Source organism: Actinoallomurus iriomotensis (assembly GCF_030269445.1).
Lineage (GTDB): Bacteria > Actinomycetota > Actinomycetes > Streptosporangiales > Streptosporangiaceae > Actinoallomurus > Actinoallomurus iriomotensis.
This window is the reverse complement of record NZ_BSTJ01000002.1, coordinates 689,363-804,470: the sequence shown is the minus strand read 5'-3', so window position 1 is coordinate 804,470 and position 115,108 is coordinate 689,363. Positions and strand designations below refer to the sequence as shown.

At 72.1% G+C, this 115,108-nt stretch carries 101 protein-coding genes and 2 pseudogenes (2 of these 103 cut by a window edge); 57 read left to right on the top strand and 46 right to left on the bottom strand.

The features are described 5' to 3' along the window. Positions 1-99 carry the 3' portion of a helix-turn-helix transcriptional regulator gene (locus tag QSK37_RS12355; protein ID WP_285619918.1) on the top strand. 420 nt of this gene lie to the left of the window's left edge, so the window shows 99 of its 519 coding nt (coding positions 421-519); the start codon falls outside the window, past its left edge; its stop codon occupies positions 97-99. A gap of 64 nt (positions 100-163) precedes the next feature. Here QSK37_RS12355 and QSK37_RS12350 read toward each other — a convergent pair whose 3' ends face one another. Then, positions 164-1,105 carry a tyrosine-type recombinase/integrase gene (locus QSK37_RS12350; RefSeq protein ID WP_285619916.1) on the bottom strand — a complete coding sequence of 314 codons (942 nt, stop codon included), beginning with the start codon at positions 1,103-1,105 and terminating at the stop codon, positions 164-166. Then, complete coding sequence (locus QSK37_RS12345; RefSeq protein ID WP_285619914.1) at positions 1,102-1,611, bottom strand: GNAT family N-acetyltransferase; 510 nt, start codon at positions 1,609-1,611, stop codon at positions 1,102-1,104. The genes QSK37_RS12350 and QSK37_RS12345 overlap by 4 nt, the downstream gene beginning before the upstream one ends. A 154-nt stretch (positions 1,612-1,765) precedes the next feature. On the opposite strand from QSK37_RS12345, the gene QSK37_RS12340 reads away from it, so the two are divergent. Genes QSK37_RS12340 through QSK37_RS12330 form a run of 3 tightly spaced genes read left to right on the top strand, consistent with a single transcriptional unit; the run spans position 1,766 to position 4,313 of the window. Then, positions 1,766-3,592 carry an FAD/NAD(P)-binding protein gene (locus tag QSK37_RS12340; protein WP_285619913.1) on the top strand — a complete coding sequence of 609 codons (1,827 nt, stop codon included), beginning with the start codon at positions 1,766-1,768 and terminating at the stop codon, positions 3,590-3,592. 44 nt (positions 3,593-3,636) lie between these two features. After that, complete coding sequence (locus tag QSK37_RS12335) at positions 3,637-4,053, top strand: hypothetical protein (protein WP_285619911.1); 417 nt, start codon at positions 3,637-3,639, stop codon at positions 4,051-4,053. Beyond that, complete coding sequence (locus QSK37_RS12330) at positions 3,996-4,313, top strand: DUF1152 domain-containing protein (protein WP_285619910.1); 318 nt, start codon at positions 3,996-3,998, stop codon at positions 4,311-4,313. Before QSK37_RS12335 ends, QSK37_RS12330 begins: the two co-directional genes overlap by 58 nt. A 28-nt stretch (positions 4,314-4,341) precedes the next feature. On the opposite strand, the gene QSK37_RS12325 is transcribed toward QSK37_RS12330, so the two are convergent. Next, on the bottom strand, positions 4,342-5,247 hold the full coding sequence (locus tag QSK37_RS12325) for a LysR family transcriptional regulator (protein WP_285619909.1): 906 nt from the start codon (positions 5,245-5,247) through the stop codon (positions 4,342-4,344). A gap of 125 nt (positions 5,248-5,372) precedes the next feature. On the opposite strand from QSK37_RS12325, the gene QSK37_RS12320 reads away from it, so the two are divergent. Continuing rightward, a complete protein-coding gene (locus QSK37_RS12320; protein WP_285619907.1) occupies positions 5,373-6,188 on the top strand; it encodes an SDR family oxidoreductase in 816 nt (271 codons plus the stop codon). 21 nt (positions 6,189-6,209) lie between these two features. On the opposite strand, the gene QSK37_RS12315 is transcribed toward QSK37_RS12320, so the two are convergent. Then, a complete protein-coding gene (locus QSK37_RS12315) occupies positions 6,210-8,192 on the bottom strand; it encodes a transglycosylase domain-containing protein (RefSeq protein ID WP_285619905.1) in 1,983 nt (660 codons plus the stop codon). 121 nt (positions 8,193-8,313) lie between these two features. On the opposite strand from QSK37_RS12315, the gene QSK37_RS12310 reads away from it, so the two are divergent. From QSK37_RS12310 to QSK37_RS12300, 3 genes are read left to right on the top strand one after another with little or no spacing between them, the layout of a single operon-like run. Further along, positions 8,314-8,988 (top strand): response regulator transcription factor, encoded by a 675-nt coding sequence (locus QSK37_RS12310; RefSeq protein ID WP_285619903.1) that lies wholly within the window; start codon positions 8,314-8,316, stop codon positions 8,986-8,988. Next, positions 8,985-10,355: a sensor histidine kinase gene (locus QSK37_RS12305; protein ID WP_285619902.1), complete on the top strand. Its 1,371-nt coding sequence runs from the start codon at positions 8,985-8,987 to the stop codon at positions 10,353-10,355. Before QSK37_RS12310 ends, QSK37_RS12305 begins: the two co-directional genes overlap by 4 nt. After that, positions 10,352-10,840: a hypothetical protein gene (locus tag QSK37_RS12300; RefSeq protein WP_285619900.1), complete on the top strand. Its 489-nt coding sequence runs from the start codon at positions 10,352-10,354 to the stop codon at positions 10,838-10,840. The genes QSK37_RS12305 and QSK37_RS12300 overlap by 4 nt, the downstream gene beginning before the upstream one ends. An 18-nt stretch (positions 10,841-10,858) precedes the next feature. On the opposite strand, the gene QSK37_RS12295 is transcribed toward QSK37_RS12300, so the two are convergent. Genes QSK37_RS12295 through QSK37_RS12285 form a run of 3 tightly spaced genes read right to left on the bottom strand, consistent with a single transcriptional unit; the run spans position 10,859 to position 14,849 of the window. Then, positions 10,859-12,535, bottom strand: coding sequence for a class I adenylate-forming enzyme family protein (locus tag QSK37_RS12295; RefSeq protein WP_349497961.1), 1,677 nt, complete (start codon positions 12,533-12,535; stop codon positions 10,859-10,861). Positions 12,536-12,537: 2 nt separating this feature from the next. Next, complete coding sequence (locus QSK37_RS12290) at positions 12,538-13,803, bottom strand: acyl-CoA dehydrogenase family protein (protein WP_285619895.1); 1,266 nt, start codon at positions 13,801-13,803, stop codon at positions 12,538-12,540. Further along, the gene (locus QSK37_RS12285) at positions 13,803-14,849 is read right to left on the bottom strand and encodes a phosphotransferase family protein (protein WP_285619894.1); all 1,047 of its coding nucleotides are present in this window, start codon (positions 14,847-14,849) and stop codon (positions 13,803-13,805) included. The genes QSK37_RS12290 and QSK37_RS12285 overlap by 1 nt, the downstream gene beginning before the upstream one ends. Before the next feature lie 71 nt (positions 14,850-14,920). Here QSK37_RS12285 and QSK37_RS12280 point away from each other — a divergent pair, with 71 nt between their 5' ends. Beyond that, a complete protein-coding gene (locus tag QSK37_RS12280) occupies positions 14,921-15,571 on the top strand; it encodes a TetR/AcrR family transcriptional regulator (RefSeq protein WP_285619893.1) in 651 nt (216 codons plus the stop codon). 213 nt (positions 15,572-15,784) lie between these two features. Here QSK37_RS12280 and QSK37_RS12275 read toward each other — a convergent pair whose 3' ends face one another. After that, complete coding sequence (locus QSK37_RS12275; RefSeq protein ID WP_285619892.1) at positions 15,785-16,426, bottom strand: TetR/AcrR family transcriptional regulator; 642 nt, start codon at positions 16,424-16,426, stop codon at positions 15,785-15,787. 103 nt (positions 16,427-16,529) lie between these two features. Here QSK37_RS12275 and QSK37_RS12270 point away from each other — a divergent pair, with 103 nt between their 5' ends. The 4 genes from QSK37_RS12270 to QSK37_RS12255 all read left to right on the top strand — a co-directional run bounded on the left by QSK37_RS12270 (position 16,530) and on the right by QSK37_RS12255 (position 19,796). After that, on the top strand, positions 16,530-18,407 hold the full coding sequence (locus QSK37_RS12270) for a CocE/NonD family hydrolase (RefSeq protein WP_285619890.1): 1,878 nt from the start codon (positions 16,530-16,532) through the stop codon (positions 18,405-18,407). Between the two features lie 66 nt (positions 18,408-18,473). Then, on the top strand, positions 18,474-18,899 hold the full coding sequence (locus tag QSK37_RS12265; protein WP_285619889.1) for a hypothetical protein: 426 nt from the start codon (positions 18,474-18,476) through the stop codon (positions 18,897-18,899). A gap of 130 nt (positions 18,900-19,029) precedes the next feature. After that, positions 19,030-19,233 carry a hypothetical protein gene (locus tag QSK37_RS12260; protein WP_285619887.1) on the top strand — a complete coding sequence of 68 codons (204 nt, stop codon included), beginning with the start codon at positions 19,030-19,032 and terminating at the stop codon, positions 19,231-19,233. A gap of 44 nt (positions 19,234-19,277) precedes the next feature. Next, positions 19,278-19,796 carry a hypothetical protein gene (locus QSK37_RS12255; RefSeq protein ID WP_285619886.1) on the top strand — a complete coding sequence of 173 codons (519 nt, stop codon included), beginning with the start codon at positions 19,278-19,280 and terminating at the stop codon, positions 19,794-19,796. 45 nt (positions 19,797-19,841) lie between these two features. Here the strand turns inward: QSK37_RS12255 and QSK37_RS12250 are convergent, their stop codons facing one another. Further along, entirely contained in the window at positions 19,842-20,147 is a 306-nt protein-coding gene (locus QSK37_RS12250; protein ID WP_285619884.1) for a hypothetical protein, read from the bottom strand. Between the two features lie 137 nt (positions 20,148-20,284). Then, a complete protein-coding gene (locus QSK37_RS12245; RefSeq protein ID WP_285619883.1) occupies positions 20,285-20,794 on the bottom strand; it encodes a nitroreductase family protein in 510 nt (169 codons plus the stop codon). Positions 20,795-20,918: 124 nt separating this feature from the next. Here QSK37_RS12245 and QSK37_RS12240 point away from each other — a divergent pair, with 124 nt between their 5' ends. Further along, positions 20,919-21,734 carry an alpha/beta fold hydrolase gene (locus QSK37_RS12240; protein WP_285619881.1) on the top strand — a complete coding sequence of 272 codons (816 nt, stop codon included), beginning with the start codon at positions 20,919-20,921 and terminating at the stop codon, positions 21,732-21,734. Here QSK37_RS12240 and QSK37_RS12235 read toward each other — a convergent pair. After that, positions 21,731-22,678, bottom strand: a complete 948-nt coding sequence (locus QSK37_RS12235; RefSeq protein ID WP_285619880.1) for an ADP-ribosylglycohydrolase family protein — start codon at positions 22,676-22,678, stop codon at positions 21,731-21,733. The two genes, QSK37_RS12240 and QSK37_RS12235, sit on opposite strands and share 4 nt — an antisense overlap. 32 nt (positions 22,679-22,710) lie before the next feature. Next, positions 22,711-24,231, bottom strand: a complete 1,521-nt coding sequence (locus tag QSK37_RS12230; protein WP_285619879.1) for an MFS transporter — start codon at positions 24,229-24,231, stop codon at positions 22,711-22,713. Positions 24,232-24,404: 173 nt separating this feature from the next. Between QSK37_RS12230 and QSK37_RS12225 the strand changes: the two genes are divergently transcribed. The 7 genes from QSK37_RS12225 (at position 24,405) to QSK37_RS12195 (ending at position 31,144) form a co-directional block, all read left to right on the top strand. Beyond that, positions 24,405-25,028: a TetR/AcrR family transcriptional regulator gene (locus QSK37_RS12225; protein WP_285619878.1), complete on the top strand. Its 624-nt coding sequence runs from the start codon at positions 24,405-24,407 to the stop codon at positions 25,026-25,028. Positions 25,029-25,044: 16 nt separating this feature from the next. Then, on the top strand, positions 25,045-26,583 hold the full coding sequence (locus QSK37_RS12220; protein ID WP_285619877.1) for an AMP-binding protein: 1,539 nt from the start codon (positions 25,045-25,047) through the stop codon (positions 26,581-26,583). Between the two features lie 106 nt (positions 26,584-26,689). Beyond that, on the top strand, positions 26,690-27,034 hold the full coding sequence (locus QSK37_RS12215) for a VOC family protein (protein WP_285566049.1): 345 nt from the start codon (positions 26,690-26,692) through the stop codon (positions 27,032-27,034). Positions 27,035-27,097: 63 nt separating this feature from the next. Next, a complete protein-coding gene (locus QSK37_RS12210) occupies positions 27,098-27,538 on the top strand; it encodes a pyridoxamine 5'-phosphate oxidase family protein (protein WP_285619875.1) in 441 nt (146 codons plus the stop codon). A 56-nt stretch (positions 27,539-27,594) separates the two neighbouring features. Further along, positions 27,595-29,121, top strand: coding sequence for an AMP-binding protein (locus QSK37_RS12205; RefSeq protein WP_285619874.1), 1,527 nt, complete (start codon positions 27,595-27,597; stop codon positions 29,119-29,121). A gap of 27 nt (positions 29,122-29,148) precedes the next feature. After that, positions 29,149-30,027 (top strand): alpha/beta fold hydrolase, encoded by an 879-nt coding sequence (locus QSK37_RS12200; protein WP_285619872.1) that lies wholly within the window; start codon positions 29,149-29,151, stop codon positions 30,025-30,027. 16 nt (positions 30,028-30,043) lie between these two features. Continuing rightward, positions 30,044-31,144 carry a DUF5925 domain-containing protein gene (locus tag QSK37_RS12195; RefSeq protein WP_285619870.1) on the top strand — a complete coding sequence of 367 codons (1,101 nt, stop codon included), beginning with the start codon at positions 30,044-30,046 and terminating at the stop codon, positions 31,142-31,144. Positions 31,145-31,160: 16 nt separating this feature from the next. Here the strand turns inward: QSK37_RS12195 and QSK37_RS12190 are convergent, their stop codons facing one another. After that, positions 31,161-32,120, bottom strand: coding sequence for a LysR family transcriptional regulator (locus QSK37_RS12190; protein WP_285619869.1), 960 nt, complete (start codon positions 32,118-32,120; stop codon positions 31,161-31,163). Between the two features lie 112 nt (positions 32,121-32,232). Between QSK37_RS12190 and QSK37_RS12185 the strand changes: the two genes are divergently transcribed. The 3 genes from QSK37_RS12185 (at position 32,233) to QSK37_RS12175 (ending at position 35,434) form a co-directional block, all read left to right on the top strand. Beyond that, positions 32,233-33,153, top strand: coding sequence for a zinc-binding dehydrogenase (locus QSK37_RS12185; protein ID WP_285619867.1), 921 nt, complete (start codon positions 32,233-32,235; stop codon positions 33,151-33,153). A gap of 29 nt (positions 33,154-33,182) precedes the next feature. Beyond that, on the top strand, positions 33,183-33,593 hold the full coding sequence (locus QSK37_RS12180) for a nuclear transport factor 2 family protein (RefSeq protein ID WP_285619866.1): 411 nt from the start codon (positions 33,183-33,185) through the stop codon (positions 33,591-33,593). Between the two features lie 524 nt (positions 33,594-34,117). Further along, complete coding sequence (locus tag QSK37_RS12175; protein WP_285619865.1) at positions 34,118-35,434, top strand: NB-ARC domain-containing protein; 1,317 nt, start codon at positions 34,118-34,120, stop codon at positions 35,432-35,434. Positions 35,435-35,461: 27 nt separating this feature from the next. Here the strand turns inward: QSK37_RS12175 and QSK37_RS12170 are convergent, their stop codons facing one another. The 6 genes from QSK37_RS12170 to QSK37_RS12145 form a co-directional block, all read right to left on the bottom strand. After that, positions 35,462-35,845 carry a VOC family protein gene (locus QSK37_RS12170; RefSeq protein WP_285619864.1) on the bottom strand — a complete coding sequence of 128 codons (384 nt, stop codon included), beginning with the start codon at positions 35,843-35,845 and terminating at the stop codon, positions 35,462-35,464. 97 nt (positions 35,846-35,942) lie between these two features. Then, a complete protein-coding gene (locus tag QSK37_RS12165) occupies positions 35,943-38,177 on the bottom strand; it encodes a DUF7948 domain-containing protein (protein WP_285619863.1) in 2,235 nt (744 codons plus the stop codon). A gap of 10 nt (positions 38,178-38,187) precedes the next feature. Next, entirely contained in the window at positions 38,188-39,462 is a 1,275-nt protein-coding gene (locus QSK37_RS12160) for a S53 family peptidase (RefSeq protein WP_285619862.1), read from the bottom strand. Between the two features lie 32 nt (positions 39,463-39,494). Further along, complete coding sequence (locus QSK37_RS12155) at positions 39,495-40,760, bottom strand: S53 family peptidase (protein WP_285619861.1); 1,266 nt, start codon at positions 40,758-40,760, stop codon at positions 39,495-39,497. Positions 40,761-40,795: 35 nt separating this feature from the next. Then, positions 40,796-42,187 (bottom strand): S53 family peptidase, encoded by a 1,392-nt coding sequence (locus QSK37_RS12150; RefSeq protein ID WP_285619860.1) that lies wholly within the window; start codon positions 42,185-42,187, stop codon positions 40,796-40,798. Positions 42,188-42,499: 312 nt separating this feature from the next. Then, positions 42,500-45,496: a helix-turn-helix transcriptional regulator gene (locus QSK37_RS12145; RefSeq protein WP_285619859.1), complete on the bottom strand. Its 2,997-nt coding sequence runs from the start codon at positions 45,494-45,496 to the stop codon at positions 42,500-42,502. 915 nt (positions 45,497-46,411) lie between these two features. Between QSK37_RS12145 and QSK37_RS12140 the strand changes: the two genes are divergently transcribed. Continuing rightward, positions 46,412-49,234 (top strand): ATP-dependent RNA helicase, encoded by a 2,823-nt coding sequence (locus QSK37_RS12140; protein ID WP_285619858.1) that lies wholly within the window; start codon positions 46,412-46,414, stop codon positions 49,232-49,234. Positions 49,235-49,700: 466 nt separating this feature from the next. After that, on the top strand, positions 49,701-50,477 hold the full coding sequence (locus QSK37_RS12135) for a class I SAM-dependent methyltransferase (RefSeq protein ID WP_285619855.1): 777 nt from the start codon (positions 49,701-49,703) through the stop codon (positions 50,475-50,477). Positions 50,478-50,630: 153 nt separating this feature from the next. On the opposite strand, the gene QSK37_RS12130 is transcribed toward QSK37_RS12135, so the two are convergent. Both QSK37_RS12130 and QSK37_RS12125 read right to left on the bottom strand, forming a co-directional pair. Next, the gene (locus QSK37_RS12130) at positions 50,631-51,503 is read right to left on the bottom strand and encodes a Gfo/Idh/MocA family protein (protein ID WP_285619854.1); all 873 of its coding nucleotides are present in this window, start codon (positions 51,501-51,503) and stop codon (positions 50,631-50,633) included. An 89-nt stretch (positions 51,504-51,592) separates the two neighbouring features. Continuing rightward, positions 51,593-52,177, bottom strand: a complete 585-nt coding sequence (locus QSK37_RS12125; protein ID WP_285619852.1) for a TetR/AcrR family transcriptional regulator — start codon at positions 52,175-52,177, stop codon at positions 51,593-51,595. 116 nt (positions 52,178-52,293) lie between these two features. Here QSK37_RS12125 and QSK37_RS12120 point away from each other — a divergent pair, with 116 nt between their 5' ends. From QSK37_RS12120 to QSK37_RS12090, 7 genes are read left to right on the top strand one after another with little or no spacing between them, the layout of a single operon-like run. Further along, on the top strand, positions 52,294-53,238 hold the full coding sequence (locus QSK37_RS12120; protein ID WP_285619851.1) for an SDR family NAD(P)-dependent oxidoreductase: 945 nt from the start codon (positions 52,294-52,296) through the stop codon (positions 53,236-53,238). A gap of 34 nt (positions 53,239-53,272) precedes the next feature. After that, entirely contained in the window at positions 53,273-53,644 is a 372-nt protein-coding gene (locus tag QSK37_RS12115) for a DUF485 domain-containing protein (protein WP_349497960.1), read from the top strand. After that, the gene (locus QSK37_RS12110; RefSeq protein ID WP_285619847.1) at positions 53,641-55,299 is read left to right on the top strand and encodes a solute symporter family protein; all 1,659 of its coding nucleotides are present in this window, start codon (positions 53,641-53,643) and stop codon (positions 55,297-55,299) included. Before QSK37_RS12115 ends, QSK37_RS12110 begins: the two co-directional genes overlap by 4 nt. Before the next feature lie 47 nt (positions 55,300-55,346). After that, positions 55,347-55,706, top strand: a complete 360-nt coding sequence (locus QSK37_RS12105; RefSeq protein ID WP_285619846.1) for an ArsR/SmtB family transcription factor — start codon at positions 55,347-55,349, stop codon at positions 55,704-55,706. Next, positions 55,703-56,146, top strand: a complete 444-nt coding sequence (locus tag QSK37_RS12100; protein WP_285619843.1) for an SRPBCC family protein — start codon at positions 55,703-55,705, stop codon at positions 56,144-56,146. Before QSK37_RS12105 ends, QSK37_RS12100 begins: the two co-directional genes overlap by 4 nt. Positions 56,147-56,156: 10 nt before the next feature. Beyond that, positions 56,157-56,945, top strand: a complete 789-nt coding sequence (locus QSK37_RS12095) for an alpha/beta fold hydrolase (protein WP_285619842.1) — start codon at positions 56,157-56,159, stop codon at positions 56,943-56,945. A 57-nt stretch (positions 56,946-57,002) separates the two neighbouring features. Then, complete coding sequence (locus QSK37_RS12090; protein WP_285619841.1) at positions 57,003-57,224, top strand: hypothetical protein; 222 nt, start codon at positions 57,003-57,005, stop codon at positions 57,222-57,224. Positions 57,225-57,234: 10 nt separating this feature from the next. Here QSK37_RS12090 and QSK37_RS12085 read toward each other — a convergent pair whose 3' ends face one another. The 6 genes from QSK37_RS12085 to QSK37_RS12060 form a co-directional block, all read right to left on the bottom strand. Next, on the bottom strand, positions 57,235-57,849 hold the full coding sequence (locus QSK37_RS12085; protein WP_285619839.1) for a response regulator: 615 nt from the start codon (positions 57,847-57,849) through the stop codon (positions 57,235-57,237). Then, a complete protein-coding gene (locus QSK37_RS12080; protein ID WP_285620095.1) occupies positions 57,846-59,081 on the bottom strand; it encodes a sensor histidine kinase in 1,236 nt (411 codons plus the stop codon). Before QSK37_RS12080 ends, QSK37_RS12085 begins: the two co-directional genes overlap by 4 nt. Then, the gene (locus QSK37_RS12075) at positions 59,078-59,812 is read right to left on the bottom strand and encodes an ABC transporter permease (protein WP_285619837.1); all 735 of its coding nucleotides are present in this window, start codon (positions 59,810-59,812) and stop codon (positions 59,078-59,080) included. The genes QSK37_RS12080 and QSK37_RS12075 overlap by 4 nt, the downstream gene beginning before the upstream one ends. 1 nt (position 59,813) lies before the next feature. Further along, positions 59,814-60,728, bottom strand: coding sequence for an ABC transporter ATP-binding protein (locus tag QSK37_RS12070; protein ID WP_285619835.1), 915 nt, complete (start codon positions 60,726-60,728; stop codon positions 59,814-59,816). Between the two features lie 143 nt (positions 60,729-60,871). Then, positions 60,872-62,095 carry a multidrug effflux MFS transporter gene (locus tag QSK37_RS12065; protein WP_285619834.1) on the bottom strand — a complete coding sequence of 408 codons (1,224 nt, stop codon included), beginning with the start codon at positions 62,093-62,095 and terminating at the stop codon, positions 60,872-60,874. A gap of 78 nt (positions 62,096-62,173) precedes the next feature. Next, positions 62,174-62,740: a TetR/AcrR family transcriptional regulator gene (locus QSK37_RS12060; RefSeq protein ID WP_285619833.1), complete on the bottom strand. Its 567-nt coding sequence runs from the start codon at positions 62,738-62,740 to the stop codon at positions 62,174-62,176. A gap of 137 nt (positions 62,741-62,877) precedes the next feature. On the opposite strand from QSK37_RS12060, the gene QSK37_RS12055 reads away from it, so the two are divergent. Further along, a complete protein-coding gene (locus QSK37_RS12055; protein WP_285619832.1) occupies positions 62,878-64,293 on the top strand; it encodes an MFS transporter in 1,416 nt (471 codons plus the stop codon). Positions 64,294-64,363: 70 nt separating this feature from the next. Here QSK37_RS12055 and QSK37_RS12050 read toward each other — a convergent pair whose 3' ends face one another. Further along, positions 64,364-65,935, bottom strand: coding sequence for a phytoene desaturase family protein (locus QSK37_RS12050; RefSeq protein ID WP_285619831.1), 1,572 nt, complete (start codon positions 65,933-65,935; stop codon positions 64,364-64,366). Positions 65,936-66,067: 132 nt separating this feature from the next. Continuing rightward, positions 66,068-66,571 carry a hypothetical protein gene (locus tag QSK37_RS12045; RefSeq protein ID WP_285619830.1) on the bottom strand — a complete coding sequence of 168 codons (504 nt, stop codon included), beginning with the start codon at positions 66,569-66,571 and terminating at the stop codon, positions 66,068-66,070. A 90-nt stretch (positions 66,572-66,661) separates the two neighbouring features. On the opposite strand from QSK37_RS12045, the gene QSK37_RS12040 reads away from it, so the two are divergent. Next, complete coding sequence (locus tag QSK37_RS12040) at positions 66,662-67,591, top strand: ArsR/SmtB family transcription factor (RefSeq protein ID WP_285619829.1); 930 nt, start codon at positions 66,662-66,664, stop codon at positions 67,589-67,591. Positions 67,592-67,608: 17 nt separating this feature from the next. Here the strand turns inward: QSK37_RS12040 and QSK37_RS12035 are convergent, their stop codons facing one another. From QSK37_RS12035 to QSK37_RS12010, 6 genes are all read right to left on the bottom strand, one after another. Then, on the bottom strand, positions 67,609-68,499 hold the full coding sequence (locus QSK37_RS12035) for an MBL fold metallo-hydrolase (RefSeq protein ID WP_285619828.1): 891 nt from the start codon (positions 68,497-68,499) through the stop codon (positions 67,609-67,611). A gap of 123 nt (positions 68,500-68,622) precedes the next feature. Further along, positions 68,623-69,540, bottom strand: a complete 918-nt coding sequence (locus QSK37_RS12030) for a LysR family transcriptional regulator (RefSeq protein WP_285619826.1) — start codon at positions 69,538-69,540, stop codon at positions 68,623-68,625. 46 nt (positions 69,541-69,586) lie between these two features. Beyond that, positions 69,587-70,588 carry an NADP-dependent oxidoreductase gene (locus tag QSK37_RS12025; RefSeq protein ID WP_285619825.1) on the bottom strand — a complete coding sequence of 334 codons (1,002 nt, stop codon included), beginning with the start codon at positions 70,586-70,588 and terminating at the stop codon, positions 69,587-69,589. Between the two features lie 398 nt (positions 70,589-70,986). Next, positions 70,987-71,799, bottom strand: coding sequence for an SAM-dependent methyltransferase (locus QSK37_RS12020; protein ID WP_285619824.1), 813 nt, complete (start codon positions 71,797-71,799; stop codon positions 70,987-70,989). Positions 71,800-71,861: 62 nt separating this feature from the next. Beyond that, entirely contained in the window at positions 71,862-72,242 is a 381-nt protein-coding gene (locus tag QSK37_RS12015; protein ID WP_285619823.1) for an MFS transporter, read from the bottom strand. A 70-nt stretch (positions 72,243-72,312) separates the two neighbouring features. Further along, the gene (locus QSK37_RS12010) at positions 72,313-72,975 is read right to left on the bottom strand and encodes a class I SAM-dependent methyltransferase (protein ID WP_285619820.1); all 663 of its coding nucleotides are present in this window, start codon (positions 72,973-72,975) and stop codon (positions 72,313-72,315) included. 424 nt (positions 72,976-73,399) lie between these two features. Here QSK37_RS12010 and QSK37_RS12005 point away from each other — a divergent pair, with 424 nt between their 5' ends. The 3 genes from QSK37_RS12005 (at position 73,400) to QSK37_RS11995 (ending at position 78,876) form a co-directional block, all read left to right on the top strand. Beyond that, complete coding sequence (locus tag QSK37_RS12005) at positions 73,400-76,735, top strand: phosphodiester glycosidase family protein (protein ID WP_285619819.1); 3,336 nt, start codon at positions 73,400-73,402, stop codon at positions 76,733-76,735. Positions 76,736-76,796: 61 nt separating this feature from the next. After that, positions 76,797-77,555 (top strand): hypothetical protein, encoded by a 759-nt coding sequence (locus tag QSK37_RS12000; RefSeq protein WP_285619818.1) that lies wholly within the window; start codon positions 76,797-76,799, stop codon positions 77,553-77,555. 64 nt (positions 77,556-77,619) lie between these two features. Continuing rightward, positions 77,620-78,876: a tetratricopeptide repeat protein gene (locus QSK37_RS11995; RefSeq protein ID WP_285619817.1), complete on the top strand. Its 1,257-nt coding sequence runs from the start codon at positions 77,620-77,622 to the stop codon at positions 78,874-78,876. A 26-nt stretch (positions 78,877-78,902) separates the two neighbouring features. On the opposite strand, the gene QSK37_RS11990 is transcribed toward QSK37_RS11995, so the two are convergent. After that, positions 78,903-79,745: an SDR family oxidoreductase gene (locus tag QSK37_RS11990; protein WP_285619815.1), complete on the bottom strand. Its 843-nt coding sequence runs from the start codon at positions 79,743-79,745 to the stop codon at positions 78,903-78,905. Between the two features lie 63 nt (positions 79,746-79,808). On the opposite strand from QSK37_RS11990, the gene QSK37_RS11985 reads away from it, so the two are divergent. The 3 genes from QSK37_RS11985 to QSK37_RS11975 all read left to right on the top strand — a co-directional run bounded on the left by QSK37_RS11985 (position 79,809) and on the right by QSK37_RS11975 (position 82,273). Further along, on the top strand, positions 79,809-80,534 hold the full coding sequence (locus QSK37_RS11985; protein WP_285619813.1) for a helix-turn-helix transcriptional regulator: 726 nt from the start codon (positions 79,809-79,811) through the stop codon (positions 80,532-80,534). Between the two features lie 103 nt (positions 80,535-80,637). Continuing rightward, entirely contained in the window at positions 80,638-81,336 is a 699-nt protein-coding gene (locus QSK37_RS11980; protein WP_285619812.1) for a hypothetical protein, read from the top strand. Positions 81,337-81,541: 205 nt separating this feature from the next. Then, the gene (locus tag QSK37_RS11975) at positions 81,542-82,273 is read left to right on the top strand and encodes a Ca2+-dependent phosphoinositide-specific phospholipase C (protein ID WP_285620094.1); all 732 of its coding nucleotides are present in this window, start codon (positions 81,542-81,544) and stop codon (positions 82,271-82,273) included. 156 nt (positions 82,274-82,429) lie between these two features. On the opposite strand, the gene QSK37_RS11970 is transcribed toward QSK37_RS11975, so the two are convergent. After that, on the bottom strand, positions 82,430-84,856 hold the full coding sequence (locus tag QSK37_RS11970; RefSeq protein WP_285619811.1) for a DUF8508 domain-containing protein: 2,427 nt from the start codon (positions 84,854-84,856) through the stop codon (positions 82,430-82,432). Positions 84,857-85,220: 364 nt separating this feature from the next. Between QSK37_RS11970 and QSK37_RS11965 the strand changes: the two genes are divergently transcribed. The 3 genes from QSK37_RS11965 (at position 85,221) to QSK37_RS11955 (ending at position 91,102) form a co-directional block, all read left to right on the top strand. Beyond that, positions 85,221-87,026 (top strand): sigma-70 family RNA polymerase sigma factor, encoded by a 1,806-nt coding sequence (locus tag QSK37_RS11965; RefSeq protein WP_285619810.1) that lies wholly within the window; start codon positions 85,221-85,223, stop codon positions 87,024-87,026. Between the two features lie 186 nt (positions 87,027-87,212). Next, positions 87,213-87,665 carry a hypothetical protein gene (locus QSK37_RS11960; protein ID WP_285619809.1) on the top strand — a complete coding sequence of 151 codons (453 nt, stop codon included), beginning with the start codon at positions 87,213-87,215 and terminating at the stop codon, positions 87,663-87,665. Positions 87,666-87,841: 176 nt separating this feature from the next. Further along, positions 87,842-91,102 carry a GH92 family glycosyl hydrolase gene (locus tag QSK37_RS11955; RefSeq protein WP_285619807.1) on the top strand — a complete coding sequence of 1,087 codons (3,261 nt, stop codon included), beginning with the start codon at positions 87,842-87,844 and terminating at the stop codon, positions 91,100-91,102. Positions 91,103-91,158: 56 nt separating this feature from the next. Here the strand turns inward: QSK37_RS11955 and QSK37_RS11950 are convergent, their stop codons facing one another. The 5 genes from QSK37_RS11950 to QSK37_RS11930 are packed head-to-tail and all read right to left on the bottom strand — an operon-like array spanning position 91,159 to position 96,533. Continuing rightward, the gene (locus QSK37_RS11950) at positions 91,159-91,830 is read right to left on the bottom strand and encodes an ABC transporter permease (protein WP_285619806.1); all 672 of its coding nucleotides are present in this window, start codon (positions 91,828-91,830) and stop codon (positions 91,159-91,161) included. Further along, positions 91,830-92,552 carry an ABC transporter permease gene (locus QSK37_RS11945; protein WP_285619805.1) on the bottom strand — a complete coding sequence of 241 codons (723 nt, stop codon included), beginning with the start codon at positions 92,550-92,552 and terminating at the stop codon, positions 91,830-91,832. The genes QSK37_RS11950 and QSK37_RS11945 overlap by 1 nt, the downstream gene beginning before the upstream one ends. Beyond that, complete coding sequence (locus QSK37_RS11940; RefSeq protein ID WP_285619804.1) at positions 92,549-93,565, bottom strand: ABC transporter ATP-binding protein; 1,017 nt, start codon at positions 93,563-93,565, stop codon at positions 92,549-92,551. Before QSK37_RS11940 ends, QSK37_RS11945 begins: the two co-directional genes overlap by 4 nt. Positions 93,566-93,597: 32 nt before the next feature. After that, positions 93,598-94,494: an ABC transporter substrate-binding protein gene (locus QSK37_RS11935; protein ID WP_285619803.1), complete on the bottom strand. Its 897-nt coding sequence runs from the start codon at positions 94,492-94,494 to the stop codon at positions 93,598-93,600. Then, on the bottom strand, positions 94,494-96,533 hold the full coding sequence (locus QSK37_RS11930; RefSeq protein ID WP_285619802.1) for a CocE/NonD family hydrolase: 2,040 nt from the start codon (positions 96,531-96,533) through the stop codon (positions 94,494-94,496). Before QSK37_RS11930 ends, QSK37_RS11935 begins: the two co-directional genes overlap by 1 nt. A 232-nt stretch (positions 96,534-96,765) precedes the next feature. On the opposite strand from QSK37_RS11930, the gene QSK37_RS11925 reads away from it, so the two are divergent. From QSK37_RS11925 to QSK37_RS11910, 5 genes are all read left to right on the top strand, one after another. After that, the gene (locus QSK37_RS11925; RefSeq protein WP_285619801.1) at positions 96,766-98,232 is read left to right on the top strand and encodes a glycoside hydrolase family 76 protein; all 1,467 of its coding nucleotides are present in this window, start codon (positions 96,766-96,768) and stop codon (positions 98,230-98,232) included. Positions 98,233-98,509: 277 nt separating this feature from the next. Continuing rightward, positions 98,510-99,211, top strand: a complete 702-nt coding sequence (locus QSK37_RS11920) for a DUF8017 domain-containing protein (RefSeq protein ID WP_285619798.1) — start codon at positions 98,510-98,512, stop codon at positions 99,209-99,211. A gap of 347 nt (positions 99,212-99,558) precedes the next feature. Continuing rightward, positions 99,559-100,680, top strand: coding sequence for a C2 family cysteine protease (locus tag QSK37_RS11915; RefSeq protein WP_285619797.1), 1,122 nt, complete (start codon positions 99,559-99,561; stop codon positions 100,678-100,680). A gap of 2 nt (positions 100,681-100,682) precedes the next feature. After that, entirely contained in the window at positions 100,683-100,940 is a 258-nt protein-coding gene (locus QSK37_RS51710) for a DUF6406 domain-containing protein (RefSeq protein WP_432705559.1), read from the top strand. Between the two features lie 121 nt (positions 100,941-101,061). Further along, on the top strand, positions 101,062-101,868 hold the full coding sequence (locus QSK37_RS11910) for an IclR family transcriptional regulator (RefSeq protein ID WP_285619795.1): 807 nt from the start codon (positions 101,062-101,064) through the stop codon (positions 101,866-101,868). Here QSK37_RS11910 and QSK37_RS11905 read toward each other — a convergent pair. Together QSK37_RS11905 and QSK37_RS11900 are read right to left on the bottom strand one after the other, a co-directional pair. Beyond that, positions 101,832-102,878 (bottom strand): hypothetical protein, encoded by a 1,047-nt coding sequence (locus tag QSK37_RS11905; RefSeq protein ID WP_285619793.1) that lies wholly within the window; start codon positions 102,876-102,878, stop codon positions 101,832-101,834. The genes QSK37_RS11910 and QSK37_RS11905 overlap by 37 nt on opposite strands. Continuing rightward, positions 102,875-104,254 carry an MFS transporter gene (locus QSK37_RS11900; RefSeq protein WP_285619791.1) on the bottom strand — a complete coding sequence of 460 codons (1,380 nt, stop codon included), beginning with the start codon at positions 104,252-104,254 and terminating at the stop codon, positions 102,875-102,877. The genes QSK37_RS11905 and QSK37_RS11900 overlap by 4 nt, the downstream gene beginning before the upstream one ends. Before the next feature lie 195 nt (positions 104,255-104,449). Here QSK37_RS11900 and QSK37_RS11895 point away from each other — a divergent pair, with 195 nt between their 5' ends. From QSK37_RS11895 to QSK37_RS11870, 6 genes are read left to right on the top strand one after another with little or no spacing between them, the layout of a single operon-like run. Next, the gene (locus tag QSK37_RS11895) at positions 104,450-105,340 is read left to right on the top strand and encodes a DUF6282 family protein (protein ID WP_285565955.1); all 891 of its coding nucleotides are present in this window, start codon (positions 104,450-104,452) and stop codon (positions 105,338-105,340) included. Between the two features lie 18 nt (positions 105,341-105,358). Next, positions 105,359-106,267 carry a cupin domain-containing protein gene (locus QSK37_RS11890; RefSeq protein WP_285619789.1) on the top strand — a complete coding sequence of 303 codons (909 nt, stop codon included), beginning with the start codon at positions 105,359-105,361 and terminating at the stop codon, positions 106,265-106,267. Further along, positions 106,264-107,040, top strand: coding sequence for an HpcH/HpaI aldolase family protein (locus QSK37_RS11885; RefSeq protein ID WP_285619787.1), 777 nt, complete (start codon positions 106,264-106,266; stop codon positions 107,038-107,040). Before QSK37_RS11890 ends, QSK37_RS11885 begins: the two co-directional genes overlap by 4 nt. A 7-nt stretch (positions 107,041-107,047) precedes the next feature. Continuing rightward, positions 107,048-107,923 carry an LLM class flavin-dependent oxidoreductase gene (locus QSK37_RS11880; protein ID WP_285619786.1) on the top strand — a complete coding sequence of 292 codons (876 nt, stop codon included), beginning with the start codon at positions 107,048-107,050 and terminating at the stop codon, positions 107,921-107,923. Continuing rightward, positions 107,923-108,852, top strand: coding sequence for a 3,5-dioxohexanoate:acetyl-CoA acetone transferase (gene kce / locus QSK37_RS11875; RefSeq protein ID WP_285619784.1), 930 nt, complete (start codon positions 107,923-107,925; stop codon positions 108,850-108,852). Before QSK37_RS11880 ends, kce begins: the two co-directional genes overlap by 1 nt. Continuing rightward, positions 108,849-109,607 carry an SDR family NAD(P)-dependent oxidoreductase gene (locus QSK37_RS11870; protein WP_285619783.1) on the top strand — a complete coding sequence of 253 codons (759 nt, stop codon included), beginning with the start codon at positions 108,849-108,851 and terminating at the stop codon, positions 109,605-109,607. The genes kce and QSK37_RS11870 overlap by 4 nt, the downstream gene beginning before the upstream one ends. A 13-nt stretch (positions 109,608-109,620) precedes the next feature. Here QSK37_RS11870 and QSK37_RS51455 read toward each other — a convergent pair whose 3' ends face one another. After that, positions 109,621-112,899 carry an nSTAND1 domain-containing NTPase gene (locus QSK37_RS51455; protein ID WP_349497959.1) on the bottom strand — a complete coding sequence of 1,093 codons (3,279 nt, stop codon included), beginning with the start codon at positions 112,897-112,899 and terminating at the stop codon, positions 109,621-109,623. A 110-nt stretch (positions 112,900-113,009) separates the two neighbouring features. Then, positions 113,010-113,360, bottom strand: a pseudogene (locus QSK37_RS51450) (nSTAND1 domain-containing NTPase); the annotation flags it as partial. A gap of 82 nt (positions 113,361-113,442) precedes the next feature. On the opposite strand from QSK37_RS51450, the pseudogene QSK37_RS51445 reads away from it, so the two are divergent. Further along, positions 113,443-114,543: pseudogene (locus QSK37_RS51445) on the top strand (globin domain-containing protein); the annotation flags it as partial. A gap of 340 nt (positions 114,544-114,883) precedes the next feature. Then, a protein-coding gene (locus QSK37_RS51440; protein ID WP_349497958.1) for a ferredoxin reductase domain-containing protein crosses the window boundary here: on the top strand, positions 114,884-115,108 show its start. The gene runs 279 nt beyond the window's last position; the window shows 225 of its 504 coding nt (coding positions 1-225); its start codon is at positions 114,884-114,886; its stop codon lies beyond the right edge, outside the window.

The window sequence follows — 115,108 nt, the reverse complement described above, 5'->3', positions numbered from 1 at the left end:
GAGGCGACGGAGATCCCGGCCCGTCCCCACCGCGCGGAGCGCTTCCTGCCGTTCCAGCCGAGGCCCAAGCCGGGGGTGCACGCCGTGTCCCACCGGTGAGGTGAGTCGCCCGCCCCGTGCCTCCGTCCCGCGCCGGCGGAGGCTCGGAGGCGGGCGGCGGCGGTCACAGGCCGAGGAAGGCCGCGATCGCGTAGGGCGCCGTCTCGCAGGAGTGCCACGGGTCGCCCTCCGACCGCGGATCGGCGTGACCGAGCAGGCACTGGACGTCGCGGAGCGGTACTCCGGCCTCCAGCGCCAGGTTCGCGCAGGCGTCCCGCAGGGCGCGTGGGGTGACCTCGACGCCGGCCGCGTGCCCGGTGAGCCGGACGGTACGGAACACCTGCGAGTCGGCGACGCGCCTGCCGTTCCGCGTCGTCACGACCGGGCCGCGGGTGCGCGCGCCGACCGTACGGACGATCGCGCGCGCCGCTCCGGCGGGCAGCGCCACACGATGCCGCACCCCGCCTCGGCGCGTCACGCTCAGCGTGTGACGGCGGCCGGCCGGCACGCATCCCGGAGCGGCACGCCCGCGCCCCGGCCGCGGGCGGTCAGGTCGTTCCAGGTCTTCCACGCGTGCGCCGGTGATGTCGCGTACGCCGCAGCCGGCCTGGAGGATCAGGCGGACGATGACGGCGGCGCGTGGGCCCGCCGCGTCGGCGGCACGGAGCACCGCGCGTGCGTCGTCCACGCTCAGGCGGTGGTCCGCCCCGGCGGCGCGGTCGACGTACGGGCGGTGGGCGCGGGCGGTCGGATCGCGGGTCACCGTCAGCCCGAACCGCCGCCCCTCGTCGATGGCGTACGTGTAGAACGAGCCGATGCTCGACAGCTTCCGCGTCCTGGTCGCCGGCGCCCTGCCGTCTCGCTCCAGGGAGGCCGTCCACGCCTCGACGTGCGACCTGTTCGCGGTGAGCGGCTCCGCGTCGCGATCGTGGAGCCAGGCCGTCCACTCGCGCAGATCCTGCCGGTACGCGCGTCGCGTGTTGGCCGACCGGACCGACGACAGCCAGGCGTCCACCATCGGCGCCGGAGGGGCCGCCTCGCGTGACCGCGCGTCCGCGGTGGTCATCGCAGGACCTTCGCGAAACACCGGGAGAACCAGACCGTCGCGTACGACGGGAGGATCGGGATCGGCGTGTACCCCTCGCGTTCGTAGAGCCGGACGGCGTCGGGCTGGCGGTCGCCGGTCTGCAGGACGATCCGCCGCGCGCCGCGCCGTCGCGCCTCCTCCTCGGCCGCCCGCAGCAGCGCGCCCGCCACGCCCTTGCCCCGGTAGGGCGGCGCCACGTACATCCGCTTGAGCTCGACGTCCTCCCCGGCCCGGCGCAGGGTGAGGTGACCGACCGGCAGGCCGTCGCCGGTGACCGCGATCGCCGTGTACACGACCGTGCCGGGCTCGACGTCCATCGCCGGCGGGCGGACGGCCGGATCCGCCACCCGGTCGGCGTACCGGCGCTTCATCTCCGTGGTCAGGGCCCGGCGGAGCGCGGCGGCAGCCGGGTCGGCGTAGTCGACGGGGATCACGGTGATGCGCGGTGGCCGCAGCGGAACCGGGTGCACCGGATCGCCGATCACCCGAACCCCCTCGCCGTACGTCCCGATGGCGCCGCGTGAGAGAGCCCCAGGATGTTCTCCATGAAGGGCACCTTAGGCATATTATCTACTAAATTGGTAGACATAGTCTCCTAGGTGGAGGTTCCGGGATGCCCGTCGACGCCGCCGTCCTCCGATGAGCGCCCGTCCCGTCGTCCTGGTCGTCGTCGGCGCCGGGCCGGGTGGCACCGTCCTGACCGAGCGGCTCAGCGCCAACGCCGCCGAGTTCGCCGGCGACCGCCCGGTCGAGATCCACGTAGCCGACCCGTACCCGCCGGGCGGCGGCCGGGTCTGGCGGCTGGACCAGCCGGACCTGCTCTGGATGAACTCCCAGGCCGCCGACGTCACGATGTTCACCGACGAGACCGTACGGATCGACGGCCCGATCCGCCCCGGTCCCACACTGTGCGAGTGGGGCGACGTCGAACCCGGCCGGTTCCCGACGCGGCGGCTGCAGAACGCCTACCTGTCCTGGTGCTTCCGGCGCGTCGCCGACACCCCGCCGGAACCGGTGACCGTGCACGTCCACGCCGCGCGCGTCCTGGACGTCGCCGACGGCGCCGGCGGGGCGCAGCTCGTACGGATCGAGGGCCGCGCCGAACCGATCCACGCCGACGCGGTGATCCTGGCGCAGGGGCACCTGGACGTGACGCCCGGGCCCGAGCACCGGCGCCTGGCCGACTTCGCGGCGGCGCACGGCCTGACCTACGTCCCGCCGCACTACGCCGCCGACACCGACCTCGGCGTCCTGCGCCCGGGGGAGCCGGTCGTCATGCGGGGGATGGGCCTCGGCTTCATCGACGACATGGTGCTGCTCACCGAGGGGCGCGGCGGCCGGTTCACGGCACGCCCCGACGGCCGCCTGACCTACCACCCGTCCGGCCGGGAGCCGATCCTGTACGCGGGGTCGCGGCGCGGCGTGCCGTACCACTCGAAGATCACCTACGAGCTCTCCGGCGAGCGCCCGCCGGGCCCGCGCCACTTCACCCCGGCCGTCACCGAGGAGCTGTACGACCGGCGCGGCCCGCTCGACCTGCGCACCGACCTGTGGCCGCTGATGGCGCGGGAGCTCGCGTGGCACCACTACCACGAGCTGTTCGGCGCCCATCCGGACCGGGTCGCCCTGTCGTGGCCGGAGTTCGAGGCGCGCCTGGACGCCGGCCCGGCGGAGCTCGACGCCCTGGTCGAGGAGGCCGTGCCCAAACGCGAGGACCGGCTCGACCTGGACCGGCTCCTCGACCCGCTCGCCGGGGAGCGCTTCGAGGACGCCGAGGCCCTGCAGGAGCGGATCCGTGCGTACGTCACCGCCGACGTCGAACGCCACGCCGATCCAGCGCACAGCGCCGACCTGGCCGTCTTCTACGGCCTGCTCACCGTGTTCGGCGTGCTGGTCGACGCGGTGAACAACGGACGGCTGGCCGCCCGCTCCCAGGCGGAGGACGTCGGCGCGTGGCTGCACGGCGTGTTCGGCTACTACGCGAGCGGCCCACCGCCGCGCCGCCTGCGAGAGCTGGAGGCCCTGTCCCGCGCCGGGATCGTCCGTTTCCTCGGCCCCGGCATCACCGTCGCCGCCGAGGACGGCCGGTTCCGCGCCGGCGGCACCGCGACCCCGGCCACCGTCGACGCCCGCGCGCTCGTCGAAACACGGCTGCCCTCCGCCAGCGTCGCCCGCACCACAGACCCGCTCCTGCGCGCGTTGTACGACCGCGGCGAGGTCGCCGAGGAGGAACTGACCGACGCGGACGGCACGCGGTACCCGCTGGGCAAACTCGCCGTCCGCGACGGCCGCCTCGTCACCGCCACCGGCCGAACCCACCCGCGGAGGTTCGCGCTCGGCTCATGGGCGGGCCGCGGCTTCGCCGTCGTCGGCTTCACCCGCCCACGCACCAACGCCCTGCCGTTCCGCCTGGCCGACGCCCTCGCCCGCGCCGCCCTGAAAGAGGCCACCGGCCCTCGCGCGTAGGAGCGGCTCCCCACCATGCTCGGCCGTGTGCAAGGTCGTGAAGCGTGCCGTCGCTGCACGAGCCGCCCCTCTTCGGCGCCCTGAGGGGCTCAGGCCGGGTCCTGGCGGCCGGCGCGGGAGGCGGCTTCGACGTCTACGCCGGGCTGCCGCTGGCGTTCGCGCTGATGGGCCTCGGCAAGTCCGTGCATCTGGCGAACCTGTCGTTCAGCGCGCTGGACCTGATCGATGCCGACGACTGGTGCGAGCCGAACCTGGCCGCCATCACGCCCGTAACGAGGGGACACGACCGGTACTTCCTGGAGCGGACGCTGGCGCGCCGGCTCGAAGCGCAGGGCATGGACTCGACGGTGTACGCCTTCCCCCGGACGGTGTACGCCCGCTGCGGGAGGCGTACCGGGAACTGGTGCGAAGGCTGGACATCGACGCCGTCGTGCTGGTCGACGGCGGCACCGACATTCTGATGCGCGGGAACGAATCCGACGTCGGCACGCCGGAAGAGGACATGACCAGCCTCGCCGCGGTCGCCGGGGTGGAGGTGCCCGTCCGGCTGGTGACGTGCGCCGGTTTCGGCATCGACGCCTACCACGGCGTGTGTCACGCCCACGTACGGGAGAACCTCGCCGCCCTGGACCGGGACGGCGCGTACCCGGGTGCGCTCACCGTGATCGAGTGGTTCCGCCAAGACGTCGAACGGCGTGCGCGACGGAGCATCCCGCACTGACGAGCGTCCGCGCCAGGCGTGGACGGGCTCAGCTCGCGCGGATGTCGTCGCCGGCCTTTCGTAGTGCCTCGACCACCGCCGTGGCCTCCTCGGAGGGGTCCTTCGGTGTGACGGCCACCGTCACGCGGCCCAGCCAGTTCGGGTCATCGACGCGGATCGTCGTGACGCCGGCCGGTATCGACAGCGCGGCGACCTCGGGTACCAGGCAGACGCCCAGTCCCGCGGCGACGAGGCCCAGCCGTGCGGGCCAGCCCTTGACGGCGTACGCGATGACGGGGTCGGTCAGGGTCGGCCACGCCCGGAACTGCGGGTCGCCGGTGGAGTCCTCTCCGGCGATCCACGCCTCGCCGGCCAGGTCGCGTACCGGGACGACGTCCGCCCTGGCCAGCCGGTGACCGGAGGGTACGGCGACGCAGAGGTGGCCGGAGAACACGACCTCGTGGCGGAAGTCATCGAGCTCGTAGTCGGGGAGGTCGGCGCCGACCCCGATCACGGCCACGCCCACGCGTCCGGCGCGTAGTTGCCGCAGCAGCGTCGGTGTCGAGCCCTCGCTCAGCCGTACGTCGAGGCCGGGGTGCTCGACGCGGAGCCTCGCCAGCGCGCGGGGGACGAGCACCGCCGTCGCGGCCGGGAACGCGCCCACCTTGACGCGGCCCGCCAGCCGGTCGCCCAGGCTCACGAGATCCTGTTGCAGGGCGTCGACGCTCGCCAGCACTCGGCCCGCGTGTTCGACCACGACGGCGCCGGCCGCGCTGACCCGTACGCCACGGGGCTCGCGGACGAACAGCGGATGGCCGGCGGCCGCCTCCATCGCCGCGACCTGCCGCGAGATGGCGGGCTGGGAGTAGCCGAGCAGCCGCGCCGCCGCGGTGAACGATCCCGACAGCGCTATCTCGCGGACGACTCGCAGCCCGGCGATTGTCAGCTCGCTCATGCGACGAGCTTAGCCATGAAGAAACCGTATGGCTGCGCACCGGAACTCTCATCACGCGTATGGATTCTCGCGTCGCTCCGGACGGTTGGCCCAAGGGAAGGATCACCAGAGAGGAAACCCTGAACATGGCGAAGACATGGTTCGTGACCGGCGCCTCCCGGGGGATGGGCCGTGAGCTGGTCGAGCAGTTGCTCGCCCGCGGCGATCGCGTCGCGGCCACGCTGCGGCGGCCGGGAGCACTCGACGACCTCGCGGCGCGGTACGGCGACCGCCTGTGGGTGAGAGCGCTGGACGTCACCGACACGGCCCGGCTGCGCGCCGTCGCCGACGAGGCGTTCGCCGCGCACGACCGCATCGACGTCGTCGTCTCGAACGCCGGCTACGGCGTGTTCGCCACCGCCGAGGACCTGACCGACGAGCAGATCGACCAGATGATCGCGACCAACCTCACCGGCTCCATCCAGCTCGCCCGGGCCGTGGTGCCGCACCTGCGCGCGCAGGGCGGCGGGCACCTGATGCAGATGTCGAGCATGGGCGGGCAGATCACGTTCCCCGCCTTCTCGATGTACCACGTCACCAAGTGGGGCATCGAAGGCTTCTACGACAGCCTGGCCGCCGAGGTGGAGCCGTTCGGCATCCGCACCACCCTCATCGAGCCGGGAATGGTGCGCACGGGCTTCTTCGACGCGGCCGCGCGCGTGCCGGTCAGCGCGCCGTACCGCGGCGGACCGGCCGACAGGGACCCCATCCCCGTCGAGGAGATGACCGACAGCCCGGAGAACACGACCGCCGCCGTCATCCGCGCCGCGGAATCGAGCGATCCGCCCCGCCGCCTCGTCCTCGGCTCGGACGCGTGGGAACTCATGACCACCACGCTGCGGCGGCGCCTCGCCGACATCGAGGCCCAGCGCGACAACGCCGCCACCGCCGACGTCGCATGAGCCGCGGCGGCGGACGCCCGCTCAGCCGGTGGATTCCGGTGTCCTGGACGGCGGCGTCTTCCCCGGTATCGGGCGGTCCTTCCCGCTCGGCTTGGTCACCGACGGCCGCTTCGGCGGGGCGGTCGGCCCGGCCGATGCCGGCGGCGTCGTCCGGACCGGCGTGGGCGGCGGCGGAGTGGTCGGCGGGGGAGACGGCGGGGCGAAGTTCCGCGTCGACCCGACCCAGGCGGGCGGCGGGAAGGGCCCGGCGGGCACGCCCGTCTCGGCGTTCTCGGTGACCGCGCGCCAGATCTTCGCCGGTACGTCCGCGCTGCTCCGCTGCGGTGCGTCGCCGATGTTGACCACCGGCCGGTTGCTGGCCCGGTACACGACGACGGCGGTGGCCAGGTCCGGCGTGTAGCCGCAGAACCAGCCCGCCGCGTTGTGGTCCGTGGTGCCGATGGTGCCCGCCGCCGGCCGGCCAGGGAGGAACGGCCGGGCCGCGTGGTCCGCCTTCGCGTCCGTCCGGAGCGCCTCCTGCAGGGCGAAGGTCACGTCCGCCGCGACCGCCGGGGAGAACGCCGCACGCGTGCGCGGCCGGACGTCGAGGAGTACCTTGCCCGACCGGTCCGTCACCTTCGCGAGGATGTGCGGTGCGGCGTAGGTCCCGTTCACCAGCGCGGCGTACGCCGCGGCCTGGTCGACGGCGTGGACGCCCGAGGGCGGCAGGCGGCCGGGCAGGCCCGCCCGCGCCGCTGCGGACGCCCCCACCTTCGCGCCGAGGCGGGAGAACACCGTGGCGTACGAACGGACGGTCGCGGTGAGCAGGGTCGCCGACGTGGCCTTGGCGTCGTCGTCGTTGACGACCGGTCCGGCCGGCGTGGCGGCGAACGTGCTGCGCAGGCCGATCCCGGCGCGCAGGCCCGTCGCCAGCACGAACGGGGAGAGGGACGAGCCCGGCGGCAGCGCGGCGAGGAAGGCGTTGTCGTACTGGTGGGTCAGGTAGTCGCGGCCTCCGTAGGCGGCCAGGATCTCGCCGGTTCCCGGCCGTACGGAGGCCAGCCCGACCTCCAGGTCGCGGTCGCCGCCGACGGCGTGGCCGACCTCCTCCGGCAGCGCCGCCTGCGTCCGCTGGTCGATCGTGCTGGTCACGCGCAGGCCGCGCCGGTAGATCTGATCGTCGTCGAAGCCGTGAGCGTGCAGTTCGCCGATGACCCGTTCGATGAGGTACCCCCGCTGCCCGGCGTAGGTCGACTCGGTGTGCGCCGGGGCGACCGGGGGGAACGCCGGCGGCGGCCCCTTGGGCAGCACGCCGGTGCTCATCATCCCGTCGATCACGTAGCGCCAGCGCGCCCGGGTCTGCGCGGTGTGCCCGAGCGCGGGGTCGAGGTAGGAGGGCGCCTGGATGAGCCCGGCCAGCAGCGCGCCTTCGGCGGGGGTCAGCGCGCCCACGTTCTTGCGGAAGTACGCCTGCGAGGCGGCCTGGACGCCGTACGCGCCCCGGCCGAAGTAGACCGTGTTGAGGTACTGCTCGAAGATCCAGTCCTTGGACCGCGAACGGCTGAGCTTGACCGCGATGAACAGCTCCTTCACCTTGCGGGACATCGTCTGTTCCGGGTTGAGGTAGGCCACCTTCACGTACTGCTGGGCGATGCCGGAGCCGCCCTGGCGCGACCCGCCGGACACCGCCGCCCAGACCGCGCGCCCCAGCCCGGACGGCGAGACGACGGGATCGTGGTAGAAGCCGCGGTCCTCGGCGGCGAGCACGGCGCCGCGCACGTACGGCGGCACGTCCCGCAGCGGCACGGCCACCCGGTTCAGCCTCCCGACCTGGGCGAGCGTGGTGCCGTCGCGGTAGGTGAAGGTGCTCGACTGGGCCCGTGCGGCGGCGTTCACCGGCGGCACCTTGGTCCGCGCGTACATGATGCCGATCGCCACGCACAGGCCCCCGGCGCCGACGGCCAGGACGTACAGGGTGCGCCGGACCAGCCGCCACCGCCGGCTGCCTTTCGGGGTTCGTGCCATGTTGATCAAGCCTTGGCGCGGGACGTCCGGCTGGTGTCGCGGCGCCGTCACGGTTCCCGGGTAATGTCCCGATTCTGTGACGTAGCGCCGAGCGCCCGATGGTCAGCTCGATAATGGGGCGATGTCCGCGATTCTGCTCGTGGAGGACGATCCCTCGGTCCGTACGGGACTGGAGCTCGCCCTCACCCGCCAGGGACACTCGGTCACCGCGTGCACGACCGGCGAGGAAGGGCTGGAACACGCACGCGCACGCCGGCCGGAGATCGTCATCCTCGACGTGATGCTGCCCGGCATCGACGGGTTCGAGTTCTGCCGCCGCGTCCGGCGCACCGACCAGATGCCGATCATCCTGCTGACCGCCCGCAGCGACAACCTCGACGTGGTCGTCGGGCTGGAGGCGGGCGCGGACGACTACGTGATCAAGCCGGTCGAGCCCGCCGTGCTCGACGCCCGCATCCGCGCCGTGCTGCGGCGGGCCGTGGGCGGCACCGCGGACCGGTCGACCTACGGCGACCTGGTCATCGACCGCGGCGCGCTGCGCGTGTCGCGGGCGGGTGCCGACGTCCATCTGACCCCGACCGAGCTGCGGCTGTTGCTGGAGCTGACCCGCCACCCCGGCCAGGTGCTCAGCCGGAGCCACCTGCTGCGGGCGGTGTGGGACCACGGGTACGCCGGCGACTCGCGGCTCGTGGACGCCTCCGTGCAGCGGCTCCGCGCCAAGGTCGAGCGGGACGCCGCGGCCCCCACCCTGATCCAGACGGTCCGCGGGTTCGGCTACCGGTTCGTGGCCCCTTGATCACCGGACTCCGCGGGCGGATGTTCGCCTCGTTCATCGTCGCCTGCCTGGCCTCGACCGCGCTCGTGGCCGGCATCGGTTACGTCCTCGTCCGCCGGGCGGTGCTGCAGCGGACACAGGACCTGGTGCTCACCGAGACCCGTGACACACTCGCCCGCGTCGTCCCCGGCACCCTCGCCGACCCCGTGCCGGACGACACCTTGCGCGACGTGGCCCAGGCCCTCGTACGCCCCGACCGCACCGTGGTCGTCAGCTCCGGCGCGACGAGCCTGAGCACCGGGGAGTTCGGGACCGCGGACGTGCCGCCGGCGCTGGCCGCCCGGGCGAAGGACGGCCTGTACTTCCAGCGCGTCGTCCGGAACGGCGAGCCATGGCTGGTGATCGCCACGCGCGTCTATACCGCCAACGACAGTCCCTCGTCGCTGACCGTGTACGTGTTCGCCTCGCTCACCGGGGAGCGCGACGACCTCGACGGCATCCAGCGCGCGCTCATCCGCGCGGGCGCGCTCACCCTCGTGCTGGCCCTGGTCCTCGCCCTGCTGCTCGGCGGCAGCGTGCTCCGGCCGCTGCGCCGGCTCGGCCGGGCCGCCCGTGCCCTCGGCGCCGGCGATCTCGGTGCGCGCGTCGAGGTACGCGGCCGCGACGAGCTGGCCGACGTCGCCCGCGCCTTCAACGAGAGTGCCTCCTCCCTGGAGTACACCGTGCGCGAACTGCGCCGGATGGAGGCCAACGCGCGGCGGTTCGCCGCCGACGTGTCCCACGAGCTGCGCACCCCGATCGCGGCGATGACCGCCGTCACGGACGTGCTGGAGGAGGACGCCGCGGCCCTGCCCGCCGACACCGGCACGGCGGCCCGGCTCATCGCCGGCCAGACCCGGCGGCTGGGCGCGCTCGTGGAGGACCTGCTGGAGATCAGCCGGATGGACGCCGGTACCGCACACCTCGACCTGGACGAGGTACCGCTCGCCGACCTGGTCCGCGAGTGCGTGGAGACCCGCGGCTGGACGGACCAGGTCGTCATCGAGGTACCGGCGGACCTGCGGGTCCGCCTGGATCCCCGCCGGTTCCAGGTGATCCTCGCCAACCTCATCGGCAACGGACTGCTGCACGGGGCGCCGCCGGTCCGCGTCACCGGACGGCCTGGACTGGAGGTACGCGTCATCGACCAGGGCGAGGGAATCCCCGATGAGCTGCTGCCACGGGTGTTCGACCGGTTCTTCAAGGCGGACCAGGCCCGCCCCGCGGGCCGGGGCAGCGGCCTCGGCCTGGCCATCGCCCAGGCCAACGCGGAGCTGCACGGCGGCCGGATCGAGGCCGCCAACGCGCCGGGCGGCGGCGCCGTCTTCACCGTGCGGATCCCCGCGTGAGGCGCCCCGCCGCCGCGGTCCTGGCGATGCTGTCGCTCGCGGGCTGCGGTGTGCGCCCCAGCGGCGTGGTGTACGCGGGTGACGCCCCGGTCGCCACCGCCGCGGCGTCGCCGCGGTCCCAGGTGTACTTCCTGCTGCGGGGAGTGCCGACGCCCGTGGCCCGCGAGACCAACCCCTGGGACGCCCAGCTGGTCTTCGACGATCTGCTCCGCGGGCCCAACGCGCAGGAGCGCGCCAAGGGCATGACGACGGCGCTGACCGGGATCGAGCAGATCGCCGTACGCGACATCGGCGGCCGGGCGTTCCTCATCGACACGGTTCCGCCCCTGCCCAAGATCTCGCCGGCGGCGTACGCGCAGATCTACTGCACCGGGCTCGTGCTGCCCGACCAACCCGTCCTGAAGTTCTCGTCCTCCTATCCGGGCCTTTCCCGACCGGATTGCTTCATGAGCCCGGTGCCCAAGCCGAGCACGGGCGCCCCTTGACGCGGGCGCAGGAATGCCTCAGCCGAGGATCTCGGCGCGCAGGTGGGTCTTGAGGATCTTGCCGCCCGGGTTGCGGGGCAGCTCGCTCTCGCGGAACCACACGTGGGACGGCACCTTGAACTTCGCGATCCTCTCGCGCAGGAACACCTGGAGCTCCTCGGCGGTCAGGGACTCGCCCGACCGCAGGCGGACGACCGCGCCGACCTCCTCGCCCAGCTCATCGTGGGGGACGCCGATGACGGCCGCGTCCGCGACGGCCGGGTGCTCGTAGAGGGCCGCCTCGACCTCGGCGCAGTAGACGTTCTCTCCGCCGCGGATCAGCATGTCCTTCGCCCGGTCGACGATGTAGACGAAGCCCTCCTCGTCGACGCGCGCCAGGTCGCCGCTGTGGAACCAGCCGTCGATGAACGCCTGGGCGGTGGCGTCCGGGCGGTTCCAGTAGCCCTTGATGACGTTCGGGCCCCTGATGAGCAGCTCGCCCACCTCGCCGGCCGGGAGTTCGTCGCCGGCCGGTCCGACGACCTTCACGTCGCACACCGCGACCGGCGGGCCGACGCTGTCGGGGTGCGACAGGTAGTTGACGCCGGAGTTGTAGGTCGTCACCGAGGACGTCTCCGTCAGCCCGTACCCGTTGCCCGGGACCCGGTCGGGCAGCAGCTCCTTGATCTTCTCCACCAGCTTCGGCGGCGCGGGCGCGCCGCCGTAGGAGACGGACGTGAGGCTGGAGGTGTCGTACTTGTCGAAGTGCGGGGACGTGAGGACCTGCCACGCCATCGTCGGCACGCCGCCGAACATCGTGGCGCGCTCGCGTTCGATCAGCTCCAGGGCCCGCTCGGGGTTCCACTTGTGCATCAGCACGATCGTGCTGCCGGCCAGCGCGCTGGCGACGAGCACGGAGTGGCAGCCGGTCGCGTGGAAGAACGGCACGCTGAGCAGCGACACCCGGCGCGGTGCCCCGACCACCTCCTCCAGGTCGCGGCCGGCGCGCAGGCCCGCCGCCGCCATCGCGTACGCGAGGCTCACCGGGTTGCCGGTGATGTTGCGCTGGGTGCCGAGCGCGCCCTTCGAGCGGCCGGTCGTGCCGGAGGTGTAGAAGATCGTGGCGTCGTCGTCCGGGTCGATGGCGACCTCCGGCAGGGCGTCGCCGAGTGCGCCGAGCACCGCTTCGAACGCCTCGGCGCCCGCGGGCGGGTCGCCCTCGGCCCGCGCGACGATCGTGGGGACGCCGAGGCCGGGCAGCACGCCGGCGAGACGTTCGGCGCGCTCCTGGTCGGCGACGAGGACCTTCGCGCCGCTGTCGCGCAGGCCGTACTCCAGCTCCGGCGCGGTCCACCAGGCGTTGAGCGGCACGACGACGGCCCCGGCCGCCGCGGCGCCGAAGAAGGCCACCGACCACTCGGGGAAGTTGCGCATCGCGATGGCGACGCGGTCGCCCTTCGTCACGCCGTACCGCTCGGTGAGCCGGCGGGCGAACGTGGCCGCCCGCAGGAAGTGCTCCTCGAACGTCAGCCGGTCGTCCTCGTACACGAGGAACGTCGCGTCGCCGTGCAGCCGGGTGACCTCCAAGAGCGAGCGCAGCGACGGCAGGGCGTTCTTCCACACGCGCGTGCGCGTCCCGCGGATCTCGACCTCGTCCATCTCGAACAGCTGTCCCGGCGCGGTCAGGGCGGCCGTGACGTCTTCCAGGCTCCGCATCATCAGACTCCGTACTTCTCGCGGGCGGCGGCGATCTTGTCCGGCAGGTACTCGGTGGGCCAGGGCCCGGGGGAGGGCTCGTACCCGCGCAGCACGCGGCGGGCGATGGAGGCCTGGTGCACCTCGGTCGGGCCGTCCATGATCCCCATGAGCGGCGCGGCCTGCCAGAGCCGCGCCAGGGGAGTGTCGCCGGACACCCCGAGCGCGCCGTGGATGTGCATCGCCCGGTACACCACGTCGTGGAAGACGCGCGCCGCCGCCACCTTGCAGGCGGCGATCTGGGTACGCGCCTCCTTGGTGGAGGAACGGTCGATCAGCCAGGCCGTGTGCAGGATCAGCAGCCGGAACTGCTGGATCTGGAGGTACGAGTCGGCGATCGCCGCCTGGACGAGCTGCTTGCCGGCGAGGGTGCCGTCATGGGTCTCCCGCGACAGGGCCCGTTCGCACATCATGTCGAAGGCCTTCTTCACCGCCGCGACCGTCCGCATCGCGTGGTGGATCCGCCCGCCGCCGAGCCGCGCCTGCGAGATGGCGAACGCCCCGCCCACCTCGCCGAGCAGCGCGTCCGGCCCGACCGCGACGTCGTTGTAGCGGATGTGCGCGTGGCCGCCGTCGCCGCGGTGACCCATCGTGGACACGTTGCGCAGGATCTCCACGCCCGGCGTGTCCGCCGGCACCAGGAACATCGACATCCGCTGGTACGGGTGGGCGTCCGGGTCGGTCACCGCCATCACGATGAGGAACGCCGCGTTGGCCGCGTTGGAGGTGAAGTACTTCTCCCCGCTGATCACCCAGCCGTCGCCGTCGCGGACCGCGCGCGTACGGAACAGGCGCGGGTCCGAGCCGGCGTGCGGTTCGGTCATCGAGAAGCCGGAGAAGCACTCGCCGTCGAGCAGCGGCTTGAGGTAGCGGGCCTTCTGCTCCTTGGTGCCGTACATCGCGATGATCTCGGCGTTGCCGGTGTCCGGCGCCTGGCAGCCGAAGATGACCGACGCCCACGGGGAGCGGCCGATGAGCTCGTTCATCAGCGCGAGCCTGAGCTGCCCGTACCCCTGTCCGCCCAGTTCAGGGCCCAGGTGGCAGGCCCACAGCCCCTGCTCCCGCACGCGCGCCTTGAGTGGTTCGACGATGCCGCGCAGCTCGTCACCGAGCGGCTCGTACGCCTTGCCGCCGTAGACCAGGTCGAGCGGCTCGACCTCGTCCCGGATGAACGCGTCCATCCAGTCGAGCTTCGCCTGGAACTCGGGCTCGGTGGAAAAGTCCCACATCAGGTCTCCATGAAGGTGCGGGCGCGGGCGAACAGCCCGAGCGTGGTCGCGTGCAGCAGGTCGCCGACGTCCTTGGACGCCTTGCCGGCGAACGCGCGGGCGTGCGTGCCCTCCAGCACGATGCCGAGCTTGAAGCAGGCGAGCACGGCGTACCAGGTGAGCGCGGACAGGTCCCGGTCCGTACGGGCCGCGTAGACGTCGACCAGCTCGTCGGTCGCGGGCAGCCCGCCCGCCGTGCCGATGGCGCCGGCCAGCGGCGCGGCCTCCCCGGCGGGCCAGGTCGCGATCAGCCAGCCCAGGTCGAGCAGCGGATCGCCGATCGTGCACATCTCCCAGTCGACGATCGCCGCCACCCGGGGATGGTCGGGGTCGTAGAGCAGGTTGGCGAGGTGGTAGTCGCCGTGCATGATCCCGGGCCGCCACGCGCGCGGCCGGCGCTCCTCCAGCCAGGCCGCGACCTCGGTCAGCCCGGGGATGTCCGCGCCGGGGTACCCGTCCAGCGCGTTGTAGGACTCCAGCTCCGAGAGCCACCGGCCGACCTGGCGTTCGAGGAACCCCTCCGGATGGCCCACGTCGCCCAGGCCGACGGCGACGTGGTCGACCGCGCCCAGCTCGGCGAGCGCGGCGGCGGCGTCCAGGCCCATGCGGTGCCGCACGGCGGGGTCTTCGGCGTACGGCCGGGGGAGCGTCGTCGTGGGGTTGAAGCCGCGCACCGACTCCATGAGGTAGAAGACCACGCCGTTCATGACCGTCTCGTCCGTACAGGCGGCGATCAGGCGCGGCGCGCGCACGCCCGTGCCGTCGAGGGCGGCCAGCACGCGCGCCTCCCGGCGCAGCGCGTCGTTGCTCCGGGGCCGGGGGTGAACGGGCGGGCGGCGGAGGACGTACGGGCGGTCGCCACGGCAGAACCGGACCAGGACGTTCTGCGTGCCGCCACCGAGCCGCTCGACCCGCTCGAACGCGCCACCGGGCAGGCCCTCGCCGTCCATCCAGCGCGCCAGAACGCCGAAGTCGACCAGCGACGGATCGATGTCATCAGGCTGCATCCAGGGAGAACCTCCGCGTGAACGAGCCTATGATTCACGTGCATTAAAGGTCAATGTGCTTGAATTCCCCCATGGGCACCGCCGGACGTGAGACGCGGGAGCGCCTCATCGAGACGGCGGAGCGGCTCTTCGCCGCCGAGGGCGTCTACGGCGTCTCCCTGCGGGAGATCGTGCGCGCCTCCGGGGCACGCAACGTCACCGCCCTGCAGTACCACTTCGGCGACCGGCACGGTCTGCTGCGCGCCGTGCTCGAACGGCATCGCGCCGAGGTGGAGTCGGCGCGTCACGCCCTGCTGGACGCGTACGAGGCCGGCGAACCCGACGACGTCCGCGCGCTGTCGGCCGCCCTGGTCCGCCCGCTCGCGGCCAAGCTCGCCTACCCCAGCGGCCGCGCGTACCTGCGGATCCTCGGCGAGCTGGTGAACCGCCCCGAGCCGCTGATCGGCCGCGCGAGCGTCAGCGACCCGGCCGACAGCACCTACCGCTGGCGGGCCCTGACCGCGCCGCTCCTGGAAGAGGACGCCGCCCGCCTGCACCGCCGGTTCGTCGCGGTGCGCTTCACGATGATCGAGCTGGCCCGCCGCGCCCAGTCGGGGCCGCACGCCGACGACCGGCTGTTCACCAGCCACCTGATCGACCTGGTCGCGGCGGTCCTGCTCGCCCCGCTGTCCGCGGAGACACACCGCCTGGCCGCCGAACGCGACCGCGAACGCACACCCTGATCAGGCCGTCCGCGACAGGAGAAAGGCACTCGCGAGTGCTGCGCGATCTGTCGACCGGTCCGGATGGTGTGCGGCTGCTCGGGGCGTTTACGCCACAGCCACGGCGAACGCGTCGCGACACCTGCCCGCTGTGGCGGACCGGTACGGTTGCTGATCGCAGCCCGGCCGACGAGACCGGCTCGACGCGCCGCGAGGCACTCCCCGGTCTTCTGCTCAGGTCCGGCGCAGGAGGCCGTTGACCAGATCGTCGAAGAGCGCGGCGAGTTCGTCGTCGGTGATGGCGTCGGGGCGGGTCAGCACCAGGCGTCCGAAGTGCTCGGCGGCGGCGACCACGGCGTGAGCCGTCCAGAGGTGACGTCGGGCGGTGGCGGCGTCCAGGTCGCGGCCCCTGCCGATGAAGTCGGCGATGGCTTTGCGCACGACCTCGCGCCCCTGTTCGATCCGGTCGAGGACGGGCGCCGGTGTCTGCGCGCCGGTGCTCAGGACGGGCGTCCAGGTCTGCGGGTTCTCGCGTACGGCCCGTGCCCACGCGCGGGCGATGTCTCCTGGGAGGTGCTTCGAGGTGAGGCGACGCGGATCCTGCGGGAAGGCGGCCAGGAGCTGGGCGACGGCATCGCTCTGGGTCCGGTCGAGGAGCGCGGTGAGCAGGAGTGGGAGGTTGGCGTACGCGCCGTAGACGACCGGCTTGGTGACCCCGGCCTCCTGGGCGATCGCGTCGACGGTGACGCCGGCGTACCCCTCGCGGACGATGAGCGCGAGTGCCGCGTCGAGCAGCTGCCGGCGGCGCTGCTCAAGGGGCATCCGGGGTGCGTACGTGCGTCGCTTGCGTCGCGCGCCCGCTTCTGCCTTCGTCACGCCGGACAGGGTAGCGGCCTTTGGAGCGGGCCCCTCTTGACAATTACTACCATGACGTAGCAATTTACTACGACGCGGTAGTAAACGCACTCACAGGAGACCCGTGAAGGTGAACGCTCGCTCGTTGATGGTGCTGCCCGTCCTTGCGCTGGTGCTCGCGTCCGCTGCCGCGGCGCCCGCTCGATCGGCCTCGGCGCCGCTCACCGGCGGCTGGAAACCGCGACCCGCGCAGTGGCACGACACCGTGACGCGCAAGGACCTGGCGATCCGGATGAGTGACGGGAAGATCCTGCGCGGTGACCTCACGCTCCCGGCGACCGCCGACGGCAAGGCCGTGAAGCAGAAGCTGCCCGTGCTGGTGACGATCACGCCGTACAACAAGCGGCTGCCGATCGGCACCAACAGCGGCGCCCTCCTCGGCACCAACGTCCCCGCCGACTACTTCGTCGAGCGCGGCTACGCGGAGCTGTGGGTCGACGCGCGTGGCACGGGCAGCTCCGAGGGCCGGTGGTCCGCGTTCGGCGAGAGGGAGAACAAGGACGCCGGCGAGGTCGTGACCTGGGCGCACAGGCAGCCGTGGAGCAACGGCAAGGTGGGCATGCAGGGCGGTTCCTACCTCGGCATCGAGCAGCTCTTCGCCGCCGAGCAGCAGCCACCCGGGCTGAAGGCGATCTTCCCGACGGTGCCGGCCGCCGATCCCTACCGCGACGTCACCGCCGCGGGCGGGGAGTTGGACGCGGGTTTCCTGCCGCAGTGGTTCATGCTCGTCTCCGCGGCCGGCGCGATTCCCCCCGCGTTCAGCCTCACGGACCCGAGGTCGGCCCTGACCATGGCGGTCGACCACCTCGCCGGCGGCGTCGGCGGCACACTGCCGGAGGTGCTCTCGGGAGTGCTGGGCGGGGATGTGGCGTACGACGGTCCGTACTGGGCGGAGCGCAAACCGATCACGCGCATCGACAAGGTGAAGGTCCCGACGTTCATCATCGGCGGTGAGTACGACATCTTCCAGCGCGGCGAACCCCTGCTCTTCGAGGGGATCCAGCGCAACGGGACACCCGTGAAGTTCATCGACGGGCCGTGGAACCACCTCCAGGCCGGGTCGGGCAGGGGCAAGGAGTTCGGCGCCGCCGGCTACGGGTCACTGGCCGAGCTCGAGCTGCGCTGGTTCGACCACTGGATCATGGGGCAGGACACCGGCCTGGACCAGATCGCGCCGGTGACCTACTACGAGCAGGGCACCGGCCGATGGGTGCGGACGCAGAAGTGGATCGCGAGCGACCTGTCCGCGAAGACCTTCAAGCTCTCCGGGTCCTCGACCGCCGGGGTCGAGTCCGGTGGCCTGACCACCGGCACCCCGACCTCGGGAAGGTCGACCCTCCAGCCGCTGCCGGTCAGCGGCCTGTGCACGCGCTCGACCGACCAGTGGACCGGCGGCCTGGCGAGCGCGGTGCTCAACGACCTGCCGTGCTGGACCGACAACCGGCTCAACGATGCGACCGGACTCACCTTCGACTCCGCGCCCGCGACGAAGACGCTGCGCTTCCAGGGGCCGATCGACGCCCACCTGTACGTCTCGACCAGCACCGGCGACGGCATGCTGTCGCTGGCGGTCGAGGACGTCGCACCCGACGGCGGCGTCCACCGGATCACCGGCGGCTGGGAGAGCATCTCCCAGCGGGCGCTGGACAAGAAGAGGTCGCGCTACCTGGACGGCAAGATGATCCAGCCCTGGCACCCGTTTCTGAAGTCGACCAGGAAGGACCTGACGCCGGGCACGATCGCGCCGGTGGACGTGGAGATCTTCCCGACAGGTGCGGCCATCAGGCCCGGGCACCGACTGCGGCTGGCGGTCGAGGGCTTCGACTTACCTCACCTGGCGCCGCTGCCGGACGGCGGCCTGAAGACTCTCGGGCCGATGACCATCTACACCGGCGGCGATCACCCGTCGTCGGTGACGATGCCGGTTTCCCTAATCGAATAGACGAAAGAATTACGTCTGATGGCGTTTCATCCGATTGAGAATGTTCCAGCGGTTCGACTGGCCCACATGCTCGGTAAGACCGAGCGGGTCAGATCGACGACCTACCACTACATGACGTACCCGATCGACAGCCCCCGACCGGCCGATGGTGTCGCGACCGTCCGCGTCTATTGCGGCAACTGCGACACCACCGTGCAGGTCACCGTTCCCTCCGCAGCGGAGGTACGAAAGCTGCGGTCGCGTCGGCTCGCCGTCGCGGTTCCCGGCCTGATCTTCGGCATTGCGATGATCGCCGCGTACAACAGCTCGGTCGGCGGCGGGAACGGGTTGTGGGTGCTCTTCGGCCTCGCCGGCTTCATCGTCGCGCTCGTGGCGTTCGGCATGTGGTGGAGCGACCACGGGGTCAGGGTATCCAAGAGCGAGTCGGTGGCCTCACAAGGCATGCATTCGGTCCGAACCCGTCAGCGCGATAGGGCCAACGTCCGCTCCTGACCCGGACCCTCTTGAGTGGCTGCAAATAAAAGACAAATCCAGATGCCGCCTTAAATGGGCTTTTTCGGCAGCCGGACACGCAGATCACGAGAGTGGAGGGCGCGGTTACGCTCCGTGTACGGTTCGGTCCGTGGAGAACCTGCGGATTGGCGTCGTCGAGGTGGAGCACGACGAACAGACCTCCCACGACCACCTGAGCTGCGCGGTCTGCTCATGGCAACTGGGAGTCTCGCCGCGCGAGTATGCCGTGCGCATCGCTCACCGCCACGACGACTCTCACCAACAGGGCGGTTTGATCCGGCCCCGCGCCGACGGCTCCGCGGCGGAGGACTGACCGCCGCGCCTCCGGATGACGCGGCGGTCGGATACGTTCGCCGGGTGACCGACGAGCCGTACGCGTACCGCTACGTGGGCCCCGCCGACCTGCTCGCCGCCGTACGGCCCGATGCCGCCGGGCGCCCGATCAGGTCGCCGGGCGACCTCGCCGCCTGGCTGGCGTCGCGCGACGCGGACGAGCGGGCCGAGCCCTTCACCTTCGTCGTCGATCGCGGCGGGTCGCTGCGGCTCGCGCCCCGGCGGAGCGAGCACGTCGCCTGCGCCGGCGGCGCGTCCGTGCTGAGCGCCGGAGAGATGACCTTCGTGCACGAGCAGGGCCGCTGGACCGTCAGCGAGGTCGGCAACCACTCGACCGGCTACTGCCCCGACTCTGACTCCTGGCCCGCCGTCGCCGCCGCCCTCGACGCCGCGGGCCTGCCGCACCCCGGCCGTTTCACCGACCCGGTCGTCTTCCGCCACTGCCCCCGGTGCCGCGAGCGCAACCTGGTCAAGGATCACGACTTCGTCTGCGCCCTCTGCGGCGCCGACCTGCCCCGTACGGCCAGCCGAACCGCTCGATGAGCGCCTGGTACGCCGCGAAGGCGGGCTTCGGCCGGTAGTCGTCGGTCAGCAGGCCGAAGGTGTGGAAGAGCCCGGGCGCCGAGCTGTCGGCGTCGCGCAGGGCGAAGTGCGTGTAGACGCCGATGGCGGCTGGAAGACGTCGGGGAAGAGGTCGAGACCGACGTAGCCGAGGGCGGCCGTGAACTCCGTGCCGCCGTGGTCGGTGGGCGCCGCGACGAAGTCCTCGCCCGGGCCGGACAACGGGGTCGTGTCGAACCCGACGCGGAGAGGGTCGAAGCCCTGCCGCCGGGCCTCGCCGTCGGCGGCGAGCTCGCTCCGCGCCATGTGCAGCGCGTACTCGGCCTCGATCACGTACAACCGTGGCGTTCGCCCGGACCGCAGCGCCTTCTCCAGCTCCCGCTCGCCGTCCGGGCCCAGGGCCCCGAGGTAGGCGACGGCGGTGAGAAGACGGGGATGCTCCTGCCGCGGATTGCGGATCCGAAGGACTCTCAGTCGATCCAGCGAACGACCTGATCCAGGGGCAGCCGCCCGGCGGGGATCGCGGATCTGCCCCGCGGCGCCCGCGCGGGGTGGCCGAGCGCGATCGCGGTCCGCACCTTCCACGGAGTCTCGACGCCGACCAGCCGCCCCGCCTGCTCGGCGTTGGGAGCGGGGAAGAACGACACCGGGCAGCTGCCCAGGCCCAGGCCGTGCGCGGCGAGCATGAGGCTCTGCGCGGCCCGGCCGGCGTCGAACTCCGCGTCCTCGCCCCCGGTCGCGTGGTCCACCGCGAGCAGTACGGCCACCGGAGCGGCGGCCAGGTGTGCCGCGTAACCGCCTAGCAGGCTCAGCTCCTCCCGCAGGCCGCGGTCGCGGACGACGATGAACCGCCACGGCTGGCGGTTGCGCGCCGACCCGGTCCAGCGCGCCGCCTCGAGCACTCGTACGATCTCGCGCGTCGGCACCGGCGCGTCCGCGAACCACCGTGTGGCCCGCAGCGACCCCACCTCCGCACGCAACGGCTCATCCACCCGTCCCGGCCTCCGATCCCTCACCTCGCGCCGCGCGCCTGAAAAACCGTTTGCTCTGGATCCTGGCAGGTGTTTCCTTGGTCTCGTCCTCGGTCCCCGACCCCGGAGACCTGTGCGCACACACCAGTACACCCCGCAGGGGATCGCCTACGAACGTGCCGGGCGCGGTGACGGCACTCCGATCATCCTCATTCACGCCGGCGTGGCCGACCGGACCATGTGGGATGCCCAGTGGGAGGCGCTCGCGGCCGAGTACGAAGTCGTCCGCCTCGACCTTCGCGGCTTCGGTGAGTCCAGTAGGCCACCCGGCGCTCGCTGGTCACACGCCGAGGACGTCCTGTCCGCGTTGGAGCACCTCGGTATCACTCGATGTCACCTCGTGGCGGGCTCGCTCGGAGCCGGGGTCGCGACCGAGGCCGCCCTCTCCCGACCGGGGCTGGCCGTGTCCCTGCTGCTCTGCCCGCCGGGCGGCAGTCTGCTGGCGGAGTCGACCGAGGATCTCGAGCGCTTCTTCGAAGCGGAGAAGAACGCCCTGGCCGCACGCGACCTCGACGCGGCGGTGGAGGCCAACATCGCCACGTGGGTGGTCGGCCGCGGCCGCGAGCCATCCGATGTGGCATCCGGCGTCCAAGACCACGTGCGCCGTATGCAGCGGCGCGCGTTCGAGGTCACCGAGTCACTGGGGGAGACCGACGAGGCAGAGTTCGCCCCACCTGCGCTCGAACGCCTGCCTGATCTCACCATCCCGGTCCTTGTCCTGGTCGGAGGGCGCGACCTCGACACCACTCTGGACTCCGCTGAGCGGATCTGCCGGGCCCTGCCCGACGCTCGCCGTGTCGACTGGCCCGACGTCGCCCACCTGCCCTCTTTGGAGCGGCCCGACGACTTCCTCGCACTTCTGCGGGAGTGGGTGGCTCAAGAACGCTAGGCGGACTCGGCGGCGCGGACGGCGAGGGTGGTCAGGTCGTCGGCGGTCAGGCCCGGCCAGCCGTGCACCTTCGCCCGCCACTCCTCCGGTACGGCCGACGCGCCGTGGCGTGCGCCCAGGAGCGCGCCCGCGATCGCGGCGACCGTGTCGGTGTCGTCGCCGGCCCGTACCGCGGCGAACAGGCCGTCCGGCAGCGACGACGTGTGCGTCACCGCCGACCACGCCGCCTGCAGCGCCGGGACGACGAAGCCGTTCGGGCTGAACCGCTGCGGGGGCGCGGCCTCGGCCTCGGCCAGCCGGGAGGCCCACGCGTCGCGGCGCGACGGCGGCAGGTACGCCAGCCCCTCGCGCACGCCGTCGTAGGTGCCCTCCAGCACCGCGCGGCGTACACCCGCGCACCACAGCACGCACGCGTCGCCGGCCAGGTCGTCGGCGTGGGTCAGGCCGCTGACCAGCCGGGCCGCCTCCATCATGGCGGCCGGGTCCTCCAGGTACGGCAGTGCGACGACGGCGGTGCGCATCAGCGACCCGTTGCCCGCGCTGCGGCCCGTACGGGCGTGCAGGTCGTCGGCGGCGCGGCGCATCTCCGATGACAGGCCGCCGGTCCGGTCGACGGACCCGAGCACCGCGCGGGTCTGGTTGCCGATGTCGCTGGCGCCCTCGCGGTACCACCGCAGGAACCGGACCGCGACCCCGTCCAGCGCGAGGTCCGACCGCAGGCCGCGTCCTCTCGCCGCGACCTCGGCGACGCACACCTGCATCTGGGTGTCGTCGCTGTACTCGCCCGGCGCGTACGGGCCGAGGCCGCCGCCGATCATCGCGGGGACGGCCGTGGGGGACAGGGGAGCGGCGAACTCGTACGGCACGCCGAGCGCGTCGCCGCAGGCCGCGCCCAGGAGCACTCCGGCCGCCCGGTCTCGCTGTTCACTGGTGAGCGTCACCACTGTGCGACGACCGGACGGCCGGAGAGGTTCCCTCAGGAGGCGCCGGTGAGGCGGGCGACCTCGCGTTCGTGCGCCTCGGCGTCGGCCTTGGCCGCCTTCGGGCTCCAGCGGCCGACCAGCGGCAGCATCAGGCCGAGGAACAGGATCTCGGCCACGATGCACACCCACCACCAGGCCTGCCACTGGTGCGGCGCGTCGGCGGCGGCGCTCTTGATCTTCCCGACCTCGGCGAGCAGCGCGGGTGGCGGATTGGCGCCGGCGGCCTTCACCTGGGCCAGTACGGCCGGAGCCTCGACCAGTTTGTCCACCGCGCTGACGACGTACGGGAGGACGAAGAAGGCCAGGCAGACCACGATGCGCAGGATCCAGCCCCAGATCGCCAGGCCGGTCGCGGTCAGCGCCGGGTTGCGCCTCTCGATCGTCTCGGTGAACGCCGCCATCCACGGGGCGTACGCCGTCGCGAGGCCGAGCGAGAGCAGGGCGATGATCACGATGAGCGTGGTCGAGCTCGTGTCCGGGTGCGTCGTGCGGGTCATGAAGATGAACGTCATCACCACCGCGAGCACGGTGCCGGCCACCATGAACGGCTTGCGCACCCGCAGCCGGTCCGACAGGGCGCCGACGACCACGAGGCTGATCGCGTTGATCGCCCAGTACCAGGTGTTGATGCCGTTGGCCTTCGACGTGGTGAAGCCGAAGTTGGAGGTCAGGTAGACGGTGAAGAAGCCGACCGCGGTGTAGTAGATCAGCAGGAAGATGCTGATCCCGAGCGCGGGAGCGAGGATGTCCAGGCGCAGCATCTGCCCCCACGGCCGGTCGAGGTCGACCGTCCGCTCGGCGCTGTCGGCACGCGCCTCGATGAGCTCGCGGTCGCCGGCGCTGACCATCACCTGGTCGCGGAGCCCGGGTTTGAGCTCGCGCAGCCCGAACAGCGCGATCACGAACGCCACGAGGCCGACGACGCCGACGATGTAGAACTGGCTGGACCAGGAGTTGTCCAGGTGCGGCAGCGTGCGGTTGGCGACGAAGCTGACGACCAGGCTGCCGACGACGGGCCCGAGCGTCCAGAAGCCCATTGCGGACGCGCGGCCGATCTGCGGGGAGAAGTCGCGGACGAGCGCCGGCGTCGCGACCAGGCACATGCCCTCGACGACGCCGCCGATCACGGCGAACAGCCCGAAGACGAACTTGTTCGGTGCGAGCGGGGTGATCAGGGCGAGCACGCCGGTGACGAGCAGGCCGTACGCGACCAGGTTGGCGCGGCCCCAGCGGTCGGCGAGGCCGGCCGCGAGCGAGCCGAACGCGCCGACGAGGTTGGCCAGCACAAGGATGTTGACGTAGTAGATGAACGACATCTTGAAGTGCTCGAGCACGAGCGGGGCGACGCCGCCGGCCACGTAGAGCTCGTAGTACAAGATGATTGTGACGAACACCGCCACGGCCAGGTACCAGTAGCGCGATCCTGTGCTCGGATACCGGTCGAGGCCGCGGCGCCAGAGCCGGTCGATGGTGAATCCCGCCGCCGCGGGAGCCGTCGGGTCAGATGGAGCCATCGCTTCCTCTTTTTCCATTGGGCGAGCTGCTCCAGAGCGCCATTAGACGCCCCGCCCCCGAGGCCGATGTGCCGCATGACCTGTGCCATCATGGGTAAATAAGCGTTCATTCACGCGTTGGAAATATTAGTACGCTCGAATTAAGTGGCATGTCAAGACGGGAGAGTGACACGGTGACGGATACCGGCCTGCCCGTCGGGGGATCCCCGCTCCAGCAGCGTCTGGCCGCCGCCGCAGTCGAGCTGTTCTACCGGCAGGGCGCGATCGCGACGTCGGTCCGGCAGATCACCGAGGCGTGCGGCCTGACACCCGGCGCGCTCTACAACCACTTCGAGTCCAAGGACGAGCTGCTCTACACCGTGGTGCGCGACATCCACCTGCGGCTGGAGAGCGTTCTGACGGCGGCGGTGGGGGCGGTCGCGGGCGACCCGGTCGCCGAGCTCAGCGCGATCGTGCGCGTCTACGTCGCCCGGCACTCCGACCATCGGGAGACCGCTCGCGTGGCCAACCGGGAGTTCCCGCTACTGACCGGGGCGCACTACGACGAGGTCGTCGCGATCCGGCGCCGCCTGCGCGACACCGTGGTCGACGTGCTGCTCGCCGGTCAGAAGAAGCAGGTCTTCGACCTGGTCGGGGGCGACGACCGTACGGCGGCCGTGCTCACCGCGCTGCCGATCCTTGACATGTGTGTCCACATCAGCGAATGGTTCCACGAGCACCGGCCCTTGAGTCACGCCGAGCTGGAGGCCCGCTACGTCGGGCTCGCGCTGCGCATGGCGGGGGCCCGGACCCACTGAACACCGGGAGGTCCCGATGGCCGAACTGCTCCGCCCGTACGCCGAGGCACGACCGGATGAGCCGGCCGTCACCGACGAGCGCGGCGTCACCACGTGGCGGGAGTTCCGGGCGCGCGTCGACCGCCTCGCGGGTGCGCTGCGGGGCCTCGGCCTGGACGACGGCGACGCCATCGCGATCCACTCGGGCAACCGCCGGGAGTACTTCGAGCTGATGGCCGCGGCCACCCACATCGGCCTGCGGTACGTCCTGGTCAACTGGCACTGGACCGCCGACGAGCTGCGGTACGTCCTCGCCGACTCCGGAGCGAAGGCGCTGTTCTCCGAGGACGCCTTCGCGGACGTGGCGGCCGAGGCGGCGGCGGACACGCCGTTCCGGATCGGCATCGGCGAGGTCCCGGGCTTCCAGCCGTACGAGGAGTTCCTCGCCGGCGGACCGGACGGGGAGCCGTCCGGGCAGGTCATGGGCTGGCCGATGATCTACACGTCGGGCACGACCGGGCGCCCGAAGGGCGTGCGGCGCAAGCTCGTCACGACCGGCGCCCCGCTGGAGACGATGAAGGGCGTCGCCGAGGGGTCCGCGCAGCTGCTGTCCATCCCGGAGGGCGGGCGGTCGCTGCTGGTCGGACCGGTCTACCACTCGGCGCAGTGGCTGTGGTCGCACGTCATGCTCTGCGCGGGGCGCTCGGTCGTCATGCGGCAGTCGTTCGACCCCGAGGAGACGCTGCGCCTCATCGAGGAGCACCGGATCACCAACGTCCACCTGGTGCCGACCCAGTTCGTCCGCCTGCTGCGCCTGGACGAGGAGACCCGGCGCGGGTACGACCTGTCGAGCCTCGCCGCCGTCTGGCACGGCGCCGCGCCGTGCTCGCCCGAGGTCAAGCGGCGGATGATCGACTGGCTGGGCCCGGTCGTGTACGAGTACTACGGCTCCACCGAGTCGTCGGTGAACACCGTCGTGTCGTCGCGGGAGTGGCTGGAGCGGCCCGGCACGGTCGGGCGCGCGCTGCCGATGGCCGAGATCCACGTGCTTCGCGAGGACGGCTCGCCGGCCGCGGCGGGGGAGCGCGGCCAGCTCTGGTTCCGCTACACCAGCGGCGACGACGTGGAGTACTGGGGCGACCCGGACAAGACCGCCTCCGTGCACCGCGACGGGCTGTTCACCACCGGCGACGTCGGCCACCTCGACGAGGACGGCTACCTGTTCCTCTCCGACCGCGTCATCGACATGATCATCAGCGGCGGGGTGAACATCTATCCGGCCGAGATCGAGGGCGTGCTCATCACCCACCCGGCCGTACGCGACGTGGCCGTCTTCGGCGTGCCGGACCAGGAGTACGGCGAGCAGGTGAAGGCGGCGGTCGAGCTGGAGGACGGATACGAGCCCTCGGACGCGCTGGAGGAGGAGCTGATCGCCTTCTCCCGGCGCACGCTGGCCGGCTACAAGGCGCCCCGGTCGGTGGACTTCCCCGACGCGCTGCCGCGGACGCCGACCGGCAAGCTCTACAAGCGCCTCATCCGCGATCCGTACTGGACGGGCCGGGAGAAGTCGATCTGACGGGTGATCGGTCAGGAATGAAGAAGCCGTCGCGGCGCCGCCGACCCTAGCGTGATCTGCGGTGGAGCCCTCCGGGGGTTCCGTCCCGATCAGCAAGGAGCACGCCATGACCGATGGCATCAAGACGATCATCTACCCCGTGTCCGACCTCGCGGCGGCCAAGGCCCTGTACGGCGGGCTGGCGGGCGTCGAGCCGTACGCGGACACGCCGTACTACGTCGGCTACAAGGTCGGCGGCCAGGACGTCGGCCTGGACCCGAACGGCCACCGTGAAGGCGGCGCCGGGCCCGTCGCCTACTGGCACGTCGAGGACATCAAGGCGAGCCTCCAGGCGCTGGTCGAGGGCGGCGCGGAGACGCTCCAGGACGTCCGCGACGTCGGCGGCGGCACCCTGATCGCCACGGTGAAGGACGCGGACGGCAACGTCGTCGGCCTGCGCCAGGTGGCCTGACATTCTGGACCGGTCCGGCCCCGCGGCGGGGCCGGACCCCGTCTTCCACGGAAAGGACCCTCGATGCCCGAGCCCGCCCGTACGCCCGCGCAGCGCAAGCAGGACACGCTGCGCCGCCTCGAAGTCGACGAGGACGCGTGGGTGGCCACCGCCGGTGACGACGGGCCGTACCTCGTGCCGCTGTCGTTCCTGTGGGACGGTGCCACGCTGCTGCTGTCCACGCCCTCGTCGTCGCCGACCGCCCGCAACCTGAGCGCCACCGGACGGGCCCGCCTCGGCGTCGGCCCGACCCGGGACGTGGTCATGATCGAGGGCACGGTGGAGATGGTGGAGGTCGACCGGGATGCCGGTGACGCGTTCGCGGCCAAGAACGGTTTCGACCCGCGCGGGCTCACCGGCTACGCCTACTTCCGCGTCCGGCCGACGCGGATCCAGGTGTGGCGCGAGGCCAACGAGATCGCCGGCCGCGACCTCATGCGCGACGGGCGGTGGACCGTCGCCTGACCGGCCGGCCTCCGCGTCCTTCCGCGCCGCGACGAAACCGAGTAGCGTTCGGTTTCGTGCACCTGGGACAGATCGCGGCCCTGACGCCGGACAAACCAGCAGTGATCATGGCGGGCTCGGGCAAGGTCATCACCTTCCGCGAGCTGGACGAGGAGTCCAACCGGCTCGCCCAGCTGCTGCGGGCCGAGGGGCTGCGGCCCGGCGACCACGTGGCCTTCATGCTGGAGAACCACCCGTCGTTCCTGGCGATCGCGTGGGCGGCGCAGCGCTCCGGGCTGTACTACACCGCGATCAGCTCCCGCCTGCAGGCCGACGAGCTCGCCTACATCATCGACAACTGCGGGGCGCGCGTCTTCCTCACCTCGGCGCGGCTGGCGGAGGTGGCGACCGCGGTCGGCGACCGGACGCCCGGTGTCGAGCTGCGGCTCATGCTCGACGGCGTGGCGCCGGGCTTCGACTCGTACGAGGAGCGGATCGCCGGGCAGCCCGCCGGGCCGATCGAGGACGAGTGCGAGGGCGTGGACATGCTCTACTCCTCGGGCACCACCGGACGGCCCAAGGGGGTCAAGCCCACGCTGTCGCTCGCCCCGGCCGGCTCGCCGAACAAGCTCACCCAGCTGGTGTCCTTCCTCTTCCAGCCGGACGAGCACTCGGTCTACCTGTCACCGGCCCCGCTGTACCACGCCGCGCCGCTGCGCTACTGCCTCACCTTCCACCGCTTCGGCTCGACCGTCGTGGTGATGGAGCGGTTCGACCCGGAGGAGGCGCTGCGGCTGATCGAGCGGTACGGGGTGACGCACAGCCAGTGGGTGCCGACGATGTTCATCCGCATGCTCAAGCTGCCGGAGGCGACCCGGACGGGGTACGACCTGTCGAGCCTGCGGTACGCCGTGCACGCCGCCGCGCCCTGCCCGGTCGAGGTCAAGCGGCAGATGATCGACTGGTGGGGGCCGGTGCTGCACGAGTACTACGCCGGCACCGAGGGCAACTGCTTCGTCTACGCCGACTCCAAGGCGTGGCTGGAGCACCCGGGCACGGTCGGCCGGCCACTGCTCGGTGAGATCCACGTCTGCGACGAGGAGGGCGAGGAGCTTCCGGTGGGGCGGACCGGGACGCTGTACTTCGCGGGCGGCCCGGAGTTCGAGTACCACGACGATCCGGCGAAGACCGCGTCGTCCCGCGACCCGCACGGCCGTGGCTGGACCACGCTGGGCGACGTCGGGTACGTGGACGAGGAGGGCTTCCTCTACCTCACCGACCGGCTGTCGTACATGATCATCAGTGGCGGGGTGAACGTCTACCCGCAGGAGGCGGAGAACCTCCTCGCCGTCCATCCGAAGGTCGCCGACGTGGCGGTGATCGGCGTACCGGACCCGGAGATGGGCGAGGCGGTCAAGGCCGTCGTGCAGCCGATGGACCTCACCGAGGCGGGCCCGGAGCTGGAACGGGAGCTCATCGAGCACTGCCGGGCGAACCTGGCGCACTACAAGTGCCCGCGTACGGTCGACTTCCGCGCCGAACTGCCCCGCCACCCGACCGGCAAGCTCTACAAGCGCCTGCTGAAGGACGAGTACTGGAAATAGCCCGCACTCGCGGCCATCGTGGGCTCCATGCGCGTCGCGATCGGTGACATCTCCCTGTACTTCGACGTCGACGGCTGCGGGCTCGTCCCCGACGGCCCCGCGATGGTCGAACGCCCGACGGTCATCGCCCTGCACGGCGGGCCCGGCGCCGACCACACGACGTTCAAGCCGGTGCTCGACGGCGTCACCGAACACGCCCAGGTGATCTACCTGGACCAGCGGGGGAGCGGGCGCTCGGACCGCGGCGGCCCCGAGTCCTGGACCTGGGACCGCTGGGCCGACGACGTCATCGCCTTCTGCGACGCGCTGGACATCGCCGAACCCGTTCTGCTCGGCACCTCCGCCGGCGGCTGGGTGGCGCTGACGGCCGCCATCCGGCACTCCGCCCGGCTGGGCGGAGTGGTGCTCGACAGCGTGATGCCCGGCGAGACGGACGAACGGCTCGCCATCATGGAACGGCTCGGCGGCGCCGAGGCCCGCGAGATCGCGCGGCGCTACTGGGACGGCGAGGACTCCGACGAGATCCGGGAGGCGTACCCGCGCGTCTGTCTTCCCCTCTACTCGCAGCGTCCCGGTGGCGACCCCGACGGCCCCGACCGGCTGCGGCGCATCCGCTGGAACCCCGACGTGCTCGAACACTTCCGCCAGGTCCTCTACGACGACTTCGACCCCTGGCCACGGCTCGGTCAGGTCACCTGCCCGACGATGATCCTGGCCGGCGAGCACGACCCGGTGGCCACCGTGCCCGCCGCCCGGCGACTCGCCGCCGAGCTGCCGGGCGCGCGGCTGCACGTCGTACCGGACGCCGGCCACGGGCTCTTCCGCGAGGATCCGGCGACCGCGACCGCGACCGCGCTGCTTCGCGACTTCCTGGCGGGTATTGAGTGGACGCGGGCACACGGATGACCTGATCATTGACTTCATGTCCGATCTCCTGCCGATCAACGGGTCCGAACCGGAGCCTCCCGTGGTGTTCCAGCTCGACACCACCGACACCCTCGGTGACGTGATCGACGTGCTGGCCATGGAGGCGTTCGCGGCCGGGCGGCAGCCGTTCGCCCGGTCCAAGCGGATGGAGCGCATCCGGCCCGACGCGCTGCTGCGGCCGGCCGGGGCGCGGGTGCTGCGCACGTCACGCGAGGACAACCGCGAGGCGTTGCTCGCCCGCGGTGACGGCTGGACGCTGCGGTCCGTGCGCTGGCGCGGCGGGTCGGGCATGGTCGAGGTGACCGCGGTCAGCGACGAGCTGTGCACCTCCGTGCTGGAGGAGGCGATCCGCGACGCCGTCGAGCCGCCGCCTCCGGAGGAGGACCGGGTCGAGATGGGCTTCTGGCACCTGGGGTCGCACGGCGCGGCGCGCAGCCAGCGCTCCATCACCGCCGCGACCTGGGCGGAGATCCGCGACAACTACACCGCGGCGGCGGCAACCGCCGTCGACCGGCTGACCGAGGTGACCCCCGACGACATCGGCGGACGCCTGGTGCTCCTGCACGGCCCGCCGGGCACGGGCAAGACCACCGCGCTGCGCGCCATGGCCCGCGAGTGGTCCAAGTGGTGCCAGTTCGATTGCGTGCTCGATCCGGAGCAGCTCTTCAGCAACCCCGCGTACCTCATGGAGGTCGCGGTCGGCGAGGACGACGACGACCGGCGCTGGCGGCTCCTCGTCGTCGAGGACTGCGACGAGCTGATCAGCGGTGACGCCAAGGCCGCCACCGGACAGGGCCTGTCCCGGCTGCTCAACCTGACCGACGGCCTGCTCGGCCAGGGCCGCGACGTGCTCGTCGCGATCACCACGAACGAGCCGCTCGCGGCCCTGCACCCCGCCGTCGTACGGCCGGGGCGCTGCCTGGCCCAGGTGGAGGTGGGCCGGATGTCACCGGCGGAGGCCACGGCCTGGCTCGGCGCCGACGCCGCCGCGCACGACCTGGGCCACGGCGCGACGCTCGCCGAGCTGTACGCCCTGCGCGACGGGCGCGACGCGGGCACCCCGCCACCGGCCACCGAGACCGGCTTCTATCTGTAAGAAGACGCTGCCGGAGTCAGCCCCTTGGCGGACCCGCGAGTGCGGCGTGGTCCGACTCCGGGAGCCAGTCACGCTCCGGCGCGTAGTCCAGCCAGCGCCGGGTGCGGCCCGCTTCGGCGAAACCGCGCAGCAGGGTGTCGAGCAGCGGATGGAGGTGCGACTCGCGCCAGGCGACCGACCACGCGTACAGCGGGGTCGGCGCGACAATCGGGACGGAGCGCAGACCCGCGTCGCCGGGCAGCGGCGCGTCGGCGGGGAAGAGCGTGAAGCACGTCGCATCGGTGCGGATGCGCTGAACGAGGTGGTCGAGGCCCAGGTTGGGGCCCTCCTCGCGTCGGGTGACGCCGAACTCGTCGGCGAAGCGTCGTAGGAAGTCCAGACGGGGCAGCTCGGCCGGGCACCACAGTGTGCTGTCCCGCAGGTCGGCGGGGCGCAGTTCGCCCGCGCCGGCCAGCGGGTGGGACGTGCTGACCACCGCGTCGACGGGCTCCAGGCGCACGAGCCGCTGGGCGAGGCCCGCGTCGCGGCCGCCGGGCAGCGGGTGCACCCGGCCGAAACCCAGGTCGGTGTCGCCGCGCAGCAGCGCCTCCGCGGCCGACGGCCAGTCACGTGCCGGGCCCGGCTCCAACCGGATCGCGCCGAGGGCCTCCACCGCCTGCGCGACGGTGCGCATCGGCGCGTAGAGGTGGCCCCACACGTCGATCCGTACGACCTGCCCGGCGCCCAGCGCCGCCGCGACCGCGCGCTCACCCGCGGCGAGAGCCTCGCGCGCGGCCGGTTCGAACCGCTCACCGGCCTCGGTCAACCGCGTGCCGCCCTCGCGTTCGAACAGCCGCACGGTGAGCAGCGACTCCAGGCGCGCGATGCGCTTCGACAGCGCCTGCTGGCTGGTGTTCAGCCGCTTGGCGGCAAGCCCGAAGTGCAGCGTCTCGGCGGTCGCGACGAACGCACGGACCAGGGCGAGGTCGAGGTCCACGCCGCCGACCATATGCGACAACGCGGCGTTGTCGGCCGTGCGGCTCCGTTGTTGGCCCCGCCACCGCCGCACCCGGTGAAGTGTCCTCAGGAATTACCAGGGAGGCATCACGATGAAAGCTCTCATCCCGACCGGGGATCCCGCCGAACCGGTCGTGCTCGCCGACGTGCCCGAGCCGGTGCCGCGCGCGAACGAGGCGCTCGTGAAGGTCGAGGCGTTCTCGGCCAACCGGGGCGAGATGTTCAAGCTGGAGGCGCCCGCGCCCGGCGAGCGGCCCGGCAAGGACATCGCGGGGCTCGTCGTGCAGCCCGCCGCCGACGGGAGCGGGCCGGCCGGTATCGCCCGCGTCGTCGGCCATCCCATGGCGGGCGGCTGGGCGGAGTTCGCGGCCGTGCCGGCCGACGCGCTCGCGGTGCTGCCGGACACCGTGTCCGCGCTCCAGGGCGCCGCGCTGCCGCTCGCGGGGCTCACCGCGTTGCGGCTGCTGCGGACGGCCGGGCCCGTGCTGGGGCGGCGCCTGCTGGTGACCGGTGCGTCCGGGGGCGTGGGCCACTTCGTGACCGAGCTCGCGGCCGCCGCCGGCGCGGAGGTCACCGCCGTGACCCGGGACGCCGTACGCGGCGCTCGGCTCACCGAGCTCGGCGCCGCCGCGATCGTCCACGACCCGGCGGACGCGCGGGGGCGGTACGACATCGTCCTGGAGTCGACGGGCGGCGAGACACTTCCCGTCGTCCTCGCGCGGCTGGCGAAGCGCGGCACGCTCGTCTGGTTCGGGCAGGCCAGCCGTACCCCGGCGACGCTCGACTTCTTCGACTTCTTCGACGGGCCCGAGTCGGCCGTCATCCGCCACTTCCACTACCTCGACGCGGACACCGGCCTCGGCGACGACCTCGCGGCGCTCGTCCGGCTCACCGCCGAAGGCCGCCTGCACCCCGAGATCGGCCGCGTCGCGGACTGGGCCGACACCGCGACCGTCCTCACCGACCTGCGCGACCGCCGCATCCGCGGCAAGGCCGTGCTCACCCTCTCCTGAACAGATCGAACGGACCAAGGAGTACGACCATGACCACCGACCCCCGAGCCGTCGTCGTCCGCTACGTCGAGGCCGTCCGCGACGGCGACGCCGACGTCGTCTACGAGAGCTTCGCCGAGGACGCGACCTGGCACTACCCGGGCGACCTGCCGATCTCGAAGGTGTGGCGGGGCCGCGACGCGATCGTCGGCGAATTCCTGGGCGGCATGGGACCGCTCCTCGTCCCCGGCACGATGAGGATCGAGCTGATCGGCACGATCGCCGAGGACGACCGCGTGGTCGCCGAGTGGACCTCGACGGCGCGGACCGTGTACGGCGGCACGTACGACAACCGCTGCATCGGTGTCTACACGGTCCGCGACGGCCGGATCGCCTCCGTCGTCGAGTACGCGGACACCCGGCATGTGGCGGCGGCCCTCTTCCCCGGACACCGCGCGTAGCCGGGCCCGGCCGGCGGCACCGCGTGGCCCGGCTCACCCGGCGGTGAAGTAGGGGCCTTGCTCCAGGTCGGTGAGGAGGCCGGGCCGGACCGGCTCCCAGCCCAGCAGCCGCCGGGTCTCCGCGTGAGCGCGCGGCGTTCAAGCGCGCCGGCCTCGCCGTGGCCATGGCCGGGGCACTCGAGAAGCGCGGCGTGCCGGACCCGGCCGAGCAGCTGGCGTTCGGCATGCTCGCAGGTCAGACGCTCCACGAGCGGTGGGCGCGACCGCCGCGCTCGGCTGAGCCGGCCGGCGTTGATTCCTCGTTGATCGGACGTTGATCGCCGCCCCGCAGAATTCTTCACGTGGACGGGCCGAGGGGGTAAAGGCCCGGCCATTCGCCCGGAGGCCAATGCCGCTGCGTTGCCGGGCGAGGACGGGGGAGGCGACCCGCGCCGTACCAGGCCGGGAAGCCGGAGCCCTGCACCGGAGGTGACGGACCGGTGCAGGGCTCTCTTTCTCGACACGCTCACACGGAGGAACCTGTGATGCCGTACCGGCTTCCGCCGGACATCGGGGACTTCGTCGGGCGGAGCGGCGCCGTCGCCGAGCTGACCGGCGTGCTCCAGTCCGGCGGGCCGGTGCCGATCGCCGCCGTGAACGGCATGGGCGGCGTCGGCAAGACCGCTCTCGCCGTGCACGTCGCGCACGCCGTGCGGCGACGCTTCTCCGGGGGACCGCTCTACGTCGACCTGCGCGGCATGGCCGATCGCCCGGCCGAGCCGTACGCCCTGCTCGGCGGGCTGTTGCGCGCCTTCGGCCGGCGCGAGGTCCCCGACGCGCTCGAGGAACGCGCGGCGCTCTACCGGTCCGAGCTGGCCGGCCGGCGGATGCTCGTGCTGCTGGACGACGCGCGCAGTCCCGCGCAGGTACGGCCGCTGCTGCCCGGGTCGTCCGGGTCCGCGGTGCTGGTGACGAGTCGTGCCACGATGGCCGGGCTTCCCGGGGCCCGGCGGCTCGACCTCGACGTGCTGGAGCCGTACGAGGCGGTGGCGCTCCTGGAGAGCGCGGCCGGCGCGGAACGCGTGGCGGCCGAGCGCGCCGCGGCACTCGACCTGGTGGCCGCCTGCGGGTTCCTGCCGCTGGCGGTACGCGGCGCCGGGGCGTGGCTGGCGGCCCGTCCCTCGCTGCGGATCGACGCCCTGGCCCGCCGTCTCGCCCGCGGCCGGATGGAGGAACTGCCCGCGGCCGTCGCCTGTTTCCGGCTGGGCTATGACCTGCTGGGACGGGACGAGGCGCGGGCGTTCCGGCTGCTGGCGCTGGTCGACGGGCCCGGCTTCTCGACCGGTGCCGCCGGCGCCGCGCTCGGCCTGCGGCCCCAGCGCGCCGACGACATCCTGGAGACGCTGGCCGACCTGAGCCTGCTGGAGAGCTGCGCCCCGGACCGGTACCGCTTCCACGACCTGCTCCGGCTCTTCGCCCTGAACCGTTCCTGCACCCGTGAGGAACGCGTACGCGCCGTGCGCGGCCTGCTCGACCACTACCTCGCGGCGGCGCGTGAGGCGACCGGGGTCCTGGGCGGGGCGCCGTCGAAGCGCCTCACCCGCGAGGCCGCGCGCGCCTGGCTGTTCGTCGAGCAGGACGCCATCCTCACCGCGGTCGAGCGCGCCGCGAGGGAGCCCGGTGGGCCGCTCGCCCAGGCGGCGGAGCTCCTGCTGATCGTGGCGCAGGTCATCGACCGGGAGTGGAGCCCCGGCCACCTGCGCAACGCCGTGCGAGCGGTCCGCGCGGCGACGCGCCGCCGTGCCTCGGTCGCCGGGTTCGCCGAGGCGGAGCAATTACGTGCCGACGAGGCGGTCCGGTAGCCGGTCGCGAAGCCGGAAGCCTGAGAGTCAGGACGGCGGGGGCGTATGGCTCACGTCGATGACGCAGAAGCGGTTGCCCTCGGTGTCGGCCAGCACGACGAAGTCGGGGTCGTCCGGGTACCGGTCCCAGTCGACCCGCTCGGCGCCGAGCGCGACCAGCCTCCGTACCTCGGCGGCCTGCTCCGCCGCGTCGTCCGCGTACAGGTCGAGGTGGACGCGCGGGTGCTCCTGCGCCGGCGTCTCGCTGAACCCGAGCGCCAGGCCGGCACCGGAGCCGTTCGCCGGCACCAGCATCGTCCAGGCGTCCTCCACCACCCCGCCGCGGGGCACGTAGTCCAGCGCCCGGCACCAGAAGTCCGCCGCGCGCCGGACGTCCGCCGCGCCCATCACGATCGTTCCGATGTTCAGCATGCGCCGATCCTGACAGACCAGGACCCGCCGCCCTCCGCGAGAAGACCGATGGCGTCCTGCTCGTCGAACAGGACGCCATCCTCACCGCAGGGTGTCTCTAGCGGTCACCTCCGGACGTGGTCGGCTTGGCGGACGTCGCCCAGGGCAGGGTGAGCTTCGCCGCGAAGATGGTGTTGGAGCCGCCGGGATAGGTGGTCTGGAACGCACCGGGCGTCACCGGGAAGTCGGGCGCCGTCGTCGTGCCCGCGAGGTACACGCTCCCGGAGCGGACATCGGGTGCGACGTCGACGAAGCCCGCGATGAGGCCGCAGAGCGCGCCGGCGCAGGCGGTGCTCGTGCCGCCGAAGTACGTCGAGTACCGCAGCGCGTGGTTCTCGAAGACGGCCAGGAAGTACGGCATCTCGTAACCGCCCGGCGTGGTGGAGTAGGCGTCCGGCGTGGTGGGCAGGCCCGGACCGGTCATGCCGGCCACGTACACGCGTCCGTCGTCGTCGACCTCGACACCCCCGAAGGGCGTGGTCTGCCCGTCGCCGGCGGCGGCGAAGTAGGTGCTGTGAACCACGTGGCCGGAGCCGTCGAACTCGGTGAGCGTCGCGCATCTCGGGTAGTCGGCGGCCGACACGCATTCCGTGGCGTAGGCGTCCGGGGTGGGGGAGACCGAGCCGGGCGGCGCGTCGCCGACCACCCAGGCGTGCCCGTCACGGTCCACCGCCACGCCGTCGGTGCGCATGATGTCGCTGTCCAGGTCGCCGATGTAGGTGGCGTAGTCGGCCTTGTGCCCGGTGGGATCGAGCTTGACCAGGATGCTGGCCAGCCCCTTCTTCGTCGCCTGGAAACCGCCGGGGGTCGTCGGGAGACCGTTGACGCATCCGCCCGTGGCGTAGGTCGCCCCCGCGTGATCGACCGCGATCGCGTAGACGTAACAGCCCGGATCCCACCCGTACTTCGCCACCTGGTCGGTGATCGGCGCGCCCAGGTACGTACCGAAGAGGAGATCCGAACCGGCCGGGTCGAGGCGTACGAGGTAGCCGCTCACCTGGCCACCGGGGTAGTCGGCCAGGTACGCGTCCGCCGTCGTCGGGGCGTAGTCCGACGTGGTGGACCCGCCGACGGTGAGCGAGCCGTCGGCGCCGGCCTCGACGTCGCTCACGGTGAGGTCCGGGGCGAGATAGGTGCCGTAGGACAGCCGTGATCCGGCCGGGTCGAGCTTGAAGGCGACGCTCTGGCCCGGCGCCTGGTAGGGCGTCTTCCGGAAGGCGCCCGTGGTGGTGGGGAAGTCCGCGGAGGACGAGACGCCGCTGACGTAGACCGCGCCGTCGCCGCCCACCGCACCGCGGGACCCCGCCTCGGCGCCCGAACCGCCGACGAACGTGGAGTAGATCAGGCGGCTGCCGGTGGGGTCGAGCTTGGCGACGACGAAGTCGGGCGACTCACCGTCCGGTCGGTGCGAGGTCTGGGTGGTGGGGAAGGCGGGCGAGGACGACTGGCCGAAGACGTACAGATTTCCGGCGTCGTCGTGGCCGACGGAGAAGGAGCTGGCCGGCATGCCGTCGGTGGAACCGAGATAGGTGCTGTAGTCGAGTCCCGGGTCGAGGGTGAGCGGGGCGTCGTGACGGTACCGGGCGAGGGTGAACCCGAAGTCCGTGCCGCCGAGCAGCCGGTACCCGGTCATGACCCGACCGGCGCCCTGGTAGCTGACCGGAGCCTGGTCGTGCAGGACCGTACGGCCCGTGGCGACGGCGAGGTCGCCGCCCCGGTCGACCGAGACGCGGTCGGCTCCGGCGTAGGACAGCCGGATGTCGTCCGGGTCCGCGCCGGGATCGAGCGCGAAGGAGTACTTCAGCGTCCCGTTCCTGACGCTGAAGATCCCGTCGATGCCGGGCCACAGGTCGTGGTAGACGACCTGCCCGAACGTCGGGATGCCGGTGTGCCAGCGGGCCGGGTCCGCGCCGTGGAAGTCGTTGACGACCGCGGACGAGCGCTGCGCGCCGGTGACCTCGGGATGCCGGGCGGCGTGGACGAACCGCAGCGTGACCGACGCCTTCGACGGCGTGCGCGAGTCCGCGCCGGAGCTCTTCGTCAGGTCGATGCTCACACCGGAGTCGGTGAAGGCGACGCCGACGCCCGCGGACGCGCCGAGGTAGCGGACGCCGCCGGGTGCCTGCCCCTCGTTGCGGGCGAAGGTCATCGGGGCGGCCGTCACCGAGGTCTTTTTCGCGGCGGGCCGGTGCGCCGTCGCGGCGGACGCGTTCCCCGCGGTGAACCCGGCGAACGCGGGGATCAGCACGGCCGCCGACAGCAGGCTCAGTGATCGTGCGTAGTGAACACGCATGAGCGTCTCCTCAGTGGCGGGCGAGGTAGGTGTCGATCCCGGCACGCGGGCTGCCCTTCCCGGTGACCAGGTCGTAGCCGGGACCGGCGAAGCAGGTGTCGCAGAGCCCGTTGGCGCCGGCGATGATGTCGGCCGGCTGCTTCGCCTTCCCGGCGTAGACGGCGGCGTGGACCTGCCCGGCGGTCAGCGGCGGTTCGCGGTGCGCGGCGCGCTGCTGGTCGGCCACCGCGGCGATCGCCGACCAGATCGGCGCCCCGGCGCTGGTGCCCCCGATCATCGCCCAGTCGTCGTAGTAGATCGGGAACGGGGAGACGTCGATGACGACGTAGACGGCGAAGCCGGACTGGGGGTCGGCGTCGAAGCTGACGTCGGGGACGCCCCGGCCGGTGCCGTTCGGGACGGCGGCGCGCTGGTAGGCGGGCCGCGGCTCGAAGGGGCTGATCCCGCCGCCGCTGCCCTGCCAGGCCACCTCCGAGCGGACCTTCCCGGCCGAGTCCATGTCGAGGGTGGTGCCCCCGACCGCGAGCACGTCCGGGGCGGCCGCCGGCCAGAGTCCCGGGTTCCCCGCGTCGCCGGAGGCGAACACGCACAGCACGCCCGTCGCCGTACAGCGGCCGTCGAGGTCCCGCTCGCCCTCGAACTCGTCCATGCCGTAGCTGTTGTTGATCACGGCCGGGTGCAGCGAGACCGCGTGGTCGAGCGCGGCCATCATCGCTTCGGTCGAGTTGTCGTACCCCTCCACCACGGTGATGGCGGCGTCCGGCGCGACGGCGTGCACCATCTCGACGTCCAGGTCCGCCTCGACCTGGAAGGAGCGCGCGGGAAGCGCGGTGTCGGCGTCGATCGGCGCGGTGCCGTTCGGGGCGACGACCTTCAGCGGGAAGCAGCCGGACGTCACGGTCTCCGAGCACGGCGGCTTCAGGCCGTACCACTCGCTGTAGCTCGTCACCGCCTTGGTGACCGCCGCGCTGACGTCGAAGGCCACGACGATCGCCACGGTCTGGCCCTTCCCGGTGCCGCTCAGCCGGAGGTGGGCGCGCAGCACGTCCGGGTCGTAGCCGCCGGGCACGCCGATGGTGCGCGGCGTCACGCCCGTGGTCGTCGCGGGCTGCCAGAGCGGCCGCATGCGCCCGGCCGGGGCGCCGGCCATCTCGGTCTGGATCGTGGCGAGCCGGCTCGCGGTGCCGGATGACGGGGTCGGCGGCGGGGTCTCGGCCGAGGCCGGCACCGCCGTGCCGATCAGAGTCGCCGCGGCGACGCCGGCCAGCCAGGTGGATGTGCGCATCATGTCCCTCTTCGTGGTGTCGGAAGGCCGGATCACGGTGCCGCCGCGAGGGCGGTGTCGATGCCGGCGCGGGGGCTGCCCAGGCCGGTGACGAAGTCGTAGCCGGGGCCCGCCGTGCAGACGGCGCCGCAGCTGCCGTTGCCGCCGGTGGTGACGTCGGCCAGTCCGCTCTTCAGCCCGTACACGGCTTTCTGCGTCTGGTCGTCCGCCGAGGTGAGCGCGGGCTTTCCGGCCGCGGCGCGCAACTGGTCGGCGGCGGCGAGGATCCCGGCCCAGGCCGGCGCTCCGGCGCTGGTCCCGCCGACCTCGACCCATCCGTTGGCCCCGGTGAAGTAGACCGCGACGCCGCTGTCCGGGTCGGCGTCGAAGCTGACGTCCGGGATACCGCGGTGCTCGTCGGAGTTGACCTGGTCCTGGTATGCCGGGCGCGGTTCGTACTGGCTGATCCCGCCGCCGCCGAGGGACCAGGCGGTCTCGCCCAGCACGTTCCCGGCGCGGCCGAGGCTGAGTTCGGTGCCGCCGACGGCCAGCACGTGCGGGTTGTACGCCGGGTAGCCGCCCGGGTTTCCGGAGTCGCCCGCCGAGAAGACGCACACGCTGTCGTCGAGGTCGCAGTGCCGGTCGTAGGTGGTCTCGTCATCCGCCTCGCCGTCGACGCCCCAGCTGTTGCTGATCGTCGGCGCGCCCAGTGACGCCGCGTAGTCCAGGGCCTGGAACATCGCGTCGACGGAGTTGTCGTACGCCTCGACGAGGACGATGTGCGCGTCCGGCGCGAGCGCGTGCACCATCTGGACGTCGAGCGAGGACTCCATCCCCCAACCCGGGTCGTAGCCGCCGATACCGTCCGGCTGCACCTGCGTGAACGAGAAACAGTTCTTCTGCTTCTTGCGGGTGCAGACGCCCGGCAGTCCCATCTGCGCGCTGTAGGTGTTCAGGTCCTCCAGGGCGTACGGGTCGTTGAAGGCGTCCACGACCGCCACGGTCTGGCCCTTGCCGGTGCCCTTCAGCCCGGTCGCGGCGCGCAGCTGGGCGGCCGTGTACCCGCCGGGCGCTCCGGCGGCCAGCAGCGGGCGGCCCTTCGCGTCATGGCCTCGCACCCGGGCCATGAGCGGGTGCCGTACGGTGCGCACTCCGGGCGGACCGGCATGCTGCGGCACGGCCGTCACCTCGGGCCCGGGTGTCGCCGGTCCGGAGATCTGTTGTGCCTGCGCCGTGACGGGGGAGAGGCAGAGCCCTCCGGCGAGTGCGGCCAGCGCGAGGCCACCGCGAAGCCTGCTGATGAATCGGGGGGGATGCATGGGTGACTCCTGGAGGTCGGTCTGGTGGGGGTGCCCTAACGGGCGGCGGCCAGGGCCACGTCGATGCCGGAGCCGGGGCTGCCCCAGCCGGTGACGGTGTCGTAGCCGCTCTTGGCCCGGCAGGTACGGACGTCGCCGGTGCACTGGATGAGGTTGCCGGCGCCACGGGTGATGTCGCGGAACGCGGTGTGCGGCATGCTGTAGATCAACTTCTGGGCCTGGAAGTTCGCGCCCGCGAGCGGTGGCCGCTTGGCCTTGGCGCGCAACTGGTCGGCCGCGGCGACGATGCCCGCCCACGCGGGAGCTCCCGCGCTGGTGCCGCCGAGCTGGAACCAGCCGTTCTGCCCGTTCACGCCGGCGGTGTCATAGACCGGCACGCCGGTGTACGGGTCGGCGTTGAAGCTGACGTCGGGGATGCCGCGGTGTTCGTCGGGGTTGACCCCGTCCTGGTAGGCCGGGCGTGGTTCGTACGCGCTGACGCCGCCACCGGTCGCCCCGGTCGAGCAGCACCAGGCGACCTCGAAGTCGACCTCGCCGTCCTGGGTGAGGCCGAGGGTGGTGCCGCCCACCGACAGGACGTACGGGTTGTAGCTCGGGTAGCCGCCGGGGTTGCCGTTGTCGCCGGCGGAGAACACGCACAACGCCGACGCCAGCGCGCAGTGCCGATCGGCGCCGGTCTCCCCGTCGAACTCCCCGTCGGCGCCCCAGCTGTTGCTGATCACGCCGGCGCCCAGGCCCGCGGCGTAGTCGAGCGCCTGGAACATGCTGGTGAAGGCGTTGTCCCGCGCCTCGACCAGCACGATGTTCGCTTCCGGGGCCAGCGCGTGCACCGTCTGAACGTCCAGGCTCGACTCCAGTGCCCAGCCCGGGTCGGCGCCCGCGACCCCGTACGGCTTGGCCACCGTGAAGGTGAAACACCCCGACTTGACCTGCTTGGTGCATGGCACGGGAAGCCCGAACTGCTTGCTGTAGGTCGTCAGGTCTTGCGCGGCGTACGGGTTGTCGAACGCGTTGACGACCGCCACCGTCTGGCCCTTCCCGGTGCCGGTCAGGTGCAGCGACGCGCGCAGCCGCGCCGGGGTGTACCCGGTCGGTGTGGTGCGGGTGAGCTGCGGTGTCGTCCCCGACTTCCAGCCCTGCACGCTGGCCATGAGAGGGTGCGTGGTCCATCCGGAGCCGGTGTGCGTCGCCTGCGGTACGGCGACCGCGGCGGGACGCGCCTGGCCCGACCGCACGTCGGAGAGCGTCCCGCCGGGCGACGTCAGGACCCGGGGCGGCCCGTCGTTCCCGGCCGGCTTGGTGGTGGCGGTCGCGCCGCCGACGCCCGCGCTCGCGGCGAGGGCGACCGAGGCCACCACCACCGCGACGCGGCGCAGTCGGCCGGACAGGCGCCCGCCCAGACTCGTCGATGGCCGCCGTTCTCTCATCAGGTCTCCTTGGGATCTCGGCAGCCCCGGCACGCCGGGACCGGCGGGTCAGAGGGGTTCGTAGTCGTCGGGTATCGCGTCGGCCGGCCGGCCGACGCCTGGGAGGTCCTCGTCGGGCGGCTCGGCAGGACCGGGATCTCCCGGTCGGCCGGAGGGATCCGCGGGGTCGGATGGCTCGGGGGAACCGGTGCCGGCCGGCTGGTTCATCGGCGGTACTCCTCGTGATCACGGTGATCTGGAGTCTCGCCCGTGCCGTATCGCCCGGCCATTGGTCAGGTGGGGGATCTTTTTCCGCCGCGCGGAGCGGATGATTTATTCGTCGTCGTGCGGAGCCCGGCCGTCGCGGGCCAGTCCGAGCTCGACCGCGCTGACCGCCAGCGCCGTCCGCGACGAGACGCGCAGCTTGCGCATTGCCGAGCCCACATGGCTGTTGACGGTCTGCCGTGACAGCACGAGCGCCTCGGCGATCTGCGGGTTGGTCTTCCCGTCGATGAGAAGCCGTACGACCTCGAGCTCACGCGGGGACAACCGGTCGCCGTAGCCGGGACGGCCCCGTCGCCGCCGCTCCCCGTTCCCGCTGGCGTCGTCCACGGTCGTCCGGCGCCCTTCCGGTTCCGCCGCGCCGTGCTCCCGCGGCCCGTACGTCGCCAGGCACTCGCGCAGCCGTTCGGCGTCGGCGGACGCACCCAGGTCGGACAGCCCCGCGGCGACCTCGGCGAGCGACGACAGCCCGGCGTCGCGCCGTCCCGCCGCGAGCAGGCAGCGGGCACGGCGTTCACGGGCCAGCAGCGCGTCGTACGGCCGAGGCAGCGCCTCCCAGGCGGCCGCGGCGCGGGTGAACGCCGTCGCGGCACGCTCCGGCGCGCCCTGCCCGGCTGCGAGGATTCCCTCACACAGCGCCAGAGCGGCCTGCGGCGCCGGCGCGTTCCGGCCGAGTACCCCGGCCTCGAAGGCGGCCACCAGCTCCGCCGCGTCCTCGGCCCGGCCCGCCGCGAGCAGCGCGTCGACGCGCGCCGGCGCCAGGTCGGTGGCCCACAGCCAGGCCTCCTTGAGCGCGACGACGCCGATCGGCTGGGCGGTCACGCGCAGGGCGTCCTCGACGCGACCGGCGGCCAGGTGGAGCCGCGCCAGGGCCGCGGCCGGTTCCACCACCGCGTGCACGGCGCCGAGCTCTCCCATCTGGGTCATGACTTCGGCCAGCGCGCTCTCCGCCTCGGAGCGCCGGCCGTTCGCCGCCAGCATCAAGCCGGTGACCAGGGAGACCTCGAGCCGGTTCAGGGGCATGGCCTCGCCGGACGCCTCGTAGGCCGAGGCGCGGGCGGTCAGGCCGTCCCAGCGTCCGGTGAACCAGTCCAGGTGGAGCAGGTTGGCGCGGGCGACCTCGCCGTAGCGGGGGTAGCCGTGCTCCTCGGCGAGCGCCCACGCGTTGTCCAGCCGGGCGCGGGCCTCCGCGTACCGTCCCCACCGCATCGCCAGGTCGCCCATGTTCATGTCGCGGAACGCGACGCTGCGCCGCTGCGCGGGCGTGGCGAACTCGTCCGGAACCGTCGCCGCGACCGCCCAGCCGTCGGGATCGTCGAGCAGCAACAGCCCGACGGCACGCTTCGTGGCGAGGTCCGGTCGCTCCGCCGCCGGCACCAGACTCGCGGCGTCCGCCGCGCGGCGCAGCCAGTCACGGTGCGCCCGGCCGGGACGACTCGCGCCCAGCGGCCAGCCGAGGAGCGTCATCGCATGGGACAGCGCGACCGATCCCGGCCGGAGACCGGGGACCGCCAGTTCCAGCTCGCGCTGTGCGTCGTCGTAGTCGTAGTTGGACGCGAGGAGCATGCCGAGCCGGTATCGCGTCGCCGCCTGCTCCCCGGCGTCGAGGGCGCCGGAGTCGAGTGCCGTCCGGAGCGCCGCCACGACGCCCCGCAGACGGGACCTCCCGGTCAGGGAGCCGGGCCGGATCTTGGCGGCCAGCGGCGCCATGGCGGCCGGCGGCAGGCCGGCGCTCGTCAGCAGGCCGTGCAGCAGCACCGAGGCGGCGACCCAGTCGCCCGCCTCGGTGGCGACGTCGGCGGCCCGCTCGGCGTAGCGGGCCCAGGAACCGGTGTCGTCGGCCTCCCGGAAGTGGTGGGCCAGCCGTACCACCGGTTGTGGTGTCATCCCTTCGAGTGCCCGGCCCGCCCGCAGGTGCATCGCCCGGCGCAGCGGCCGGGGCGTCGCCTCGTACACCGCGCGGCAGGCCAGCCCGTGCCGGAACGACACCAGCCCGCGCTCGTCGTCCCGCAACAGCCCGCAGTCCAGCGCCTCGGCCAGGCCGGCGGCGGAGTGGTCGGCGGTCAGTTCGCCCACCGCGGCCAGCGTCGCCTCGTTCGCGGGTTCGGCGAGGACCGCGGCCGCCCGCAGCATCGCCTGGGCGTCCTCGCCCAGCCGCCCGCTGCGTTCCACCACCGAGTCCCGCACCGTCGGCGGAACGTCGATGTCCGCCAGATGCCGGCGGATCCACCCGCCCCCGTACGGAGTCACGTCGGCGCGGTCGTGCATCAGCCGCACCGACTCCTCCACCGCCAGCGGCACGCCGTCGGTGTGCTGGTGCAGGAACGCGGCGAACTCCGCCGACATCCGCTCCCCGCCCAGCATCGAGGACACCAGGTTCGCCGTCTCCGCGACGTCCAGCGGATCGAGGGCCAGCCGCGCTCGCGTCGTACCCGGCGGCAGCCGCGACGACAGCCGCAGCAGCAGCGAACCGGCGGGAACGTCCTCGGGCCGGTAGGTCACCACCAGGCTCACCGGCTGCGGCCTTCGCGAGGTGACGAACAGCAGGAACTCCAGCGTCGCGTCGTCGGCCCAGTGCACGTCCTCGACCACCAGCACCGCCACGTCCAGGCGGTCGAGCAACTCGACCAGCGCCCGGAACAGCCGGTGGCGGGCGGCCCGCGCGTCCTCGGCCGGCTCCGGCGCCGGAGGGAGGTCGGCGGCCCACTCCGGGAACAGCGGCCGCAACGCTCCCGCCAGGTCGCTCAGCCCCAGCCCCGCCACCCCGTCGGTGGCCTGGTGCACCGCGTCGACCACCGGACCCAGCGTGTACGGATCATGGAGCGGGGGACACTCGGCCGTCGGCATCAGCCGCACCGCCGACGCCGCACGGAACTCCCGCAGCAACCGGCTCTTGCCGATCCCCGCCTCGCCCTCCACCAGCACGACCGCCGGAGGGCTCGCCAGGGTCTCGGCCAGGACCGCCAGCTCGCGCCGCCGTCCCACGAAAGCGGGTGGTGCGACCATCGGGGCGTGATCGCTCCGGTCGCGCGGCACCGCTGCGGCCATATCCCGCCTCTCGCCGAATCGGCAGATCAGTGCATTCTGGTTGAATCTTGATCAAATCTCCATGCTTTTGGTGTGACCGAAAGTGTCCAAAGGTGCGGGACTGACGGCGGAGCCCGTGCCGGCCACGCGCTCGCCGACTCTGACGGTTCACCGCCACGGCCCGGCCGAGAGCGGCGGCTACCACGCCCGGCGGGGGCCGGCCGCGTGCTCGCCGACGATGAGGGTTCACGACCACGGCCCGGCCGAGAGCGGCGGCGACCGCGCCCGGACGGGCACCGCGGATACGGGCACCGCCAGGACAGGTCCTATGCGCCACGCGGGATGAGGCGGCCGACCGGGCGCGGACGCCGTCCCGGTGACGGTGCCGTCGCCGTACGCCCCGGGGTGGCGGTTCACTGCCGCGGTCCTGCTGGGAGCGGTGGCGGCCGCGCCTGGCCGGGTAGCGTGCGCCAGGCTCTCGACGCGCCGCCCCGCGATCCGCACCGAGGTGCTCGTCCATCTCGCGAGACACAGTGAGGACGTGCACCCGACCGTGCCCGGCGGCGCCGTCTGGCCGCGCGGGATGGGGCGGCCGTCCGGGCGCGGACGCCGTCGCGGTGATGGTGCCGTCGCCGTACGCCCGGGGGCGTTGCGTGTTCGCTCAGGGTGGCGGTTCACCGCTGCGGCGCGGCGGGGGTGGTGGTGGGCGCGCCCGTCCGGGTACTGCGGATGCGGCCGTCGCGCTGCGTTGCCTGAGGGTGGTGGCCGGTCGCCGAAGCCGCCGTTCGGTGCGGACGCCATCCCGGCGACGGTGCCGTCACCGTACGCCCGGCGGGGCCGGCCGCCGGGGAGCGCCATCGGCACGAAGCGGTGGAGCCGCCTCCACGGACCGCGCCGCCGTCCGTGGGACCGGCGGTGTTCCGCGAGACTGATGGCGTGCGTTCCTTCGACCTCCCGGTGGCCGCCGCGCTGCCCGCCCTGCGCGACGCGCTCGACGACTCGGGCACCGCCGTGCTCGCCGCGCCGCCCGGCACCGGCAAGACCACGCTCGTGCCGCCGGCCCTCGCCGAGACCGGACGGCGGGTCATCGTGGCCGAACCGCGCCGGCTGGCCGCGCGGGCCGCCGCCCGCCGGATGGCCTGGATGCTCGGTGAGCCGGTCGGCGAGCGGATCGGATACGCCATCCGCGGGGAGCGGCGGCCCGGCAGCGCGGTCGAGGTGGTCACCACCGGCCTGCTGCTGCAACGACTCCAGCACGACCCCGACGTGCGCGCGGACGTCGTCATCCTCGACGAATGCCACGAACGCCACCTCGACGCCGACACGGCGCTGGCGTTCCTGCTCGACATACGTGCGGCGCTCCGGCCCGACCTGGGCCTGATCGCCGCGTCGGCCACGGCGGGCACCGCCGCGTGGGCGCGGTTGCTGGGCGGCGCACCGGTGGTGACGGCCGACGCGGCCGTGCATCCGGTGGAGACGATCTGGACGCCACCGCCCCGGCCCGTACGCCCGCCGCACGGGCTGTCGGTCGATCCCGCGTTGCTCGACCACGTCGCACGGACCGTACGCCGGGCGCTGGAGGAGGGGGACGGCGACGTGCTGTGCTTCCTGCCCGGCGTACGTGAGCTGGGGCGGGTGGCCGGCGCCCTCGGCGGTCTGGAGGTGCTCCAGCTGCACGGCCGCGCGCCCGCGGAGGTCCAGGAGGCGGCCCTTCGACCGCGCGAGGGCGGCGCCCGGCGGGTCGTGCTCGCCACTTCGGTCGCCGAGTCGTCCCTGACCGTGCCGGGCGTGCGCGCCGTGGTGGACTCCGGCCTGTCGCGCGAACCTCGCGTGGACCATGCGCGCGGCCTCGGCGCGCTGGCCACCGTACGTTCCTCGCGGGCGACGGCGGACCAGCGGGCCGGCCGTGCCGGGCGCGAGGCACCGGGCCGGGTGTACCGCTGCTGGTCCGCGGCCGAACACGACCGGCTGCCCGAACAGCCACGCGCCGAGATCGAACTGGCCGACCTGACCGGCTTCGCACTCCAGGCGGCGTGCTGGGGAGATCCGGACGCCGCCGGGCTGGCGCTGCTCGACCCGCCGCCGCCCGCCGCGCTGCGAGCGGCCCGCGCCACACTCCGCGCCATCGGCGCCGTGGACAATGCCGGCCGCGCGACCGAACGCGGACGTGAGATGGCGCGCGTCGGCGTCCACCCACGGCTGGCCCGCGCCCTCATCGACGGCGCCGCGCACGTGGGCGAACGCGCCGCCGAGGTCGTGGCACTGCTGTCGGACGACCGCCGAACCGGCGACGACGACCTGGTCGCCCAGTGGCGCGCCCGACGACACGACGGCTCCTTCCGCGACGAGGCACGCCGCCTACGACGCGCCCTGCCCCGCGACGCGGCAGCGTCGGATGGGGCGGTGGCGTCTGGAGGCGCGGTGGCGTCTCATACGGGGGCGTCCGGTAGCGCCGCGGCGTCGCGTATGTCGGCGTCCGGCGGTGCCGAAGCGTCTCCTGGGCGGAGGCCGTCCGGTGGCGCGTCGGCGTCTGGTGGTGCTGGAACGTCAGGCGATGCGGCGACGTCCAGGGCGAAAGTGTCCGGTGACGCCGGGACGTCCGGGGGCGCCGCGGCGTCGCGTATGTCGGCACCCGGCGGTGCCGGGGCGTCTCGCGGGCAGGGAGCGTCTGGTGGTGCTGGTGCGTCTCGTGCGGGGGTGTCCGGTGACGCCGGGACCTCTGGGGGCGCCGCGGCGTCGCGTATGTCGGCGTCCGGCGGTGCGGGGGCGTCCGGAGCGGCGGGACGCTCCGGCGGCGTGAGGGCTCCCGGGCCGGATGACGAGACGGCCGCCGGGATCGTGGTCGCGCTCGCCTTCCCCGAACGGGTGGCGCGGGCGCGGGACGGCGGCTACCTGATGGCGTCGGGGACGGCGGCCGTCCCCGAGCGCGGGTCGCGGCTGACCGGGTCCGGCTGGCTCGCCATCGCGGTCGCCGACCGGCCGGCGGGTGCTCCGTCGGCCCGCATCCGCCAGGCCGTCCCGATCGATGAGGAGACCGCGCGGCTCGCCGTCGGGGCGTCCGTTGAGGAGGAGGTCGTCTGGCGCGACGGCGACGTGGTGGCCCGCCGGGTCGAGCGGCTCGGCGCCATCGAACTCGGCGCCGTACCCCTGGACGATCCCCGCCCCGAACTCGTCCGCGCCGCGCTGCGAGAGGGGCTGCGCCGCGAGGGGCTGGGCCTGCTGTCCTGGACACGTGACGCGGAGACGCTGCGCGCGCGGCTCGCCTTCTGCCATCGCGCGCTCGGCCCGCCCTGGCCCGCGATGGACGACGACGCCCTGCTCACGTCGCTGGACCTGGCGTCCGCCGCCCGCGACCGCGCCGGCCTGCGGCGCCTCGACGTGGCGGCGGCACTGCGCGGCCTGCTGCCGTGGGAGTGCGCGGCGCGCCTCGACGACGTCGCGCCGGAACGCGTCACCGTGCCCAGCGGCTCGCGAATCCGAATCGACTACACGGGCGAACGGCCGGTGCTCGCGGCCAAGCTGCAGGAGCTGTTCGGCTGGCAGGAGGCCCCACGCGTCGCCGGGGTACCGCTCGTCGTACACCTGCTGTCACCGGCCGGCCGCCCCGCCGCGGTCACCGCGGACCTGGCCTCCTTCTGGCGCGAGGGCTACCGGAGCGTACGAGCGGAGCTACGCGGACGCTATCCACGCCATCCGTGGCCGGAGGACCCGGCCACCGCGGAGCCGACCCGCCGCACCAACACCCGCCGCCGAGGCTGAGAGACCGAAGGAAGTAGTCTCAATCAGCATGTGCACAGGCTAAATATGAAAGAAGGCCCCGCCCGGTTTCCCAGGAGGGGCCTTCTTTCGTTTTTGGGAAACGATCCCGGCATCCGCCGAGTCTCCGGATCGAACGAGACAACGACCTCTCGTAGCGGCCGGCACGGCGGATCGTCCTGGCATCCGCGAACGGCCCCGATGGTGTCGTGGCCGTGTGGGATCCGTTCGGACATGTGGTCGCGGTACGCTTCCGCGACCGTTGCCAGCTCCGTTACCAGCCCTTGTCTCCGAGCTCTTGAAGGATTCTCACCAGCTCATCGTTCGCCATTGCTCACCCTTCTTTGTTGCTCTGCCTACCTGGAGATGATAAACACGCCACGCCGTTTCGGCGGGTTATTCAAGAATAATTCAAGTGAATCGCTGTATTCATTCGTGGGTAGAGGCGGCATGACCGAAGGGAGTCGTCATGGCCACGAGCTTCACGCCTGGGGAGGAACGCTGGCGTGGTCGGCTGGGAACGCTGCGCCAGGTCGTCCGGCAGGAACTGGTGGCGAGGCAGCTCGCCGCGCACCTTCCCGGCGGCCCGGCCCTTCGGGTGCTCGACGTGGGGTGCGGGCAGGGCACTCAGCTCCTGCGGCTCGCCCGCCTCGGCCACCACGTGACCGGCGTGGACGCCTCCGCCGCGCTGCTCGCCGACCTGACGGCCGCGATCGAGGAGGAGCCCGCCGAGGTACGGGAGCGGGTGCGGATCGTGCACGGCGACGTCGCCCAACTCGCGGACCTGGTCCCCGACGCGGGTTTCGACGCGGTGCTGTGCCACGGCGTCCTCATGTACTTCGAGGACCCCGGCCCGCCGCTGGCCGGCCTCGCCCGTACGGTCGCCCCCGGTGGACTGGTCTCTCTGCTGGTCCGGAACGGCGACGCGCTCGCGATGCGCCCCGGCCTCCAGGGCGACTGGGAGACGGCGGAAGCGGCCTTCGACCGGATGTCCTACGGCAACCGCATCGGGGTCATCGCCCGCGCCGACCGGCTCACCGACCTGACCGCGGCGCTGGCCGAACGCGGTCTGGCGGTGCGGGCGTGGTACGGCGTGCGGGTGTTCACCGACCTCGCCGCCTCCGACGCTCCGCCTCCGGAGGGCGCGGAGCTCGACAGCCTCCTCGCGTGCGAGGAACGCGCCGGACGTACCGACCCGTATCGCCGTGTCGCCGCCCTCACCCACGTGATCGCCGCCCCGGCCTGACCGTGGGGCGGCGCGGGCGGTGATCGCCGACCGGCGGTTTCACGCCAGACGTCGCAGCGGGCCACGCGGCCGGCGCGGGGGTGCCCGTCGGGGAGTCCGCCGCTCGGCGATGCTGTTGGTCGGTGCCGACCGTCGGCGCGGTGGGCAGTGGCGTCAGAGCAGCTGTTCGGCCTCGGCGAGGATCTCCACCACGCGGAGGCCGAAGCGTACGTCGCATGCGTGTGCGCGGCCCGTGCGTGCCGACTCGAGCAGTGCGTCGATCGCGCGGCCCAGCGCGGTCACCGAGGTCTCCTCGTTCTTCGGGAGTGAGACGACGCCGGACTCGCCGCGGAACTCCGCGCCGTTGCCCGCGGCGGGGCGCGGGGCCGTCAGGCTGAGCGTCGCCGTGCTCGACGCGCCGCTCGCGTGCCGCAGGACCAGATTGACCGTGTCACCGGCGCCGGGGACGGCCGCCGCGACCTTCTCGACGTCGCCGAGTATCGGCAGCAGCACCGACAGGGCGTGCGGGCCGACGTCCCACAGCCCGCCCTTCTGCCGCCGCCACGGTGAGTTCGCGAACGGGCTGTCGCCGCTGTCCAGCGCGCCCAGCCAGTCCGCGTGACCGGTGAACCAGCCACCGCGTTCCGCCTGCTCGTCGATCCATCTGGCCGGCTCGCCGGTGAAGCGCGTGGTGAAGAAGACGACCGACGCGACGCCCGACTCGGTGGCCGCGTCCACGACGGCCCGCGCGTCCGCGACGTCCACGGCGAGCGGCTTGTCCAGCAGCAGGTGGCGTCCGGCCCGTGCGGCGCGCGCGGCCAGCGGCGCCTGGACGGCCGGGGGAAGCGCGATCGCGATCGCCTCGGAGTCGGCGATCAGAGCGTCCGCGTCGGCGTACGGGCGGCCGCCGAAGGTCTCGGCGATCGCGGCCGCCGCCTCCGGCCGGCGCCCCCAGGTTCCGATGAACTCGACCTCGGGGTGGTCGCGGAGCGCGGGCCCGTACGCGATCTCCGCCCATGGTCCGGTCCCCAGCAGCCCGATGCGCACGTCGCCGCCCTCTGTCGGAGTGATGGTCGCCGACCAGCATGATCGATGCGCAACGAAGCCGTCAAACCCGGACATCTAGCCCGGAACCACTACTGAACGGAGCCCGCGGTGAGGCCCGCCATGAGGAGATCGAGCAGCCGCCCGGCGAGGTCGCGCTGGTCCTGGTCGCCCGCGATGAGCGCGATGCCGCCGAGTGCCATGACGACGTCGGCCGGGTCGAGGCCGTCGCGTACCGTCCCCTGCTCCTCGCTCTCACGCAGCAGCAGCCCCAGAGCGTCGATCAGCATGCCGCGCGTCTTCAGCCGCAGGTCGTCGTCGTTGGTCAGTACGGCGCGCAGTGACTCGGCCATGCCGCGCTTGGTCGCCAGGTAGCCGAGGAATCGCTCCATCCACACGCGCAGGGCGTCGACCGCGGGCATGTGCCGCAGGAGGTCGCCGGCGGAGGCGCAGAGCCGAGCCGACTCGCTGCGGTACGTGGCCTCGACGAGGATCTCCCGCGTCGGAAAGCGCCGGTAGAGCGTCCCGATGCCGACGCCCGCCTCCTTGGCGATCGCCTTCAGCGACGCATCGGCCCCGTCCTCGGCGAACGCCTTGGCCGCGACCTCCAGGAGGCGGTCGTGATTGGCCTGGGCGTCGGCGCGCAGCGACCGTCCCGCACCGTCGGATGAAGCCACGAAGCGTCCCCTCCATGTCGAACGACTTGCCATCCGGAGCCGACTCCGCTTAATCTCGCCATGTAAGCGGACCCGGCTCCGCTTAACAGCATAGCCATCGCGAGGAGCGGAGCGACATGACAAGTGCGCGGATCACCACGGGCTTCGGCGCCGAATCGACGGCCTCCGACGTCATCGCGGGTGTGGACCTGACCGGCCGCCGAGCCGTCGTGACCGGCGCCTCCTCGGGTATCGGCGTCGAGACCGCCCGTGCCCTGGCCGCCGCGAACGCCGAAGTCACCCTGGCCGTCCGTGACGTCGAGGCGGGCGAGAAGGTCGCGGCCGAAATCACCGGGAACGGCGGCGTGTTCGTCACGCCCCTCGACCTCGCCGACCAGGGATCGGTCGCCGCGTTCGTGGCCGGCTGGCACGGGCCGCTGCACATCCTCGTCAACAACGCCGGCGTCATGGCCACCCCCGAGACCCGCACGTCCGAGGGCTGGGAGCTGCAGTTCGCCACCAACCACCTCGGCCACTTCGCCCTCGCCGCCGGCCTGCACGACGCACTTCGTACGGCCGGCGGGGCGCGCGTCGTCGTGGTCGGCTCCGTGGGCCATGTCAACGGCGAGGTCCGCTTCGACGACATCCACTTCGCGCGCCGCCCCTACGACCCGTGGGCCGCCTACTCCCAGTCCAAGACGGCGAACGTCCTCTTCGCCGTGGAGGCCGCCAAGCGGTGGGCCGGCGACGGCGTCGCCGTGAACGCGCTCAACCCCGGCCGGATCTGGAGCACCGGCCTGTCCCGGCACATGCCCCCCGCGCCGGCGTCGTTCGACCCGGGCGCCGCCACCGGCGTCTCGGTCAAGAACGTCGAACAGGGCGCGGCGACGTCCGTCCTGCTCGCCGCGTCGCCGCTCGTCCAGGGTGTCACCGGCAGGTACTTCGAGGACTGCCAGGAGGCCGTGCCCTTCACGCCGGGCGTACGCCGCGGCGTGGCGGACCACGCCCTCGACCCGCGAAAGGCGGAACGCCTCTGGAAGGTCTCGGTCGACCTGCTCGCCGCCGCGCACCGGTCCTCCTGAGAGGTCGGCCACTGCAATTCCGGGGAAAAGGCGAATGCGCGCGAGCGGATTCTGCTCTCATGGCGGAATGGCAGAATCACCGGACGCGCGTTATGTCGCAATAAACCAGGATGAACGCTTTATAGTTCTGAGGCGGCGAATGGGGCGAGCCGTGCTGGTCGTCAGTGCTCTGTTCTTCGCGTGGTATCTCCTTTTCGTCGTCGCGTGCGTCTTCGCCCGCGGCCTGATGGGCCACCGCCTGGCCGGGCACGTCAACGTCGCCCTGGTGTTCGGGATCCTCCAGTTCGCGGCCACGTTCGTGCTCGCCCGGCGCTACTCCCGCCACTCCCGCGAGACGCTCGACCCGTCGGCGGCGCAGGTCGTCGCCGACGCGACGGCGCCGGAGCGCACCGGGCGGAGGAGGTGACGACGGACGCCGTCTCCGGCGACGCGCGCCTGCTCACCTTCGTGCTCTTCGCCGGGTTCGTCTGCGTCACGCTCGGCATCACACTCTGGGCGCGTTCGCGCACCGGCGGCGCCGCCGACTTCTACGCGGGCGGTCGTGCGTTCTCGGCGCGGCAGAACGGCTTCGCGCTCGCCGGCGACTATATGTCGGCGGCCTCATTTCTCGGCATTTCCGGGATGATCGCGCTGTCCGGCTATGACGGTTTCATCTATTCGGTCGGTTCGCTCGTGGCCTGGGTTCCGGTGCTCCTGCTGGCCGGGCCACTGCGCAACGCCGGACGGTTCACCCTCGCCGACGTGCCCGCGTCCCGCGCGCGGCGGCCGGGACCGGTGCGCGTCGCGGGAGCCGTCTCCACGGTCACGGTGTCGGTGTTCTACCTCGTCGCCCAGATGGTCGGCGCCGGAGCGCTGGTCGCGCTGCTGCTCGGCGTCCGGCCGGGCACGACCTTCCTCGGCGTGTCCGCCGGAACGGCGGAGACACTGACGATCACGGTCGTCGGCGCGCTCATGGTCGTCTACGTCGGGTTCGGCGGGATGAAGGGCACGACCTGGGTGCAGATCGTCAAGACCGTGCTGCTGATGACGGCCGGCGTCGCGCTGACCGGCCTCGTCCTCGGGCGCTTCGGCTTCGACGTGAGCGGCCTGCTCGGGGCGGCGGGGCGGGAGAGCGGTCACGGCGACGCCTTCCTGGGGCCGAGCCTGCGGCTGGGGCGCCCGGCCGGCGACCTGGACCTCATCAGCCTCGCCCTGGCGCTCGGGCTCGGCCCCGCCGGCCTCCCGCACATTGCCGGCCGCGTCTTCACGGTGCCGGACGCCCCGACCGCCCGGGCGTCGGTGAACTGGGCGATCGGGCTCATCGGCGCCTTCTTCCTGATGACCCCGATCCTCGGCTTCGGCGCCGCCGCGCTGGTCGGCCGGCGCGAGATCGCCACCCAGGACCCGGCCGGCAACGCGGCCGTGCCCCAGCTCGCCGGCGCGCTGGGGCGGCATCTCGCCGGGCCGGCCGGCGGCGACGTGCTGCTCGCCTTCGTCGCCGCCGTGGCCTGCGCGACCATCCTGGCCGTGGTCGCGGGCCTGATGATGGCCGCCTCGACATCGCTGGCGCACGACCTGTTCGGGCACGTGCTGATGCTCGGCCGGCCACGGGAGCGTCAGGAGATCGCCGTCGCGCGGGTCGCCGCCGTGCTCGTCGGCGCGACCGCCGTCGCGCTGGCGGTCTTCGCGCGGCACCTCAACGTGGCGTTCCTCGTCGGCCTGGCGTTCGCCGTGGCCGCCTCGGCACACCTGCCCGCCATCGTCTTGAGCCTGTGCTGGCGGCGTTTCACCGGCAGCGGCGCGGTGGCCGGGATCTACGGCGGCCTGCTGACCGCCGTGCTGCTCGTGGTCTTCTCACCCGTGGTCTCCGGCGGCGTCGACCCGGTCACGGGCGCGCACCGGTCCCTGTTGCCGGCCGGCGTCGACTTCTCGTGGTTCCCGTTGGAGAACCCGGCGCTGGTCTCGATCCCGGTCGGCTTCCTGTGCGCGATCGCCGGGACGTACCTGAGCCGGGAGAAGCCCGATCCGGCCCGCTTCGCCGCCCTCTCCGCCCGCACCGTCACGGGGGCCGGCGCGCCTTAGACAACCCAACGGTTGTGCAATCGATCGGTTGTGAGTACGGTCGGTGCATGACAGTCGTGGAAGACGATCTGAGCCTGGTGTTCTCGGCCCTGGCCGATCCCACCCGGCGTGCGATCCTGGAGCGCCTCGCGCGCGGCGACGCGACGGTGAACCAGCTCGCCGAACCCTTCGCGATGACGCAGCAGGCGGTCTCCAAGCACCTGAAGGTGCTCGAACGGGCCCGGCTCATCTCCCGGACCCGTACCGGCCAGTCCCGGCCCTGTGTCCTGGAGCCGGTCCGTCTCGACGCGGCCGTCGGCTGGATCGAAGACCATCGGCGGGTCTGGGCCGACCGCCACGACCGCCTCGACGCGCACCTCGCGGCCCTGCGCGCCGCACGGGACGAGGGGGAGGGGACGGCGCGATGACCGAGACGGGGGAGCTCACCTTCCGGCGCGTGCACCGGGCGTCGCCGGAGCTGTTGTTCGACTGCATGACCACGCCGGAACACCTGGCCCACTTCTGGGGCCCGGTCGGCACGACCACCCCGGTCGAGAACATCGTCATCGACCTGCGTCCGGGTGGCGCCTTCGAGACCACCATGGTGAGCGACGCCGACGGCGGCACGTACACCATGCGAGCCGTGTACACGGAGGTCAACCGGCCGCACCGCCTCGGGTGGATCGAGTCGGACGTCGAGGGCGGCATGCACACCACGATCACCTTCACCGACCTCGGTGACGGGCGCACCGAGGTCGTCACCCACCAGACGAACGTCCCCGAGGCGTACCGCAGCGCCGAGGCGCAGGCCGGCTTCGCCACCAGCCTCGACCGCTTCGACGCCTACCTGGCCGGTCTCGACGACTGAGGAGCACGCCATGCCGAAAGTGACGTCCGCCGACGGCACCACGATCGCCTACGAGCGCGACGGCAGCGGACCGCCGCTCATCCTCGTGGACGGGGCCATGTGCCACCGGGGCGGGGGACCGATGCGGCCGCTCGCCGCCCGGCTGCGACACGCGTTCACCGTCTACGCGTACGACCGCCGCGGCCGGGGCGAGAGCACGGACACCCCGCCGTACGCGGTGGCGCGGGAGATCGAGGACCTGCGCGCGCTGATCGTGGAGGCCGGCGGTGCGGCTCATGTCTACGCGATCTCCTCCGGCGCCGCCCTCGCGCTCGCGGCGGCGGCGTCCGGGCCGGGCATCGTCCGGCTGGCGCTGTACGAGCCGCCGTTCACGTCCGAGGCCGACGTCGAGGGCGGGGCGCGGCGGCGCGAGTACACCGGGCGGCTCACCGAGCTGCTCGCCGCCGGCCGTAGGGGCGACGCGGTGGCCCTGTTCATGACGAACGTGGGCGTCCCGCCGTACGCGGTGGAGGGCATGCGCGCGCAGCCGGGCTGGTCCGCGCTGGAGGCGATCGCCCCGACGCTCGCCTACGACGACGCGCTGCTCGGAGACGGCCGGGTGCCCCGGAGCCTGGCCTCGGCGGTGACCGTGCCGACTCTGGTCCTCTCCGGCGGAGCGAGCCCGGAGGTCCTCCGGCACGCGGCGAAGGCCACCGCGGACGCGATCCCGCAGGCCGGGCACCGGACGCTGGACGGCCAGACCCACGACGTGTCCCCGGACGCCCTCGCCCCGGCACTGACGGACTTCTTCGGCGCCTGAGCCACCGAGCCCGCGCGGCTTCTAGGCTGTACGCCGGAACGGCGCCCGGAGGTAGCGATGATCGAACGCCTGTACGGCCCCGCCAGGGGATGGGTCGTGGCGAGCTGGGCCTGTAGCGCGGTCTTCTTCGTCCTCCTCGCGTACGACGTGTTCTCCGGCCGGTTGCTCGCGCCGCCCCGGTGGCTCATCGCCGCCATGGCGGTGACTCTGATCGCCGGCGCCGGCACGCAGTCCGTGGCCCTCCGCCGCGAGCGCCGGCGCCGCTCCCGCACGTCGTAACGGTGATCTCTCAGGAGAGCAGGCCGCGTTTGTACGCCTCGCCGACGGCGGCGGCGCGGTCGCGGACGCCGAGTTTCTCGTAGATGTGCAGCAGGTGCGTCTTGATGGTCGCCTCGCTGACGAACAGGCGCTTGGCCGCCTCGCGGTTCGTGGTGCCGTCGGCGATGAGGGCGAGCACCTCGCGCTCGCGCTTGCTCAGCGCGCCGTCGGACGGCCGCCGGACCCGCCCCATCAGGCGGCCCGCGACCGCCGGCGACAGCACCGACTCGCCCCGGTGGGCGGAGCGGACCGCGCGCAGCAGTTCCTCGCGCGGCGCGTCCTTGAGCAGGTAGCCCGTCGCTCCCGCCTCGATGGCGGGTAGGACGTCGCTGTCGGTGTCGAACGTGGTCAGCACCAGCACGCGTACGTCGGGGACCGTCTCACGCAGCCGCTCGATCGCCGCCACGCCGCCCATGCCGGGCATGCGCAGGTCCATGAGCACGACGTCGGCGTCGCCGGCCCGGCGCACCGCCTCCGCGCCGTCGGCCGCCTCGGCCACCACCTCCAGGTCGGGCTCGGCGGCGAAGACGCCGCGCAGGCCGTCGCGGACGATCGGGTGGTCGTCGACGATGAGTAGACGGATCATGCTCCTCCTCCGGCGGGAAGGGCGGGGACGCTCGCGTTCACCGCGGTCCCCTCCCCGGGACTGCTCTCGACGGCCAGGTTCCCCGCGACGCGCAGCAGCCGCTGCCGCATCGACGACAGGCCGAACCCGCCTCCCGCGTCGCCGGGCTCGAAGCCGACGCCGTCGTCGCGTACGTCGAGCAGCACGACGTCGTCCATGTACGACAGCGTGAGCCCGACCCGGGTGGCCTTGGCGTGCTTGGCGACGTTGGTCAGGGCCTCCTGCGCGACGCGGAACAGCGCGACCTCCACGTCCGCGAGCATCGGCCGCGGCTCGCCGGTGGTCTCGACCCCGACCGTGACGCCGGTGGTCTGCGACCAGCGTTCGCTCATGCCGGTGATCGCCTCGGGCAGGTGCGCCTGCTCCAGCCGTTCGGGCCGCAGCGCCGCCACGGACCGGCGGGCCTCGGAGAGGTTCTCCCGCGCCAGGGACTGGGCCTGATCGGCGAAACGCCGCCACTGGTCCGGGTTCTGCCGCGCGGCCTCGATCTGGGCGATGATCCCGGTGAACCCCTGCGCGAGAGTGTCGTGGATCTCCCGCGCCATCCGGGCGCGCTCGTCCAGGACGCCGGCCTCGCGCGCCTGGAGCAGCAACTGGGCGTGCAGCCCGGCGTTCTCGGCGAGGGCGGCTTCCAACTGGGCGTTGGCCTCGGCGAGGTCGTCGAGCATCTCCCGCTGCCGGTCGTGCTGGCGGCCGAGCATCGTGTTGACGAACAGGAATCCGCCGCCGAGACCGACGTTCGCCGCCGTGAAGATGAGGAAGAGGGCGACCGTGGACCCGTCGATGTGCTGGAACCCGCCGACGTAGGTGCTGGAGACGATCGCCGCCGTGGCGACCACGCCGGCCCACCGCGCGCGGGCCGGCAGGGCCGGCACCTGGAGGTAGCCGCTCCAGGCGAAGAACCCGTAGAGCGGGTTCAGATAGACGAGCGCGGCGGACAGGAGCGTGAACACCGCGAAGTGCACGGCCCTCGCGCTCGGCCGCCGGGTCCACGCGGGGCCGTGGCCGTTCATCAGGAGCAGCCAGACCTCGGCGACCAGCGTGAGGCCGAGCGCGGTGAGCAGGCGCGGTAGCGGGCTGGACCGCGAGAAGAGCAGCAGCATGACCGAGACCGCGAGCGCGCAGTGCGGAATGACGCGAAGCATGAGGGCCTCGCGTCGTTCCCATCCGCCGAGCGGCAGCGGCACGGTCATTCCCACCTGAAGAGCTTGGTCGCGGCGAACCCGGCGACGACGGCGTACGCCGCCATTATGGCCAACTGGGCGACCCGCGGTTCCGTCCCCATCCAGGCGTCCCGCATCGTCTTGAGGGTCGCGCCGAGCGGTGAGTAGTCGCCGATGTCCCGCAGCACCGCCGGCATCGCCTCGCGGGGGATGTAGACGCCGCCGAGGAACAGGTTCGGAAAGAAGAGGATCATGCCGATTCCCTGGCCGGCCCTGCCGCTGGGCGCCACGGCCGCGACCAGCAGCCCGATCGCGAACAGGGCCGCGATCCCGAGCAGCAGTGCGGCGAGGAAGGCGGGGAGGGCCTTGGGCACCGGAGTGCCGAACAGCACGTTCCCGACCGCGATGAGGACCGCCACGGTGAACAGGGCCGCCGCCGCGTACAGGACGATCTGGGCGGCGAGCAGATAGACGGGGCGTACGGGCGTGGTGGCCAGGCGGCGCAGCACGCCCTTCTCGCGGTAGCCGGCCAGCGCGGTGGGCAGCACGTTCAGCCCGAGGATGGCGAGGCAGATGCCCGCGCCGATCGCGGCGATGTACGCGGCGCTGGTCTGCCCGCCCAGGTGGGCGTCCGGGTGCCGGCTGCCGGGCTGGAAGCCGAAGCCGAGCAGCAACCCCAGCGGCAGCACCAGCACGAACAGCGGCACGACGACTTCGCGGAGGGTGAGCTTGAGCTCCATGAGGGTGATCCGGGCGAACATGTCAGGCCTCCTGGGTGATGCGACGACCGGTGAGGGCGACGAAGGCGTCGTCGAGACTGGTCTGCTCGACCCGGAGGTCGGCGGCGATGATGTCGTTGCGGGCGAGCATGGAGGTGACCGCCTGGAGCAGGGCGCCCGTGCCGGTCACCGTGAGGTGGTCGCCGGACCGCAGCACGGTGTGCACCTCGGGCAGTTCCCTGAGCATCCGGTCGTCCAGCGCCGGCGAGGGCCGGAACCGGATGCGCTGCTCGGGATCGACGCGTGCCACGAGCCCGGCGGGCGTGTCGATCGCCACGACCCGGCCCGAGTCGATCACCGCGATGCGGTCGCAGAGCCGCTCGGCCTCCTCCATGAAGTGCGTGACCAGCAGGATCGTGACGCCCCGATCCCGTACCTGCTCGATGAGCTGCCAGGTGTCCCGGCGAGCCTGCGGGTCGAGCCCGGTGGTCAGCTCGTCCAGCACCGCGATCTCGGGGCTGCCCGCCAGTGCCAGCGCGATCGACACGCGCTGCTTCTGGCCGCCGGACAGCTTGCCGAACCGGGTGTCGCGCTTGTAGGCGAGGCCGAGCTCGTCGATGAGCCGCGCCCCGTCGGCGGGCCGGCGGTAGAAGGAGCCGTACAGCGCGACGGCCTCGGCGACCTTCATCTTCTCCGGCAGCTCGCTCTCCTGGAGCTGCACGCCGACCCGCTGGGTGAGCTCGGCGCGGTCGCGCCGCGGATCCAGCCCGAGCACCGAGACGCGGCCCCGGTCGGGGGCGCGCAGTCCCTCCACGCATTCGACGGTGGTGGTCTTGCCGGCGCCGTTGGGGCCGAGGATCCCGAAGATCTCGCCCCTCTCGACGCTGAACGAGACGTCGTCGACGGCGACGGTGTCGCCGTAGCGTTTGTGCAGGTTGGTGACTTCGATGACCGGCATGACCGTGCTCCTCGGGTGTCCTGGGTACGGTCATGAGCATCGCCCGCGGGGACACAGCGCCGGATCGACCACCAGGGTGCGCTCCGGTTGGATCCGGGCATCAACCGATCGGTCGATGCGGCCGCCGCACGGCCGATCCCGGCTCAGCCCGCCGGGCGGTGGCCCCTGGCCAGAGCGGCGAGCAGGACGATGCCCATGGCCGCCGAGGCGGCGATGACGATCGCCATCGGCGCGGCCGAGTGGCCGCCGGCCAGCCCGACCAGTGGTGCGGCGAGGGCGCCGACGACGTACTGCAGCAGGCCGAACAGGGCCGACGCGCTGCCCGCGACGTTCGCCGGCCGGCCCGTCAGGGCGAGCGCGGTGGAGTTCGGCAGGGTGAGGCCGATCGCGGAGACCACGAGGAACAGGGCCGGCAGCACCCCCGGCAGGCCCAGCCCGCCGAACACGGCGACGAGGAGCAGCACGCCCCCGGCCAGCGAGACCAGCAGCCCCGCGTGCAGCAGCGTGATCAGCCGCACCCGGCCGACCAGAAGGCCGCTGACCTGTCCGAACGCCACGATGCCCAGGGAGTTCACGGCGAAGATCAGGCTGTAGTCCTGGGGCGAGAGGCCGTAGATGTTCTGCACCACGAACGGTGATCCGGAGATGTAGGCGAACATCGCCGCGAACGCGAATCCGCCCGCCAGCGCGTACCCCATGAAGATCCGGTCGGCACAGAGTTCCCCGAAGGTCCGTACGGCCGCCCGGAGCCCGCCCGTGTGCCGCTGCTCGGCCGGGAGCGTCTCACGCAGCCCGAGCATCGACACCGTCATCAGCAGGCCGAGGAGGGCGAGGACGCCGAACACGCCCCGCCAGTCCGTGAAGCGCAGCACCTGCGCGCCGATCACCGGGGCGGCCACCGGCGCGATGCCGTTGACCAGCATCAGCAGCGAGAAGAACCGGGCCGCGGCCGGCCCGTCGTGCATGTCGCGGACCACCGCCCGGGAGATCACGATGCACGCCGCGCCGGACACGCCCTGGATCAGCCGCAGCGCCACCAGCAGTTCCACGTTGGGCGCGACGACGCATGCCAGCGAGGCGACCGTGTAGATCGCGATGCCGGCGAACATCGGCCGCCGGCGGCCCCACATGTCGCTGATCGGACCGGCGATCACCTGGCCGGCGGCCAGGCCGATCATGCACGCCGTGAGCGTGAGCTGGACGAGGGAGGGGCCGGCCGACAGGTCACGGGTCAGCTTCGGCAGGGCCGGCAGGTACATGTCGATCGACAGGGGGCCGATGGCGCTCAGCGCACCCAGAATGAGGAATACGCGGATCCGCTCCGCCCTGCCCGCCGCGTGCCTGGTGCGCTCGGCGATCGCCGTCACCCGATCTCCTTCCGGTCTGGAGGACCTCAGGAGCTAAACGAACCGCTCTGACCTGGGCATTCCCGGCAAACGAGCCGATCAGGGCTGCGGGCGGAGACCGTCCAGGAGGTAGGAGAGCAGGCGCTCGGTGGTCTCCGGGGCCGACTGGGTCGCCACGGAGAGCCCGTGGGTGAGGCGCAGCAGGTCCTCGACGGTCACCTCGGGGCGTACGGTGCCGGCCTGCTGGGCCTCGGCGAGCACCGCGCCGGCCGCGCCCCGGATCTCGTCGTGGCAGCGGGCGAACAGGTCCGAGCGCGTGTCGATGACCTCTTTCAGCGTCTGCATCAGCCCGCGCCTGCTCGTGGCGTACTCGGCGAACGAGCGCATCCAGGCCGCCAGCGCGTTCCCGCTCCGCTCGTCGTCGAGCAGTTCGTACGCCTTGGCGCACAGGTCGTCGACCTGCTCCTGGTACACGGCGGCCTGGAGCGCCAGGCGGGTCGGGAAGTGGCGGTAGAGCGTGCCGATGCCCACTTCCGCGCGCCGGGCGATGTCCTCCAGCGGGGCGTCGGCGCCGTGTTCGAGGAAGGCGACCTTGGCCTCGTCGAGCAGCCGCTGGTAGTTGCGGCGCGCGTCGGCGCGCATGGGGCGCTGATCGGCGGTCGTCATCGCTCCTCCGGACACGGTTGCGTACCGGAGGATACCTCCGTATCGTAACGGAGGCACCCTCCGGTTAGTTCCGGGCGGCCCCGACAGCCACTTCGGGGACACCCGGTGCACTTCCAGCAGTAAGGAGTCTATGACTCATGTCCCAGCAGACCGTCTCCCCGCGGGGCACGCCGCTCACCGGCGGACCGGCGCGGCACACGCGTCATCCCGGGATCTCGCTGGCCGTGATCGTCGCGTGCCAGCTCATGGTCGTGCTCGACGCGACCGTCGTCTTCGTCGCCCTGCCCAAGATCCAGCTCAGCCTGCACTTCTCCGCGACCGGCCTTTCGTGGGTCAGCAACGCCTACTCGCTCACGTTCGGCGGCCTGCTGCTGCTCGGCGGGCGCGCCGGCGACATCCTCGGCCGCCGCCGGGTGTTCGTCACCGGCATCGCGGTGTTCACTCTCGCCTCACTGGCGGGCGGGTTCGCCACCTCGGCCGCGTGGCTGCTCGCCGCCCGCGCGGTCCAGGGCGCGGGCGCGGCGCTCGCGGCGCCCGGCGCGCTCGCCCTCATCACCACCAACTTCGCCGAGGGACCCGAACGCAACCGCGCTCTCAGCATCTTCTCCGCGACCAGTTCGGCGGGCGCGTCCGTCGGCCTGATCCTGGGCGGCGTGCTCACCGACTGGGCCTCCTGGCGGTGGGTCCTGTTCATCAACGTGCCGGTGGGAGCGCTGGTGCTGCTGCTCGCCCCGGTGTTCCTGGAGGAGACCGAACGGCACCGGGGCCGGCTCGACCTCGCCGGCGCGGTCACCTCCGTCACGGGCATGGTGGCCCTCGTCTACGCGTTCATCCGCGCCGCCGACGCGGGCTGGGGCGACACGACGACGCTCCTGGCGATCACCGCCGGGGTGGTCCTGCTCGCGGCGTTCGTGGCGGTCGAGGCACGGGCCGCGCAGCCGGTGGTGCCGCTCCGCCTGTTCGCCGACCGGGCCCGCGCGGGCGCCTACTCCGGCATGCTGCTGCTCGCGGCGGCCATGTTCGGGATGTTCTTCTTCCTCGTCCAGTTCCTGCAGAACTCCCTCGGCTTCAGCCCGCTGAAGGCCGGGCTCGCGTTCCTGCCGATGACCGGGCTGCTGTTCGGCGTCGCGCGCCTGGCGCCGCGGCTCGTGCCGAGGTTCGGCGCGCGGCGGCTGATGCTGGCGGGCCTGCCGGTGATGCTGGCCGGGATGGGCTGGCTGACGCGCCTGTCGGCCTCGAGCGGGTACGCGGGGGCCCTGCTCGGGCCGCTGATCCTCTTCGGCGTCGGGGCCGGCATCGTGTTCCTGCCCCTCACCCTCACGATCCTGTCCGGCGTGCGCCGGGAGGACTCCGGGGCGGCGTCCGGGCTGCTGCAGACCATGCAACAGGTCGGCGGGGCCCTGGGGATGGCCGTGCTGGTCTCGGTCTTCGGCACGGCGAGCCGGCACGGCGGCGCCGTCCACGGCACCGGGGTCGCCTTCACGGTGGCGACGGCGTTCGTCGCGGTGGCCCTTGTCGTCGCGCTCGCCGCCATACGGCGCCCCGCCCGCTGAACAGAGGCTGAGCCGGCCGTCGGCGCGGAAGCGCGCGGCCGGCTCACGGCGAGGGCCGGCCGGCGGTGACTCATCGCCGGCCGCGGCGGTCCTTCAGCACCTGGCGTACGACGTTGCGGCCCGGTACGCCCGTGACGCCTCCGCCGCCGTGGGTCGCCGAGCCGGCCTGGTACAGCCCGGTGATCGGCGTGCGCAGGTCGGCGTAACCGGCCGCGGGACGTGCGTGGAACATCTGGCCGGGGGTCAGCTCGCCGTGGAAGATGTTGCCGCCGATGAGGTGGTACTCGTGCTCCATGTCGTACGGGCCGATCACCTGGCGGTGCAGCACCGACGAGGTGAAGCCCGGCGCGACCGCCTCCATCCGGGCGACCACCCGGTCGGCGTAGGCCTCCAGTTCCGCGCGCGGCTGCGACGCGTGCCACGTGTGCGGCACCCACTGGGTGAACATCGAGACGATGTGGTGGCCCTCCGGCGCGAGCGAGTCGTCGAACACGCTGGGGATGCAGACGTCGGCGAACGGCAGTGCCGCGGGACGTCCGGCGACCGCGTCCTGGAAGGCGCCCTCGACGTCGTCCAGGGACTCGGCCAGCACGATCGTGCCGCCGTGCGCCTCGGGATCGAACCCGTCGACTCCCCGGAACCGCGGCAGCCGGTCCACCGCCAGATTGATCTTGACGGTGCCGCTGCGGGTCCGCCAGCGCTCGATGTCGGTGACGAAGTCCTCCGGCAGGTCGCCGCGGTCCAGCAACCGCAGGAACGCGATGGCCGGGTGGGTCGTCGTGATGACGGTACGCGCGGACAGTTCCTCGCCGGACTCCAGTGTGACGCCGGTGACCTGCCCGCCGGAGACGTCGATCCGGGCCACCGGCGCCGACGTGCGGATCTCCGCGCCGAAGTCGCGGGCCGCGGCCGCGAGGGCCTTGGTCACCCCGCCCATGCCGCCGCGCGGGAACCCCCACGTGGTCTCGCCGACGTGGTGGTGGAGCATGACGTACGCGGTGCCGGCCGAGCGCGGACCCGCCCACGTGCCGATCACCCCGCTGACCGACAGCACGCCCCGCATCGCGTCGGACTCGAACCGGTCCTCGACCAGGTCGGCGATGCTGTCGGTGAGGATGCGGGTGACGTCGACGGCCGAGCGCACGTCGATGTTCTTCAGCACGCGCAGCAGCCTGGCCTGGCCGAGCAGATCGGCGGGGCGGCGCGAGCCGAGCCGGGGCGGGATCCGTTCGAGCAGCGGGCCGAGGACGGCGCCCAACTCGTCCATCCACGCGTCCCAGCGCTCGTACGCCGCGGCGTCCCGAGGGGAGAACCGGCCGATCTCCTCCCGCCGCCGCCCCGGATCGCCGGGCAGCCGGAGATGGCCGCCGTCGGCGCGCGGCGCGAAGTAGGGACCCTGCGGGTAGACGTGGTACCCGTGGCGGTCCAGCCGCAGATCGCGGATCAGCGCGGGAGGAAGCAGGCTGACCACGTACGACAGGGACGTGACCGTGTAGTCGGGGCCGAACGGATGCTCGCTCACCGCCGCGCCGCCCACCACGTCGCGCGCCTCGCAGACGCACACCGACAGTCCGGCCTTCGCGAGGTACGCGGCGGCGACGAGGCCGTTGTGCCCGCCACCGACCACCAGAACGTCGTACACCGGCGACTCCTCGCTGACTCGTCGATCAGAGTCGATCGTCGCTCGTGAGGCCGGGAGACACAAGACGATCACCGGTGGAAAGCGCCGCGGCCGCGACGCCCCGCGGCCACGGCGCTCTCCGGTTCCCTCAACTCAGGCCAGCGTCCGGCACAGGTTCTCCACGTCCGCGTGCCGATCCCAGATCCTGCGGGTGCCGTCCGGCTGGATCGTGTACCAGGACCGGCCGTGCACGATGTACTCGCCCGGCGGGTAGGCGGTGTTGCCGATCGGAATGCCGATGGCCGCGCCTTCGCCGAAGTACCAGACGGATCCGCCGTTCTCCTTGTTCTCGACCCGGCCGTAGCCGGACACGTCGCGAACGACCGACCTGCCGTTGCCCGTGTTGGTGAAGCGGATCACGAGCGGTCCGCGGAACTCCTGGATCCGCGGCGAGCCGTCCGGGAACGTCGCGTCGGTCCGGACCTCCTCCTCGTCCTGGACGATGTCGCCGTGGACGGTGAAGGAGCATCGGCCGACGGCGTCGAAGGGCTGGGTGCGGTACGGCACCCAGCCCTTGCCGTCGGCCGCCCCGGCGACCGGGGCGGCCAGCACCACGGTGATTCCGGTGACGGCGGCGATGGTGGATAGTCTGCGCATTGCCTGCCTTTCGGGAGAGCTTTCCGCGCATCGTCGTCTCGCCCGTCCCGGGGGTGCCATGGTTTAGATCCAGGGCGAAAGGTCGCGAGAGTGCTTCGACTGCGCTTCACCGCCGAGGACCTGATGAACGTCCGGTTCGCCGCCCGGCCGGCCCCGCTGCTGGAGCTGGGCATGGCGGTCGCCACCTACCAGCGCGACGACGCCGTGTTCGCCCGCTGGACCCGCCGTGCGCGGCTGACGGGCGAGGCGCGGGCGCTGCTGGAGCTGATCCCGCCCGGGGCGAACGGGCCGCTGTTCCTCGACCCGTACAGCGACGGCCTGGAGGACGGCCTGGAGACGGTCCTGTCCACGCCGCCGGACCACGTACGGGCCGAGCTCGTGCGCACGACCCGGCCGACGCCGTGGACCACGAGACTGGCCGGCCGTGACCGTGAGGCGTGGCGGACCCTCGAACGGGCGCTGCGCGGGGCGTACGCCACCCTGATCGCGCCCGACCGGGAGCGGGTCCGTGCGAGCTTCGACGCCGACCTCGCCTGGCGGCGGGCCCTTCTCGCGGAGCGGGGCGTGGCCGCGGCCCTGGCGAGTCTCTACCCCGGTTCACGCTGGGACGGCACCACGCTGGAGGTCGAGGTGCCCGAGGAGTCCGCGCACGCACCGGCCGGCCGCGGCCTGACGCTGATGCCGTCGGCGTTCTGGACCGGCCGGCCGATGATCGGCCGGCACTCCGACGGATCGATGCTGCTGCTCTACCCGGCGCTCACCCCGTTGCCGCTGGTCGACGTCAGGGCCCGCGACGCGCTCGCCGCCCTGCTCGGCCGCACCCGCGCGGCGATCCTGTCTCTCGTCACCGAGGGACGGACGACGAGCGAACTCGCGGCCGAACTGGGTGTCAGCGCGGCGTCCGTGTCGGCGCACACCAAGACCCTGCGCGGCGCGGGCCTGATCGTCACGCTCCGTACGGGCAAGGCGGTGAACCACGTGGCCACCCCGCTCGGAATGCGCCTGCTGCGGGAGAGCTGAGCCCCTTGCCGCGCGTGTCAGCGGTCGACCGGCCGCCACGTGGACCGGTCACCGTCGCGGTGGACGCGGCCGAACACCACGTCGGCGAAATGGACACCGAAGCCGATGGTGTCCGGCATCGCCAGTTCGGCGACGAGGCTCCCGCGTTGCCGCGCGGCCGGTCCGGGAGCGAGATCGACCGCGACCGGCCATTCCGGGTGGTCCACCTGGATCGGCGAGTGCATGGCGTCACCGAAGGCGATCAGCCGACGACCACCACCCCTGATGACGTAACCGGCGTGCCCGGAGGTGTGGCCCGGGGTGAGCAGCACGCGCACGCCGGGGAAGACCTCCTGACCATCGGTCACGGTACGTACACGTGGTGACATGACCTGGAGGATCTCGTCGGTGACGCCACGTGCTCGGAGGCGGTGACGCTGTGCCCATTCGGCCTCGGCGACCAGATGGTCGGAGCCGGCGAACGGAGGCCGATCGCGGCCGGGGACGGAGTGCCATGCCCAGCCGATGTGGTCGAGATGCAGATGGGTGAAGGCCACCGCTTCGATCTCCGCCGGTGCGCGACCGAGGGCGGCCAGGTTGTCCAGCAGCGCGCCGCCGTGGATGGCACCGCGCGGGTTGCCGGGCCGTGCCGGAACCGACTGGGGGCCGAACCCTGTGTCGATCAGCAGCGCACGCTCGCCACGTTCCACCAGCAGCGCACCGACGCCGGCCACGAGTTGGCCCGAGTCGTTCAGGTACTCGGGGTGCGCGGCCCACGCCTCGTCCGTGGTGCCGGGAAACCAGGCGCGCGGGTTGAGCCACACCGCCCCGTCGGGCACGTACGTCAACGTCAGGTCACCGAGCCGAAGTGACCGCATCGTCGACGGTCGCAGCAGGCGCTCGCCATGGCCCGTGGCGGAACTCGTCATGATTCCTCGCGTGTGTGATTCGGATACCGAGCGAGTCCGGCCGCACCAGGCGGCGGGGACTCCTGGTGTCCAGTCCACTCCCGTTGGCTTCAGCGAACCAGAAGCAACCCGAGCACATAGCGATCACGAATCGTGATCGTCGGCTGCGGCCTCCTGGCAGGCGGCCAGCAACGGGCGGACGCGATCGGGATCGGCGGCACCGCGCACCGCCAGCACCGTGGGCAGCGAAAGCGCGTCCGCGACGCCGTCCGGCGAGCGCACCGGAAGGAACGCCACCCGGCCGCCGCGCAGCCGGCGGGCGTGCACGGCGTACAGCACCGTCCACCCGGGCAGGCCCGCGCCCAGTGCCGCCAAGGTGTCCTGCAGAGAGCTGTGCGACGGGCCGAGAACCGGCTCGAACCCCGCGTCCTGGCACGCGCCCATGACCAGATCGACCAGCGAGGGATTGTTCCGGCGAGCCGTCAGGTAGAGCGGCAGGTCGGCCAGCGCGGCGAGATCGACGGCGTCCCCACGAGCCAGCGGGTGGCGGGCCGGCAGGGAGACCACCAGTTCGTCTCGCCAGACCGGGATTCGCCGCACGTCTTCGGACGCCTCCACCACCCCGCGTACGAAAGCCGCGTCCCACTGAGCGTCGGCGACGCGTCGCAGCCGCTCTCCCGGCGGCGCCGACGCCAACTCCACGCGTGTGCCGGGCGCTTGCCGTTCCAGCGCCTCTAGCACCCGTTCCAGCCGCTCACCCATGCCGCTGCTCGTGCCGATGCGCAGTACGGTCCTGCGCGCGGCGGCGAAATCGCCGATCGTGGCCAGCGCGCGCCGCTCGGCCGCCAGCACCGCGCGGGCCTCAGGCAGGAAGGCGGCCCCGGCCTCGGTCAGCCGCACCCGCCGGGGCGACCGGTCGAACAGCGCGACGCCCAGTTCCCGTTCGAGGCGGCGGATCTGCTGGCTGACCGCGGACTGCACGATCGTCAGCCGCTCGGCCGCGCGTCCGAAGTGCAGCTCCTCCGCCACGATGACGAAGTACCTCAGTTGACGAAGCTCCATGACCTTGGGCTCGCTCGGCGCGTACGAACCAGACGCCCGCCGGCCCTTACAGGCGGACGATCATCTTGCCGAGGTTCTCGCCTCGCAGCATGGCGAGGAACGCGTCGACGGCATGGTCGACGCCGTCGAAGAAGGTCTCCTCAAAGGTGATCTTTCCGTCGCGGATCCAGCCGCCCACGTCGCGGACGAAGTCGCCGTACCGGTCGCTGTGGTCGGTGACGATGAACCCCCGGAGGGTGCACCGCTTGCCCACGAGCAGCCGGAGGTTGCGCGGGCCGGACGGTGGCTCGGTGATGTTGTACTCCGAGATCGCGCCGCACAGCGCGGCCCGCCCGCCCTGGTTGAACGCGTCGATCGCCGCCTCGAGGTGGTCGCCGCCGACGTTGTCGAAGTAGACGTCGATGCCGTCGGGGGCGCTGTCGGCCAGCAGCCGGTGCACCGGGCCGGTCTTGTAGTTGAAGGCGGCGTCGAAGCCGAGACGGCCGGTGAGGTAGGCGACCTTCTCATCCGAGCCCGCGCTGCCGATCACGCGCCGGGCACCCTTGATCCGGGCGATCTGCCCGGCCATCGAGCCGACCGCGCCCGCGGCGCCGGAGACGAAGACGGTGTCGCCCTCCTTCATCCCGGCGATGTCCAACAGCCCGACGTACGCCGTCAGGGCGGGCATGCCGAGCGCGCCGAGGTACGCCGACAGCGGCACGCCCTCGATCGGGGTCAGCCGCCGGAACCGCTTCGCCGGGCCCCAGGCGTGTTCGCGCCAGCCGTAGTCGTGCTGGACGATGTCGCCCTCCGCCAGATCGGGGGAGCGGGACTCGACGACCTCGCCGATGGCGCGGCCGGCCATCACCTCGCCCAGCCGGAACGGCGGCACATAAGACTTGGCGTCGTTCATCCGGCCGCGCATGTACGGGTCGACCGACATGAACAGGTTGCGGACGAGCACCTCGCCCTCGTCCGGCGCGGGCCGGTCGACCTCGACGAGGGCGAAGTCGTCGGCCGTCGGCCAGCCCTGCGGGCGCGCCGTGAGATGGACCTCGCGCGTCTTCACCGTCTCTGCTCCTCCGTGAGCGTTCGCTGGGTGGTCTGCCTGCCACGCTAGTGCCGTGTCAGTCAGCGTTGGCCTCGTGGGGGGAGGTAAGTCGGCGGATCCTCGCTGTGGTGGGCGAGCGACTCCCCACTTTTGGTAGGGCCGGCCAGGGGAACCCGTTGCGGTGCCGTGATGGGGGGACCGTCTGGGGTCACGCCGGGACCGGGAAGGTGCCGTCCGGCTCGACGGTGCGTGATCACCACCGGAAACGGATTGCCGGTGGTGATGGTGCCGCCCGGTCCGCATGACCACCCGCCCACCATCATCACGTCGAGGCACCAGATGATTACGGCAAGTGCCTACGACGCCGCAGCACCAGCCGCGGGGTCCGGGGGCACCCACACGCGGGGCGGGCCCGCCTACTGCCGCCGGCCGACGGCGCAGAGCATCCAGACCGAGTCCCCGTCCGCCGCGGCGTCCGGGATGCTCGGGCGCCACTGCGGCAGGTACACCAGGCCGGGATCGACCAGGTCGTACCCGTCGAACAGGGCGCCGATCTCCTTCGGCGTGCGCAGGATGGCCGGGGACGTCGCACGGGACTTGTACACGTCCGCGGCGGCCGCCGCGCCGCTGCTGTTCACCTCCGGCGAGGTGATGTGGGACAGCGCGAGATGGCTGCCGGGCACCGTACGGTCGCGGAAGGCCGCCACCAGGCCGTGCGGGTCGTCCTCGTCGGCGATGAAGTGCAGCACCGACATGAACAGCACGGCGACCGGTTCGGTGAAGTCGATGAGCCGGTGCAGGTCCGGATGGTCCAGGATCGGGCCCGGGTCGCGCATGTCGGCCTCGATGACCGTCGTGGTGCCGTCGGCGGGCAGCAGCGCGTTCGCGTGGGCGCGCACTATCGGGTCGTTGTCGATATAGACCACGCGCGCGGTCGGGTCGACGGCCTGGGCGACCTCGTGCACGTTGCCCCGGGTCGGCAGCCCGGTGCCGACATCGATGAACTGGCGGATGCCCGCCTCGGCGGCGAGGTATCGCACTGCCCGGCCGAGGAACGCCCGGTTCTCCTGTGCCAGGATCCGCACCTCGGGCGCCGCGCTCAGTACCTGTTCGGCCGCTTCCCGATCAACGGCGAAATTGTCCTTGCCGCCGAGGTAGTAGTCGTACATCCGCGCGGGAGTCGGCCGGTCGGTCCGCAGGTCCCGGATTGTGGAGCGCTCGTCGGGCATGCTGGAAGCGTATTTGATATTGCTTCCCACTCGGCACCGGATCCGGCCTCATGGGTGGAATGTCATATAAAGTCGCCTTTGAGGTTCTCGCTGCCGAGGGTGCGGACCTGGGAGGAGAGCATCGCCCCGGACGTCGCCAGGACGGAGAAGGCGGCGCAGCCGATGAGGGCGATATTCGAGCCGAAGGCGGACGCCGGCGGCCCGGCGGCGAATACTCCGCAGGACGCCAACGCGAGTGACCCGAACCAATCGTAGGAACTGACGCGGGAGAGCGCCGCCGGCGGAACCCGTCTTTGCAGGGTGGTCGTCCACAACGCGAGGAACACGTCACTGCCGGCGCCGGAGACGAACATCGCACCGGCAACGGTCCACAAAGGTGCCCGTATGCCGAGTAGCGGCATGGGGAACGCGATGGGAAGAGTGGCCAGGGCGCCGATGAGCACGGTCGTGCCGGACGGATTCGGGTGGCGATCCCGGCGCCTGCGACGCTGCCGACGGCTTGTGCGCCCACGATCAGCGACCACGCCGTCGCCCCGCCCAGGTCGCGCTGTGCCGTGAGCTGGCCCAATACGACAATGGTGGCGTTCGACGCCGCCACGACCAGAGAGTATTGCAGCACGATGATCCAAAGCCATTGACGGGAACAGAACTCACGCCATCCGTCCGCAGGTCGCGCCAGCCGGGCGCGGCGCGAGTGTGCGCCTTCTCCATGGACCCCAACGAGAGGGTGGCCAATCTGGAGAGCGCGGCCAGAATCGCCAGTGCGAGGATCGACACATGGCCGGCCAGGAACATCGCGGCCATGGTCGCGTAAGCCGCGAAATTCAGCAGATCCGTCACGGCCAGAAGTGCGCCGCGCGAGCGGCGCTCGGCGATCACCCCGCCGATGAGGACGAACATCACCTGGGAAGGCGCGACACCGTGGGAGGGGCGAAGTAGGACCACGAATGGAAGACCCCGCGTATTGATGTCGAAGACCAGCAACCCGCCGGGGGCGAGGAGATTCGCCGCTCCCCGAAGGGCGCTACCGAGCTCTTCCTCGTTCCGGAGGTAGTCGAACGGCTCGCCGAGCGCGACGGCCACGTCGAACTCGCCCAGGTCCGGGAGGCGACGAAGGTCGGCGACCGTGAACCTGACCCGTCCGGCTCCGGGCTTGGCCTGAGCGATGCGCAGCATCTCCGGGAGAGGTCCACGCCGGTCACCGCGTAGCCGGAGGCGGTGAAGCGGATGGCCGCCTTCCCGGTGCCGGACCCCGGATCCACGAGCCGTTTTCCGGGCGCTCCGTATCGGCCGATGAGGCGCTGATACATGGCAACCCATACGTCGTAGTCGTTCCGGCGGGTGTCCGCGTCGTAATTGACCGCCAAGGCGTCATAAAGATTTCGGACGGAATCTCCGGTCGATTTAACGAACTCGAATTCTGCGCCAAATCGTTCACCTTCAGCCAGGCGCGTGACTGTGTTTGCGGTCTCATCCATGACAACGGCTCCCGGAGCGCGAAGGGTTCACCACAAATGTTCACCTTCCGGACGGCGGGCGGACGGGGACCGGTGGGGAAGCGAACCGCTAACCTCCACTCGCCCTTGTCATGGAGGCATACATGCGCATACGTTCCCTGGTCGCCGTCGGCGGTCTCACCCTCACCGCCTTCGCCGGCGCGGTACCCGTCGCCCAGGCGCGTACCGTCCCCGCACCCCCCGCGTACCAGACCGCCGTGCCCGGGGAGTCGGTCGAGGCCGACCGGGTGGACCAGCCGGTCGCGCCCGGCATCGTACGGACCACCTTCGACACGTTCGGCCGCACCGGCTGGACCCGCGTCCACGTCCTGAACGCGGACCTGCGGAACCGCGCGGTCGGCGTCGACCTGGTCGCGGGCAAGGTGAGCGAGGCCCGGCCCCTGTCCCAGGCGGCCGACGCCCAGCGTGCGGTCGCGGCCGTCAACGGGGACTACTTCGACATCACCGAGACCAACGCCGCCAACGGGCCTGAGATCCAGAACGGCACGCCACGCAAGGGCACCGCCCAGCCCTCGACGGTCGCGGCCGTCGGCGACGACGGCATCGCCCGGCTCGCCGACCTCGCCCTGCAGGGCACGGTCACCGTCGCGGGCACGGAGCGGCCGCTCGCCGCCCTCAACTCTGCCTCCGCCCCGGCCGACGGCATCGACGCCTTCACCCCCCAGTGGGGTCCCGGCCTGCGCACGCTGATCCACGACCCCGGCCCGTACACCGAGGTCGTGGCGCGGAACGGCAAGGTAACGCAGGTCAACGACCACGTCACGACGACTCCCGTACCGGACGGCGGGCTCGTCCTGCTCGGCCGCGGCGCCGCGGCCGCACAACTCGCCGCCGCCAAGCCCGGAGACGCCGCCGCGCTGTCCTTCCAGTCCCGGTCCGACGCGAAACTCCGCATGGCCCTGGGCAGCGGCGCGGTGCTCGTACGGGACGGCAAGGCGATCGACTTCCCGCCCGGCGCCGGCAACGACGAGGCCAAGCCGCGGACCGCGATCGGCTGGGCGGACGGCGGGCGCCGCCTGCTCCTCGTCACCGTCGACGGGTCGGCCACCTTCTCGCCGGGGCTGAGCTTCGACGCGACCGCCCAACTGATGGTCCGCCTGGGCGCCACCACCGCGATGATGCTCGACGGTGGCGGCTCCAGCGAACTCGTCGCGCGCCGCCCCGGCGACGCCGGCGTCGGTGTCGTCAACACGCCCTCCGACGGCAGCGAACGGCCGGTGCCGAACGGCGTCGGCCTGTTCAGCCGAACGGGCTCGGGCACCCTCCAGGGACTGGACGTACGGCCGCAGGCCGACCGCGTCTTCCCGGGGCTCACCCGTGACGTGACCGCCGCCGGATACGACGAGACGTACGCCCCGGTGCGGACGCGGAAGGTCTCCTGGCAGGCGGTGCCGGGCCGGCTGGGCCGGGTCGGCGGAGGCGTCTTCCGCGCGGGCGCGTCCGGCCAGGGCACGCTGCGGGCGCGGGACGGGTCGGCCACCGGTGAGCACGCGCTGCGGGTCCTCGGCCCTCTGCACCGGCTCGCGTTCACCCGGCGTGCCGTCACGCTCGACGCGGGCAAGCCGGTGGACCTCGGGCTCACCGGGTACGACGCCGACGGCTTCGACGCGCCCGTCGCGCCGCGCGACGTCACGCTCGACTACGACCACGACGCGATCGACGTGACGACCACGCCCGACGGCTCGATCCGGATCACGGGCCGCGCGGACGCCACGGGCAAGGGCACCACCCTGACCGCGACCGTCGGCGGCGTGACGGCGAAGCTGCCGGTGGCGGTCGGGCTGACGGACAGGTCGCTCGCCGAGTTCGAGCCGGACGAGACGTGGACGGCGTCGGCGGCGCGCGCGACCGCCAAGGTCGCCACCGTCGAGGCGGACGACCGGCCGGGCGCGCCCGCCGGCAACCACGCGCTGCGGCTCACCTACGACTTCACCGGCCAGTCGGCGACCTCGGCCGGGTACGCGGTGGCCCAGCCCGCACCGCTCACCCTGCCCGCCGGCGCGAGCGGTCTCGCGCTCTGGGTGAAGGGCGACGGCAAGGAACACTGGCTGCGCGCCACGCTGCGGTCGCAGGGCACCACGAACGTGCCGTTCACGTTCGCGCTGAGCGTCGACTGGACCGGCTGGCGCCGCGTCACCGGCACACTGCCGACCGGGTTCGCCACGCCGATCACGCTGCTGAACGTCTACGTCGTCGAGACGGCACAGGACAAGAAGGACGCCGGCGAGCTGGAGTTCGACGGCCTCGCCGCCCAGGTCGGGCAGCAGCCCGACACGCAGGAACCGCCGACGCCCGACCCGTACGTCGTCGAACAGGACGCTGTCGACGGAAAGCGCTGGACGTACGCCGTCATGTCGGACCTGCACGTCAGCGCGGCGGCCGGCCCGGACTCGTTCGCCGCGAAGCAGGCGGCCACCGCGCTCGACCAGGCGGTCGCGGCCAAGCCCGACTTCCTGCTCCTGAACGGCGACTTCGTGGACAGCGACGCGCCCGCGGACTTCGCGTTCGCGAACGGCCTGCTGCACGACCACGTACCGGCCGGGCTGCCGGTCTACTGGGTGCCGGGCAACCATGAGGCCGGCGCCTCGGACGGCGGCACGCTCGACGCGTTCAAGGCCGGCACCGGCCGCCCGACCCGGCAGGTGTTCGACCACAAGGGCACCCGCTTCCTCCTGCTGGACTCCCACTCCGGCAGCCTCCGCACCTCCGACTGGGACCAGGTGCCGGCGCTGCGGGAGCAGCTCGACAAGGCGGCGAAGGACCGTACGGTCAAGGACGTCGTCGTCGTCTTCCACCACCCGCCGCACGACCCGTCGGGCGCCGGCTCCTCCCAGCTGTCCGACCAGCTGGAGGCGGGCCTGGTCGAGCGGTGGCTGGCAGCGTTCCGCGAGTCGTCGGGCAAGCCGGTCGCGGTGTTCAGCGGGCACGCGCACACCGCCGCGGTGAACCGGGTGGACGGTGTCCTGGAGGTCAACACCCCCGCCGTGGGCAAGACCCCGTACAGCTCGCCGGACCAAGGCGGCTTCTTCGGCTGGATGAGGGTCGGCGTCGACACGAGCCCGAGCCCGGCCGACTGGCTGCGGGCCGAGAGCCGGCCGGTGATCGACGGCATCCAGCTGACCGCTCCGGCCCGGCTGACGGCGGGCACGTCCGGCCCGGTCTCGGCGAACGGCGTGACGAGCGGCTTCGGCCTCACCTTCCCGCTCCGGTACCCGGCGAGCGTGACCTGGAGCGGCGGCGACGGCCTGGTGGTCGCCGCGTCGAAGCGGGAGGCGGAGGCGGCGCGTCGCCGTCGCGGGACGGTCGCGGTCCTGGACCTCGCGGACGGCACCCTGACCGCCGTACGGCCGGGCGCGGTCACCGTGACCGTCGCCTCGGGCGGGCAGACCAAGTCGGCCATCGTGACCGTCGAACGCTGACCGCGCGTCTCTTGGGTAATTCGGATGACCGCCCGGGCTCCGGGCGGTCATCCTGGAGGGCGTGGGACACAGGACGCGGGTGCGCTGGGCGGCTCTCCTCGCCGGGATGGCGTGCGTCGCCGGGGGGATCGCTCTGGGGTCCGGTCCGTACCACGATCTCCGGGCGTTCGAGAAGGCCGGTTACTGCGGATCCGTCGCCCGGGACGACTGCGTGACGCGGGTGTCCATGACCGTCATCTCGCGCTCGACCTACACGACCGAGGATCCCGATCCGCAGCCCCCACCGCAGCCACCCCCGCAGCCGCCGCCCCAGATCCCCGGCCCGTACTACTGGGGTCCGTCGGTCGCGGCCCTGCCGGTGGGGCGGATCGTGGCGGCCCTGCCGATGTCCCAGACCACGCACTACCAGCTGGTCGTGCGCACCGCGGACGGCAAATCACACACGTTCGGGGTCAGCGGGGACATGTACGACATGGCGCGCGCGGGGACGCGGGGCACGGCCGAGGTCTGGCACGGCCGTATCGTGCGGCTCCGGATCGGCTCCCACAGCGCCGACCAGTGGTCGTACTGGTCGCTGGGTCTGGCCTGGGCGCTCGGCTGGATCGGCGTGATGCTGATCGCCGCCTGGGGCGTGCCGCTCGCCGACGCGGCGCCGCACCTCGCCGCGTTCACCTGGTGGATCGGCATCATCGCGTTCGTCGCGCTGCACACGTGGCGTCCCGCGTTCTGGGTCGTCCCGCTGGCCGGCGGCGGTCTGTTCCTGCTGTACCGCGTCCGTCTCAGCGTCGGCCACCGGAACCGCCGGCCGGCGCGCTGGTGAATTCCGTGTCCGCCGGCCGGCCGGCGGCGGTACGGTCGGTCCTCTAAACGATCTTGGAGGGGTCATGGCCACCGAATCGGCGTGGGAGCGGCTCGACGCCGGTGACGTGGCGGGCGCGATGCGGTCGCTACGGCTCACCGCGAACGAGCTGCCCATCGGCGAACTGGCCCGGGTCACCGGTCGGGCGGCGGAGATGATGGGCTTCGGCGACCTCGCGGAGGCGTCGTCGGCCCTGGCCGCCGACCCCGATCGGCCGCAGGCGCTGTACGAGTTCGGGTACGCCTGCATCGAGCGGGGGGCCGGGTACCTGGCGATCCCGGCGCTGTCCGCGGCGCTGCGGCTGCTGCCGGAGGAAGTGGCGATCCGCGCCGAGCTGGTGGTCGCGCTCGAACGCGAGGGCCGCCACGGCGAGGCGGTCGGCCTCCTGGAGGAGCGCGCCGGGACGCTGAGCCCCTGGCCGTACCGATATCTGCTGGTGTTCAACGCCATCCTGGCCGGCGACCTGGCCACGGCGAGGCGTCACGCCGACCTGCTCCCGCCGCCCGAGGACGACCAGTGGGCGTCGGCTCACGACAAGGTGCTCCGGATGCTCGCCCGCGCGGCGGTGGCGGGTCCGCGCGACGACCGCGACCTGCGCGGCTGGCACTTCGTGCTCACCGGCGGCATCCTCGCCACCCTCTCCCCGTACGGCTTCGACCAGGGCATGACCGGCCGGTACGCCTACACGCAGGACGACTACGGACGCTGCCGGCACGGGCTGGAGCGGCTGAGCCTCATCCTGGCCGCGGCCGGAACGCGGCCCGCGACCGTGTCGCTGCTGCCCGACCGCTCCAGCGAGATCCTCGGCCTGGCCGCGGCCGGGATGCTCGGCGTGCCGGCCGTGCCGTTCGCCCCGGGGCGGCCGGACACGGTCGTGGTCGCCTACGACCTGAGCGAGGCCGACGCCGCACCCGCCCTGCGCGAGCGGGCGCCGGGCCAGGTGCTGTACGAGCACGCGACCTGCTGGACCACGCCACCGGCGGTGCCGGCGGACGTGTCCGGCTATCTCCACCAGGTCTCCGTGCCGCCGTGGGGCGAGACGCTGCGCCGGACGCCGGACGGCTCCGTGGAACGGACGCCCGCCGACGACCGGCCCGCCGAAGAACTCGCCACCGAGATCGCCGGCGCGAACCCCGAACCCGACCCGGGCGACGGCGAGACCCCCGCCGACCCGGACGAGGCCTTGGCGGAGTTCACCAGGACCGTGGCAGGGGAGTGGCGGACGGGAGTCCGCCACCACGTCGCGTCGGCCGGCCCGGTACGCAGCAACCGCTTCGGGTAGACCACGACGGCCAGACGGCGCGCCGGTCAGGCGAAGGCGGCACGGTGGTCGTGGACCCAGGTGGCGAACGTCCGGGGCGGGCGGCCGAGGACGCGCTCGACGTCGTCGGTCAGGACCGCGTTGCCGCCGGCGGCGACGAGGCGTGCGCCACCGACGGCGGTCTCGACGAACACCGGGTCCAGGCCGGCGCCGAGCAGGCTGTCGCGGTACTCCTCCGGGGACAGCGCGACGGTCTCGACGGTACGGCCGAGGGCCTCGCCCAGTCGTGCGGCCATGTCCGGGACGCTCAGCGGCTCCGGCCCGGTCAGGGTGTGGACGTGCCCGTCGAGGGCGGGTGAGGTCAGTGCGCGTGCCGCGACCTCCGCGACGTCCCGCGGGTCGACGACGCCCTGCGCGCCGTCGCCCATCGGATTCGGGATCGGGGCGCCGGAGCGGATCGCGCCGGCCCAGCCCAGCACGTTGGAGGCGAAGCTGGACGGCCGCAGCACCGACCACGCCAGGCCGCTCGACCGTACGGCCCGCTCTCCGGACAGATGCCAGTCGCCGACGCCCGGATGGTCGCCGGTGCCGATCGCCGACAGCTTGACCACCTTGCGCGCGCCCGCCGACCGCGCCGCCGCGAGGATCGCCTCGTCGTGCCGCTCCACCCAGGGCCCCGGCGCGCTCAGCATGAACACGACCTCGGCGCCCTTCGCCGCGTCCGCCAGCGACGACGGGTCGTCGAAGTCTCCCCGTACGACCTCCACGCCGGGCGGCGAGGCCGCCTTGGCGGGGTCGCGCGTCATCGCTCGTGTCCGTGTACCGCCGGCCGCCAGCAGCCGGACCACTTCTCTGCCGATGGTGCCCGTGGCACCCGTGATCAGGATCATGGACTCCACGCTGCCAGTGCGGGCAGCGGCCGATCTTGTAAAAATCGGCGCTACCGTGTCGCCATGACCAGCGCGTTGATCGAGGAAGCCCACGACCTCAGCGGCCGCGCCGACGAACGGCTCGTGCACGTTCCGGACACCGCCACCGCGCTGGTGTTCCGTACGAGGGCGGACGGCCGCGGCGACCTGGTCGTGGTGGGGCCGCGCACCCGGGCCGCCTACTTCGCCGGCAAGGACCTGCCGGTCTGCCTCCGGGTGCGCCTGCGGCCCGGTACGGCCCGGCCGCTGCTGGGAGTGCCGATCAGCGCGCTCGTGGACCGGGTGACGCCGCTCGCCGACCTGTGGGGCGACGCCGCGGTCCGCCTCGAACGCCGGCTGACGCGGCTCGACGGCGACCGCCCCCTCATCCTCCATCAGCTGGAGGCGGCCCTGGCCGCCCGGACGCGCGGGCCGGACGCCCGCGACGGCCTGGTCGGCGCCGCCGCGGCGGCGCTGGCGGCCCGGCGGCCGGAACGCCTGAGCGACCTCGCCTGGCGGATGGGCGTCAGCGAACGCCACCTGCGCGACCTGCTCGCCGAGGGCGCCGGGCTCACCCCCAAGGCTTTCGCCCGCATCGCCCGCCTCCGCGACGCGCTCGCCCACGGCGGCCGTTCGCCGGGGCTGGCGCAACTCGCCGCGGCCACCGGCTACTACGACCAGTCCCACATGACCGCGGAGTTCCGCAGCATGATGGGCGTGCCTCCCGGAGCGTTCTTCGCGGGCCGCCTCCCCGCCCTCCAACGCTGCTGACCGCCGCGCCATGGACATTCCCGGTCATCGCCGCGAAGCTGAACCGGGCGCGCCCTCGTCGCGATGACCGGTACGGGTTCGCCAGGTGATCAGGAGGCACGCCGTGACCGTGGACTCGTCCGGTTCGCCGCCGTACGTCGCCCGGTTCCAGCGCACCGCCATCGCTCTGATGATCCTCTTCGGTCCCGGTTCGGCGGTCGTGATCTCGGCGCTCACCGACGTCGGGGTGATCACCGCCCGTCAGGGGGGCTTACTCGGACTCGTCGTCTCGATTCCCGCGCTGGTCACGATGGGCCTCGGCGTCGCCCGCCTGTTCCGGAGCCTGCGCAGCGGCGGCGTGGCTCTCGCCGTCGACGCCCACGGGATCTACTTCGGCGCCCAGCCGCTCGACGCACCCCGAAGGTTCTCCTGGGATGAGATTAGCGCGCTCGTCCTCTTCTCCCGGCGCACCGAATTCGTCCAGGGCACGGTGAGATGCGTCGGCGTCCGTCTCCACCCCTGCGCGGCCGGCTCCCCGGAACGTCACCTCCGGGATCTGGACCAGGCACTGGCCGATTCCCGGCTCTCGGCGCGGGAGCGGGAGGAACTGAACCGGCTGCGGGACTTCGACCTGGAGACGGCGGTCAGTTTTCACATCGAGGTCCGCGGCTGGCGGCGCCGCCCGGCTCAGTTGAGGAAGGCGATGCGCGGGCACGCTCCCGGCGTGCCCGTCATCGAAAGACGCTCCGACGCCTATCACGAGCTGGTCGGCTGGCGCGCCGCCCGGGACCTGACCGAACGGGTCAGGACGACGTGGCCCTGATCGTTCACCGGAAAGTGCTTTCCCTCCCTCGTATTCCGGTTTAGCGTCCCGGGTGCGCGAATCGACTCCCCGGATTCCCCGCTGCCCTCGGGAGGTTTGATGCCGTTCCACCGAACCATTCGCCGGGCCGTCACCGCCGTCGCGCAGCCACGACAAGCCGACCAGCAACGACAACAACTGCGTCGACGCTTCGAGCTCCGTCGGCATCTATTCGGGCAGTGCCAACAAAGACCTCGGCTCGTGCCTGGACGACATCAAGTACTGGCTCGCCGCACATCCCGCCCAGGGGCCGGTCTTCGTCAAAGTGGAGCTGAAGGCCGGTTTCCAGAACAATTACGGAATGGGACCGAGCGCATTCGACGCCGAGGTGAACTCCCATCTCGGGAACGTCCTCTTCCGCCCCGCCGACCTGCTCGGATCCCACGCGACCCTCGACGACGCCGCCAAGGCGAACGCCTGGCCGAGCCGGTCCGCGCTGGCCGGCAAGGTCATCGTCTACGTCATCCCCGGCACGGGCGAGCTGGGCAACCCGACCGACACCCTGCACACGGACGTCGAGTACGCCACCTACCTGAAGAACCTCAAGGCGGCCGGGAACGTCCGGACCGCCACGACCTTCCCCGCCGTGCTCGGCGCGCTGACCGGGGACCCCCGCGCGCAGTACACGGACGCGAGCATCCGGCCGTGGTTCGTGGTCTTCGACGGGGACGCCGCGACGTACGTCGCCGGGGTCGACACCTCCTGGTACGACACGAACCACTACCTGCTGACCATGACCGACGCCCACAACGTGCCGCCGGCCCTGTCCGACACCGACCCGCCGGTGGCGGACGCCAAGGACCGGGTCGCCGAGCTGGCCGGTGACCACGCGAGCGTGGTGTCCTGCGACTGGTACGGCCTGCCGTCCGTGCTGTCGGAGACGCTGCCGCGCGGCTGAGACGAGAGGACCTCCCGGCACGGACCGTGCCGGGGAGGTCTCGCGTACGCGGCTCAGTCGTCGCCGGACGAGAGGCCGAGCTGCTTGACGTCGTCGTTCTCCGGGAACGCGGCGGCGGGCGGGGGAAGAACCCCCGCCCGCCGCCGTCGTCCGCTCCTACGGGGTCAGCCGCAGGACCTGGGGGTCGTGGTCGCTCGTCTGCTCGGTGTACTCGGCGTTGATGTGGACGACCTGGTACCGCACCCCGCGTATGCCGGGGCTCACCAGGATGTGGTCGAGCACCTCGGAGATGCCGTCGTACACGTAGGTGTACCGCTCGTCACGGGGGAGCGTGCTGATCAGGTCGGTGAGGATCGGCCGGCCGTGACCGGTGGGCGAGCCGGTCCGAAGGACGGACAGCGCCGGGCTGAACTGGTAGTCGTTCAGGTCGCCGAGCACCACCACGTTCGCCTTCCGGTCGACCCGCTGGAGCTCGCCGACGAAGTCGTGCACGGCGGTGGCCTGGGCCGCGCGCTGCTCCGCCGACGCCTGCGCGGGGTACTGGAAGCGGCCGTCCGCGTTCTGGTCGCCCAGCTTGGAGTCGAAGTGGTTGGCGATGACGAACACCGGTTCGTTCCGGAAGCGGAACTCGCCCGCGAGCGGCTTGCGGCTGGCGTTCCACGCGGCGTTGGCCGGGTCGATCCGGCCCGGCGACAGGCTGAGCGCGGGCTTGCCCCTGAGCTTCTGCACCGCGGCCGGGGTGGTCGAGCGGTTCACCGAGGACGAGCCCCGGTCCACGAACGACACCCGCGCCGGGTTGAACAGGAACACCACCCGGATGTTGCCGCCGGGCTGCCCGCCGTCCTGGTCGTTGACCGGGTCGATCTCACGCCAGTCGTACTTCGGCCCGCCCGCCGCGACGATCGCCGCGGTCAGCTTGGTCAGCGTCTGGTCGGCCGCGACCACGCCGTTGTCGGTGGCGCCGGTGTTGTCCTGCACCTCCTCGACCGCGACGATGTCGGGCTTCGCCAGGTTCGTCACGACGCCCTGCGCGAGCCGCGTGTACTTGTCGGCCGGGTCGCCGGGCGCGAGGTTCTCCACGTTGTACGTCGCGACCGCGAGCTGCCTGCGGCTCTGCGGAGTGGCGACGACGGGCGGCAGGTTCTTGTGCCGGACGGTGCCGACCTGCGTCGCGGCGATCGTGTAGCCGCCGTACAGCGAGTAGTCGACCGGCCCGCCGGTCGCGCCCTGGAAGACGTCGCCGACCGAGACGCCCGGGTCGCTCCCGTCGACGGGGACGACCTCGACCCGGCCGGACGGCACGGCGTTCTCGGCACGCAGCTCGGTGCCGCCGCGGTACGTCGGCGCCTGCGACGGCTTGGTGGTGACGTACTGCTCGCCGTAGGCGTTGGAGGGGCCGACCACGCGGGCGTCGTCGACCTCGACGCGCATGCCCTCGCGCGACTCCCAGAAGTCCAGCGCCGAGCGGTCCGGCGTGACCGGCGTCGACTCGATGTTCGCCCCGCCGAGATCCGGGGCGTACGCCGACGGCACGGTGGTGGGCGTGATGACCTCGGCGGCCGGCAGGGCGTCGCCGTGGGACAGGACGCTCGCGGACGCGCCGCTGATCTCGGTCACCGACAGGTTCGAGGTGTTCTGGACCGTGTCGCCGCTCGCGAGCGGGTAGTAGTCCTTGACCGTGCCCGAGACGAGCACGGAGTCGCCGACCGCCACGCCCGGCGAGGTCGAGTAGACGAACAGGCCCTCGCTGGTGGCCGGGTCCGCGTCCGGCGTCGGGTCCTGGATCCAGTAGCCGCGGCTGCTGCCCGTCGTACGGATCGCGGTCACGATGCCGGGCACGTTCGTGACGTGCTCGTTGTTGTGCGGGGACAGCCAGCTCGCGCCCTGGATGTCGTGGATGCGGAGCGGGCCGGGCTCCCCGCCGCCACCGTCCCCTCCGCCACCGCCGGCGTTGGCGGCGCCGGGCGTCGGGTTGCCCGCGGTGAAGTCGGCGGAGTTGTCGTCGCTGTCCGCCTTGTCGGAACGTTGCACCGAGGCGGTGTTGGACGCGCCCGCAGCGGGGGCCGTCTCTCGCAGCGCCGCCGTCCCGTAGCCGACCAGGTCGACCGAGGCGCTCTGGCAGGCCGCCGGGTCCGCGCAGGTCAGGGCCGTGGTGCCGGAGACGAGGGCGACCGTGCCGGAGGTGGCGGACATCGCGATGCCGCCGCTCGCCTGCGTCTCCGGCAGCGCCTGCGTGCCGCCCGCCCCCTTCGCCTCGCCGACCAGGTAGAAGCCGCCCGGGGCGATCGAACCGCTGAGCGTGGTGACCTGCCACGTGCCGGTCGCGCCGCCGGCGTGGTACTGGACCGACCAGCCGTCGAGGCTCACCGCGGCGTCGCTCCGGTTCGTGAGCTCGATGAAGTCATTGGTGTAGGTGGCGCCCGAGTTCCCCCCGCCGCCGTACACCTCGTTGATCACCACCGACGTCGCCGGCGTGGCGTTCGCCGATGCGTCGCCGCCGGCCACCAGCGCGGCGAGCGCGAGTCCGCACACGGCGGTACCCGCGGTCGCCCGCGTCAGCCCGGACATGACATGGACGCGCAAGAGATCCTCCGATGACCGTTTTATGTCGGTCACCCATGATGGAGGGGAGATGACCGCGATGAAATGGCGCGGAAGCGTCTATCTCGCGAACGGTCGGCCCGTGCCGTAACGGTCGTTCAGGCCACCGGGGACGCAGCGTGAGCGAACGGACACTCAGGCGCCGTACGGTGGGCGAACCCGCCCAACCGGTGCCGCCAGAACCGGCGAATTCCGCCGTCGCCGACCCGCCCCGGCTCCGCTAGAGGCTCCCTGGGCATGGCCGCCCGAGGTGGCCGGAATCGGCCGATCCCTCGCCGACCGTCACCGAACACAATGCCTCCGGAGAAAAGTGTTATCCGCCGGACCTCCGCGGCGTCTCCTGACCATGAGAGAGTTCAGTGCCGTGGTGACCCCGCCCCTGCCCAGCGTCAGGACGGTCCGCGCGGCCCAGCGTGGTGATCAGCGGGCGCTCGCGGACGTCGCCTCCGGTTGTCTTCCGCTCCTCTACAACATCGTCGGCCGGGCGTTGAACGGCCACCCGGACGTGGACGACGTCGTGCAGGAGACGGTGCTGCGCGCGCTGCGCGGCATCTCCTCGCTCCGGCGGCCCGGCGCGTTCCGTTCGTGGCTGGTCGCGGTGGCGGTCCGCCAGATCCGCGACCACCACCGGGCCCGGCCGCCCGTGACCCCGCTCGACGACGTGCCCGAGGTGGCCGACCCGGGCGGCGACTTCGCCGACGTCACGATCCTGCGGCTGAGCCTGTCCGGCCAGCGCAAGGAGATCGCCGAGGCGACCCGCTGGCTCGATTCCGACGACCGGGAACTGCTGTCGCTGTGGTGGCTGGAGGAGGGCGGCGTGCTCGACCGCGCCGACCTCGTGGCCGCGCTCGACCAGCCCGGCCCGCACGTCGCCGTACGCGTCCAGCGGATGAAGCGGCAGCTCGACCTCGCCCGCGCCATCGTACGGGCGCTCGGTGATCCGGAGCGGTGCGCCGGACTCGCGGCTCTCGCGGCGGACTGGGACGGACGGCCCGCGCCGCTGTGGCGCAAGCGGTTCGCCCGGCACATCCGCGACTGCGCGGGCTGCTCGGCCCGCTCCTCGGACCTGATCCCGGCGGAGCGGCTGCTGGCCTCGCTGCCGCTGGTGCCCGCCCCGGCCGCCCTCGCGCACCCGAGCCCGCCCGGCCACGGCCTTCCCCGTACCGGCAGGGCGGTCCACCTGCCGGTGAAGGCGCTCATCGCCGTGCCCCTCGCCGCCGGGGCCGTCGCGGGCCTCGTGGGGTTCGCCACGATCGGCCGCGGCGGCGAGCGCCCCGCCGCCGCGTCCCGGCCCGCCGCCGCCCCCCGCTCCCCGGCCGCCGCCGACCCGGCGCGCCCGCCGGTCCGTACCCCGGCCGCGCCGGCCCTGGTGCCCAAGGGCCACCCGCCGGCCGCGCACGCGGCGGGCTCGTGCGCGAAGGGCGTCGCCACCTGGAAGGCGGCGGGGGTGAGCCCGGCGCTCAAGGCCTCCGGCGCCTGCTGGTACTACGACTGGGGCGCGGACAGCACCGGGATCACCACACCGCGCGGCGTCGAGTTCGTGCCGATGATCTGGGGTGCGGACTCGGTCACCGCCACGACCCTCGCCCGGGTCAAGGCGCGGGGCCGTACGCTGCTCGGCTTCAACGAACCGGACTGGAAGGGGCAGGCGGAGATGACGCCCGCCCAGGCGCTCAAGCTGTGGCCGAAGCTCATGGGCACCGGGATGCGGCTCGGCAGCCCGGCGGTCGCGGCGAACGGCGACAAGGCGGGCGGCTGGCTGGACGAGTTCATGAGCGGTGCGGCCGCGCGCCACTACCGCGTCGACTTCATCACGCTGCACTGGTACGGCACGGACTTCACCACGCCGGACGCGGTCGCCCAGCTTCGCCGCTACGTGCGGGCGGTGTACGCGCGCTACCACAAGCCGATCTGGCTGACGGAGTTCGCGCTGATCCGCTTCGGCTCGCCCAACGTGTACCCCACGGGGCCACAGCAGGCCGCCTTTCTCAAGGCGTCGACGGCGATGCTCACGCGTCTGCACGGCGTCGAGCGCTACGCCTGGTTCGCCCTGCCGACCCCGAAGGACGGCGGCACCGGGCTGTTCACCGCGACGGGCACGCCCACGACCGTCGGCAGGGCATTCCAGGACCTCCCGCGCACTTCGCCCTGACTCGTGAGCTCGCGGGTGCCCGGTCTCCGCGGAACACGACCGACCCGGTGCCAGGTACTTACCCGACCGGCCCGGTCAGGAAGAGCCGGACGGGTACAACGACGACGGCGAGCGATCACCCAACCGCGAGAACGGACCCTGAAAATGACATCTTTCCGGCTCGATGAGGAGGCGGCGCGTGACTGGGTGACCGGCCTGATCATTGCCTATGAGCTCGCCGGGCTGAACGGCGGTGACGACGATTCCGACTTCGATTCCGACTTCGCGTCGACGCCGCAGCTCGGCATGGACTGGCGGCCGCGCGAACCCGGCCAGGAGGACGCCGTCGCCGCGCTGGTGCGCTGTGCCCAGAAACAGCCCGGAATTCTGGTTCCCGCGCAGAACGCGGAAGTGGCCATCGAATTCGTCGACGACGGGGACGACTGGAGCTATCGCTTCCTGTTCCAGGTCCGGGCGCCGGTGCCGGTGACGCTCATCTCCCCGCCCAGAGAGGTCTACCGCATCGGCGAGGACCGCGCGTTCGGCGTCGACGCGGCCATCGGAGTGCTGCGTGAGGCGGCATCGGCCGCGGCGGCCCTGCAGGAGCGGCTGGAGGCGTTCGTCGAAGCGTCCACCCGCGTCCGGCGTCCGGCTCGGTGACGACGGGATCCCGTCCGTGAACCATTCATAAGAGGCATCCGGTCGGCGTTGTCCACCCTCGTGTCCGGTTGAGGACGCGGGGCGTTCTTTACCTCCCTTTGGGTTGACCGTTTTCTGGTGAAGGATCACGATTCCCCGGGTTGACAACGTTGTCATTGACTCCGGAAGGGGAGCACATGAGGCGACCGGCGGCGCGCCTGGCGACCGCGGTGGCACTCGCCACGGCAGTGGTTCTCGGCAGCGGCCTGCCCGCCATGGCGCAGGGCCCGAAACCCTCACCCAGCACCGAATCCCAGCTTCGCAACGCCCGTACGGTCACCTGCGCCAAGGCGGCCGACGGGCGTCTGATCGACTGCCCGAAACCCCTGGCGGCCAAGGCACTGCCGAAGGCCGCCAAGGACACCTCCACCCTCGCGTCCGTGAGCGACCCCGCGACGCTCGTCGACACGCGTACCTGGACCACCGGCGGCGGCAACACCTTCCCCGGCGCCGACGTGCCGTACGGGATGATCCAGTGGAGCCCCGACACCATGCCGCACCGGAACGCGGGCGGCGGCTACAACTACGGTGACGAGGAGCTCACCGGCTACAGCCTCACCCACGTCAGCGGTCCCGGCTGCGGCGCGGCCCAGGACGTGCCGATCCTGCCGATCACCGGCGACCTGCCGAGCGGCGACCCGAACGACGCGACCACCGCCTTCACCAACGCCGGCGAGGTCGCCCAGGCCGGGTACTACTCGGCGCAGAGCAACCTTCCCGACACCATCACCACGCAGCTGACCGAGACGCCGCACAGCGCGATGGGACGCTTCACGTTCCCCTCCACCACGCAGGCCGGCTTCCTCATCAAGCTCATGGACAGCCAGAACGGCGACTCCGCGTCCAGCGCGCAGATCGTCGGCACCAACGAGATCAAGGGCTCGGACACGAGCGGCGGCTTCTGCGGCGACTCGCACCAGTACACGGTGTACTACGACATCGTCTTCGACCACCCGTTCACCACGTCGAAGGTGATCACGGGATCGGGTTCGAGCCCGCAGGCGGTGTCGGTCGGGTTCGACGCCACCAAGACCCCGACGGTCCAGGCGAAGGTCGGCATCTCGTACGTGAGCGCCGACAACGCGAACCTGAACTGGCGTACGGAGAACCCGGGCTGGAACTTTGACGCGGTCAAGAAGGCCGCGCAGAAGTCCTGGAACAGCCTGCTGGGCCGGATCAACGTGTCCGGTGGTTCCACCGCGACCACCCAGGAGTTCTACAGCCTGCTCTACAAGGACTTCCTCCAGCCGAACATCACCAGTGACGTCAACGGCCAGTTCATGGGCTCCGACGTCAAGACGCACTCGGTGTCGGGAAGCCAGAAGCAGCAGTACGGCATGTACTCCGGCTGGGACACGTACCACTCGCTCGCCCAGCTCCAGGCGATGCTGACGCCGAAGGAGGCGAGCGACCAGGCGCAGTCCCAGGTCAACTACTACGCCGAGAACGGCATCATCCAGCAGTGGGGCTACCTCCACCTGGACAACTGGGTGATGGCCGGCGACCCGGGCACGGCCCTGATCGCGGACTACTACGCGTTCGGCGCGAAGGACTTCGACGGCAAGACGGCGCTCGCCGACATGCTCAAGCAGGCCTACTCGGTCAACGACGTACGGCCGGGTGAGGCGCTGGAGGAGAAGTACGGCTACATGCCGGAGGACGGGACGTACGGCTGCTGCAACCCGCACGCCCAGGTGTCCTCATTGCTGGAGTACGACAACGCCGACTTCGCGCTGTCCCGCTTCGCGGCGTCCCTCGGCGACTCCGCCAACGCGGCGAAGCTGCAGGATCGCGCGAACAACTGGGCGAACGTCTTCAACACCTCGACGGGCCTGCTGACGCCACGCCTCACCAACGGCGCGTTCCTCAGCGGCATCACGCCGTCGACGACGAGCCACTACATCGAGGGGAGCGCCGAGGAGTACCTCTGGGACGTGCCGAACGACTACGCCGGTCTGTTCTCGCTCCTGGGCGGTTCGTCGAAGGTCAAGCCGGCGCTGCGCAAGTTCCTGTCCCGGCCGGACGGGTACGGCGAGTACGCCCAGCTGTCCAACGAGTTCAGCTTCGGTGAGGAGTACGCGCTGGACTACGCGGGCGACCCGGCAGGGGCTCAGCAGGCCGCCAACACCCTGCGGTACGGCCTCTACCTGCCCGGCCCGTCCGGTCTGCCGGACAACGACGACCTGGGCGCGAACAGCTCCGCGTTCGTCTGGTCGATGCTGGGGATGTACCCGGAGAACCCGGGCAGCGACACGCTGGTCTTCGGCAGCCCCGGCTTCCCGCACGCGACGATCTCGCTGCCGAGCGGGAAGACCATCAAGATCAACGCTCCGAACGCCTCGCCGTCGGAGTACTACGTCAAGTCGATGAAGCTCAACGGGAAGGCGAACAGCAAGCTGTACGTGCCGTTCTCGACGCTGGCCAAGGGCGCGACGCTGGACTGGACGATGAGCCCGACGGAGACGTCGTGGGGGACCGGGGCGGACAACGCCCCGCCGTCGTACGGCCCGACGTTCGCCGCCATCGGCTCGACGAACCCGTCGTCGCTGATCCTCTCGCCGGGCGAGTCGGCGAAGACGACGCTGACGGTCAAGTCCGTCGCCTCGGCCGACCAGTCGGTGCAGTGGACCGCCACGGCGCCGTCGGGCGTCACGGTCAGCCCGTCGAGCGGAACACTCAAGGTGTCACCGGACGGCAGCGCGAGCGCGGACCTTACGGTGGCGGCCGGTGACGTGGACGGGAACTATCCGGTGAAGTTCACTCTGACCAGCGCGGCGGGGAAGATCCTGCCGGTGTCGCTGTCGGTCATCGTGGCCAAGCCGGGCGACCTGGGCCCGTTCTACGACAACACCGGCATCAGCGACGACAGCGCCCCGTCCTCCGCCAACTATGACGGCGGTGGATGGAGCTACTCGTCGCAGGCGCTGACCGCGGCGGGCCTGACGCCGGGCGCCTCGGTGACCGCGGGCGGCCTGACCTACCAGTGGCCCGACGTGGCGGCCGGCAAACCGGACAACATCACGGTGGGCGGCCAGACCATCCCGGTGAGCGCCCCCGCGGGAGCGACGAAGCTGGGCTTCCTGGGCAGCGCGTACAACGCGGGCACGGAAGGCTCATCCGGCACGGCGACGATCACGTACACGGACGGGTCGACGTCGACGGCGTCGCTCGGCTTCAGCGACTGGACCCTGTCGGCGGGCAAGGGCACGCCGTCGTTCGGAAACGTGATCGCGGGAACCGCCGCATACCGCAACCACACGAGCGGAAAGGACAACGTGAAGACGTACGTCTTCGCCCAGACCATCCCGATCAGCAGCGGAAAGACGGTCGCCAGCGTGACCCTGCCGCCGTCTCTGAGCCAGGGTTCGATCGGTATCTTCGCCATCGCGGCCGGCTGACCCGGTAGCCGAAAGGCCGGGGCCGATGACGGCCCCGGCCTTTTCCGTGCCGGGGGTCAGCGGGACGAAGCGCCGTCGTTCCCCAGGTGCCGGACACCGCGTGGGGTGAGGAGCTTGCGGACCATGCCGAGCAGCGCGTCGGCCACCAGGGCGAGCACCGCGACCCACAGGGCCGCCGCGATCACGCCGGACAGGCCGTACGCGACCTGGTTGAGGATGATGTCGCCCAGACCGCCGCCGCCGGCGACGGCGGCCAGCGTGGCGCTGGAGATGACGTACACGACCGCGATGCGGATGCCGGTGAACAGCACGGGCAGCGCGAGGGGCAGCTCGATGCGGAACAGGATCTGCCATGGGGTGAGACCCATTCCGCGAGCCGCCCGTACGAGGTCGGGGTCCACCTGCTCCACCGCGAGGTAGGCGTTGGTGAGGATGGGCGGCACCGCCATGATCACCAACGCGACGAGAACGTTGGTGAAGCCGATGCCGAGCAGGCCGAGGAAGATCGCGATGAGCGCGAGGCTGGGCAGCGCGCGGCCCACGTTGGAGACGCTGATCGCGATGAAGCCGCCCCTGCGCCGGTGGCCGAGCCAGATGCCCAGCGGGGCGGCGATGACCAGCGCGACCACGAAGGCCGCCGCGGAGAGCACGAGATGGCTCCAGGCCTTGCCGAGCAGCAGGCCGAGATGTCCGCCCATGAAGGTGAAGCTGTCGAGGAAGGTGTTCATCAGACGGCCCTACGAGCGTGAGTCCACGGGGTGAGCAGGCGGCCGACGAGGACGATCAGGCCGTCCGCGGCGAGCGCGAGTGCGACGGCGAGGGCGCCGGCGGCCACGAACTGGGTGTTGAAGGGCGACTGCAGACCCTGCAGGATCGGTGACCCGAGCCCCTGGTCGATGATGAACGCCGCGATCTCGACGGTGCTGATGGTGGTGACGGTCGCGATCCGCAGCCCGCTGAGGATCGAGGGGATCGCCAGCGGCAGTTCGATCCGCACCAGGATCTGCCGGCGCGTCAGCCCCATCCCCTCGCCGACCCGCCGGACGTCGGGTGGCACCTCGCGCAGGCCGGTCAGGGTGTTCTTGAACAGCACCATGAGCGTGTAGGCGACCAACGCGATCTCGACGGTGAGCACCGAGACGCCGGTGCCCGGGACGAGCAGCTCGAACAGCGCCAGCGGCGGGATCGTGTAGAGGAACGCGGTGAACCCGCCGACCGGCCGTTCCAGCCAGCCCTTGAAGTGGGCCAGCAGGGCGGCCGCGAAGGCGAGGACGAAACCGATCCCCACCGCCATGACGGTGAGCCGGACGTGCTGGACCAGGGCGGGCCAGAAGACGCTGTCCCAGTTGGCGGTGAACCAGTCGGTGCAGAAGAAGCCATTGTCCTGGACGCAGCGGCTGACCGGGCCGAAGTCCGGAATCACCGGGTGGGGTCCGGCGGCGGCGATCATGCCACCTCCCCTTCGTGCGGTGCCGGGCGTCCGGCCTCCGCGCGGATCAGGTCGAGGGTCACGGTCCCGACGAGGCGCCCGTCGCCGTCCGCGACCGGCAGCCGGTCCGTACCCGACGTCATCAACGCGGACAGGGCCGTGTGGAGGGTCTCCGTGGCCGCGAGCGGCGCCGTGTCCGGCGTGGCGTCCGCGGGCTCCAGCGGAAGGTCGCCCACACGCCGCAGGGTGAGCGCCTTGAGTCCCCGGTCGGCTCCGATGAAACGAGCGACGAAGTCGTCGGCGGGAGCGGTGAGGATCCGCTCGGGGGCGTCGTACTGCACCAGGTGGCCGCCCTCGCGGAAGATCGCGATGCGATCCCCCATCTTGACCGCCTCGTCCATGTCGTGGCTGACGAAGAGGGTGGTCTTGCGGACCTGCTCGTGCAGCCGCAGGAACTCATCCTGCATGTGCTCGCGGGTGATCGGGTCGAGCGCGCCGAAGGGTTCGTCCATGAGCATCACCGGCGGGTCCGCGGCGAGCGCCCGAGCGATTCCGACCCGCTGCCGCTGCCCGCCCGACAGCTGAGCCGGATAGCGGCCGCCGTACTCCCGGGGTGGGAGCCCGACGAGGTCGAGCAGCTCGCGTACGCGGTCCCGGATGCGGTCCCGCTTCCAGCCGAGGACCTGCGGCACGGTGGCCACGTTCTCCTCGATGGTCATGTGCGGGAACAGCCCGATCTGCTGGATGACATAGCCGATGCGGCGGCGCAGGCCCGTCGCGTCCTGCTCGGCCACGCTGACGCCGTCGATGCGGATGTCGCCCGAGGTGGGCTCGACCAGACGGTTCACCATGGTCAGAGCGGTCGTCTTGCCGCTGCCGGACGGACCGAGCAGCACGCAGATCTCTCCGGCCGGCACCGTCATCGACAGCTCGTCCACGGCGGGGGCCGGGGCGCCTCGGTACACCTTGGTCGCCCGGTCGAAGACGATCTCGGCCGCGCTCTGCCCTTGGTTCGCCATGAGGTCCTTCTCCATTCGTACGTCCGTCGGCGGGCGCGAGACGCGGCTCACGTCAGGTGGTTGGCCACGAGGAACCGGCGGGCCACCTCGGCCGGGCTGAGGCGCTTGATCGCGACGGCCTCGTTGAGCGCCTGCATCGCCGGCTCCGTGAGCAGCGCGTCGACCTGGTCGAGCGGCTCGGTCAGCCGGGTCCCGTACCGCTCGACGAGTTGCCGGCGGATGACCGGCGCCACGTTCTGGAAGCCGAACACGTGCTTGTCGTCCTCGAGGATCGTGAAGTCGTAGTGGCGCAGCTGCGGGTCGGTGGTGAACACGTCGGCGGCCTGCACCTTGCCGGTCTGCAGCGCCGGGTACTGCAGGCCGATGTTCAGCGGCCGTACCTTCATCCGGTGCAGGCCGTAGGCCTTGACGATCGCGTCGTAGCCGAGCGGGCCGGTGATGTTGTCCGGATATTCCGCGTACGAGATGTCGCCCATGCGTGTCAGGTCGGCGATGGTCCGCAGGTTGTACCGCCGGGCGTCCGAGGTGCGTACGGCCACGGCGTTGCGGTTCTGGAAGGGCGTCGACGCGAGCAGGGTCAGCCCGCGGGTCTCCTCGTAGCGCTTGGCCGCCGCGTACGTGCCCTCCGCGGTGTCCGGGAGTGTCTTCGCGGTCGCCAGGCTCTGCAGGATCACGCCGGTGTACTCGGGGTACAGGTCGAGCTCCCGGCTCCGTACGGCACGGTCGATGAGGGTGGCGCTGCCGACGTTGGACTTGAGCGCCACCCGGAACCCGCGGGCGGTCAGTACCTGCGCGTACAGCTCGCCCATCACCCACGACTCGCTGAACTCCTTGGAACCGATGGTGATCGTGGGTCCGCTGCCGGCCACCGACCAGGCGGAGGCGCCGACGCAGGCGCCCGCCGCGACCAGCAGTCCGCCCGTCAGGAAGGTCCGGCGCCTCATCAGACTCCCGTCCTCGGGATGACGGCGTTCCAGGTCCGATGGAAGACGCGCTCGTCCCCCTCGTAGGCGGTGAGACCGTTGCTCACCGAGAACGCCTCCGCGTCACCGCTCATCCGGCTGTAGGTGACGATCCTGGTGCGCCACTCACCGCGGCCGATCTCCTCGGTGCGCTCGCACTCCACGAGAGCCGACGCGGGGTCGCCCTCGGCCAGGGTGAAGCGGTCGACCGAATCCGCTCGCCGGTATCCGCCGTCAGTGAGGTCGGTGAAGCGGCCGTCGTCCCCGCGCAGCGTGATCTCGATCCGGCCCGCGACGGGGTCGTACCGGACCGTACGATCCGAGGTTCCCGGCTCCTGCCGGATGGGGACGGGCGGGTCGGCGAGCGGCGGCCCGTACGGGCGCAGCCGCGCGTCCTCAGGCCGGCCGGGGCGTTCGGGCAGGTGGAGGGCTGATGGGCCACCGGGCGACAGCGTCACGGTGACGGGCTCCGGCGACGGCCACGCGAGCGGCCAGTACGCCGCCGACACCGACACGCGGATGCGGTGGCCGGCGGCGAAGGCGTGCGCGGTCGCGATCAACGGCACCGTCACGTCGTACGCCCGGCCGGGGTCGAGCGGCCGGGACCGTTCGTGCCCGTCCCGGTGGGTGAGGTTGAGCAGCCCCCGCGTCACCAGCCGCGAGGAGCCGTCCGGCGCCACGTCGCACAGCCGTACGGCGAGAAGAGCGGCCGGCCGGTCGGCGGTGACCCGCAGGCCGACCGAGGGGACGCCCAGGATCTCCACCCGCTCCGCCAGCGGGTCCGAGGTGAACGTGTGGGACAGGCCGTCATCGGCGCCCTGCGGCAGGAACTGCCCGGCGGCGTCACCGAACTGCAGCCAGCTTCCGCCGTACGCCCCGACCGTGCGCGGGCTTTCGAGCGGAATCTCGGCGTCCTTTCGCGGGTCGGTGCGGATGGCCGGGCCGAGGCTGTCCCCGGCGAGCGGGTACTCGCCCGCGTCGAGACGCGGCGACGGCCAGGCGTCCTCGGCGACCCAGCGTCCGGGCCGTTCGTCGAGATCGGCACCGGGCGCCGCCCACTCGGGCATCCAGGCGCGCAGCGCCGGCTCGTCCATCACGCCGGTGTCCCGGCCCCGCAGCCACTGGTCGAACCAGCGGATGACCTCGGCGTGGAAGTCGATGGCAGGCCCGGGCACGCCCTGGTGCGGGTAGCTGTGCGCCCACGGCCCGATGAGGCCGCGCGCGGGAGCGTCCAGCCCTTCGAGCAGGCGCAGCACGGCACCGCAGTAGGAGTCGTACCAGCCGCCCACCGCGAAGACGGCGGCCTCGATCGCGCCGTAGTCCTCGCAGACCGAACCGTGTTTCCAGTACGCGTCCCGCTCCTGGTGGGCGAGCCACTCCTCGATGTAGGCCGGAGTGTCGTTCATCCGCCGCAGCCACTGCTCCCGCCAGCCGGCGCCGACGACCGCGGGGTCCGGCGGCCGCGCGTTGAAGGCGAGCATGGTCGAGGCCCACGGCAGCATCTCGGAGGCGATCAGCGCGCCGCCGGTGTAGTGCACGTCCTCGGCGTAGCGATCGTCGGTCGAGCAGACGGTGACGATGGCCTTCAGCGCGGGCGGCCGGAGCGCGGCGATCTGCAGACCGTTGAAGCCGCCCCACGACTTGCCGATCATCCCGACGTTTCCGTCGCACCACGGCTGCTTCGACAGCCAGTCGATGACCTCGACCCCGTCGGTGAGCTCCAGCTGCGCGTACTCGTCCTGCATCTGGCCGTCGGAGTCGCCGCTGCCCCGCAGGTCGACCCGCACGGAGACGTACCCGGCGCGGGCGAACTGCGCGTGGAGGCTGTTGTCCCGCGCGGCGGTGAAGTCATTCTTGCGATAGGGGATGTACTCGAGGATCACCGGGCACGGTCGGCGCTCGGCGTGGGCCGGCATCCAGATCCGCGCGGCGAGGCGCGTGCCGTCCGCCAGCGGAATCCATACGTGTCGCAGGACCCGGACCGAAGGTGTGCTGTCCGCCGTGGCACTCGAGTTCGACACCTACCGCATCCTCCATCGGCCAGGGGGCAAGTCCGCAATATCGGCGTATCTTGCCAGGTATCTTCGGGCGGACCAAAACCGGCCTCCGGCGGAACCGCAGTGCTGTGGCCTGGATCGACGAGCGTCCGACGCCTTCCGTGCGACGCGGGAACCGCTTCATAGCGGCGACAGCGAGTCCGCTCGCGGGCGACTCGGTCGTTGACTTGACGGATTCTGTCGTCAATAGTCAATCATGTCGTTATCGCGGACCGCTCGTTTCCTGCTGTCGGCCCTCCTGCCGCTCGTGGCCGTCGTGATCTCCGCGCCGACCGGTGCGAGTGCGGCCGCCGCGTCGATCTGCGACCGGTACTGCGACGGTCGCGACCCCGCGCTCACCGTCGGGGACCGTACGCCCGTCCAGGCCACCATTTACTCGCGGCGGATCGTGCTGCATCTCGACGACGCCGACGACATGGCCTGGGGGAGCATCGACACCGGCAACCCGGGCGACGAGGTGTGGCTGGACCGTTCGTTCGACGGCGGCCGGAGCTGGAACCAGGGCAGCAGGCTCGGCGACACCACGGTCCCGAGCGGTCAGCGCGGCCGGCGCACGCTCATGTACAACGTCGACGACTGGAACAACCGGGGCGTCGGCGCGGTCCGCGCCTGCGGAAAGGCCGGCGACCGCGCCGAGATCGCCTGCACGCCGTGGGCGCGTACGACCTGGAACGCCGGCACCCGGTCGACCGCCGCGGCCACCGCACTGATGGAGTTCTACGGCAACGGCACCGGGCTGTGGGCCACCACCAACTGGTGGAACTCCGCGAACGCGCTCACCGCGATCATCGACAACGTCCGGGTCAGCGGAATGGGCAGCTACAAGTACGCGGTCGCCACGACGTACGACGCCAACCTGTCCGCGCAGGGCGGCCAGTTCCGCAACGACTACCTGGACGACACCGGCTGGTGGGGCCTGGCCTGGGTGGACGCCTACGACCTGACCGGCGACAGCCGCTACCTGAACACCGCCCGCGCCGACGCGGACTGGATGACGTCCTACGCCGACGGCGTCTGCGGCGGCGGCGTCTACTGGCGCACCCAGCGCGACTACAAGAACGCCATCCCCAACGAGCTGTACCTGCAGCTGACCGCCGCCCTGCACAACCGCATCCCCGGCGACACGGCCTACCTGAACCTGGCGACCAAGGAGTGGTCGTGGTTCAAGGCCTCCGGAATGATCAACTCCTCCCACCTGATCAACGACGGCCTGGACCTGTCGACGTGTAAGAACAACGGCCAGCCGGTCTACTCGTACAACCAGGGCGTCATCCTGAACGGCCTCACCGAGCTGTACCGGGCCACCGGGGACGCGAGCCTGCTCACCTCCGCGCGCGGGCTCGCCGACGCCTCCACGACCGACCCGGCGCTGAACCCGAACGGCATCCTCGCCGACCCGGGCGAACCGCAGTCCAACGGGGGAGCGGACGGCCCGTCGTTCAAGGGCGTGTACGCGCGCGGGCTGGCCGCGCTCAACAAGGCGCTCGGCGACCACCCGTACACCGCCTATCTGAACCGGCAGGCGGACTCGGCGTACGCCCACGACCGCAACGCCCTCGACCAGTACGGCTATCACTGGGCCGGGCCGTTGGACTCCACCGACGCGGCCCGTCAGCAGAGCGCCGTGGACCTGATGAACGCCACCGCCGCCGGCGGCACGTGACGGCCTCCGGCTCCGGGACGGAACCCGCGCGGTGATCCACGAGTCCAAGCATCGAATCGGGGGATGTGCGGAAGCAGGACATCCGGCGTGATCCGGTCGGCGTACGGCCGTCCGGATCACGCCGCGTCCGAGACGGTCGAATAGGAGAGAGTTCGTGGTCTACGGAGCACCGCCACCCCAGGGGCCAACTCCCGGAGGACCGCCTTTTCCCCCGCCCGGCGGGCCGGGCTTCCCGCCTCCGATCCCGCCGCGCCGGAGCCGGGGACCGCTGATCGGGGTGATCGCCGCCGTCGCCCTCCTTGTCGTCGTCGGCGCGGTCGTCATCGTGCTCACGACCGGCGGGGACGAGCACCCGGCCGCGGCCCCGACGAGCGCCGCGCCGACGCCGAGCCCTCCCACGACACCCACCCCCACGCCCACGCCGACCAACCAGTTCCCGCCGACGGTGCCGGGCTGGCAGGTGATCGTGGCCTCCCAGAAGAACGGCCTGTCGTACGACGTGCCGGCCGACTGGGAGAACAAGGGTGAGGGCAGCATGATCGGCCTGGACGACGGCAGCGCCGTCCCCGAGACCGCCGTGGACTACAGCGCGGAGTCCGAGAAAGGCGACTGCAGACTCGGCGGCGCGGGCTTCCGCGCGTCGGACGTGGACAGCGTCAAGGACTCGGTGGTCCAGGGCGCCCGCATGTGGGCGAAGGCCGCCGCCCGCAAGCAGGCCTCCCCGCGGCAGAGCATCGGCGCCCCGCAGAAGATGAAGCTCAGGAGCGGGGGATGGGTCGAACAGATCACCGCCCGGGTCACGACGGCCCCGGACAGGGACAACTGCGGCTCAACGGGCACGACCATCCACATGGTCGCGCTGCCGGTGACCGGCGGCGGCTCGCTCAGGTTCGTCCTCTACGTCCACACGGGCCAACCGGGTGCCCTCAGCGACGCGGACATGGACAAGGTGGTCCACAGCGTCCGCCTCGCCAAGTGACCCTTCTGGTAGGTATCTTCTGCCGAATCTCGCGCAGGAGCAGTCGTCAGCCGGCCGACAGGCTGATCGCTCGCTGATGTAGTCCCATCCGGTTAGGGGCATGATGGGGATTGACCGGCTCGGCGCTGTCTCCGACGAGCCCAGTGAGACGGGCGAGAACCAGCCCCGGACGGCAGCAGGCTCCGCCGTCTGATCGGCCAGGTGTCGAAGGTCTTCCGTCTCGGGCGGACAGCAGGGCTATCGCCGCTGCCGCGAACAAGGGTGCCGTGGAGTCGTCAACCGAGACCATTGAGAGTCGGTCTGACGCCCCACCGGCGACGGCCGCCTCAGATGAGGCGACCACCGCCATGGAGTTGGGTGAGGCGGATGACGGAGAGCTGTCGGACTCCGATGCTGATACCCAGACCGAGGATGTACAGAGCAGGACGATCACTGGTGACGGACTGCCCGATGACAACGTCCGTGCGGCTGTTCTCGAAGACGCTGTAGTCGAGCGAGGTCTTCTCGACCGCCTCAAACAGGCGGCATCCAAGCTCGATCGAAGCGACGTCCCGCATGAACTGTCCGAGACCGTCGACAGGCCGGACTTCCAAGACCCCGGTGAGAAGCCGGAGCGTGTACCGGATCGCTACAGCACACCGTTGGAGCGACCTGATGGGACGCGTACACCGCTCTTCGATGGAGTGCCTGTCCGAGAGCAGACCAAGCAAGGTGTTCTTGGTGACTGCGGGATCATCGCCACTCTCGGAGCCGTCGCCGGGCATCGACCAGATGCCATCCGTGAATGTGTGCGCGAGGGGAATGACGGGAATTATCAGGTATGTCTCCACGAGGCCAAATACTCGATGTCGCGCATGCGATATGAACCCACCGGTAGAACCATCAATCTCGTCGTGACTCCTGAGCTGCCGATTCACGACGACGAGCCCGAGAGGCCTTCGTTCGCTGATGCGGGCGGTGTCGGGGCCGCGTGGGCTCCGGTGCTGGAGAAAGCCATTGCGGGAGTCGACCAGACATGGAGTGATGGACGTCGGGAGAAGTGGGGGGAGCGCTGGAAGGTTCAGGGAGGGGGAAGGGACCTGCCGACCGGCTATGTTCGGCTCAACCAGGGCAGCAATCCAAGTGATCGCGCTGAACTGCTCACCCAGCTGACCGGGAGTCCTGCGCGAACGTTCGAGCTTCCGACCGGCTATGACCTCAATGGTCGAAGCGCCGACCGGCAACTCATAGAAGAGTTTCGGGCGCGACTTGCCGAGCACAAGCCGATCCTTGTTGGTACCCGTAGCCGCGACGCAGGTGAAAGCTCACTGGTTAAAGAAATGCATCCGTCTCATGCGTATGAAGTCACTGCGATCGACGACCAAGGTAAAATTCACTTGCGAAACCCGTGGAATCGGCGACATTCTGAACCGCTAACGGTAGAAGAATTCAGAGACGGCGTCCGGCCATACTACAGTACTCTGGAGTAGTCGTGTCAGTTACTGAGATTCATCTGGGACAAGGTCGTCAACGAAACACTTCGCTTGGTAGTTTCGGTGTGGTGTACGTAAATCCCGGCAAAGACGGAGATCCTCCCGAAGTCCTCCTTAGTGTGGACACAGACGACGAGCAAGATTTTAAATTGCGTCCTGGTGACACCTTCCCGGTTCGAGACCAGACCTGGAAGCTCGATCGCGTAGAAACTTCCAGTGGTAGCGACTGGACTGTCGTACTGACAAGAGTCGAGTGACGCGAGTGGAGCACCGCGCGCCCTGGAGCAGAGCACCGCGGACGATTCAGGTAGCCTGACAGGCGTGTTCACCAAGTGAACACGCCTGTCAGCTCTCGACCATCGTCAGGCGGAGGCTCCCGTGACCAAATCGACGCGGTCGCCGGATGCCGCCCGTGCCGACCGTGGCGACCAGGCCGACATCCAGGCGGTGAGTCGTGTCAGCCAGATTCTGTCGCTCTTCGATCCGGCCACGCCGGAGGTGACCGCGAGCGAGGTCGCCGAGCGGCTCAGCCTCAACCGCACGACGGCGTACCGCTACTGCACGTCGCTCGTCGCGGCCGGGCTGCTCGAACGCAGCCCCGAGGGCGGCTACGTCCCCGGTGGTCTGCTGCTCCAGCTGGGCGCCTTCGCCATCGGACGTCGTCGCGTCGTCAACCTCGCGCCGCGTCACATGCAGGCGCTCTCCCGCGCCACGCAGACCAGCGTGGTGCTCAGTCTCTGGGGTCTCACCGGTCCGGTGGTCTCCCGGGTCGAGGAGAACGTCTCCACCGTCGTCATCGTCTCCGTACGGGTCGGCAGCCACCTTCCGCTGGACACGGCGCAGAGCAAGATCTTCCTCGCCTACCACGTCGACCAGCTGTCCATGGAACGGCTGACGGCGAACCTCCCCGGTCCGGCGCGTGACGAGCTCCGAGCCGACGTCGAACGGGTTCGCGCCGTCGGTCACTGTTCCGCGATGAGCACTCCCGGCGTCGTCGCGGTGGCGGCGCCCGTCTTCGACGAGTACGGCATCTGCGCCACCATCGCCATCGTCGGCCCGGACAACACCCTGTCGATGTCCGATGAGGCTCCCGAGCTACGCGTCGTCGTCGACACCGCGCGTGAGCTCACCCGCGAGCTCGGCGGCCACTACCGGCCCGACGACCTCGACCAGCGGGCGGTGTAGGGCAGCCACGCGGGCGGCCGCACCGGCGGGATGTCCTTGTACTCGCGCGCTCCGGCGAGTGCGCTGCCGACGAACTCGTCCGGGTCGCGGGCGTCGAGATACGCGTCGACCCCGGCGACCAGCTCCGCGAGCGCCGCGGGTCCGCCGATCCACAGCGCGGTGACGACCTCGACGGCGCGCGCGCCCGAGGCGAGGAACCGCAGCACGTCGGTCGCGGTGCGCGCGCCGTTGGTGCCGACCAGGGGCACGTCGGCGCCGAGCGCCGTACGCGCCTTGGCGACCCAGTACAGGCTCATCGGCAGGCACGCCGGCGATCCCCACGCCCCCCAGGACCCGAGCACCGCGCCGCCGCCGAGGTCGGGCAGGAAGCCCGGGTAACGCCCGACCAGCCCGACGGCGTCCGCACCGGCCGAGCGGGCGGCACGGGCGAGCGCGACGACGTCGGACGCCTGCCCGGGAAGCTTGACGAACAGCGGCGCGTCCACGGCGGCCCGTACGACCCGTACGGCGTCGTGCACCGCGTCCGCCTCGGTCAGCTGTCGTACGGCGGGTGCCTCGCGGCCGTGGGGGGCGCCGATGTTGAGTTCGACGGCGGGCACCGCACCCGCCATCGCGTGCGCGATGCGCGCGGCCGCGACCGGGTCGCCCAGGGTGATGCTGCCGATCACCGGGCAACCGCGGGCCGCGCCGTGCTCGACCCCGGCGGCCAGTAGCGCGAGCCAGTCGTCCAGGTCCACCTGCGCGAGCCCGGAGCGGTTCAGCAGGCCGTCACCGCGCCGCGCCGCGCCGGCGGGCCGTACCCGCCCGCCGGCGGAGACGAAGGCGTAGTCCGCGATGTCCAGCTGCCGCCGGGCGGCGGCGCTCTCGTTCACCGACTTCGCCACCACCGCACCGGCGCCCGCGTCGACGCAGGTGATCAGCCCGTCGAGCGTCATGGTCAGCTCGGACGAGCCGACCCACACCGGATTGGCGGTGACCAGGCCGCCGACCGTCGCCTTCCGTCCGGTCAAGACAGCGCGGGGATCGTGTCGTCGTCGGCCATGTCCACGTCCTTGGTCTCCGGGCCGAGGAAGCCGCCGAGGCTGATCAGTACGCCGGCGAGCGCGATCAGGACGGCCGGGGCGAGGTGAGCCGAGACGACGCCGTCGAACTGCCGCAGGTAGAACTGGTAGAACGCCGGCGCGATGAGCGCGAGGCTGTAACCGACGCCGTACCCGGTCGAACGGATGCTCGCCGGGAACCGCTCGGTCAGGTACGCGGCGATCGGGCCGAACGTGCCGACGGTGAAGACGCCGATCAGGATGGCCCAGCCGAGCGCCGCGCCGAGGCCACCGTTCGAGACCATCAGCAGCGAGTACGAACCGGCGCCCACCACCAGGACCGACAGGCCGTAGCCGATGTAGAACCGCCGTCGCCCGATGCGCTGGGACAGCACTCCGAAGACGGGATAGGCCAGTGCGGCGGACGCGTTGATCACGAGCATGGTCAGCGTGACCTGCTTGCTGGACAGCAGAAGGTGCGCCTTCAGCTGTGCGGGTGTCACGGCGGCCTCCATGTTGGTCGCGAGCCACGTGCCGGTCATCAGCACGAACACCTGCGCCAGCGCCTTCGGGTACCGCACCAGCAGCCGTACGAACGGCAGTTTGTGCCGCTCACCGGTCAGCTCCGCCGGCGGCTCGTGCACCTGCCTGAGGTAGTAGCGGAACAGCAGGGCCGACAGCAGCGCACCGACCAGGAACGGCACCCGCCAGCCCCACTGCACGTAGCCGCTGTGCAGCCCGGCGGACGGCAGCAGCTGCAGCATCAGCAGCGTGATCGCGGCGATCACGACGTACGCGCCGGGGGAGGTCGAGGTGATGATCGAGGCGTAGAGGCCGCGCTTGTGCTTCGGGCTCCACTCCATCGCCAGCGGGACCGCGGTCGTGTACTCGCCGCCGAGGAAGATCCCGTCGACGAACCGCAGCGCGATCAGCAGGCCGACCGACCACGTCCCGATCGTCTCGTGGCCCGGCAGGCACGCGGTCGCCAGGGTGATGGTGCCGAAGCCGCCGACCGCGACCAGCGTCGTGCGCTTGCGCCCGACGGTGTCGGCGAAGTGGCCGAAGATCAGCGCGCCGAGCGGACGGCCGATGAGCGTCGACGCGAACACCAGCGACGACAGCAGGGCCGTCGTGCTCGCGCTCAGAGACGCCGACTGGAAGTAGACCGTCGCCGGCGCCAGCACGACGATCGGCAGGTAGATGTCGAACTGGTCGACGAAGTAGGCGAGCGCCCCGCCGCGCACCGCGGCGCGCACCTTGGCCATGTCCGGGCCGTGTGAGGGGTGGGGGCGAGCGTCGTCCGGCGCCGCTGGGTGCGGCACTGCTGCGTGGGGCGGTGTGGACATGGTCGTCCTCCGAGGTCGGCTGCCCGGTACCGCAGCTCGTCGACACCACAGTCGGCGTCGCCCCGAACTGCGTGTTCACAAAGTGAACGTCCTAATAGTGCAGCATGTGATCTCCGTGACACAAGACCGTAATAAGGGTTGACATCCGGTCCTATAGTGAACAGTGACTTCACATTGCGAACGAAGGGTGGCTCCATGACTCAGAGTCCCGCCATCGCCTCCGTCCTGGACGGCCTGGTCGACATGCACGTCCACTCCGGGCCCAGCCCGTTCCCCCGCCGCTTCGACCACGTCGAGGCCGCGCAGGACGGCGCCCGGATCGGGATGCGCGCCATGGTCGCCAAGTCCCACCACCACAACACCCAGATGGACATCCTGGCGATGAAGGGACGTCTCGCCGACGTCGCCGCCACCGCGTACGGCGGCGTCGCGCTCAACAGCACCGTCGGCGGGCTCAACGTGCACGCGGTGCGCATGTGCCTGCGCATGGGCGGCAAGGTCGTCTGGTTCCCGACCATCTCCTCCGGCCGCCACATCGAGTGCCACCCCGAGGACGGGGCCTTCCCGACCACCACGGTGCCCCTGACGCTGGAGCGCATCGACATCGTCGACGAGGACGGCGAGCTGAAGCCCGAAGTGATCGAGATCCTCGACGAGATCAAGGCGCAGGAGGCCGTCGTCAACGGCGGCCACATGTACCCCGCCTACATCCGCACGCTGTTCCAGGCCGCGCACGAGCGAGGGATGACGCGGATGGTCGTCAGCCACCCCGACTTCGTGATCGGCGCCGACCCCGACCTGTGCCGCGAGCTCATCGACCTCGGCGCGTACGTCGAACACGAGATCGGCATGTACGACCCCGAGGGAACGCAGAAGTGGGACCCCAGGAAGCTGCTGACCTGGATCGAGACGCTCGGCCCCGAGCACACGGTGCTGGCCTCGGACTTCGGGCAGGCGGCCAACCCGAAACCGGTGGACGCGTGGATGCGGGTGGCCGGGGCGCTGCTCGACCTCGGCCTGGCCGAGAAGGACCTGCGGCGCATGGTCCGCGACAACCCCACCTACCTGCTGAACCTCGACGCCTGAGCGAAAGGACATACCACCGTGTACGAGAAGGACGACCCCCGTTCATCGCTCGCGACGGCGACCACGCCGCGGCCGGACAGCGGTGCGGCGATCGCGGCCCCGCAGTACTTCGACTTCCACCGGCTCGCGTCGCCGGACGCCGGGACACCGGACGGGCGCACCGCGATCGTGCGCGGTCAGAACGTCGTGCTCGTGCACACCGACGCACGGGCCGGCGACGACCTCGACAACGGCACGCTCGACGGCGAACTCGCCGTGGTGGTCACCGGTGACTCTCCCGCCTTCTCGGTGATCACCGACGACGGCGCCACGTTGATCGACGCGCCCGGGCTCGTCGTGGTGCCGCCCGGCGCCTCGCGGATCGGCGTGCACGGCGACGGCCCGCTCATCCGCCTGGTCGAGGCCACCGAGCCCGCGTGGCGGGACCGGGCCGCCAACGCCGCCGCGTACGCGGAGGACCACCCGCGCGTGGCCCTGCTCCGGCGATGGCCGGAGCCCCCTGGCGGGCCGGCGGTGCGGTACTACCGGCTCGCGGACGTGCCGGACGACCCGGCCCGGTTCGGCCGCATCTTCCGCACCCGCTCGTTCATGGTCAACTTCCTGCCCGAGGTCACCGGCCCGCGCGACCCGCACAAGCTCTCACCGCACACGCACGACGACTTCGAGCAGCTGTCCCTGGCGGTACGGGGCGAGTACGTCCACCACATCCGCACCCCCTGGCTGAGCGACAGCACCGGATGGCGCGACGACGATCACGTACGGCTCGGCAGCCCGTCCGTCGCGATCATCCCGCCGCCCACCGTGCACACCTCCGCGGCCGCCGATCCGGGCGTGAACCAGCTGATCGACATCTTCAGCCCCCCGCGTGCGGACTTCTCCGCCAAGCCCGGCTGGGTGCTCAACGCCGACGACTACCCGATGCCATGAGCGCCGCTCGTACGGGTGCGGGGCTGTTCGCACCGGACCGCGACACCGTCCCGCTCGGCACCTGGCTGAAGATCTCCTCGGGCGAGCCGGTGGAGATCATGGCGTTCGCCGGGTTCGACTTCGTCGTGATCGACATGGAGCACGCGCCGCTCGACCTGCAGACCGCGTACCGGCTGATCAACTCCGCCGCGGCGCTGGGCATGGTGCCCCTCGTACGGGTGCCGGACACGACGGCGTCGACGATCCAGAAGATCCTCGACGCGGGCGCCATGGGCATCCTCGTACCGCACGTCGACACGGTCCAGCAGGCCGCCGCCGTCGGGCGGGCGTGCCGGTTCCCGCCCCACGGCGTCCGCGGCGCGGGCGGCACCAGCCGCGCCGGAGCGTGGGGACTGCGCCCGAACGCCGACTACCTCGCCACCGGCAACGACGACGTGCTGTGCGTCCCGCAGCTGGAGAGCGTCGACGCGATCAAGGCCGCGCCGGAGATCCTCGCCCTCGACTCCATCGACGCGGTGTTCGTCGGCGCCGCGGACCTCTCGATGTCGATGGGGTCCACGCCGGCCTCGCCCGACGTGCTCGAACTGATCGGCTCGGCGCTCGACGCCGCGCACGCCGCCGGCAAGAGATGCGGGCTCGCGTTCGGCGGCGTGCCCGAGCGGGCCGCGCGGGCGGTACGCGACGGCTGCGACTTCGTCCTGCTCAGCAACGACACGTCGATGCTGGCGGAGGCCGCGCGCGGTCTGGTCACGGCGTTCCGGGAAGCGATGTGACCCTGTCATGACGCTGTCCCTGCCGTCGGCCGCCCTGTCGATCGCCGAGCTGGACGGCCTCGACCACGAAGAAGTGGTGCGCTTCGTCCGGGTGCTCGAGGAGAGCGGCCACCGCATGGTCTGGATCCCCGAGGTCGCCGGGCGTGAGGCGTTCACGACCGCCGCCCTCGTGCTCGGCTCGACGCGACGGCTGATCGTCGGCAACGGCGTCGCCCGCGCGCTCGAACGCGTACCGAAGTCCGCCGCGTCCGCCGCCCACGACCTCGCCGCCGGATATCCCGGGCGCTACGTGCTCGGGCTCGGCGTCAGCGGCGCGGTCCGCGAGCGCGGGATCGGCCCGCTGCCGTTCCTGCGCGACTACCTCGACGGGATCGACGCGACGCTCGCGCGCCGCGGCGGCACCGTACCGCGAGTCCTCGGTGCGTACTCGGCCGGGATCACGCGGCTGGCCGCGGAGCGCGCCGACGGGCTGATCACGTTCCTCGTCACCCCAGAGCACACCCGCTGGGCGCGCGAGACGATCGGGCCGGACCTGTTCCTGTCGGTCGTCCAGTGGGCGGTGGTCGGCCGTGACCGCGCCGCGGCCCGTGACGTCGCGCGCGCACGCCTCGCCTACTACCTGACGCTGCCGCACCAGATCGCCAAGCTGACGCGGCTCGGGTTCACCGAGGCCGATCTCGCACCGCCGGGGTCCGACCGGCTCGTCGACGCCCTCGTCGCCTGCGGCACGCCGGAGCAGGTACGCGAGGCGCTGCGACGGCAGTACGACGCGGGCGCCACACAGGTCGCGGTCAGCCTGGTCGGCCCGCTCGACGAGGCGAAGCTCGACGCGTACCGGGCACTCGCCGCCGATCATCGAACAGCCATGGAGAGGACGCACTGATGCGGGCTGCGGAGAAGGTCATGATCACCACGGCGGTGACGGGCTCGGTGAACGTGCCGTCCCAGAGCCCGTACCTGCCGCTGTCCGCCGCGCAGGTGACCGAGGCGGCGCTGGAGGCGATCGAGGCCGGCTCGGCCATCGTGCACCTGCACGCCCGGCAGCCGGACGGCCGGCCGACGCCCTCGCCCGAGGTCTTCGAGGAGATCGTCGAGCCCATCACCGCGAACACCGACGCCGTCATCAACATCACCACCGGCGGCTCGTCGGCGATGACGATGGAGCAGCGGCTGGCCGCCGCCGTACGCCTCCGGCCCGAGCTGGCGTCGATGAACATGGGCACGATGAACTTCGTGTACGCGGGGATCGCCGACAAGGTCACCGAGTGGCGGCACGACTGGGAGGAGCCGTACGTGCGGGCCACCTACTCCAAGCCGTTCCTGAACACCTTCGACCGGATCGAGCACGCGCTGCGGACGCTCGGTGAGTTCGGCACCCGGTTCGAGTACGAGTGCTACGACATCGGGCACCTGTACTCTCTCGCGTACTTCGTCGACAAGGGCCTGGCCAAGCCGCCGCTGATGATCCAGGGCGTGTTCGGCGTCCTCGGCGGCATCGGCGCCGACCACGAGAACCTGGAGCACATGGTGCGGATCGCCGACAAGCTCTTCGGCGACGACTACACCTTCTCCGCCTTCGCCGCCGGCCGCGACCAGCTGAGCTTCGGCACCCACAGCGCGTGGCTCGGCGGCCACGTACGGGTGGGCCTGGAGGACAGCCTGTGGATCGGCAAGGGGCGGCTCGCGGAGAGCAACGCCCAGCAGGTCAGGAAGATCCGGGCCGTCATCGAGGACCTGGGCAAACAGATCGCCACACCAGCCGATGTCCGCGCGATGCTCGCGCTCCGGGGCATCACGGACGGAGTCTCATGAGCACACCGCCGCTCGCCGGCAAGGTCATCGTCCTCGTCGGAGCCAGTACGGGCATCGGAGCCGACGCCGCGCGCGTCCTTGCCGGGGACGGCGCCGCCCTCATGCTCGTCGCGCGCAGCGAGGAACCGCTCGCCAAGCTCACCGCGGAGCTCACCTCGGCGGGCCACGACGTGGCGTACACGACCGGCGACGTCACGAACGCGGCGGACGTCGCCCGCTTCATCGACGCCACCGTCACCCGGTTCGGCCGCCTCGACGGGGCGTACAACAACGCCGCGATGGGCGGCGCCGGGCGCCTCGACGCGGTCTCCGAGGAGGACTTCGACCGCATCATGACCGTGAACGTGAAGGGCACGTGGCTGTGCATCCGCGAGGAGGTGCGCGTCATGGAGCGGCAGGGCTCCGGCTCGATCGTCAACGTGAGCAGCATCGGCGGCCTCCGCGGCAGCTCCGGAATGGGCGCCTACCAGGCGACGAAACACGCGGTCATCGGCCTGACCCGAACGGCGGCCCACGACTTCGGCCCGCTCGGCATCCGGGTGAACGTGATAGCCCCCGGCCCGACCGAGAGCCCGATGCTCGCCGAACTGCGCCGCACGATCCCCGGCGGCGTGGAGGCCCGGATCGCCGCCACACCGCTGCGCAAGGTGGGGACGGGGGAGGAGGTCGGAGCGACCGCGGCGTTCCTGCTGAGCGACCGGGCGAGCCACATCAGCGGCGTCGTACTGCCGGTCGACGGGGGATTCCTCGCCTGAACGGCACTCCGGGTCAACCGCAGACGTGCTGGAAGGTCTGGCCGGGCACGTACCGGTCCCACTCGGCGCGCGTGAGGGACCGTCCGGCGACGGCGCAGAGTGAGGCCGGTGGGTCGCTCGGCGCGCTCACGTCCCACAGCCGTGCGGTCCCGTCGGCTCCGGCGGTGGCGAGGACTCCGCCGCCGGGGCCGAACGCCACGTCCGTGACGGAACCCGAGTGGCCGATGAGCGGTCCGCCGAGTTGATTGTGCGTGGCGGTGTCCCACAACCGGGCCTTGCCGTCGCTGCCCGCCGTCGCGAAGGTCCGGCCGTCCGGGCTGAACGCGAGGCCGAAGACGTCGAGGTGATGTCCGGTGGGGATGGTCCTGCCGGCCGGGCCGGACGGCACCGCGTCGGCCTGCTCGTCCTGGCCGATCAGCGGGGCGCCGATCTGGCGATGGGTCGAGACGTCCCACAGCCGCGCGGTTCCGTCACGTCCCACCGTCGCGAGCGTCCTGGCGTCCGGGCTGAACGCCACCGCGCCGACGGGCCCGTTGTGCCCGGTGAACGGCGTGCCGATCCGGCGGCCGGTGCGGGCGTCCCACAGGCGGACGGCGCCGTCGGCGTCGCCGGTCGCGAGCAGGCGGCCGTCCCGGCTGAACGCGATCACGTCGATGCCGGCGCCGTCGACCAGTACGAGGACCACGGCGTGGGTGGTGATGTCCCACAGCCGGGCCGTCCCGTCGCCGTCCGTGGCGGCCAGCCTCCTGCCGTCGGGGCTGAACACCACGTTCTCCACGCTCGTGCCCTGCCCGGCGACGAACGAGCTGATCAAGCGGTGTGCGGTGACGTCCCAGAGCCGCGCGACGCCCTCGCTGTCGCCGGTGGCGAGCGTGCGGCCGTCCGGGCTGAGGGCCACGTCGTAGAAGAACCCCGTGGAACTGGTCACCGGCATGCCGATCTGGCGATGGGTGCGGGTGTCCCAGAGCCGTGCCGTACGGTCCTCGCTCGCGGTGGCGAGGACGTTCCCGTCCCGGCTGTAGGCCACCGAGTAGACCGCGTTGCCGTGGCCGGTGAGCGGCGCGCCCGTCTGACGGTGGACGGAGACGCTCCACAGGCGCGCCGTCCGGTCCGCACTCGCGGTGGCGAGACCGCGGCCGTCGGGGCTGAACGCCACCGCTTTGACGTCGCCGGTATGGCCGGTGAGCGGTGAGCCGGTCTGTCGCCGCGTGGCGACGTCCCACAGGCGCACCGTGTCGTCGGTGCCGCCGGTGGCGAGCGTACGGCCGTCCGGGCTGAACGCCACGGCGTTCACGAAGACGCCTCCGGTGACGAGCGGTTCGCCGATCTGCCGGCGGGCGGCGACGTCCCACAGGCGCGCGGTACGGTCGGCGCCGCCGGTGGCCAGCGTGCGGCCGTCCGGGCTGAACGCCACCGCCTCGACACCCTTCGGGCGGAAGAGGGAGCCGGGTACCGCGGCGGGCCGGACCGTGATCGGCCGGCCGGTCCGGTGGTGGGTGGCGACGTTCCACAGCCGCACCGTCCCGGCGCTGTCACCGGTCGCGAGCGTACGGCCGTCGGGGCTGAACGCCACCGTCCCACCGTGAGTGATGAGCGGTGCGCCGACCTGGCGGCGAGTGGCGACGTCCCACAGCCGTACGGGTCCGTCGTCGCCCGCGGTGGCGATGGTCCGTCCATCCGGGCTGAACCTCGCGGAGCGGACGACTCCGTGGCCGGTGGCGATCGGCGGCCCGGTCTGGCGGCGAGAGGCCGTGTCCCACAGCCGTACGCCTCCCGTGGGACCGAGGTGGACGGTGGCGAGCGTCCCGCCGCGAGGGCTGAACACGATTGTGCTCACCGCGCCGTCCTTCGCGGCGAGCGGCGCTCCGCTCTGGCGGCGGGTGGCGACGTCCCACAGCCGTGCGGTCCCGTCGGCGCCGCCCGTCGCCAGAGTCCTGCCGTCGGGGCTGAACGCCACGGAGTCGACCGGCCCGTCATGGCCGGTGAACGTTCCCCGGTCGGGTTCCTGGAGGAGGTTGAGCATGGCGTAGCGGGCGTCGTCCGTGTGGGCGGTGCGCCAGGCCGCCGCGGCCAGCAGCGCGGAGGTGACGGGATCGGTCCGCTCCATGGTCTCGCTCTGCGCCGCCAACTGGCGGGAGACCGCGAGTGCACGCTGATGGTTCGCGTCGCCCGCCGCCGACACGGCGGTGACGGCCGCGATGAGCGCGACCACCGTCAGCCCGGCCAGCGTGGCGAGCACGGCTCGTCTCCGGCGGGCGGCGCGCTGCGCCGCGTACTCCGAGGCCGTCACGAAGTCGAGCGGGTCCGCCGTGACCGGATAGCGCGCCGGGTCGGCCTTCCACGTGACGCGGGCCTCCTGCACGGCCACCAGTTCGGCGCCCCGGTACAGGTACGACGGATTCCGGCCGTTGCCATTCCACTCCGCGGCCCGCTTCAGGAGCCGGCCGTACACCGCGGCGACGGTGACGTCGGGCTCCAGCCAGTCGCGCAGCCGTGACCAGGAGCGCAGCAGCTCGTCATGGGAGATCTGAACGCTGTCCTCGCTCAGGACGAGGAGCCGCTGCGCCGCGAACGCCTCCAGCACGGCGTCCACGTCGCCGCGCTCGGCCTCGGGACGGCCGACGTACAGGTCCGTCCGGAGCCGTTCGCGGCGTGACAGCCGTAGATCGCCCGAGACGTCCGTGAGGGCGTGGAAGAGGTCGCCGGCGATCTCCGGCCTGGCGCCCGTGAGACTCTCGTAGACGTCTTCGGCGCTCGTCTGGATCGCCCCGCGGACCCCGCCGGACCTCCCATAACCGTGGGCGGTCAGCCGGTCGCCCTCTCTGTGCCGCCACGTGATGAGCATGGCCTGGGACAGCCACGGCAACGCCCCGGCCTCGTACGCGCCGGGTGCCGCACTGGAGCGCAGGTCGGCCAGGATCATCTCGGTGAGGCCCGGATCGATCCGCAGCCCGGCGGCCATGGCCGGGCCGACGATCGCCTGCCTCAGCTCCGGCTCTTCCATCGGGCCGACGACGAAGTTGCCGTTCGACAACGCCTCCCGCAACGCGGGATACGCCGCGCAGCGGCCCAGGAAGTCACTGCGAAGCGCGATCAGCACGACCGCGGGCGGCTGCTCCGCCGGCCCGTACGGCGTGCCGGCCATCGCCCGCAGCGCGGCGACGAACGCCGAGCGTTCGGACTCCTCCACCCGAGGGGCGAAGACCTCCTCGAACTGGTCGACCACGAGGACGAGCCGCTGCCGCGCGGCGGACGCCGCCGGGATCCCACGGCGGTTCGCGTCCGCCAGCACCGCCTGACGGGCCAGCAGATACGCCTGGTCGGGGTGTCCGGCCAGGCGCTCGCGGGCGAGGGGCGGCGTCCGTACCGGCCATGGTGGCCAGGTGGGTGGCCCAGCTCCAACAGCGGCGACCGCGCCGGCGTGATCGCCACGCGGGGCCACGCGGCGGACTGCGGGGACAGCGAACCACGGGCGAGCGCGGGCAGCAGACCGGCCCGGAGCAGCGAGGACTTGCCGACGCCTGACGGACCGTTGACGATCACGAGCGAAGTCCCGGCCAGGCGTTCGCCGAGCCTGCCGACCAGCTCCGCGGTGACCAGGTCGCGCCCGTAGAAGATCTCGCCGTCGTCCTCCTCGAACGGCGCGAGCCCGCGGTACGGCGACCCGTCCGGCCACCGTACGGGGTCGTCCGGCGGGTGCGCGCCGTCGTCGGCGCGGACGCGGCGCTCGATCACCGCGACGGTCTCCCGCATCATGCGCAGGTCGGTGTTCTGCGTGCGCAACATGTCGACCATCTGCCGGTGCACGGCCCCCTGCTCGTTCAGCTCCTCCTGAATGGCCGCGAGGACCTCGCCCACCTCGTCCAGCAGGAACCGGAACTCGGCGAACTCCTCGCCGAGCCCGGTCATCGCGCCGGTCAGCAGCGCCTGCAGCTCCCGATCGCCGCTCGCGACCGCCTCCTCCAGCGCGGCTCCCGTCGCCCCGACCGTCCGCACCACCGAGGCGATCTCGCTCCGCAGCTCCAGCGCCCGGTCGCCACCGGCCTCCAGGATCTCCCCGACCAGCCGCTCGACCTCGGCCTCGATCTGCTCCTGGCCTGCACTGTGTTCAGCGCCGCGTAGCCGATCGATCCCGGTACTGATCACGTCGGCGAGGAGGTTTCCGCCCACGGAGGCCGCTGTCTCGATGGCCGCCGCCGCGACCCCCGCCCCGGCGACACTGAGCGCCGTGGCCACCAGCGGCCCGAACGCGCCGCCGCACAGAACGCACAACAGCGTCGCCGGCGACCATCGCAGGAAGCCACCCCCGGCACCGCGCGCCGCCCGAGCGATGCGGGCCCGAACCCCGGCCCGCATCCGCCGTACGTGCTCATCCTCCCCCACGCCTGGGATATCGCCGCCGGCGACGGAAACGTGGACGGGGGAGACTGGCCGACTCCGGCCGGTCGTTCTCGGAGGACGGGCCGGGTCTCGACCTGCGGGGGGGAAGTCGCAGGTGAGCGGCCCTGTTCGGTTGAGGTCGAAAAGAGACGGCGCGGATCCAGCCACTGCCTGGTCTGCGCTCGGCCTGGCACCGTTGAGGGAGGCCGTCATGCTCTCGAACAAATCTGGGCGCGTCGTCGAGGCGACGCTCCCGGTGGTCACCGAGCACATCGGTGAGATCGCCGAACGCTTCTACGAGCACATGTTCAGCGCTCACCCCGAACTCCTGGACGGCGTCTTCAACCGCGGGAACCAGGCGAGCGGGGAGCAGCAACGGGCACCGGCCGGTTCGGTCGCGGCGTACGCCACCAAACTGCTGGAGACCCCGGAGCGAACGCCGGAGCACCTGCTCTCCCGGATCGCGCACAAGCACGCGTCCCTCGGCATCCGTCCCGATCAGTACCAGATCGTCAACCATCACCTGATGTGGGCGATCGCCGACACCCTGGGCCAGGCCGCCACCCCGGAGGTCGCCGGGGCCTGGAACGAGGTGTACTGGCTGATTGCCCACAGCCTCATCCACGAGGAACGCGGCCTGTACGGCGCGCGCGGCGTCACGCCGGAGACCGTGTGGCGACCATGGGAGGTGGAGAAGAAGCTCCGGGAGACCCGGGACGTCGTCACCTTCGTGGTGAAGCGCATCGACTGCCCGGCCAGTACGTCACGGTCCGGCTGCGGATGCCGGATGGGTACTCCAACCGCGCCAGTACAACCTGACCCGAGCCGACGACGGGGCTCACCGCCAGTTCTCGGTCAAACGGGTCGAGGGAGGCGACGGCCGGCCACCGGGCGAGATGTCGACGCTCCTGCACGATTCGGTGGACGTGGGCGACATGCTGACGCTGTCCCTCCCGTACGGGAACGTCGTGCTCGACGACTCCGGGCGACCGGTCGTCTTCGCCTCGGCGGGAATCGGCGTCACGCCGATGGCCGGGACGCTCTCCCACCTCGCGCAGGCCGAGTCCAGACCGCCCATCACGATGCTCGATGCCGACCTGGAGGAGGCCGTCTTCCCGCTG

Excerpts from the sequence above, each read along its gene's own strand:
- QSK37_RS12120 (WP_285619851.1), top strand. The coding sequence starts at position 52,294 with ATGACAAGTGCGCGGATCACCACGGGCTTCGGCGCCGAATCGACGGCC.
- QSK37_RS12045 (WP_285619830.1), bottom strand. The coding sequence starts at position 66,571 with ATGCGCAGACTATCCACCATCGCCGCCGTCACCGGAATCACCGTGGTG.
- QSK37_RS12350 (WP_285619916.1), bottom strand. The coding sequence starts at position 1,105 with ATGACCACCGCGGACGCGCGGTCACGCGAGGCGGCCCCTCCGGCGCCG.
- QSK37_RS12220 (WP_285619877.1), top strand. The coding sequence starts at position 25,045 with ATGGCCGAACTGCTCCGCCCGTACGCCGAGGCACGACCGGATGAGCCG.
- QSK37_RS12180 (WP_285619866.1), top strand. The coding sequence starts at position 33,183 with ATGACCACCGACCCCCGAGCCGTCGTCGTCCGCTACGTCGAGGCCGTC.
- QSK37_RS12115 (WP_349497960.1), top strand. The coding sequence starts at position 53,273 with ATGCGCGCGAGCGGATTCTGCTCTCATGGCGGAATGGCAGAATCACCG.
- QSK37_RS11895 (WP_285565955.1), top strand. The coding sequence starts at position 104,450 with ATGACTCAGAGTCCCGCCATCGCCTCCGTCCTGGACGGCCTGGTCGAC.
- QSK37_RS12200 (WP_285619872.1), top strand. The coding sequence starts at position 29,149 with ATGCGCGTCGCGATCGGTGACATCTCCCTGTACTTCGACGTCGACGGC.
- QSK37_RS12155 (WP_285619861.1), bottom strand. The coding sequence starts at position 40,760 with ATGCATCCCCCCCGATTCATCAGCAGGCTTCGCGGTGGCCTCGCGCTG.
- QSK37_RS12325 (WP_285619909.1), bottom strand. The coding sequence starts at position 5,247 with ATGAGCGAGCTGACAATCGCCGGGCTGCGAGTCGTCCGCGAGATAGCG.
- QSK37_RS12310 (WP_285619903.1), top strand. The coding sequence starts at position 8,314 with ATGTCCGCGATTCTGCTCGTGGAGGACGATCCCTCGGTCCGTACGGGA.
- QSK37_RS12145 (WP_285619859.1), bottom strand. The coding sequence starts at position 45,496 with ATGGCCGCAGCGGTGCCGCGCGACCGGAGCGATCACGCCCCGATGGTC.
- QSK37_RS12210 (WP_285619875.1), top strand. The coding sequence starts at position 27,098 with ATGCCCGAGCCCGCCCGTACGCCCGCGCAGCGCAAGCAGGACACGCTG.
- QSK37_RS12085 (WP_285619839.1), bottom strand. The coding sequence starts at position 57,849 with ATGATCCGTCTACTCATCGTCGACGACCACCCGATCGTCCGCGACGGC.
- QSK37_RS12290 (WP_285619895.1), bottom strand. The coding sequence starts at position 13,803 with ATGTGGGACTTTTCCACCGAGCCCGAGTTCCAGGCGAAGCTCGACTGG.
- QSK37_RS11885 (WP_285619787.1), top strand. The coding sequence starts at position 106,264 with ATGAGCGCCGCTCGTACGGGTGCGGGGCTGTTCGCACCGGACCGCGAC.
- QSK37_RS12185 (WP_285619867.1), top strand. The coding sequence starts at position 32,233 with ATGAAAGCTCTCATCCCGACCGGGGATCCCGCCGAACCGGTCGTGCTC.
- QSK37_RS12265 (WP_285619889.1), top strand. The coding sequence starts at position 18,474 with ATGCTCGGTAAGACCGAGCGGGTCAGATCGACGACCTACCACTACATG.
- QSK37_RS12100 (WP_285619843.1), top strand. The coding sequence starts at position 55,703 with ATGACCGAGACGGGGGAGCTCACCTTCCGGCGCGTGCACCGGGCGTCG.
- kce (WP_285619784.1), top strand. The coding sequence starts at position 107,923 with ATGCGGGCTGCGGAGAAGGTCATGATCACCACGGCGGTGACGGGCTCG.
- QSK37_RS12340 (WP_285619913.1), top strand. The coding sequence starts at position 1,766 with ATGAGCGCCCGTCCCGTCGTCCTGGTCGTCGTCGGCGCCGGGCCGGGT.
- QSK37_RS11995 (WP_285619817.1), top strand. The coding sequence starts at position 77,620 with ATGGCCACCGAATCGGCGTGGGAGCGGCTCGACGCCGGTGACGTGGCG.
- QSK37_RS12230 (WP_285619879.1), bottom strand. The coding sequence starts at position 24,231 with ATGGCTCCATCTGACCCGACGGCTCCCGCGGCGGCGGGATTCACCATC.
- QSK37_RS11940 (WP_285619804.1), bottom strand. The coding sequence starts at position 93,565 with ATGGAGAAGGACCTCATGGCGAACCAAGGGCAGAGCGCGGCCGAGATC.
- QSK37_RS11870 (WP_285619783.1), top strand. The coding sequence starts at position 108,849 with ATGAGCACACCGCCGCTCGCCGGCAAGGTCATCGTCCTCGTCGGAGCC.
- QSK37_RS11955 (WP_285619807.1), top strand. The coding sequence starts at position 87,842 with ATGAGGCGACCGGCGGCGCGCCTGGCGACCGCGGTGGCACTCGCCACG.
- QSK37_RS12315 (WP_285619905.1), bottom strand. The coding sequence starts at position 8,192 with ATGGCACGAACCCCGAAAGGCAGCCGGCGGTGGCGGCTGGTCCGGCGC.
- QSK37_RS12010 (WP_285619820.1), bottom strand. The coding sequence starts at position 72,975 with ATGCTGCGCATCGCTCAGGCCAAGCCCGGAGCCGGACGGGTCAGGTTC.
- QSK37_RS12035 (WP_285619828.1), bottom strand. The coding sequence starts at position 68,499 with ATGACGAGTTCCGCCACGGGCCATGGCGAGCGCCTGCTGCGACCGTCG.
- QSK37_RS11990 (WP_285619815.1), bottom strand. The coding sequence starts at position 79,745 with ATGATCCTGATCACGGGTGCCACGGGCACCATCGGCAGAGAAGTGGTC.
- QSK37_RS12060 (WP_285619833.1), bottom strand. The coding sequence starts at position 62,740 with ATGACGACCGCCGATCAGCGCCCCATGCGCGCCGACGCGCGCCGCAAC.
- QSK37_RS12170 (WP_285619864.1), bottom strand. The coding sequence starts at position 35,845 with ATGCTGAACATCGGAACGATCGTGATGGGCGCGGCGGACGTCCGGCGC.
- QSK37_RS12175 (WP_285619865.1), top strand. The coding sequence starts at position 34,118 with ATGCCGTACCGGCTTCCGCCGGACATCGGGGACTTCGTCGGGCGGAGC.
- QSK37_RS12320 (WP_285619907.1), top strand. The coding sequence starts at position 5,373 with ATGGCGAAGACATGGTTCGTGACCGGCGCCTCCCGGGGGATGGGCCGT.
- QSK37_RS11965 (WP_285619810.1), top strand. The coding sequence starts at position 85,221 with ATGAGAGAGTTCAGTGCCGTGGTGACCCCGCCCCTGCCCAGCGTCAGG.
- QSK37_RS12295 (WP_349497961.1), bottom strand. The coding sequence starts at position 12,535 with ATGCGGAGCCTGGAAGACGTCACGGCCGCCCTGACCGCGCCGGGACAG.
- QSK37_RS12285 (WP_285619894.1), bottom strand. The coding sequence starts at position 14,849 with ATGCAGCCTGATGACATCGATCCGTCGCTGGTCGACTTCGGCGTTCTG.
- QSK37_RS12135 (WP_285619855.1), top strand. The coding sequence starts at position 49,701 with ATGGCCACGAGCTTCACGCCTGGGGAGGAACGCTGGCGTGGTCGGCTG.
- QSK37_RS11925 (WP_285619801.1), top strand. The coding sequence starts at position 96,766 with ATGTCGTTATCGCGGACCGCTCGTTTCCTGCTGTCGGCCCTCCTGCCG.
- QSK37_RS12070 (WP_285619835.1), bottom strand. The coding sequence starts at position 60,728 with ATGCCGGTCATCGAAGTCACCAACCTGCACAAACGCTACGGCGACACC.
- QSK37_RS12195 (WP_285619870.1), top strand. The coding sequence starts at position 30,044 with ATGTCCGATCTCCTGCCGATCAACGGGTCCGAACCGGAGCCTCCCGTG.
- QSK37_RS12080 (WP_285620095.1), bottom strand. The coding sequence starts at position 59,081 with ATGACCGTGCCGCTGCCGCTCGGCGGATGGGAACGACGCGAGGCCCTC.
- QSK37_RS11950 (WP_285619806.1), bottom strand. The coding sequence starts at position 91,830 with ATGAACACCTTCCTCGACAGCTTCACCTTCATGGGCGGACATCTCGGC.
- QSK37_RS12160 (WP_285619862.1), bottom strand. The coding sequence starts at position 39,462 with ATGCGCACATCCACCTGGCTGGCCGGCGTCGCCGCGGCGACTCTGATC.
- QSK37_RS12005 (WP_285619819.1), top strand. The coding sequence starts at position 73,400 with ATGCGCATACGTTCCCTGGTCGCCGTCGGCGGTCTCACCCTCACCGCC.
- QSK37_RS12165 (WP_285619863.1), bottom strand. The coding sequence starts at position 38,177 with ATGCGTGTTCACTACGCACGATCACTGAGCCTGCTGTCGGCGGCCGTG.
- QSK37_RS12215 (WP_285566049.1), top strand. The coding sequence starts at position 26,690 with ATGACCGATGGCATCAAGACGATCATCTACCCCGTGTCCGACCTCGCG.
- QSK37_RS12280 (WP_285619893.1), top strand. The coding sequence starts at position 14,921 with ATGGGCACCGCCGGACGTGAGACGCGGGAGCGCCTCATCGAGACGGCG.
- QSK37_RS11915 (WP_285619797.1), top strand. The coding sequence starts at position 99,559 with ATGGAGTTGGGTGAGGCGGATGACGGAGAGCTGTCGGACTCCGATGCT.
- QSK37_RS12055 (WP_285619832.1), top strand. The coding sequence starts at position 62,878 with ATGTCCCAGCAGACCGTCTCCCCGCGGGGCACGCCGCTCACCGGCGGA.
- QSK37_RS11985 (WP_285619813.1), top strand. The coding sequence starts at position 79,809 with ATGACCAGCGCGTTGATCGAGGAAGCCCACGACCTCAGCGGCCGCGCC.
- QSK37_RS12105 (WP_285619846.1), top strand. The coding sequence starts at position 55,347 with ATGACAGTCGTGGAAGACGATCTGAGCCTGGTGTTCTCGGCCCTGGCC.
- QSK37_RS12075 (WP_285619837.1), bottom strand. The coding sequence starts at position 59,812 with ATGTTCGCCCGGATCACCCTCATGGAGCTCAAGCTCACCCTCCGCGAA.
- QSK37_RS11945 (WP_285619805.1), bottom strand. The coding sequence starts at position 92,552 with ATGATCGCCGCCGCCGGACCCCACCCGGTGATTCCGGACTTCGGCCCG.
- QSK37_RS12090 (WP_285619841.1), top strand. The coding sequence starts at position 57,003 with ATGATCGAACGCCTGTACGGCCCCGCCAGGGGATGGGTCGTGGCGAGC.
- QSK37_RS11880 (WP_285619786.1), top strand. The coding sequence starts at position 107,048 with ATGACGCTGTCCCTGCCGTCGGCCGCCCTGTCGATCGCCGAGCTGGAC.
- QSK37_RS11900 (WP_285619791.1), bottom strand. The coding sequence starts at position 104,254 with ATGTCCACACCGCCCCACGCAGCAGTGCCGCACCCAGCGGCGCCGGAC.
- QSK37_RS12150 (WP_285619860.1), bottom strand. The coding sequence starts at position 42,187 with ATGAGAGAACGGCGGCCATCGACGAGTCTGGGCGGGCGCCTGTCCGGC.
- QSK37_RS12030 (WP_285619826.1), bottom strand. The coding sequence starts at position 69,540 with ATGGAGCTTCGTCAACTGAGGTACTTCGTCATCGTGGCGGAGGAGCTG.
- QSK37_RS12095 (WP_285619842.1), top strand. The coding sequence starts at position 56,157 with ATGCCGAAAGTGACGTCCGCCGACGGCACCACGATCGCCTACGAGCGC.
- QSK37_RS12020 (WP_285619824.1), bottom strand. The coding sequence starts at position 71,799 with ATGCCCGACGAGCGCTCCACAATCCGGGACCTGCGGACCGACCGGCCG.
- QSK37_RS11935 (WP_285619803.1), bottom strand. The coding sequence starts at position 94,494 with ATGAGGCGCCGGACCTTCCTGACGGGCGGACTGCTGGTCGCGGCGGGC.